We start from the raw sequence: 84,562 nt of genomic DNA on the forward strand, positions 1-84,562 counted from the left end.
TACCACGTGGGAACCTGGGATATCTTTAACATGTAACCAAATTTCATTTTTATTAGCAATTTTAAAGCTAAGACGGTCATTTTGCAGGTTGTTTTTACCTACTAAAACCGTAGTGCCATCACTAGTATGGAATTCTTCTGGAGCACTTACCTTAACTTTTCGTTGCTTTTTCCCGCTTTTCTTCTTTTTAATATAACCCTGTTCTTGCAGTTCCAGTTTGATCTCTTGAATATCAGCGGGAGCAGCTAATTTAATCTGGTTTTCAATGTTTTCAAAGTATTTGATTTCATCATTTGTCAGTTTTAGCTGTTCCTTTACATACTCAACAGAGGTTTTGAGCTTATTATACTTAGTAAAGTACTTTTGGGCGTTGCGCGATGGTGATAATTCTGGAGCAAGCTTGATTTTTAGTGGCTTATTATCATCATAAAAGTTAGGAAGTTCGATTTCTTTCATTCCTGGAGTTAATTTACTAAGATAGGTAGTAAGGATCTCACCACAAATTCGGTACTGATCTGCAGTTGCTGCATCTTGTAATTGTTGTTGCAGTTTTTTTACTTTTCGCCGATCTTTTTTTAGCTCATTCTTCAATACCTTTAACACTTGCCCAGCTAATTCTTTGGAACGATCTTGCTCTGCTTTATTAGCATAGAAGGCATCGAGAAGGGCAGAGAGGGAGTCGAAATGTTGCAACTCACCATCAATATTTAATGGAGGGAACACAGCAAATTGAGTTTTTCCATTAGAGTGGGTGATTAATACTGGCTCTGGATTTTCAAAGTGCTTAAGAAAGTGCTGATAGGTAGCTGGTAAATTATCACTTTGCAGTAATTCTGCAGCTAATTCCCGTGCGGAGTCTTTGCCAAATCCTTGATAATGCTCCTGTAACTGATGACTTAATTCTACTGTGTCATCGGTTTGTCTTACAAGATCAGAGTAGACCTGGTTTGGCAAGTAAGGGTTAACTTTATCTTGCTTTGGTGGCATGACAAAGGTAGCACCAGGTAATAACAGGCGAACCCGATTTTGATCTGAGCCAACATGCTTAATGGTGTCAATGATTTTACCCGTCTTGAGATTAACGAGTGAAATATTACTATGCCGGGCCATAATCTCACTCACAAGAACTAATTGTTGACTATCTCCTAATTCATCACGAGTGTCAAAGGTAATTTTGATAATTCGATCATTATCAACTTGTTCAATTTTATTGACGATTGCACCTTCAAGGTATTTCCGCATTGTCATTGTAAAATTAGTTGGAACCGCCGGATTTTTGTATGGGATCTCAGTAATTTGGATTCGTGGGTATGTTGGATTAGCAGAAATGAGTAATGGGTAGTTGTGCCGGTGAGCACGGATCGTAATGATTAATTCTGCAGGGTAAGGTTGACTAACTTTGGCTACCCGACCAGTAGTTAATTTTTGATCTAGCTCATGGACAATTGCATGAGTAAACAAGCCGTCAAAAGACATTAGTGTAGCCTCCTAAATATTATAATTACAAACGAAAATAGCACTATTAATTATACAGTTTTACATCATTAATGAAAAGTAATGTTACTTTAGTGGACATATTTTTAGTTGGTTTAGGGCCGTCAATGTGGTATGCTTTTTGTATTATGTGGGTGAAATCCGCGTAAAAACGCAATTATTTTTAATTATACAAATTTAGAACATGGAGTTGATAAGATGAAAATTGCTGTTGTTACTGACAGCACTGCCTACCTTTCTCCTGAAGAGGCGGCGGCTAATAATATTCATGTTGTCCCAATCCCAGTGACATTGGATGGTCAAACATACCGTGAAGGTGTTGATATTTCCACCAGTGATTTTTATGAAAAGATGGCAAATTCAAGCTCTTTTCCAACGACTTCCCAAACGCCAATCGGCCAATTGATGGAAGTCTACCAAGGATTAGCTGATGATGGGTATGATGCTGTGATTAGCATTCATTTAACACGGGCTATTACAGGATATTTGGATACTGTTGAACAACTTGCTGAACAGATGAAAGATACAATCAAGATCGTGCCAATCGATTCCCACTTAACAGTTAAAATGATGGGATACTTAGCCTTAGAAGCAGCTAAATTAGCTAGTGAAGGCGATGATTTAGATGACATTGTTAAAAAGGTAAAAGAATATCGTGACACCTTTAATAATGTATTTGTGGTAGATGACTTGCAAAACCTTGTTCGTGGTGGTCGTTTATCAAACGCCTCTGCATTTGTAGGCTCAATTTTAAAAATCAAACCCCTCTTGACTATGCATACTCCAACGTATGCCATTGAAGCGTTTGAAAAGGTGCGGTCAATGAAAAAGGCTAAACTTCGCTGTGAGCAAATCTTTGACGAGGATATTGCCAAACTTGACTATCCAGTTAAAGCAATGGTTATTCATGCCAATGTTCCAGAGGAAGGTCAAAAGTGGCTTGATAAACTTCAAGCGGATCATCCTGATATTTCATTTGAGTTAAGTTACTTTGGTCCAGTAATTGGCTCCCACTTAGGACAAGGGGCCTTGGCCTTAGCATGGATGCAAGACACAGCAAAGAAGCCGTTAGCATGAAAAAACAAACTTTAATTAAAACCCTTTTGGCAATTGCTGCGGGTATTTTGATGATATTAATATCATTTACTGGCTTTCAAACCATTTTACCGACCGGCGAGGCGTTTATGCCTTTAGCTGGCGTGATTGCAGTGGGGATAGCAGTTGCATTAGGAATTAATATTGCATTTATCGTGACGCTGGTTAGTGCCATAATCATGATTGTCTTAGGAACTGCCGACTGGGTAATATTAGTCGATTTTATTGTTATTTTGATTGTGGTTGGCTTGATTTTACGCAAACAGGTTCCATTATCTATTGATCTCAATCATTCACAATTATTATGGCTTGCTATTTTTACCGGCTTAGTTCAATTATTCTTTATCTCAATCTTTTATGGTCTAATTGGATTAGTCCTAACGGGGACGCCAACAGGTGGATTAACATTTGTTCAACTAATTATTCCTAACGCATTACTGACAGGATTATTGTATGGCTTCCTAGTAGCACCGATCTCATTGATTTGTCGGTGGGTAGCGCGAAAAGCATTGCATATTGATAATAATCATCATAATGATTCAGGTAACTCTGCAGGCGATAAGCAGGGCGGTTCGATTATTGTCGACTTAAGAAGTGCTAAAAATAAAAAAGATGATAAGTAAGCAAAATGCCATGGAAAAAACATTCGTGTTTCTTCCATGGCATTTACTATTTCCATAAACAATTTACATCTTTGCGTCCCATTCGGCATGAAACTCGTCAAGAAAATCGAGCATTACTTGTTGACGGTGATTTGCAATTTTCTTGGCAGTTTCAGTGTTCATCATGTCTTTTAGGTGTAAGAGCTTTTCATCAAAGTGATTAATGATAGTTTCATTTGCTAAATTACGATATTCTTCCCGGGACATATTATGACGAGGCTTAATAGCTGGATCGTATATTTTTTCATGATGACCACCTCCATAATAGATTGCTCGGGTAATACCAATTGTGCCGATTGCATCTAACCAGTCGGCATCACGTACTATTTGTCCAATGATGGAGAGTTTGACTTCCTCTTTATCTAATGTATGAGCAAAAGAAATATTATTGATGACATCCATAATTATTTTGACTTGTTCATCACTAAAGTCATTTTGCTTTAAGTAATCAACTAATTCTTGTTTAGCTGCCTCAACGTTATCAACTAATTTCTCATCAATTGTATCGTGAAGGTAGGCCGCCACAATCGGCAAAAATGGGTCAACTTTTTCGCCCATAGCTAACCGTTTACTCATTTTTACTACGCGGTTAATATGGTCCATCCCATGACCAGTCTTGTCCTGACCTAATTTTTGAATGGTGTACTCTTTAATGGCAGTTAATTGTTCTGCTTGTTTCATCATAAAACCTCTATTCTTGATTGGTTCTCTAATTATTAAATACTGAATCGCAATTCACGTCAACGTTTTGTAAAATAAGATGTGAGGAGTGGAATGAAATGAACTTATTATTTTCAATTAACGACAAGTTTGTTACGCAATTAGCAACCGTTTTATTATCAATTAAACTAAATACGCAAGCACAAGAATTTAACGTATATGTCTTACAAAAGGACAAATTGAAACGAACTGATGACTTGGAAAGAGTTTGTAAGCAATTAGGAATGAACTATTTTCCGATCAAAGTTAATGATCAATTATTTAACAAAGCACCAGTTACAGACCGCTACCCGACAACAATTTATTATCGTTTACTAGCACACCGTCTTTTACCTCAAGATTTGCATAAGATTTTGTATTTAGATGCTGATGTATTGTGTATTAATGATCTTTCAAGTCTGTATGAGACTTCATTAGATGGATACCTATATGCTTCTGCCATCCATACAAACCTGACGAATACGACAGAGGTTATTAATAAGATTCGTCTGCAAAACTTTGATGCTGACGGGTACTATAATTCTGGTGTTCTCTTGATGAACCTTGATACTATCCGTAAAAAAGTAAAGGATACGGACATTTTTAACTACATCCGTACCCATACACTTCTCCTACCTGATCAAGACGTCTTGAATGCCTTATATGGACGCTATATTAAGTCTGTCCCTGATCAGTTATATAATTTTGATACTCGTAAAGGCGGTATTTACGAAACGATTTCCTTTGGTGAATGGACAACCGATTGGGTAATGCGTAATACTGTGATTCTCCATTATTGCGGGCGTGACAAGCCATGGCTACCAACTAAAAATAGTGGCCGTTACACTGCTTTATACAAAAACTACTTTCAAATGACTAATAAACTTATTAGTGCAGCACTATTACTTTCCCCAGAAGAAGTTAATTAAGATTTTATTGACTTGGGGATTGTGATGAAGTAATTCATGTTTAGCATTTGGTCCGGTAATCTTAACTTCGCGGTATGAACGTGCGCGGTTATTAATAAGGTACTTGAGCGAAAGACAGGAAGCGTTTGAAACTTGGCTATCATTGCCATCTTTTAAGTCACCATAAATATTCAATAATTTAATTTGTCGTGGGTAACGGTGACGTAACGGGAGTAGCTTTTGATAGGAATCATTCATTGCGGAAGGTTTTCCCGTCTTTTTATTCACTGTTAGATTAGCAGGCTCATTCCAGCCGATTGCACCATCAAAAGTTCCAGCCATCGCAACTTGTTTTTGAATTTGCGGAAGGTTATGGTTACCGGCATTAGCAAGGAGAAAATACATAACTGCCATGTTTCCCATGGAGTGCGCTTCAATATTTACCTTTTTAAAATGATATTTAGCTTGCAGTTCTTCAAGAACGTTCTTAACCCATTGACCTTGTAATTCATAATTTGTGCTATGGTTGTCATTGAAATTGACCATCACGAGCGGATTGACAGCGTTATGAGGGATATCTCCTTTAAGAGTAACGGTTCCATCGCCAGCAACATCTGCGGTGATAACTGTTTTTGACACGCCTGCTTTCACAAATCCGTTTACCATATATTCTTCTGCATGAGCACCGCTTCCGTAACCATGGAAAAAGAGAGTGGGGGTAGTAGAGTGAATATATTTATTGGAAAGGTCTGCGTGAATTGGCTTTGCTGCTAGTCCATAAATAATTGTTAGAAAAAGTGCAGTAAATATTGTTAAAGTAAATTTAATAAATTTGGTCATATAAAAACCTTCTTTTTCTTTTTAGTGCTATCATAGCATATTGAAGGGGTAACTTTTAATAGTTAACAGTTGTATTTAAAACGTAAAGTATGTTACAGTATTAGGGTTGTTTAACGAATAACACATCTAATTAATGTAATGAGAAGGGAAGGTAATACGATGCAAATCAAACAAGCCAAAATGGATGATTTAAATCAAATTATGGAAATTCTGCGAGATGGTCGAAACCAATTAGCCGAACAAGGGATCGATCAATGGCAAGGAGATTACCCGAACGAAGAACATATCAAAGAAGATATTGAAAAAGGATTTGCATACCTTGTACAATCACAAGATGATGAAACTGTTGGTGCATTATCAATTGTTGAAGCACCAGATCACTCATATGATGAACTTAACGGTGATTGGTTAATTGACACTGATCGTTATGTTGTTATTCACCGTGTGGCAATTCACTCTAATCATGCTGGAAAAGGATATGCCTCAGCATTATTCACTAGTGTAATTGATTACATTAAGAATAATCGGAAGGATATTAAGACTATTCGGATCGATACTCATGAAGACAACAAGATCATGCAACATTTGATCGACAAAAATGGCTTTACTAAAGTTGGTGAACTTCACGGGGTTTACCGTCCAGAAGAAAATTCATATGTTTACGCCTTATTAACAGGTAATTAAACAATCGAGTAGGAGATAATTGATTAGTTCAATTATCGACCTCTCACACCACCGTACGTACGGTTCCGTATACGGCGGTTCGACAACTTAATCACTTTGAATTGACTGGAGCGTCTTGGACATATTCATAAGTCCGAGTTGTTCCAGTTTTCTATTTGTTAGAGAATAGCTCAAGGTCTTACTGTGTGCAGTTCGCCAGTAGCCCTTGCGGGTACTAGCGAAGACGTATGCATCACGCTGGGACAGCCCCAGCTTCTGTAAGTTAGTTACCTTAGTTTTAAGCTTCTTCCATTGCTTCCAGATATACTGTCTTATTCGGGCCCTCAACCACTTGTCAAGGCGTTGAATAAAGTCAGTTAGTTTCCCAATTGAGTAGTACTGAAGCCATCCACGCATTTTTCGCTGAATTTCTTCAAACATTCTTGTCAGAGATATTCCACGATTACGTTTAGTTAATAACCTCAATGCTTTCTTTACTCGTTGTTGCGATTGTTTTGCTGGACGGGCGTAGGCTCCATTGTGGTCTACACCCAACGAAAAGCCAAGAAACTTTAACCGTAGCGGGCTACCGACTTTGGTTTTATCTGGGTTCACTTTAACTTTCAATCGCTTTTCAAGAAACTGGGTAATGCTTCGCATTACTCGTTCTCCGGCTCGTTGACTTTTAACATAAATGTTACAATCATCCGCATAGCGCACAAAGTGGTGACCACGTCTAGTCAACTCTTTATCCAACTCATTTAGATAGATATTCGCCAGTATTGGTGACAATGGCCCTCCTTGTGGGGTTCCTTTTTCACTCTTAGCGAAAAGCCCATGGTCTAAGACTCCGCTAGTTAGAAACTTACGAATGAGCCTTAGTGTCCATGGGTCATCAATATATTGTTGAAGATACTTAATCATCAAGTCATGATTAACATTATCAAAATAGGCTTTTAGGTCTAAGTCGACAACTCTTCGATAACCTTGATTATAAAGATCTACTACTTTTGCAATAGCGTCGTGAGCCCCACGGTGAGGGCGGAAGCCAAAACTATTATCAGAGAAAACACGCTCAAAGATAGGTGTAAGAATTTGGGCCACAGCTTGTTGAACCATTCGGTCCACCACTGTTGGTATTCCGAGTTTTCTTACTCCACCATTAGGCTTCGGAATTTCTACCCGTTTGACTGGTGCTGGTTTATACTTGCCCTCACGCAAACTAGCGATCAATTCCGTCTTATTTTCTCTGAGATATGGCAGAAGGTCATTGACTGTCATATCGTCAATGCCTGCTGCCCCTTTATTTCTCTTAACTCGCAAATAAGCCTGATTAAGGTTATTGCGGTCCAAGACTAAGTCTTGGATAGTGACACTCATACCTTTACCTTCACCATAATCGGTACTACGCGCCCTTGTGTACTTTCGGTTTTCCAAACCTATCCTCGACAAGCGGTCAGCTTGTTGTTCTGTTTTCTGCGATTGTCGCACCTGATTACACCTCCGATATAAGTTACAAGTTATTGTCGTTCAGTCCTTCATCTGATTACTCAGACTACTATGACCTCGGCTGACTTCTGGCTTACTCAACGCTACATCACTGCACCGCTTGTTTCTGTGGAAATTAAACTTATTCCTCTTGTCGGAAACGTGTAGGCCAGATCTCCCCGGGTAAGGATATTAACTTTCGTACCATGTCACCGGTAGCTTTACTGAAAGTAACTTCGAGTAGTGTTGGACTTTAACTTGTCATGCAGTCTTATCCAGTTAGTTCCAGCCTTATAGCTACTTCTTGTTCATCGGTGCAGTACTTTGCCTTAGACTTCCTTCAGATTCCACCTCACAGTGGACACCCTTGTCCTCAGCTCATGGTTCCGACTACTACGGCCCATAGCGGACTCTCACCGCCTAGCTAATACCCATGCCGGGCGCACCTAAAATAGCGGGAGACTAGGGATTCCTAATCTCTCGCTATTCTTTTAAAATTAATTTTTGAAACTATGAATTGGGGCGGGAATAAGTCCACCACGGTTAATCATCGCGGTACTTGCGACTTTATTGACTGCCATTACAGGGGCATATCCTAATAGCCCACCGAATTCAACCGTATCACCAACTTTTTTGCCGGGTGCGGGAATCACGCGGACAGCAGTGGTTTTATTATTAATCATCCCAATCGCCGCTTCATCAGCAATCATTGCGCTAATGGTTTCTTTTGGCGTGTCACCTGGAATTGCAATCATATCAAGACCAACGGAACAAACTGCAGTCATTGCTTCTAATTTAGAGATATTTAGCGTTCCAGCGTTAACTGCCTTAATCATGCCAGCATCTTCAGAGACGGGGATGAATGCGCCTGATAAACCACCAACATGACTGCAGGCCATAATGCCACCTTTTTTCACGGCATCGTTTAACATGGCTAGAGCAGCGGTGGTTCCATGAGTTCCAACCTGAGCTACGCCAATTTCCTCTAAAACTTCGGCAACGGAATCACCAGCGGCAGCAGTTGGTGCGAGAGAAAGGTCCACGATCCCAAATTGAACACCCAGTCTTTCCGCTCCAACAGTTCCTACTAATTGACCCATTCGTGTAACCTTAAAGGCAGTTTTCTTGATCGTTTCAGCAACGACGTCCATTGATTCACCTTTAACTTTTTCTAGAGCGGTTTTGATAACTCCAGGCCCTGAAACACCAACATTTATTACTACATCTGGTTCACCAACACCATGAAATCCTCCCGCCATAAAGGGGTTATCTTCAACAGCATTACAAAAGATAACTAGTTTAGCATTTGTCATCATATCAAGCTTTGAACCAGCGACGACTACTTCACCCATTTGTGCAACGGCATCCATATTGATCCCGCTACGAGTAGAGCCAACATTTACTGATGCACAAACAAAATCAGTTTCTGCCAATGCTTCAGGGAGGGAAGCGATTAACGTGCGGTCACCAGTTTGGTATCCCTTTTGAACAAGGGCACTGTACCCACCGATAAAATCAATCCCTAATGTTTTGGCAGCTTTGTCTAAGGTTTTAGCATATTTAACATAGTCGTGGTCTTGAGAAGCAGCGGCAATGAGGGAAATAGGAGTAACAGTTACTCGCTTGTTAGCAATCGGAATTCCATATTCGGCTTCAATTTGTTGGCCGACTTTAACAAGGTTCTTTGCTTTTGTCGTAATTTTGTCATAGATCTTTTGACATGCAACCGTACTATCACTATCGATACAATCAAGTAAAGAAATTCCCATCGTGATTGTCCGCACGTCGAGGTTTTCATTAGAAATCATGTGGCTGGTTTCATAAATTTGTTGTGAATTCATTAAGGGATATTCCTCCTGTACATATTAAAGATTATGCATGGCATCGTAAATTTTGGCATTTCTAAGGTTAATTTCAACGCCAATCTCTTTACCGAGTTCTGTAAATTCATTAGTTAATTGATAACTATCAAGATTTTCAGGAATCATTACAGACATCATCATTACGAAATTGCCATCCATAATTGTTTGGGAAACATCTAGAATATTAATTTGTTTTTGGGCAAGGAGGGCACTTACCTTAGCGATAATTCCAACTTGGTCTTCACCTAGAACAGATACAACAGCTTTCATTAAAGAATCCTCTCTTTTTTTTAATGATTTTAATTGTAGTATAATAATATGAACATTTCTAGACAATTTTAGCTAATAAAGGAGTTGTGACATAAGTTAGGTCACTTCCATAAAATACGAACAGCGCAGTACAACAATGGCCTTCAGCGTCCGGCAAAGTCGAACACTGAAGGCCTATTGTTGCTTGCGGGGGCTCGAAAACGAAGTCACGAGTGACTTCTGTCTCGCTCCCTATAGTAAAAGATATGAAATTGGTTGGATCAAAATGCGCCCGGCTTACCAATATAGTCATCTACACCGTCCGGATTTCCTGACCACTTGAACTTATCATACCAGATAGAATGCTTTTCTTGATCTAACTTGTCGATTTGCTTCATTTCATCTGGTGATAGGGTAAAGTCAAAAATTTCTGCGTTCTCCTTCATACGTTGAGGATGAGTAGTCTTGGTAAGAACTATAAAGCCTTGCTGAATTTCCCAGCGAAGAATAACTTGGGCAGGACTCTTTTGATGCTCGTCAGCGATTTGCTTAATAACGTCATTGGAAAGAAGTCGACCATTACCTAGTGGCGACCAGGCTTCAAGCTGAATATCATTTTCTCGACAAAATTTTACAATCTTAGGCTGGTGAATCAGGGGATTGAATTCAATTTGATTAATTGCTGGTTTAATTTTTGCGTGATCGAGCAAATCAGTCATTCGTTCAACATTAAAATTGCAGACGCCGATTGCTTTTGCTTGACCGTCCTTGTAAATATCTTCTAACGCGCGCCAGCTTTCATTGTATTTATCATTAACTGGCCAATGAAGAAGGAGAAGGTCGACATAATTTGTTTGTAACTTTTTTAATTGCTCATTCACTGCTTGCCGAAGTTTATCATAATCTCCTTGATCACCATTGAAAATTTTAGTGGTAAGAAAGATGCTATCACGTTTACGGCCAGTAGCCTTGAAACCATCTTGAATGCCTTGTCCGACGGCTGCTTCGTTACCATACTGTTTAGCAGTATCGATCAAAACATAATCATTCATAATAGCCTCTTTAACCATTTGCTGTGTTTCCGCAAGTGAGGCTTTCCAGACTCCTAAGCCAAGTTGGGGGATGAGGTGACCGTTGTTTAATTTTATCTTTGGTTGTAGATTTTGATTCATTGGTTGATTCATTTTAATTAAATTCTCCTTTCTAAATCAGTTATAACATTAAATACTTTAGGATCCTTGAATTTGCTCGTTAACAAACTGAAGAAACTTTTCGATTGCTGGAGATAAGATGGTATTTTTGCGCCAGGCAAGGACATCCCCTGTCGATTTGTTAGGCACAAGGGGAACAAAAACAAGGTCAGGATCATGAAAATTATTATAGACGCCCTTAATTGTCAAACCATAGTAATTACTATTTCTTAAAAGGGAAACAGTATTTCCAGGTAAACTGGTTGTCGCACGGATATTTAAACGCGTTTGATCTAATTTTAAAATGTCACTAACTTCATCGCGAACAATACTACGGTGGGGAAGAATTAAGGGGATTTTGTAAAGATCTTCTTTAGTAATAGTAGAATGCTTGGCAAGTGGGGCCGATTTTTTCATCATTACTCCCCATTCTTCACGGACCGGTAATTCGAGAAAGTTATATTTAGCAGCTTCAACGGGTTCAAGGAGGCATACAAGGTCATTGAGCCCTTCATCTAGTTGTCGCCGAAGAACATCGCCATCCCCATCAGATAAATTAAAGACTACGTTTGGGTAGAGCTTTTGAAATTCAAAAATTAGTTTCGTTATATAAGGAGAGACACTCGAAACCGCTGAGCCGAGATTGATTTCTCCCGTTAATGCCTCTTCTTGTTGATGAAGGTCGTTTTCAGTTTGATCCAAGAGTTGTAGCATGGTCGTTGCTCGCTGTTGAAATAAGATTCCAGCTTTTGTGAGCTGAAGACGTCGATTTTCTCGGTTAAATAACTTTATGTCTAATTCGGTTTCTAGGTCCATGATTTGTCGGGAAAGGGTAGGTTGCGTAATATGTAATTGTTCTGCAGCTTTAGTGATATTATTAGTTTGTGCAACAGTTAAAAAGTATTTTAATACACGTGTATCCATATGGTATCCCTCATTTTTATTTATATTAAGGAGTTATTAATAATGGCAAAGCAAGCATTGATTTTATATTATTCGCAATTTGGAAATACTGCTAGACTCGCTAGTAAGATTCATGAAGCAACTGGTGCCGATATTGTCAGAATTAAGGTTCCCGATGATACTTTCCCACTGGATATGGAAGAAACCGGAAAAATTTATCAGCAACAACTTAAGACGCATGACTTCCCTAAACTAGTGACTACCTTACCTGACTTATCGTATTATGACTTGATCTTAGTTGGTGGACCAGTCTGGAATGAGGAAGTTGCCTCACCGATTATTGCTTTGCTTCAACAGCTTCAAGAATTCACTGGTAAGATTGCGCCATTTAGTACAGGTTGGAGTGACACTGGTGATTATCAAGAGGACTTTATCAACAATGCTGGTAAGCTAAATGTCACGTCTGGCTACCATATTCTTACTCATGGTAGTCCAGCTTTCAATGAAAAGTCATTATTTTCATGGCTGCGAAAATTATAATTCATTTTTTGAATAACTCACCATTTATAATAAGCTTTTTACATTCTTAATGCTACAGTTTATTATTAAACTAACAATTAATTGGAGGTTAGTAATGATGGCTAAGAATGAACATGAAGTAAAAAATGACCTTTTTGGTTTCGGTGATAAGAATGTTGCGTTTGCAAAATACTTTATTGGAACAAGTTATCTCAATGGGTTAGTATCTCCTGATGATAACATTGATGTAAATATTTCAAACGTTAATTTTGAGCCCGGTTGCCGTAACAACTGGCATATTCACCATGATGGTTTCCAAATCTTATTAGTAACTGCAGGTGAAGGTTGGTACCAAGAAGAAGGTAAGCCAGCGCAATTGTTAAAACCCGGTGATGTTGTAGCAATTCATGAAGGTGTAAAGCACTGGCATGGAGCTACTAAGGATAGTTGATTCTCTCATGTTGCTATTACGAAGGGAACTAGCGAATGGTGCGAAGAAGTAGATGACGCTACTTACAACCGCCTTTCTGATTAGTTAATTAGTCAGCCTTCTTTGTCCTCGTCCTCAACTTTGTTATACTAGGTAAAGTTTGAGGAGGAGATTACATGGAAAGCTGGCTTTTTTTAGCATTAGTATTATTAATTGCAATCTTTGGTCATAACTCATCATTGATTATTGCCACGGTAATAGTGATGGTCCTGAAACTGATCCCTTATACCGCCAAATGGTTGCCCTTGATACAACATAAGGGAATTAATTGGGGAGTGACAGTGATTTCAGTTGCGATCTTAATTCCAATTGCGACTGGTCAAATTGGCTTTAATGATTTATGGGCTGCTTTTAAGACCCCTGCTGGTTGGATTGCAGTCGGCATGGGCATTGCAGTTGCCATCTTATCAAAGTATGGAGTCAACCAGTTGGCAGCTGTTCCTCAAGTTACGGTTGCCTTAGTACTTGGAACGATTATTGGAGTGGTTGCGTTTAAGGGAATTGCTGCCGGTCCAGTTATCGCGAGTGGGATGACATATTGTATTGTAACGCTATTGAATTTGCATTTTTAAATAGCAAAAAACCAAGCGAGGTCAAAAGGGATCCCACTTGGTTTTTATTTTATGCATTTTCTAATTGCGCTTGCGAAGAAATTTTATGGTATAGCTTAGTGCTAAGGTATAGCGAAGTTAATAGCAGGCATAAGCATAGAAGGAAGCCGGCTTGAATACCGAGGTGTGAGGACGGGTTGTGAACTAAGTGATTAACAATGCCAACAATTGAAACGATGAGGGCAGTTCCAAAGGCAGCCGCAATTTGTCGTAACGTATTAAAGGTAGCAACTGCATCAGGAACGATCTCATTAGGTAGCAATGATAGTGCTTGTGTTTGCAGAGGGATTAACATTGTCACTAATCCAAACTGTCGAATTGTTTGGAAAAGGGTAATCATGAGGACAGAACTACGCGCACCGATTGCGGCTTGGCCAATTGTTCCGATGATATCGATTATGAGACCAGTCCCAACAAGAATCTTAATTGGATAAATGTCATAGAAGTGGCCACTCGTTGTCGATAGTAAGCCCGTTACGATTGCCCCTGGAAGGACAGCAATGGCTGACACAACCGTACTTTTGCCCAAGACAATCTGTACTAACAGGGGAATCAAAATTGCATTACCGTACATTGTTGATGTAATTAGCATATTAATAATAGTGGCAAAGACAAATTGTTTGTGTGAGAAGATCCCAAAGTTGATTAACTGACGACTACTGTGACGTTGGTTAAGAAAGAACAGTAAGAGAAAGACTAAGCCGATAAGGACATACCCTGCAACATTAAATGAGAGTAAGTGATTGTTCGAAACATTTGATAAGCCCATCAATAGTGACCATAATCCGCCTGTGATTAAAATAAGAGCTAATGTATTAAAGCGGGGATGTTCATTATGGGGGATTTTAGGAAGTAAGAAGAATGAAAGTAGTAATGTAATTACTGCAAAAGGAATAATTAGTAGGAAAAGATATCGCCAAGAGAAAAAGTGCAATAGAAAACCAGAAATGGCAGGACCTAAGATGGGGGCACAATTAAAGGCAAGTCCAATAATGCCCATAATTTGCCCTTTTTTACCCGGTTTTGCGTAACGAATTGCCAAAACATTTACTAGCGGCATCATCATTCCTGCACCCAGAGCTTGAATCATCCGCGCAACCACAACTAGATTGAAGCTCCACGCAATCGCTCCGATAATGGTTCCTAAAAGAAAAATTCCAGAGAAAATAATAAAGAGATTTTTGAAGGGGAATCTTTTTATAAGAAATGAACTGACAGGAATCATTAGGGCGTTGACAAGCATATAACCGTTTGTCACCCATTGAACCTGGGCCTCGCTAATATGAAAGACATTCATGAAGGTTGGGAGGGCAATGTTCATTAAGGTTGAACAGAGAAGACCGAAAAATGTACCAAATACCATGATTACTAATGCATGGCTAATGCGTTGATTTTTCATTAGTAGATATAGCGCTCCTTAAGATTAGTCAAACAGTATTGAGTTTACTAGCCAGATTATTAATGTCAATACACATTAGGAATTTGCAAGTAAGTAAATTAATGATAAAATATAGTTACGAAGAATTTACATGTGTAAACGCAGGAGGGATTAGATGAATATTAATTTAGAAATAACTCCCGCTGAATGGCAAATTATGCGGGTGGTTTGGAGTCTAAGGCAAACGACCAGTAGCCAAATTATTGAAATTTTACAGAAAAAAGTTGACTGGAAACCGGCAACGATTAAGACTTTACTTCGACGCCTGGTTGATAAAAAAGCCTTATCTGCCACTCGTCAAGGACGTGGATTTATCTACGAGCCCTTAGTTCCTGAACAGCAAACAATGGACCAAGCGGCGGACAACTTGTTTAATAATATTTGTGAACGACACGTTGGAAGCACCCTTGAACATGTGATCAATAATGTAACCCTTAGTAAGGATGATATTGCTAAGTTACAAGAATTATTGGCAAGCAAAGCAACTAATTCACCGGACCACGTCAAATGTAACTGCATTCCTGATATGCAGATGAACTGCTAATGAAAAGCTCCCCGCAACTAGGAAATCTTTCCTAAATTGCGGCGAGCCTTTTTTAGTCTCTATTTTTCTTTGTTTTGATCCTCATCAGCTGATGGCTTCTTCTTTCTAGGCTTAATGTAAACTACCTTGAATTTATTAACATAGGCATTCTTCAAATCAAGAGGTGTAAATGAGAAATTATCGACTCTAATTGGTTGGCCAACTTTTAAGTCATACTGCCGTTCAAGGAAGAATCCAGTTAAGGTTGTTACTTCAGAGTTATCAAATTGCTCGATGTTTGTATCAAAGTAACGTTCAAAATCATCTAATGGCATCTTACCAGAAACTTCGAAAGTAGGATTACCCTTGCTATCAGGATCCTTCTTTTCAATCATGTCAGAGGTAGCATGATCGATTTCTTCGCCAACTGTTCCGAATAATTCTTCATAAATGTCCTTATCAGTAATGATCCCAGAAGTACCACCGTATTCGTCTTGGACAACAACAATTGGCACTTGTTTTTTCATCATCTCAGCAAGGACATTGGTGAGTTGTTCATTTTCGTAAACGATTGGAATTCGGCGCATGATTGTGCGAACTGATTGTTGCGGGTTGATTTGGTTTTGCCGCATAATATCATATGCAAAAATATAACCAAGAATGTGGTCCTTGTCATTATTAGCAACAACTGGGAAACGCGTGAATTTCTTTTCAAAATAAAGTTTGGCTGCATCTTCAATTGAAGCCGTAATATCAATAACCGCTAATTGTGTCCGATCAATCATAATATCCTCAGCAACTTTATCATTCATTTCAAAAGCTCGTTGCATGAAGATAACGTCTTCCTTATCCATTTCCCCAGCTTTTTCTGATTGTTGGGATAAGGTCATAATTTCATTTTGTGAATACGTGTCTTCTTCTGGCTGAACATTATATCCTAACATTTTCGTAATTGCCGCAGCGACTACCGCAAATAACCAAACGAAGGGATAAAAAACAGTATGGAAGAATTGTACCGGGTGAACAATTGATAAGAGAATTGGTACCGGTCGATCAATCGCCATATTTTTCGGAACTAAATCAGTAAATACCGCATGGAAGAATGTAAAAATTAAAACACCGATAACTGGTGCAATCGCTTGAAGAACATCGTGCGGAATGATATTAATCTTTAGCAACAGATCTGTGATAAATTCATCACCTAACCAACCTAAAACTAAAGAAGTCATCGTAACCCCGACTTGAGCTGTTGATAGGTACTCATTAAGATTTGCTACCATGTGTTCCGCGCGTTTGACTTTTCGCGTTTGCCGGAGCTCCTTTAACTCACTAGGCCGCACTTTAACAACTGAATACTCCAGCAGTGTAAATAAAGCAGCTAACAGCAGAATTAAAATAATGATAATTAATTTAAACCAATATGAATCCCATAAACCATTCATCGTTTAAAAATTTCACCTAAACTTTCTTAAAAAATTTATCGACTACTATTGTATCAGTAAAATGTAGTGAAAGGGGAGTTTAATTATTTTTTTATAAGTGAAAATGCTAAAATAAAGGAAAATAAGTAGGAGAAGACATATGACGACTAATGAAGAAGAAATCAAGAAGTCAGCACGTTTGCGCAAGATTATGCAAGTGATGCGAAAATATCATTTTGTTAGCAATTTTTACCATCAAACTAATCCACAAGCTATTTGTCAGGCACTGCAAGAACTGGGACCTACCTTTATTAAACTTGGCCAAATATTATCAACCCGTCCAGACCTTGTCTCCCCAGCGTACATTAAAGAACTACGCCACTTACAAGATCAAGTTAAAGCTGATAGTTTTGCGACTGTAGAGCAAACTTTTGAAGAAGAAACCGGGAAGAAAATTAATGAGGAATTTGCTAGCTTTGCGGAAAAACCATTTGCTTCTGCGTCGATTGGGCAAGTTCACCATGCAACGCTTAAGGATGGGACACCAGTTGTTGTCAAAGTTCAACATCCAGAAGTCGGTAAGCTTGTTAATACTGACTTAGCCTTGTTAAGGAAAGCGGTGGTCTTATTTAAATATGTTCCGCAAGACATTGCAGTAGTTGATTTGGATAAAGTAATTGATGAACTCAGTACTTCATTATTAAGTGAGGTCAATACTCTTGAAGAAGCAAAAAATGGGGAAGAATTTTATACATTAAATAACGGTGACGGACCAATCTTAGTCCCTAAAGTATATATGAAGTATTGTGCTCCTAAGATTCTTGTTAATGAAGCGATGGAAGGAAAAAGCATTCGGTATCGGTTTAAGCAGCCGAATGATAATGATCAAGAGGCAATGACCGTTAATCATGAAATTGCTACTACGCTCGTTAATAACTTTTTAAAACAAGTTTTTGTTGATCATTACTTTCATGCAGACCCGCATCCAGGAAATATATTAATTCACGAATTACGTCCGGATGAGTCAGCAAAGCAATACGCAACGACCAAACACCATGAAAAGACCATTTATAATACAACCATTAGTTATGATCAGCAGGAGGCATTACCAAATTACCGGATCATCTACCTTGATTTTGGAATGATGGGAAGGTTAAGTCCAGCGATGGCAAATAGTATTGCGAACATCGTGATTACTATCAACACAAAGGATACGCGAAAAATTGGAAAAGCAGTTTTAAATGTTTGTAATCGAACTGGGGAAGTTGACGAAAATGCATTTTATAAAGAACTTGGTGCCTTTATTCAACCCTATTTTTCAACTGGCCTTGGCAATATTGATTTCGTGAAAATGCTGTACCAAATTGTTCAATTATGTAAGAAGAACCACCTTCAAATGCGGGGAGAGGTAACGATGCTAATTAAGGCATTTGGAACCCTTGAAAGCTCGGTTGCTAAACTTGATCCTGAAATATCAATGCTTGAGGTTGCCCAATCGTTTGGCCGGCGTTATTTAAAACGAAACTTTAATTGGCGTTCTGCCCTTGATAATAACCTAGTCAATTTTTTCCTTACTAGTAAAGCAATAGGGAAGATGCCGGAAAAAATTAATGAGTTAATTGATACATTTGTCAGTGGGGATGCAAAGGTTGACTTACAGTATAAAAATGAGCAACGAGTGCTAAAGCAGATAGAACGGTTAATGAACCGTTTTATGATTGCAATTATTTTAGCAGCAGTCATCTTAGGATCATCATTATTAGTCCAGGGAACACCAGCTGATTCGCATATCTATCGTTTAGGAGTATCCGGCTATATTATTGCAATCATAATTATTATTCTTTTAGTTGTTACAGAGATTATCCATCGATGGCGAAATTGGCGAAGGAAACGATGATTAATGATATATTTAAACTTAGTTAATGAATTAATATGTGCGTTATGCTGGGGGATCACGATTAGGCTTATTTTGATCCGCCATTTAAATAGTGAAACCAAGGTGGCTAGATTCAATACATTTGCGTTTGTTTTGATGGTGGTCAACTTGGTAGTAGTACTGCCTATTTTTGCTTTTTTGCTTAAAAATTTATCTATCCAATCAGTAAGTTGGCTAAGTTCATTAGTAGTAGCGACTATTGACGCTTTAAGTACGTTTAACTTAATTTTATTTTGTATTTTCAGTTGTTGTACCCGCCTGCAAAAATGTCCTACTACTGTTCAGGACTTTCTGGTTTTAGGGGCAGCTGTTAAACATGGCCAAGTCCCGCCAGTTTTAGCTACTCGCCTTGATAAAGCCATCAATTGTTGGAAAACTCATCAATCTGCAAAAATTATTGTTTCAGGGGGAATAGTACAGAAAGCAAAAGAATCTGAAGCAGAAGTCATGGCTGCTTACTTAATTGCTCATGGAATCCCAGCAAGAAAAATAATTTGCGAGACCCAGGCACTCAATACATGGCAAAATTTGACCTTTGCTAGGCAACTTATTAAGCCACAAGAGACGATTGTAGTAGTAACTAGTGATTTTCATGTTCTTCGTGCGAGAGCTTATGCAAGGAAGATGGGGTTAAACTGGTCATTCATTAGTAGCAAGACGCCTTGGCGATACTGTCCATTAACTTTTATTCGGGACTATCTCGGGATTATCCGTGACCATTGGTGGGTATTTTGCGGGAGCACGCTTCTTTTACTTTTAGTTGAATTTATTTTGAAATGAAATATGAGCGAGACAGAAGGGGAAAACAACCTTCTCTCGCTCATATTCACTTTATTTATTCTTATATACTGCAATTTCAATCAGATTATTATCTGGATCATAAACGTAAAGCGAGGTCATTTCGCCTTCTGCCCCTTGTTTGACAATTGGTCCAGCAATTATATCAATATAATAACTATTAAGATGGTGAACAATATCGTCAATACTGTCTCCGGCAACTAAACATAAGTCAGCAGAACCAATTGTCGGATTAGCTGCCTTTAGCGTAGTTGGTCGGTCAATTTTTTGTAAACGGATTAACTGATGCCCACACCGCATTGTAATTAAGTCATCATTACTTTGTTCTTTAATTACCGGCATATCAAATACTTCGTGATAAAAGCGCATTGATTGCTCTAAATCAGTTACAGTTAAAACAACGTGATCAATTCGTCGCATTTTCATTGTCTAAGTCTCCTTTAAATTTTTAAATCAATATCATTATACAAGTTTCTAAATTGAAATAGCAAAAGTTGTATAATGAAATGATTGCAGATCTAAGGAGACTTTTTATGAATATAAAAACAATAATGAGCGTCGCGATTGGCGGCTTTCTCGGTGGAATTACCCGTTATGAACTTAGTGTCCTATTAGGCGACGACGGGATTTTATATGCTAACCTTATTGGCTCATTTTTGCTAGCATTTATAACTTATTATTTTATTGAGCGGGGACTATTAGCAGCATGGCTAAATGCCGGGATAGGAACTGGCTTTATTGGCGCTTTTACGACATTTTCAAGTTTAGCCACAACTATTGTTAAGCTTGAGAGCCAAGGTGTGCTTGCCAGCATCGGTTATTTTCTTGTGAGCTCTCTTGGCGGCTTGGCTTTGGCACTGCTCGGTTTTATGCTGGCACGAAAATACGGAGGTCCGCGGAAGAATGATTAATGTAGGTCTTGGAGCAGCAATTGGGGCTGTGATCCGTTATGTTATTACAAGCTGGTGGAAAAAGTTAAGAATTGATTGGCCCCTAGCAACTCTATTTATTAATATCACCGGTAGTTTTTTATTAGGCATTCTTACCAACAATTTTGCTAGTAATTCATCGATCATGCTATTATTTGGGATTGGCTTATTAGGAGGTTATACTACTTTTTCGACTTTCAATGTTGAGCTAATTTCAATGATGGATGAAAAGCGATGGGGAATGTTCGCTCTTTATTTCGGCTTAAGTTATCTTGGTGGAGTTATTGCCGCGATCTGTGGAATGATGATATGAAAGGAGTAAAAGATAGTGACAGAAACCATACTACCAACACAAATTGAAGTAAAAGGTGGAAGAGTCCACAACCTTAAGAACATTGATATCAATATCCCGCTACATAAATTTGTCGCAATTTCGGGATTATCTGGTTCTGGGAAAAGCTCATTAGCAATGGGAATTTTATATGAAGAGGGATCTCGTCGGTACTTAGAAGCGCTTTCTACTTACACACGACGGCGGATAAAGTTAGGCGCTCAAGCCGATGTTACAAGTGTTAAACATATTCCTTCAGCACTAGCATTGAAGCAACGTCCCGCAATTCCGTCTGAACGAGCAACTGTTGGAACAATGAGTGAGATGTTGAATGTAATTAGGCTGATCTTTTCGCGGCTTGGCGAACCGGTCTGTCCAAATGGGCATCGTTTAAAACCAAGTCTTGAAATTGCAGAGGTAATGAGTAAGAGCGGCGATGAGATGGGACAATTAACCTGTCCTAGTTGCGGCACAAAGTTTTATGCCTATGGAGCAGAAGACTTTGCATTCAATTCTGACGGAGCCTGCTTACGATGTCATGGAACAGGAAAAGTTCGTGAACTGGATGAAAGTAAACTTATTGGGGATGAAAATCTTAGTTTAGCTGATGGGGCAGTTGCTTCATGGCATTTGCCCGGACGAAACTTTATGCCGAGTGTTGCTGAACAGGCAGGTGTTCGGATCCATGTTCCATATAAAGATTTAACCCCTAAAGAAAAAGATTTTGTTTTAAATGGTCCCCAAAAGAAGTTTAAGATGGACTTCCGCTCTGGAACAGGCCGCGTTTTTCATGACTTTAATGCTTTATACGAGAATGCTCATGAAGCGGTATTAGCATCTGCCAAAAGCAGTAAGAGCGAGCGGGCACAAAAACGAATTAGCGAATTTTTCCATTATTCAACGTGCCCAGTTTGCCATGGGACACGATTAAAGCCAGAATTATTAAAACAATTAGCTGGTGGTTTAAATATTGCACAAGTTAGTGACCTTACGCTTGGAGAGTTGAGCAAGTGGAAGCATGATGTATTAGCTGCTCTTCCTTCAGATATGAAAAAGATGGCGACCTCATTGTTTAAGGAATTTGATGATAATTTACGACCATTACTGGAATTAGGCCTTGATTATTTAACTTTATCGCGAAATGGGAATACGTTATCGACAGGTGAACTACAACGTATTCAGCTTGCAAGAACTCTTCGAACCCAAACAACTGGTGTCTTATATATTCTAGATGAACCTTCCATCGGCTTACATCCTGACAATATTACGGGTCTCTTAAATGTATTTAAAGAATTAGTGGCCCAAGGTAATTCATTAGTAGTTGTTGATCACAATGTTGATATTATCAAAGAAGCAGATTGGATTATTGAAATCGGCCCGGGTTCTGGAGAAAAAGGTGGAGAAATTCTTACGGAGGGAACACCATCGCAAATCGCTGACAACCCTCGGTCTAAGATTGGTCCTTATTTAAATTGGACAGCAGTATTAAAAAGTCGCCCCATAGCAAACGAACCAGCTAGTCAGGAGATCACCTTTGAAGTAAAAGATTATTACAACCTTAAAGACGTCCAGGGAGAGATTCCAGTTAATCGGCTGACTGCTATCACTGGTTTTTCGGGTGCTGGTAAAACTAGTCTAATCCTTGATAGTTTAGTTCCCGCTATTCATGCTCAAGCAAGTGGGACTAAATTACCTTCACAAGTTAGCAAATTATTAAGTCCGTTAAAGGAAGTAGTGAGTGTTGATGCAGCGCCAATCGGTAAAACTAACCGGTCAACAGTCGCAACTTATACCAGTATTATGGATAATCTGCGGAAGTTATTTGCAGCCCAGCCCTTAGCCAAAGAGGAACACTATACACCTTCTTACTTTTCTTATAATAATAAGCAGGGAGCATGTCCAACGTGTGGGGGCGCGGGGGTCGTAACTCTTGATATTCAATTCTTGCCAGATATGCAACAGACTTGTCCAACATGTGGGGGAAGTCGATACAATAAAGAAGTTCAAAAAGTTAAGTGGCAGGGATATTCAATTGTTGATCTCTTAAAATTAGATGTTCGGGCAGCGATGAGTGTATTTAAGGAAGTGCCGAAAGTTGCTCGTGAACTTCAATTATTAGATGAGGTGGGCTTAGGGTACCTGCACTTAGGCGAAAGTACGCCTAGTCTTTCTGGTGGTGAGGCGCAACGCTTAAAACTTGTTAAACACCTTAATCATAATCAAAGCGAAACGTTATTTGTATTTGATGAACCGACAATTGGCTTGCATCCCCTTGATGTTAAAACCCTTTTAGCAGTAATGCAGCAATTACTTGATCGGGGAGCGACAATTATTACTATTACTCATGACCTAAATTTGATTATTAACGCAGATTATATGCTTGATATGGGTCCGCGTGGTGGCAGTAGTGGTGGAAAAATTGTGGCTCAGGGAAATCCGTTAGCCCTTATTCAAAAACCAGAAAGTTTAACCAGCAAGTATTTGGCAGAATATTGGTCAAGATTTAATTAAAGGTAAAGGCTCCAAACATTCGGATTTCCCGGACGTTTGAAGCCTTGTTTTTAATCAAGTTAATTATTTTGTTGCTGCTTTTTCTTCATGGTTTTGCCAGATTTTGCGAACGAGTAAATAACAGCCAATTAGAATTAAAATAGCGATTGCGACACCGATCAGTCGTCTAATATTACCCTTGAAAATAGCATCCCCACCAAAGGCATAGAGAAATGAAGTCGGAGCCATGCCCACGGTTACCATCGCCAAGTAGTGTTTCCGACTAACATTTAAGCGGGCACCAGCGTAGTTTACAAGTACACTAGGGATAACCGGAATCATAAAACCGATGGTAAGTGCAATTAACGGATGCTTTTGTTGCAAGAGGTAATGAAGGATTTTGTTTTTCTTTACCCGTTTGGAGAGGTTGATTTTACGAATTATACTCATTACAGTAGAATTTCCTAAAATATTTCCAACCCAATTAATCAGAAAACCAACAACTGGCCCATAACATAACCCAGCAAAGATACAAACAACGGAATTAGACATTCCCGGAATCGCATTTAGGATACCGATTAAAGCTATAAGAAGAAAGATGTCTGTAAACCCATGACTTCTAATCATATGGAGAAGTTTAGCCTTATTATGAGCATTAAAATCTAGCAACAGATTAATTTCTGGCTTATATGTTCGATAAATGAAGTAGAGAACGATGACAGCAAGGATAATGGCGCCAACGATCAGCCACGTTTTATTTAATTTACGCTCTTTCATAATTATTTTTCCTCCTTTGGTAGCGTAAACCCAGCCTTTTTAAAAAGGGAGGTAAGAGAATGTCGTAAAAGCGGATCATGAGCGTAAAGATAAGTTCCATATACACCACGCTTGAATAAAACGTTCAAAGAATTCATAATCATTCTTTTTTCTAAACTCTTAATTTCAGCTGGATCAGTTAGGTCAGCACGTTTTTTGAATGCTTCAACATCTGTATAACGATCTAAATTTACTTGAAGTTGGTTTGTTTGAGGCGTTTGGCTAATTGGCGGACCGATAATAATGCCGGTGTAATTTAAGTCAAACCCTTGGCAGGTATAGATTGAGCCAACTTCATCAATGGTTTGAGGCAATTCTGCCCAAGGGGTAACTGTATAGTTATATTGATCCCAGGGCATTTTAAATCTGCCTTCCTCAATGTAGTGTTTACCACCATCGAGTGTTGATGGATATCCAGATGTTGAAAGAATGCGGGAAAGTCCTACTTCTTTATTACGTTGAACAATTGCTTTCCTCATTTCCTCAGCATCACTGTAAATGCGAAAATCATAATGATCACGGGCGGATGCTGGTAACGCGGTTAATTTATAGTTAGTAAATTCATTAAACCACTTAACTAAGTCATCGCTCGCATTCATGCGAAACATGTGGGTCAAATGGTAATCTTTATGGGGATATTGGTTCGTAATTGCCTGAAGTCGTTCAGGGGTCCAGAGACTTTTCATCCGTAAAACTTGGTATTGATCAAAGACAATTATGACAACTTTAGCGCGTTTAATGATCTCGACAAGCTGATTATCATGGTAAAAATTATTATAATGATCGGGTTTGGATAATAAAAGATGAGCTTCATCGATAACAGCAACATCAATGGTTTGCTGTTGCTTATCCAATTGATTAATTAATGAGGTTGGCCGCGCAAAGTCCTTTTTATATAACTCTTTTATTGGTCCGGCAATCTCTTTATAGACTTTCAGAATTTCTGGATGGTTAACAAGAAAATAATTATTAGTATGATAAAGAACGGAATTTTGTTGTGTCCGCGCTTCTTTTTGAATGCGAACGAATAATTGTGATAAGATTACGCTTTTTCCGGTACCTGCATCCCCGTAGACTGTATATATCGCAGGATGATTTTGTGTTAGATGGTGTTTAGTAAATGAAATAATGTCATTGACGAGTTGTTCTTGCTCTGTCGTTAATTTTTTAAATGGTGAAATTTTGTTAGTTGCAGCGTTGTCTATATTTTTCATAACTATTTCCTTTTTAACGAATTACTCTATTTAATGGTATCGAAATGCATGAATTTCGTCAATTTGAACTTGAGAGTAATTTACTCAATGCTTTAGAAAGTGTTAGAATAATAAGAGCAATAAGTATTACTAATTATTAAATGTAAAATCAAGAAGGAGTGGAATAGATGAATCTGCATCCTGATTACCTCTTAAATGAAGTTAATGAACCAAGCGATATTAAGGACATGTCACTTGACGAATTAAAACAATTAGCAACAGAAATGCGTCAACTTGTTCTTGAACGCGACGCAAAAATCGGTGGACACGTGGGCCCTAACCTTGGCGTAATGGAGCTAACGATTGCTTTTCACTATGTCTTTGATTCGCCCCACGATAAAGTTATTTGGGATGTTTCACACCAGAGTTATGCCCATAAAATGCTGACAGGCCGGAAATTAAGTTTTCTCGATCCTGATCATTATGAAGATATTACTGGATTTACGTCACCAGAAGAAAGCGCTCATGACTTTTTTGAGATCGGTCATACTTCAACGTCAATCTCCCTTGCAGTGGGGATGGCTCAAGCGCGTGATTTGATGAAGCCGCAATCACATAATAACGTTATGGCAGTAATTGGGGATGGATCCTTAAGTGGCGGATTAGCTTTTGAAGGATTAAACAATGCTGCTAAGCTTAATTCTAACTTGATTATTCTCGTTAATGATAATCAAATGTCAATTGATGAGAACCAGGGTGGTTTATACAAAGGGCTAAAAGAACTCCGAGATACTAACGGTGAATCTCCCAATAATATTTTTAAGTTTATGGGTCTCGATTACAAGTACGTTGCAGACGGCAATGACTTGCAGACGATGATCGACACTTTTAAGGAAATCAAGGATATTGACCATCCAATCGTCCTTCATGTTAACACCTTAAAAGGGAAGGGTTATGAGCCTGCTGTTGAAGAAAAGATGAAGTATCATTGGCGCACTCCATTTGACCTAAAGACTGGTGAAGATAAGGTTAAAGCAAGTGGAGAATCGTATAGCGATGCTGTCCTTGCTGAATTAGATAAGCAAATTGCAGCGGATAAGCCAGTTGTTGCTATTAATGCTGGAATTCCTGGTGCGTTTGATCTTGGTAAATTTAAGGCTAAGCACCCGGATCGTTATTATGATGTTGGGATTGCTGAACAGGATTCAATTACGACTGCGGTTGCAATGGCGCAAGCAGGTGCACGCCCTGTTGTGTTTCAAAATAGTACTTTCCTTCAACGAGCATATGATCAATTGATTCATGATATGGCATTAAATGATGCTCCGGTTGTAATGATTGTGCGAGGCGGGTCAATTTCAGAAAGTTCTGCTACTCATCAAGGAACATTTGATATTTCAATGATTAGTGATTTGCCAAACATTGAATATTTAGCACCAACAAACGTCGAAGAAATGATTTCGATGTTACGGTGGGCAATTAATCAAACTGATGAACCAGTAGTAATTCGTCAACCAGAAAAGCCCCTTCTTCATGGAACACCAACACAAGATGACTACAGTACGATCAAGTACGATATTGCTCATCGCGGAAGTGAAGTTGCAATCATGGCAGTTGGTGACTTCTGGGAACTTGGTGAAAAGGTAAGAAAGGAACTTCAAGACAAGCTTAATATTGATGCTACATTGATCAATCCAAAGTCGGTAACTGGAATCGATTCTGATGTCCTTCACCACCTAGCAGAAAATCACGATGTAGTTGTTACACTAGAGGATGGGGTCCTTAGTGGGGGCTTCGGGGAAACAATTGCTCGTTACTATGGGCCAAAGGGAATGAAAGTTTTGAACTTTGGAGCACCACGGGAATTTGCGGATAATGTTCCTACCGAAGTACTATATGAATGGTATCACTTAACCCCTAAACAAATTGTGGATGATATTGAGCAGGTTATCCATTCACTATAAGTTAACAGAGCTATCATCGCAGGTAAGGATTACTTGTAGATGATAGCTTTTTTCGATTTAAAAAATGCGAATTGCTTCTTTTTACGTATATATATTAAAGAGTATATAAAAGAGGAGCGAGATAATATGAACCATTTAAACCACCTTCATGTATTGCGAAACACTTGCTTAGTAGGCTTAACGACAGCGTCAACGATCCTTTCGCTGTCGTTAAATATTCCACCAGTTTTAGCTGCAACTCAAGAGCCAATTACGCATCCCGTATCTAACACAAATAATCAGAAAGAACGTGTCCAAATCAAACGTGTAATTTATTTTCATCTCTTAAATGAAGTTAAAAAAGTGGAACAAGTGTCTTATGCTCACCGTGAAGTACCGAATGATTCAACCAAAAAGGCAAATTGGATTATTGAACCTTTTGAAGAAGTTAATATCCCTGAGCAAGCTGGTTTTAGACCATCAATGGATAAGATTCCAACTGTTACAGAAATAGAAGATCTATCGCAATTAAAAAATACGATAAATGTTTATTATCAGCCCCTCAATAAAGATGAAGGGCCAAAAAAGGACAGCAAAGAGAATACGTTAGCAGAAAAGACTAGGGGTGAGCAAGTAAAGGAGAATAAAAAAGAGGAAAAACAAGATTCGCAGGATAATTACCCCGTGGTAGAAGATCTGGGGGATGATAATCAGGTCACGGAAAATTATGGGGAGGTAAATAATACAAGAAAGCAGCAAAATTTGCATCAACGGGTAACAGGGATTAATAATCGACTAAATCGTTCACATCGGGACTCACGTAAAAACGATAACTCTGACCAACAAATACTTCCACAGACGGGAAATGAGACCGATAATTTAACGACTTTTCTTGGTTTGGGGATAACGGTAATGGTCGCGGGGATGAGTCTTTTTTCGTTAAAGAAAGCGCACAAAAATAAATAAAACAAAAAAACTTGATAAAAGGACTTGCATTTTTAATTTTCTAATAGTATTCTAATGTTATTGAAAAACGAATGGAGGAAACTAAAATGCAAATTTACAATAAATCGATTATTCATCACCTAACCTCCACCTCAACCACAACAACAATTACCGTGGTTGAGTAGTTTTAATATCTCTTAAATCTGTTAGCAATAGCTATTCAAGATGCCTCAACCACTTATCAAAACTTGACGAGGGTTGGCTAGGGACATTTTGGGTAGCTTTTTTATTTAAAGTGAGGTTAGAATGATGGATAATCAGAAAAATGAAGTTAAATTAAATCGGACAATGACTCCCGGACAAATGGAAATGATTGCAATTGGTGGGACAATTGGTAGTGGTCTTTTCATGGGAGCCACATCAACTATTAAATGGACTGGTCCTTCTGTCCTATTAGCATATGCCTTTGTAGGTTTAGTCCTATATGGTGTTATGCGTGCGTTAGGGGAAATGATCTATATCAGTCCAGGAACTGGTTCCTTTGCGGACTATGGATCTAAATATATTCATCCCTTAGTTGGATACCTGACAAAGTGGAGTAACGTCTTTCAGTTTATCATTGTTGGTATCTCAGATATTATTGCCATGAGTCAATACCTTAATTATTGGTGGCCTAACTTACCAGACTGGATTTCTGGATTAGTAATGATCATTATCTTAACGCTTGCGAACCTTGCATCTGCTAAGGCATATGGCCGGTTGGAATTTTGGTTTGCGATGATTAAAGTCGTTACAATTATTGTTATGATCATTCTTGGATTATTGGTAATTGTCCTTGGGTTGGGTAACAATTGGCATCCGGTTGGAATTTCCAATTTATGGTCACATGGTGGATTCTTTACTGGTGGATTCATGGGATTCATGTTCTCACTATCTGTGATTGCTGGATCATACCAAGGAATTGAATTACTTGGTATTACTGCTGGTGAAGCGGCCTCACCACGCCATGCGATTGTTAAGTCAGTTAAATCTGTTATTTGGCGGATTTTAATTTTCTATATTGGGGCAATTTTCGTTATTGTTTCCATTTATCCATGGGACGAATTAAAGGCAGTTGGATCACCATTCGTTGAAACATTTACTAAAGTTGGTATTACTGGAGCAGCTGGAATCATTAACTTTGTTGTTTTGACTGCTGCATTGTCCGGTGCCAATTCAGGAATCTACAGTGCTAGTCGGATGCTTTTTAAGCTTTCAGTTGATGGTGAAGTTCCTAAGGTATTTAGTAAATTGTCAAAGCGGGTTGTACCAAATGTTGCGATTTTAACAATTTCATTCTGGATTTTCCTTGGTTTTATTGTTAACATGCTTCTATCAATGTTTAATGCAGCCTCTGCTAATATCTTCGTGATTGTCTATAGTTCAAGTGTCCTTCCCGGAATGGTACCATGGTTTATTATTTTGATTTCAGAATTAAACTTCCGGCGTAATAATCCAGCTGAGTTAAAGGACCACCCATTCAAGATGCCACTTTATCCAGCATATAACTACTTTAGTTTGATTGCGCTAAGTGTTATCTTACTGTTTATGTTCTTTAACCCAGATACACGGATTTCGGTTAGTGTTGGGGCAGTCTTCTTAGTTATCATGAGCATTATCTACAAGTTAAGAACTCAGCGCCAAGATAAATTAGCATAAAGAATAAGTACTCTCGAAACAGATTGTTTTGGGAGTATTTTCTTTTATCGCTTAAAATGATAAAATACTTTTACGAACATACGTTTAAGAGGAAAGGTATTTTAGAAACATGCGATTTCGATTCAATAAAAAGACCCAGTATTTACTTTTAGCTTTAGTAGCGATTCTCGGCATTGGTAGTTTTTCCCAGCCATCTGATAAAGGAAGTACCTTACCGCAGGGAATCCAACGGGTAGCGCCTTGGCGTCATTCCAGCAACAATAATCGATCATCTTCTTTTACGCCGCCAACCCAAGAGCAGGCCACGAGTGTTCTTTCTAATGGCGTCCGTCAGCAGTTAGGAACATCTGACATAAAATGGAATGGTTACGGAGCGTTTATTTTAAATAACAATCAGACGGCGCTGAACGCAAATATTAATAACGCGCCATACGCAGTTAATCGACGTGATTCGCGTGGACGAGCATGGCAGGGAGACGCCTGGCTCAATCGTACAACACGCCAGTATCGTAATCGGAATGAAACTGGGAATGGGGCCACTAATTGGAAGCCAGCTGGATTTTTACAAGCTCATAACTTAAAAGGTGGCATCTCCCATGCTTATGATCGCGGACACTTACTTGGATATGCATTAGTAGGGGGTATCCGTGGCTTTAATGCTTCGGAGTCAAATCCTGCTAATATTGCAACTCAAACTGCTTGGGCCAACGAAGCTCGAAGCAGTACATCAACTGGGCAAAACTACTATGAAGGCTTAGTGCGAAAAGCTCTTGACCAGAACAAACAAGTTCGTTATCGAGTAACAGATGTCTATGATGGTAATAATTTAGTGCCTTCTGGTGCCCATATTGAGGCCAAATCAAAGGATGGCAGTTTGCAATACAATGTTTTCGTCCCCAATGTGCAAAATAATATTAGTATAAATTATGCAACAGGGGCAGTAACGCAAGTGAACACGAATTAAAAAACTATGTAGTTAGAATAGGCCCTCAATACTTCATTTGATTAAAGTATTGGGGGCCTATTTATCATCTGCATATAAAACTAGCGTAGAAACAAAATATTTCGATGGTCACTTGCAAAATTGGTTTAAATAAACGAAAATAAAAAGAGTTAATATTGTTTAGAAAAGGACTACGCCAATGACAGATTCAGATCTAAAAAAGATTCATATTGTTTTTAATGGTCAGGATACTCCACCATTAAAGATTAGCCAGCTTTTTGATGCTAATAAGTTCAATCGTTTAACAGCAGTTACTGGTAACGTGACTGCCGACTTTATTAATCAGTATCTAAGTCGATTCATTAAAGTCGAAGTTGCACTGAGCAGCCCTGAAAATTATGAAGCGAAAACTGGTGATGAAGTAATCACTAAGGTAGCTTTAACTAATGCATTGCTATCTGCTGCTAATAAAAAGCCTGCTAAAGTCTTTGAAGCATTAACTAGTGACAATCAAGCAAATGTGTTGAACAATCTTTTTCAAGTTGCAATTGCACCAACCCAGGCTATCCATTCACGTTTTTACCTCCTAAGTAATTCCGAGACCCATGATACTCGTGTGATTTTGGGAAGTCTTAACTTGGACAGTGCTTCATTTGATAAAGAGCGTAACCAATATGAAGAAATATTAGTCTTTGATGATGACATTCGGCTATTTCAAAATCTTGATAACCACTATAAGAATGACATCAAGCCAGTTTTACGACCATTTTTTACTGAAAATCTTTTAAATGCAGCGCAAAATCAAATTGATGAGAGCTTGAAAGATACTAAAGGAACTAAGAATGCGGTTGTAATTCTTGATAATGAAGTTACTGATCAAATCGCAGCGGCAGATATGACCGACTTGATTAGTCATGACGTTCAAAAACAAATTGATGAAAATAAAATTCCCGCAATGATTACTAAGTCGATGCGAGATATTACGACTAACCGCTCTCAAGATAAAGAAGAAGCAGAACGACAAATTCAACAACACGATACAATTTACACTTTGCAAAAAACAGCTGTATCGCCCCGAGCAGCTAAGCCAAAATTGAAATCGCGCGAAAAGATTTTTAAACAAGTTCAGGATGCATTGATTAGTGGTATGACACCACAACAACGGTCAGCAGAGAAGAAGTATACAACGTTCTTATATGATCGTCCGATGGAAAGAAATCTGGTTAACAATAATAGTGGCCTGTATGTACCGAATGATACTGGCACGCACCCAATTCAATTTGGGAAGATTGCGACTATTAGTCAAATTCGTGATGGCTTAAAGAGTATTGATGCAGTATTAAAAGGGTATCAGCAATATGTTGTTGACTACAATGATGATTATGGCAAGCGATTCTATGAAGCTATTTTATATAGTTTTACGGCACCATTTTTATGGGAGATTCGTGCGAAAGCTAGTTTGAATCCTGAAGATGGTAATGATATTCCTAACTTCTTGATTCTAGGAGCAACTGCTGGTTCTGGAAAGTCAACTCTGTTACGGATTATTAATCAATTGACATGGAATACTGATCGGTCATTAATTGATTTTGGGACTATCTATCCTACAGATACACCGCAGAAAAAAGCAAAAACTGTTGATGCAATCGAGCACTACATGAAGCTTGGAAGTTCATACCCCGTTTTAATGGATGAGATTGAACCATACTTCTTCCAACAGGATCAATATAGTCGGCACTTAGTTGTTGATACAATGAATGAATTGGTTAACAATCCACATGCAATTGCGCCATTAATCGGAACAACTAACTATGATTCTGGTTTTACTATGCTACGTGAAACTGCACGACGGACTTATTACCTTCAAATTGATAAGGTTATTGATGACCAGCAAAAAGGTGAAGCCAATAAGTATATCTATAACGTACGACAAACCCTAAATAATACGCTGTTTAAAGACTTTGTAATGCGAATGGCAAGTTTACTAGAAGACGATGAAACGCCATGGCGCGCATTTGATGAAAAGACTGGTAAACTTGACTTCTTAGCAAATACCCGTAAAATTTTCCGCGATTACTATCAAATGGCGGATATGGAAGTACCTCCTTACTTTGCAGATGAAATCTGTGATGACTTTAAGGAAAGTTCGCGTAACCGGTGGGCTAAGCTTTACCTAACACAAGAAGAAGACTTTAAATACCGCCAACAAGATCATAGCTTGTTATTTGATATTTCGAAGCTTAATACTTTTAATGGTTTTACTGCCGATAGTATTGAAAAGTACCGGAATGCATTGCCAATTGAACTCTGTGTGGATGGTATCAATGGCAAGCGTGGCAAATTTGTGGAAATTAAAGCTGATGAATTCTTTAAATGGATTGGTGAACGTAATCCATATGCTGAGGATACCGCGGAAAACGAAGCAAAGAATGAGGAAACATTAACTGTGAATACAGCTGAAGAAGTTACGGAATCGCCTGTTAAAGAACAAAAGAAGGGATTCTGGGCACGATTATTTGGCTAATCGAGTAGGAGATAATTGATTAGTTCAATTATCGACCTCTCACACCACCGTACGTACGGTTCCGTATACGGCGGTTCGACAACTTAATCACTTTGAATTGACTGGAGCGTCTTGGACATATTCATAAGTCCGAGTTGTTCCAGTTTTCTATTTGTTAGAGAATAGCTCAAGGTCTTACTGTGTGCAGTTCGCCAGTAGCCCTTGCGGGTACTAGCGAAGACGTATGCATCACGCTGGGACAGCCCCAGCTTCTGTAAGTTAGTTACCTTAGTTTTAAGCTTCTTCCATTGCTTCCAGATATACTGTCTTATTCGGGCCCTCAACCACTTGTCAAGGCGTTGAATAAAGTCAGTTAGTTTCCCAATTGAGTAGTACTGAAGCCATCCACGCATTTTTCGCTGAATTTCTTCAAACATTCTTGTCAGAGATATTCCACGATTACGTTTAGTTAATAACCTCAATGCTTTCTTTACTCGTTGTTGCGATTGTTTTGCTGGACGGGCGTAGGCTCCATTGTGGTCTACACCCAACGAAAAGCCAAGAAACTTTAACCGTAGCGGGCTACCGACTTTGGTTTTATCTGGGTTCACTTTAACTTTCAATCGCTTTTCAAGAAACTGGGTAATGCTTCGCATTACTCGTTCTCCGGCTCGTTGACTTTTAACATAAATGTTACAATCATCCGCATAGCGCACAAAGTGGTGACCACGTCTAGTCAACTCTTTATCCAACTCATTTAGATAGATATTCGCCAGTATTGGTGACAATGGCCCTCCTTGTGGGGTTCCTTTTTCACTCTTAGCGAAAAGCCCATGGTCTAAGACTCCGCTAGTTAGAAACTTACGAATGAGCCTTAGTGTCCATGGGTCATCAATATATTGTTGAAGATACTTAATCATCAAGTCATGATTAACATTATCAAAATAGGCTTTTAGGTCTAAGTCGACAACTCTTCGATAACCTTGATTATAAAGATCTACTACTTTTGCAATAGCGTCGTGAGCCCCACGGTGAGGGCGGAAGCCAAAACTATTATCAGAGAAAACACGCTCAAAGATAGGTGTAAGAATTTGGGCCACAGCTTGTTGAACCATTCGGTCCACCACTGTTGGTATTCCGAGTTTTCTTACTCCACCATTAGGCTTCGGAATTTCTACCCGTTTGACTGGTGCTGGTTTATACTTGCCCTCACGCAAACTAGCGATCAATTCCGTCTTATTTTCTCTGAGATATGGCAGAAGGTCATTGACTGTCATATCGTCAATGCCTGCTGCCCCTTTATTTCTCTTAACTCGCAAATAAGCCTGATTAAGGTTATTGCGGTCCAAGACTAAGTCTTGGATAGTGACACTCATACCTTTACCTTCACCATAATCGGTACTACGCGCCCTTGTGTACTTTCGGTTTTCCAAACCTATCCTCGACAAGCGGTCAGCTTGTTGTTCTGTTTTCTGCGATTGTCGCACCTGATTACACCTCCGATATAAGTTACAAGTTATTGTCGTTCAGTCCTTCATCTGATTACTCAGACTACTATGACCTCGGCTGACTTCTGGCTTACTCAACGCTACATCACTGCACCGCTTGTTTCTGTGGAAATTAAACTTATTCCTCTTGTCGGAAACGTGTAGGCCAGATCTCCCCGGGTAAGGATATTAACTTTCGTACCATGTCACCGGTAGCTTTACTGAAAGTAACTTCGAGTAGTGTTGGACTTTAACTTGTCATGCAGTCTTATCCAGTTAGTTCCAGCCTTATAGCTACTTCTTGTTCATCGGTGCAGTACTTTGCCTTAGACTTCCTTCAGATTCCACCTCACAGTGGACACCCTTGTCCTCAGCTCATGGTTCCGACTACTACGGCCCATAGCGGACTCTCACCGCCTAGCTAATACCCATGCCGGGCGCACATATAAAAAGGTCTGGGACGCAAATAGCATTCAAGACCTTTTTATTTACTATTAATTTTTTGTGCCTTTTGTTTCGGGTGATGTTTCAGATTTTCAAGCCGATTTACCAAGGGTTTTGCATATTTTATGTAGAGTGGATTACGAAGGAGCCAGTTATGAAAACGTGGTGAAATTTTAGTGATACACCATATTGTGAGGAGGAAGAATGGAACCTGCGGAATTACAGGGAGGAGCATCCCAATTATCCCACCAACGAATGAAATGCTCCCTAACAAGATCCATCCAAGTTTTAATACTAATTTTATGATCATTAAGAACTCCTCCTTTCTTTCATATTAAAGTTACTACCATTCTATCATGTGCGAACGAAAAAAGGGTGGGGAGCTGCTTAAGTTTTTATTACATTTAAGTTAAGGAGAGAAATAAATTGACATTTTATACAATTAGCTATTTATCAAACCACCAACATATGAATCAACTATTTAATTATATTGCTATTATCATCTTTGTCCTTCTGATTGCAGTAATGGCATTTTTATATTTACGGCATCGCCTTATTACCCGTTATCGTGATTTAGGGATAATTTTCTTTTTACTATTGTTGCTTTTTATCGGCTTTCAAGTTACCGATATGGAAAAAATACCACACAGCAATCCCAAACAACTCAGATGATTCCCTTTATTAAGGCGGTTGCTCGGGATCATAATGTTTCTCCACAAAAAGTAGTTGTTAATTCCACAACTTTAACGGATGGAATTCTTGTCCGAATTGAGGATCGGGATTACCGTGTCAATTTAAGTCAAACAGGGGATAATTATACCCTTACACGAGCACATGTTGTTAATCATCAGGTTAATTTAATGAAGTAGGAGAGAAATATGGATAATTATTCATTGATTATTATAAAATTTGTTCTCGGAATGTTATGTTTGATTTTGCAGATTAATTTACTGGGGAAGGGGAATCTCGCACCTACTTCTGCTATTGATCAAGTTCAAAATTATGTTTTAGGTGGGATCATTGGCGGAATTATCTACAATAGTGATATTTCTATTCTTGAGTTTATAATGGTCCTTTTGATTTGGACATTAATTGTATTTATTGTGAAATTTGCTAAAGATCATAATATTTGGGTAAGAAGAATTATCGATGGGCGCCCGCAAATATTAATTCAGAACGGAAAATTATTAGTAGAGAATTGTATGCGTGCAGGAATCAGTGCTAATGATCTTATGTTTCGCCTTCGTGGTCATGGAATCTATGAAGTTGCTAAGGTCAAAAGCGGAATTTTAGAACAAAATGGCCAGCTTGTAATCATCGAAAATGATGAAGCAAATGTTCGCTTCCCATTAATTAATGATGGACAGATCAATATTGATGTAATGGAATTGATTCATCATGATGAACAATGGGTATTTGAACAAATTCATAAAGCAGGTTATGACAGTGTTGATGATATCTATCTTGGCGAATATATTAATGGCAAATTAACTTTAATACCATATCCAAAAGCTTAAAAGATCATCCTCTTTATAATTTTCAAGCGTATAATAAGAGTAAAATACAAAATGAAATGATAAGAAGATGATTTGATGAAAAAATCGTTAAAAATTGCCGGAATTAGTATTGGTAGTCTAATTCTTCTTGCTTTTGGTATTCAAGGTTTCTTATTACGCGGAACTCCTGGTCAGCACCTTTCATCACAAAATTATCAAAGTAACCTGGAGTATTCTTCTATTCCCACCTTGCTTATTCCTGGCTGGGGTGGAAGCACAATTACTTATAATAAGATGATTAAGTACTATCAGCAAAAAAATATTGCGCAAAAAGTTTTAACGATCTGGGTTGCTCCTAATGGACGTATCTGGACTGAGGGGGACTTTCACGGGCAAAAGAATGCCTTAATTCAAGTTTTATTTACTTGGAACTATAATGGTACCTACCATCCACAGATCAAGCAATTAACGGGTGTTCTAAATTATTTGCAGAAACACTATCATATGCAGAAAATTAATGTTGTTGCCCATTCATATGGGGGCACAGAATTCATTCACGCTTATATGGGTTCGAAATATCTTCAAGATCATATGCGGTTAAATAAAGTAGTCTTTTTAGGGGTACCAGTTGAAGAAAGCCTTAGCGATCAATTAAAATATCGCTATCACTTAGTTAATAAATCGACGGACAAGAATTTTCACCAATTATTTTTGGAGATGAAAAATTGGCAACTGAATTATCCTGTTGAAATTTATAATTTAATGGGTAGTGAAGAAGGCAGTAAAACAACTGATGGTGCTGTTCCGCATATCCAATCAGAAATGTTAAAATCATTAATTAAAGCCCATCCATCAATTGAGTATCATCAAAAAGTGTATCCAAAAACCACTCACTATCAATTACATCATCGAACAAAAATTTTAAACAATATCGCTAACATTTTATGGGGAAGGAATTAAAATGAATAAAGAACATGGCCAAGTAACAGGAATTATATGGCGTGGACCTGATGACCTAGCTATATATCAACGATTAAAAGAATATGCAGATAAAAAAGACATTTCAGTTTCAGAGGCAGCCAAGCAATTAGTTAAGATAGCTCTCAAGAAAGATTAAAAAATCCTAATTGGTTAAGTTTAATATTCCATGATAGAATCTTAAATGTACAAAAATTAAAGGGGAGTTCACTTAATGATAAATCAAAAAAGTAAGACAGTATATTTCTGTGCCGGGTGGTTTACTGACAAGCAAAATAAAGCTTATGAGGATGCAATGAATGCAATTAAGGCTAACCCTACAGTAGATGTAGAGAATTCTTATGTGCCATTACAACACCAATATAAAGGATTACGGGTTGATGAACATCCAGAGCTTTTGCAAGATCGCGAATGGAGTACAGCAACTTACAATGGTGATCGAGTAGGCGTTTCAACTTCTGATATGCTTTTAGCAGTCTACATTCCTGAAGAAGAAGATGTAGGAATGGGTGTTGAATTAGGAATGGCACGCGCACTAGGTAAATATATTATGGTAGTGATTCCTGATGAGGACTTTGGTAAACCAATTAATTTAATGAGTTGGGGAATTGCAGATAATTTCATTAAAATGTCAGAACTTCCTAATTACGATTTTAATAAACCATCTTATAATTTCTACGATGGTGGAGTATATTAAAAAAGATGTGCGAGTTTCAAATCGCACATCTTTTTTACAAAATGTTAGTTTACATAATATCTATAACGGTTAATAAATTGATGTTCAATCTCTGACAATAGCCCAGCATGATTGTTATCGTATCTTGTAACTTTATCAGCAACTTTTAGCAGGTCAGCTGTAGCGTTTTTCATTGCATATCCATAACCAACTTCTGATAACATCTCAATATCGTTTGAAGTATCTCCAAAAGCAACTACTTGGTCTAGAGTTCCGTTTAAGTAATTTTCGACTAGTCTTTTTAATCCTAAAGCTTTATTTACGCCTGCTGGTAGGATATCAATGCCATAAGCTCCACTATAAGTTGCTTGAATTAAGTTTGGAAACTGCTCATTTAATTGATTTACATATCCTTGAATAATAGTTTGGGATAATTTGCGTTTGGCCCAACCAATGTTTAAGTTATAAATTGGCTCAGTGATTTTTTGAAGGTCAGAAAAATATGTGTGGTGGGGATAAAAAGGGACTGGAACATCGCGATACTGCTCGGCAAGGATTGTTTGTGTTTCGCCAGATAAAGATAGGATGTCAGGGCTAGGGAACGTATGCTTAATAAAAGTATGAAGCTGTTGCAGCGTCGCAATTGAATGAGTCTTGCCGTAGACAGATTTACCGTTTATTATCAGTCGCCCGCCATTTTCTGCTACAAATTCTTTTACAAGTGGACAAGGCTGAAAGATCGTTGACAATGCATCGTAACTATTCCCGCTTGCAATAATAAAGTGGTAGTTTTGCTGTTGTAATAGTTCAATATCTTTATTCAAACGGTTAATGTCGAATTTATCATTATCATCTAGTAAGGTACCATCAACATCGATAGCAATAAAACGGTATTTTCCCATTTGATTTCCTCTCTGAAATATTAATTTGTAGAAGAATCTTGTGGCTTTTCTACAGTAGTTTTACTTTTAAGTTGTTGCTTTAACTGTGTATTTTCTTTTTGCAGTTGGTCAATCTTTTTTTGATACTTTTTTAATTCGTCCTTACTAACACGCGATGATTGTAATTCTTTTAATTGCTTGTTAGTTTTGAGGTGATTAGAAAATGATAGCAAGTAAATAATAATAGCCCCAATAAGTAAACAGATAAAGATTAGCAGCACTAGTGGCATTTTTACTTGTGCTCCAAAAAGATTGACTACTACAGTTGCTGTATTTAATAGTGCAAAGATGGCAATTATAATTAGAATAACGATTGAAGCAATAGTTGTGGATTGCTTTTTCATGGAAAATTCCCCCTCATGTTTTTTGTAACATATCTATTATATTAACTTAAGAAGTGCTGGTAAAGGAGAAGAGGGGAATAAATAAGCGTCATCTGTATTTGTACTTTTTAAATAAAATTGACAAATTATCTTTATTTTTTTAATAAATGCGCTAAAATAGAAATATAAGGCGTCCTTAGTGTAATGGATAGCACATGAGATTTCGGTCCTCATGATCCGAGTTCGACTCTCGGGGGACGCATTTTTAAGAAAATATGATGAAACATAAAAATCCTACAATCGTTGTTATATCAATGATTGTAGGATTTTTTAGTATTTTAGAAAAGTATGAAAAAATATAAAAAAGTACAAAGTCGGTACACCTTTGGTACACTAGTGTACCAAACTAAAGTTGATTCAAAGCATTGACAATTTTGTCATCAGTTTTTCCTTTGTATTCATCTATTAAATAAGCGTAAGTATTCATTGTTGTACGAATGTCACTATGACCAAGACGTTTGCTGATTGGATATATATCCACACCTTTAGCAAGAAGTAAGGCAATGTGGCTGTGCCGTAAACTGTGGAAGTGAAAATTTTCGCGGTGAATACCTAATTTATCTAATAATTGTCGAAGCATTTTATTGACTGCGTTGCTAGTAGGAATAGTACCAAACTGAGTCATAAATACCATATTACTAATATGCTTTTCCTTCAATTGAGAAAGCAATTGTAGAAGAGTTTGATTTACTTTGATAGTCCGATTAGACGATTATGGGTTGCTTACTACAAGTATTCTCAACCACTAGATGCCTTTAGTCGTCACGTTGGCTATGTTTGAATTCGTCAACCACGAGAAAACGGTTATGGTTACATGGCTGTTCGTGATACTAAGACTAACCAACCTTTTGGAAAATTTGAATAAAATTTTAGTTAGCCCTAATGGTAGTTGCAAATTTTAGAATGCAATTACTACTAGGGCTTTCTTTTTGTTGTATAATAAAACAGCGATAGTAAACGAATTACCACCGCTGAAATAACTATTTGCCTAGCCACAAGGGCTAGACACGCAACCATGCAAATAGTTGCTTAATAGTCTTTTTGATTATCTTTTTTATGTGCTTATTAGGCACAATCAATATTACTATGCACCAATGATGCAATTGGGACACCTCCCAACTTGCACATATTTGTGGAGTGATTAGTTCCAACAGTGTGCTCAACTATTGTATCATAAGTTAGTTGTGTTATAATATATGTATCAATATTACTATGCCGGTGTGCAAAATGGTTTCAGTTGATTACTTAAACCGTACCGGTAAGCAGGGTGCCCTAATCGGCATCCTTTTTATTTTATTTAGTTCGTACACGTTTGGCACACTAAACCTCTTGAAACGTTGGTATAACAACGCTTTTAAACTCTCGGGGGGAGTAAGATTGTATAAAAAAGAAGCTCCGATAAAACGCTGATATAACGGCAGTTTATCGGAGCTTTTGTTTAGTTAAAATGGTGAAAGTTTGTAAGTTTGGTGCACAAATGGTGCAATTCGGCAATTTTTGTGCACCAAAATTAATCATTGTCGTAAACTTATTTTATTTAGTTGAGTGCGCGGGTTCTTTCAATAGAAAAATTTTTGATTATTTCGAGAAAATTTCGCAAAGTAAAACAAAGTAAAACAAAGTAAACAAAAGCAAGATAAAGCAATTTATTTAAAAATGCGCCATCAAATCAAGATGCTACAAGCTCTTGGTCCTGTGTTACATACCCCACAAGCAAAAAAATTAAAGGGTTATAGGTATCAACTATGGGAGTTACGACCTATGCTGAAAAGAGTATTTTATGGAGTGTGGAAGAAAAATAATTTTGTGTTATTAAATCATTATACTAAGAAAAAGGATGAAACAGATCCTCGTCAGATAGAAAGAGCCTTGTCGCTACTTGACGATTGGTACGAAAGGAAGGGTAAATAATGAGAAACTGGGAAGATATAGATAAGCATCAAACGGTTGCAACAAAAGAAGAATTATCGATTATTGATACCTTGTCTTTTTTAGAAGTACAAAGAATTAAACAGGGGATTTCGCAAACAGAATTTGCAAAAAAATCGGTATGACACAACCTCAATTGGCTAAAATTGAGAATTTAGATTCAATCCCTACGCTGCCTACATTAAATAAATATGCTGCTGGATTAGGTTTGCAAATCAAGTTGTCTATTTCTCCATTGATGGAAGCCAAGTAGATAAATATTAACAATAATTGCACCGTGAAATAATTTCATAATATGCAAAAAAATAAGCCCCGATAAAGTGGTGCTATATCAGCGCTTTATCGGGGCTTTTATTAATGTCTTTAGACCTAGTTGAGTGCGCGAGCAGAGCGAGTGCACGAAACAAAAAACCACCTGCTATGCGGGTGGGCGATAAAAATTATATAAAAAAGGCCTCTTTTGCCTTAAGATGTAGGTGTTCAAGCCAAAGTCAATAAGGGAAAAGAGGTTATATAAATATGGCTAATAAATTAAATAGCTTAGCCCATACGAAGTGGTTATGTAAGTATCACATCGTATTCATACCAAAGTATAGACGTAAAGCGATCTTCAATCAATACCGAAGAGACCTGAGAGATTATATTCGTTTGTTGTGCAAATATAAGGGAGTAGAAATAATTGAAGGTCATATGATGCCAGATAATGTGCACTTGTTAGTAAGTATTCCGCCGAAACTAAGTGTCTCGCAGTTTATGGGATACTTAAAAGGGAAAAGTGCATTAATGATGTTTGATCGACATGCAAACTTAAAATACAAATATGGGAACCGACATTTTTGGGCTGAAGGCTACTATGTGAGTACAGTTGGATTAAATGAATCCACGATAAAGAAGTATATCCGAGATCAAGAGAAACATGATATAGCAATGGATAAGCTAACAAGTGTGGAATATTCGGACCCTTTTAAGGGTAAGTGAGGTAGTATAAACACCGCTTAAAGCGGTGGCAAAGTAGTCAGAGCATTTTGGCTTGAGCAAAGCGAAAGCCAGCGCCTTGAGACGCCGGCTTTTATTATCGGCTTATAGCCGATGTGCAAACCACCCGTTTGACGGGTGGTTATGATTTAAATAAAGAGCGGTTAATCTTGTTAAATATAATTAATAACCAACTATTGATTTAGAGAAAAATAAAGACGAAAAATGATCTATGACCGAGTTAAATACTTATCTAAAAAGTCCATCACAATCTTAAATACCTGTGGTTGAAGGAATTTCACATCCATGTGACTTGCGCCTTCGATTTCGTATAATTCAGCAGGAACGTTGTTTTCAACTAATGCATCATAAAGCTTTTCACTATCTTTAATTGGAACAACGACATCTTCTGTCCCATGAAAGATAAGAAAGGGCGTAGAATTAGAATTTACATAGGTGAGGGGATTTGCGGCAGAATCAAGCTCAGGAGCGTTTTCAGGCTCAGCACCAAGCAAGTTACGGTAAACAAAATCAAAATCGTTTGATGCACTTCCTGTTTTAGCGGTTAAGGGATCAACCACACCATAAAAAGGAACTGCTACTTGAACATCACTGGAGTAATCTAAATTAGCACCTTTGTCAAATTGGTTAAGGCCGTTAGTAACACCTAGCATACTTGCCATATGTCCACCGGCCGATTCTCCCATCACAATAAACCGATTAGGATCAGCTTGGAAGCGCTTGGCATTAGCTCTCATATAACGAATAGCAGCCTTAGCATCTTCTAATTGCCCAGGAAACTGAACTTTGTTGCTATCACGATATTCGACGCCGACAACAATGTAACCATGCCGAGCAAAATCAACCAAATTCGGCAGATGAACATTGTGGTCAGTATCCATCCAGCCGCCACCAGCAAACCAAAAAATTACTGGATAACGTGTATCATCATTAGTTTGAAAATGTCGAATGACTGAAAGCTTCAAATCTCGCGTTGTATTACCAAGCCATCCAGGAACTTGCGTATACGTAATATCTGAATCTAGCCATAAACCGTCACGTACTTGATCAACTTTAAGCGTATGTTTCATGATAAAAACTCCTTTTAAAATACTTTTGCCATAGACTTCAGCAATAGTATTACATAAATCTTTTAAAACATAAATCAAAAGTATTAGTTTTATTAAAGTTAAAAATAAGCATTAGATAAATTCTTTTGAGAAAGCTAAAAATTGATATTCTGGGGGAATTTTAAATTCAGTCGCATTAAAACTATAATTTTAATGACAGGTTAATTTTAAAATAAATCGTTCCCTCTTTACGTATTTACTAGCAACTTCGCTTATTTTATGGTTAGATTAAATTAATATATATTTATAAGGAGCGATCATCTATGGAAATTCAATACTGGGCTGATATTGCGTGCCCATATTGCTATATGGGAATTACACAATTACAACGGGCACTTAAAGAATTAAAGATTGCCGATCAGACACCATTAAAATTTATGTCATTTCAACTAGATCCAACGTTGCCAACAACAACTGATCTATCAATGACAGAATATTATGCAAAAACTCATCAACTAACTAAGCAAGAAGCTGCTACACAAATACAAAAAATTGATCAACTTGCTGCCGATATTGATTTACCAATTAAGATGGAAAATGCGATTCCTGTTAATACATTAACTGCTCATCGCTTAATAAAATACATTGAGAGTTTAAACGACCAAGCATTACTTAATAAGGCTGTTAAACGCCTTTATCAACTTTATTTTAATGATAATGAATCAATCGCGGACTATGAAGCTCTAACTGGTGCAATGAATGAAATTGGATTACCTGTTGCTGATGTTAAAAAAGTTCTTGAATCTAATCAATATGAAGATGAGGTTCGAAAAAACGAACAGCGCGCATTTATGATTGGAATGCCAAGTGCACCGTTATTTGTGATTAATAATAAGTATTCAATCACTGGCGCGCAACCTTACGAAGTATTTTTAGAAGCCTTGAAAAAAGTAAAAAATATAACTAAATAGGATTCAAGCAAATCAGAAGATAATTTCTGGTTTGCTTTTTTGTTCCCCCTGCTCTATTTGTAAATAGAAAAACTGTAATTCTTTATAAATTCTAATCATCCGGGTAGAATAAGACTTGAGGAGGTCTTTAGAATGAAGGTAACAAAACTTATTGTAGGAATTATTATGATTGTATTAGCCATTATTATATTTGTTCAATCGATTGTTAGAGGTTTTGGGAATCCTAATCCTGCAATTCATATTTATGCCAGAACAGCCGAATTAATTGTTTCGCTATTATATCTGGCATCAGGAATCGTCTATATCGCTACTTGTGGTATTGATGGTTTAGGTGGCGATATTGCTGGATTATCGATGATGCTAATCAGTTGGGTTTTAGGTTTATTAACGTGTACTATCTATCTTCCATTGCAACTATGGGCATGGTTGGCATTAATTATCGGAGTCGGCTTCTTTGTCTGGCATATTATGTTACGACGTGAATAAATTATGCTAATTATTGGGCAATCCAATGATATTCGCTTTTAGCCTACGTTATTAGATTGCCTATTTTTTCTAATAAAATAAAAAAACAGCGAGTAATTTTACTTACTGTTTTAGACTAATTGGGCTAGCTGGATTCGAACCAGCGCATGACGGTACCAAAAACCGTTGCCTTACCGCTTGGCTATAGCCCAATTATATTAAAATGTTGAACAACTATTAAAATTGCTCAATGGAGGATACAGGGCTCGAACCTGTGACCCCCTGCTTGTAAGGCAGATGCTCTCCCAACTGAGCTAATCCTCCAAAAGTGACCCGTGCGGGATTTGAACCCACGATACCAGCGTGAAAGGCTGGTGTCTTAACCACTTGACTAACGGGCCATATTAAATTAATTAAAAGCGGGTAACGAGAATCGAACTCGCGACAACAGCTTGGAAGGCTGTGGTTTTACCACTGAACTATACCCGCATATCAGCGACGAATATTATATTATCAAGTTATCCTATAAAAAGCAATACTTTTTTCAAAAAAAGTTTGTTTTATTTCAAAAACTAATTAATGGCTACTTTAGTACCGCTTGTTACAAAGTAAAAATCAAGTTTTGACTACAAAAAAACAGCTAAGAAGATTACCTCTTAGCTGTTTAGCCAGATCGGGAAAACAGGATTCGAACCTGCGACCCCCTGGTCCCAAACCAGGTGCTCTACCAAGCTGAGCTATTTCCCGAAATAGTGCCGAGGACCGGGATCGAACCGGTACGGTTATCACTAACCGCAGGATTTTAAGTCCTGTGCGTCTGCCAATTCCGCCACCCCGGCATAATAGAACTGACTAAGCGGAAGACGGGATTCGAACCCGCGACCCCCACCATGGCAAGGTGATGTTCTACCACTGAACTACTTCCGCAAAAGTGACCCGTGCGGGATTTGAACCCACGATACCAGCGTGAAAGGCTGGTGTCTTAACCACTTGACTAACGGGCCATTTTTAAATATATCAAACAATTTTTTCAAAATTGTTAACTCGTCTTTCACAACGTTATTAATAATACCAACTGATCTATAAAATAGCAAGAACTTTTTTTAATTTTTTCTAAAAAGTTCTTGCTATTGTTATGTTTTCCTTCTAAAAGACAGCAAAAAGACTGAAAAAATCTCATTTCTCAGTCTTTAAAATTTATATTTTTAAATCAAATGTACCCCCTTATCAACATAAATGGTGTCGCCAGTAACCCCAGTTGATAAATCGCTCATTAAGAATGCGCACACGTTCCCAATTTCGCTAATAGTTACATCTTTTCCATCAACAGTTCTTGCTTGGGACATCTTTAAAAGGTCATCATGACCTTTAATACCTGTAACTGCTAATGTCTTAACCGCTCCAGCAGAGATTGCATTAACACGGATTCGTTTTTGCCCTAAATCCCGTGCTAAATAGCGAACACTAGCTTCAAGGGCAGCTTTAGCAATTCCCATTACATTATAGTTAGGAATAGCACGTTCAGAGCCAAAATAGGTTAAGGTAACAATACTTGCAGGATTATTTAATAGATCTAACTGATTAGCAACCTTAGCGACAGCAATAAGGGAATAAGACGAAATATCTTGCGCGATTGCATAACCTTTGCGACTAGCACCAAGGATTGAACCAGCTAATTCTTCTTTTTTGGCAAAAGCAATTGCGTGTACAATTCCATCTACTTTTGTAAAACGTTCTTTGATAGTTGTAAAGGCTTGTTCAATACTCTCGTCATCCGCTACATCACATTCAATTAATTGATCTTCATCATCTACTAACCGTTGTAGGCTTTTTTTCATTCTGGAATTCTGATAAGTATAGATAATTTGGGCACCTTGTTCAGCCATCATTTGTGCACATCCCCATGCAATAGAACGCTTATTAGCTACTCCCATAACAACGATCTTTTTTCCTGTTAATATATTTCCCATATTATCCTCCTTAAAACTTTCGATAACGTTTTTTTCTATTTGCTAGAAGTTGATTTGACGATAGTTCTTGCAATTTGTTTAATCTCTTTAGTAAAACCTGCTCGATATTTTTGCAAGTTTGTTGGTGCTTTTCGCTTTCTGGAATAATTCCTTCAATAATCCCTTGCTTTAATAAAGCTTGCGGCACCATTTGCATTAATTCTGCCGCTTTATCTGCTTTTGTACTATCTTTCCACATAATGGAGGCAAACCCCTCAGGAGATAAAATAGAATAAGTACTGTTTTCTAACATCCACACTTCATCTCCACATGCTAAGGCTAAGGCTCCCCCACTACCCCCTTCACCATAAATAATCGTGATAATTGGAATAGCAAGCTGACTTATTTGTAAAATATTTTGGGCAATCGCACTACCTTGCCCATTTTCTTCGGCTTCCTTGCTAGGAAATGCTCCTGCGGTATTAACAAAACAGAATACAGGTCGCTTAAATTTAGCTGCTTGCTTAATTAAGCGGAGTGCCTTGCGATAACCACTAGGCATTGGTGAGCCAAAATGCTTTATGATTTTTTCTTCTGTTGTTTTTCCTCGATCAGTGGTAATGACGGTAACTGCTTGCTGATGGAAAGTAGCGATTCCACCAATGATTGCAGGATCATCCCCGCCTGCCCGGTCGCCGCGCAACTCAACAAAATCTGGAAAAATATTTTGAATAATCTCCATCCCCGTAATTTTATTGTCGTTGCGAGCACGTTTAACAATCTCGCTTGCTGATAATTGTTCATTCATTAGCAACGCTCCCTGTTTTTAATAGCCATTCAAGCAGCTTTTTTTCATCTTGACGTTTTACAATTCGATCAATAAATCCATGATGCAGGATGTTTTCAGCTGATTGGAGGTCGATAGGAATTTGCTGGTGGATCGTCTGTTCAATAACGCGACGGCCAGCAAAGCCAACAAGTGCATGGGGCTCAGCGAGAATAATATCTCCGTCCATCGCGAAACTAGCAGTTACTCCACCAGTTGTTGGATCGGTTAAGACCACAATGTATAAAAGGCCGGCAGCAGCATGCTCATTTATTGCTTGTGAAACCTTAGCCATCTGCATTAACGACATAATTCCTTCTTGCATCCGTGCCCCGCCTGAAGCAGTGAATAGTACTACTGCTTGACGATGGGTAGTTGCATATTCAAATAAGCGCGTTATCTTTTCACCTGTAACAGTTCCGAGTGATCCCATAATAAATGTTGGATCCATAATGCCTAGTGAAAATAGCTGATCATTAATTGAAGCTTCACCAGTTAGGACTGAATCATTCAGCTTAGTTTGTCTTTGGAGTTTACTAATTTTTTCTTGGTATCCAGGAAAATGTAACGGATTCTTTGTCTGGAGATCCTTATCGAATTCTTTAAATGAATCCACTAACCATGAAAGTCGATGGCGAGCAGGTATTCGTAATCCATAGTCACAGTTGGGACAAACAGCATATTGTGTTAACTGCTTGGCGAATAGCAATTGATGACAATGTGGACATCTTAGCCACATTTGATCTGGGACCCTTTCATCAGCATTTTTATCTGCTTTGATGTGCCGTTCACTTAAAGTATTATTTTGATCATATAATTTCACGCTGTCAGCCCCTTCTTCCATTGTGGCAAGAAAGAGTCTTCAAGAAACGTTGTTGAAGCTGTTCCTGCCAAAAATTTAGGATTGTTTAGGATTGCTAAATGGAAATTCTGATTGGTTGTTACGCCCATAATTACCATTTCATTCAAAAGTCGTTTGATTTTTTCAATGGCTTCTTGGCGATCTTGACCAAGGGCAATTACCTTAGCGATCATTGAATCATAATAAGGAGTGATCTTGCTGCCAGGATAAATAGCAGTATCAATTCGCATCCCCAAATTACCGACTGGAAGATACAAGTAATTAATCGTCCCAGTCACTGGCATAAAGTTTTGCTTAGGATTTTCAGCATTTATCCGACACTCAATCGCATGTCCATGAACCTGAATATCCTGTTGGGTAAAGGGAAGTGGTTCATTCGCAGCGACAATAACCTGTGCTTTCACTAAGTCAATCCCGGTTACCATCTCCGTCACTGTATGTTCAACCTGGATACGAGTGTTCATTTCCATAAAGTAAAAGTGATGGTCCTTGTCCATTAGAAATTCTATTGTCCCCGTATTATGATAGTTAATCACATTAATGGCTCGCATGGTAATTTGTCCTAGCGTTTTTCGCTCTTGTTCATTTACTAGGACACAAGGACTTTCTTCAATCAATTTTTGTTTATTCCGTTGAATCGAGCAGTCTCGTTCAGGAAAGAAAACAGCATTGCCAAAATTATCACGAAAGACTTGGACCTCAATATGTTTAACATTCTCCATAATCTTTTCAAGGTACATTCGGTCATCGTTAAACGAAAGACGGGCTTCGTTTTGGGCCTCGCTAAATATTTGCCGCATCTGGTTATGATCATTAATTCGTCGGATCCCTTTACCGCCACCACCAGCAGCCGCTTTTAACAAAATTGGATACCCAATCTTGTTTGCAACCTCAACAGCGTCATTAACATTGGTAATATAGTCATCGCTTCCAGGAATTACAGGAACCCCTGATTTTTTCATTTGCTCTCGTGCGTGCTCCTTGTTTCCCATTAAGTCAATAACTGAGGCTTGGGGACCGATGAACGTAATGCCGCATTCTTCACACATTGTCGCGAATTCCGCATTTTCTGATAGAAAGCCAAAGCCAGGATGGATCGCCTGGGCACCTGTACCAAGAGCAGCTTCTAAAATATTTTTCGCATTCAAATATGAATCTTGAGCACGGGCGGTTCCAACGCATACAGCTTCATCCGCTAGTTGAACGTGAAGACTTTCGCGGTCTGCAGTTGAATAAATAGCTACTGTCTTAATTCCTAGCTCCCGTAATGACCGTATTATCCTGACAGCAATTTCACCACGATTAGCAACTAGTACTTTGGAAAACATCAAACCACCTACCCAATCATAAAAGTTAATTCAGCTGTACAGGCTTTTTTACCATCAACCGTTGCAATGCCCTTACCAATTCCAATGTTTTGGTGAACTTTTTCTAGATTGACTTCTAATCTTAACGTATCACCAGGGCGGACTACTTTACGAAATTCTGCTGACCGAATCCCACCAAAATAGGCTGTTTTCCCTTGGAACTCTTCTTGAGATAAGAGAGCGACGGCACCTGTTTGCGCCAATGATTCAACAATCAATGCTCCTGGTAAAACTGGATTTTTGGGGAAATGGCCATTAAAAACCTCTTCATTAATCGTGACATTACGCCGTGCAATGGCCTTCTTACCAGGGATTAATTCATCAACTTGGTCAATTAGTAACATTGGGTAACGATGAGGAAGGATTTTTTGAATTTCAGTTATATCTAAAGTTTTATTAGTCATTATCTTTATCCTCCTGAACTGAGAAAAGTGGTTGTTCTACTTCAACTAATTCTTCATTGCTTACACAAATTGAAGTAACGATTCCGTTAAAAGGGCTTTTTATCTCTGTCATCATTTTCATTGCTTCAATCACACAAACAACATCCCCCTTTTTTACATGGTCGCCACTTCTAACATAGGGATCTGCATCGGGGGTTGGTTGGAGATAGACAGTTCCAACTAGGGGCGCAGTTATATTTTGCGAAGGTAAAGTTGGTTGTTCGTTTGCTTTTTTCTTAACTGAAGTCGTTTGCTCTGTTTTTTCGGTTGTTATAAGATCTTCATGCTTGTGAGTTTGCTTATTTTTGCTTAAATAGAGCTGAAAGGAATCTTGATTTATTTCTAATTCACGAATATCAGAATCTTCAAAATATTGCATTAATGTTTGAATTTCTTTAAATTCCAAGATAGATCACTCCCATTTCTTAAAGGCTAAAACAGCATTATGACCACCGAAGCCAAAAGAATTGCTTATTGCGTAACGGGCGTTTGATGCGTCACTATTTTCTGCCGTCACAAGGTTAACTGAGCACTTCGGATCTTGATTAAAACAACCTATATTCAACGGTAATTGTCCCTTTTGTAAAGCGGCTACTGTTAAGACCGCCTCAATTGCTCCTGCAGCTCCAAGCAAATGTCCAGTCATTCCCTTTGTTGAACTGACACGAACATTGCTATCGGAACCAAATACCTGATTGATTGCTTTAGATTCGCCTTCATCATTAGCATGAGTAGCAGTTCCGTGGGCATTAATATAGGAAATTTCGCTAGGATTAATTACAGCTTCTTTAATTGCCAGTTCCATTGCTCTTGCCGCTCCTGCACCAGTTGGATCAGGGGATGTAATATGGTAAGCATCTGAGGTAGCACCATACCCGACAATCTCGCCAAGAATGTTAGCACCGCGTTTTTGCGCATGCTCAAGATCCTCTAAAACAAGTGTTGCACCGCCTTCACCCAAAACAAATCCTTGGCGTGCTTTATCAAATGGCAAAGAGGCTTTAAGTGGATCAGTTGCTTGTGATAGGGCTGTCAATGCCGCAAAGCCAGCAATTCCGATCTCATTTACCGAAGCCTCTGATCCACCGGCAATCATTACTTTAGCGCGTCCTTCTTTAACTTGACGAAAGGCCTCTCCAATTGCATTAGCTCCAGTGGCACAAGCAGTCACAATCGATGTACAAATATTTTGCGCATTAAAGTGAATTGAAATATTACCGGCTGCCATGTTAGCAATTGACATTGGAACAAACATTGGTGATACCCGTCTAGGACCCTTATCATGCATTTTGATAATTTGCTCTTGAATAGTTGTCAAACCACCAATTCCAGATCCATAGATAACGCCCATGTCGACTGGCTTGGTATTTGTTTCGTTAATCTCCGCCATTTCCATTGCTTCAATAGCGCTTTGTAAGGCGTATTGAGAATAAAGATCCATTCGGCGCGCAGCTTTTCTCCCGATGACATCATTAGGGTCAAAATCGTCAATTTCACCTGCCACGGTAATTCCTGTCGGCTTGGCATCAAATTTCTTGATCGCTTTAATTCCAACTTTGCCTGCAAAACTATTACTTATAAATTCTTGAATACCGTTACCATTAGGAGCAACAGCACCCATTCCTGTTATTACAACTCTTGTCATTTAGTTCCTCCTAAATTGTCATGCCACCGTCAACTACAATGGTTTGACCGGTCAAATAATCATTTTCTGCTAAAAATTTTGCGGTCTTAGCAACTTCTTTTGGCTGTCCTAAGCGGTTAAGGGGGATGCGACTGAGAATTTGTTCTTTTACTCGCTCAGATAATTTTTCAGTCATATCACTAGTAATCATTCCGGGAGCAATTGCATTGCACCTAATTCCGCGGTGTGCTCCTTCTTGGGCAATAGATTTAGTAAGGCCGATTATACCTGCCTTGCTTGCCGCATAATTAGCTTGTCCCGTATTACCATGGAGACCCACAATACTAGCAAGGTTAATAATGCAACCGGCTCTTTTTTTGAGCATCTTCTTAAAAATAGGTTGCGTTAACATAAATGTTCCGCGTAAATTAACATTGATGATCTGATCAAAATCGCTCGTTTTCATCCCCATCATTAACTTATCATTCGTAATTCCCGCGTTATTGATAAGAATGTCGATCTTCTCGTATATTTGCCACGCCGCTGCTGCTAATTCACTAACTGATTCTTCGTTTGCAATATCGCCCTTAAGATAGTGATATTCCGTTCCTAGTAGATCTAGCTTTTCTTTAAACGCTTTTGGTAAGTCATCTTGACGCCCATTGAGAATTAACCGACTACCAGCCTTAGCGAACTCTAATGCAGTAGCTGCCCCAATTCCGCGTGTGCTTCCGCTTATAAAAACGACTTTATCTGTCAGTTCCATCTTTTTGCTCCTTTATAAAATTTTCATAATCAACAAGATTTTCAATGTGTTGGGTATTTAAGTGCCGGTCAACTTGGTGAGCAAATCGAGATAACGTCTTTCCAGGACCAATTTCTAATGTTGTGTCAATTTTCGCGTATTTGACTAATTCCTTAACATTAGCTCCAAAGTGTGTTGGAACAGCTAATTGTTTTTCAAGAATTCCTGGAAGATTCTCACAATGAAATAAGCTGTTAGTAGTATTGCTAATAACTTCAATCTGTGGTTCATGGAAGTCGACTGTTTGTAACCGGTTATGCATCTGTTGACGTGCACCGTTAAAGAAGGGTGTATGAAATGCACCATTAACTTTGAGCAGAATCGTTCTTTTAGCAAGCTTGTCTTCTTCCATCTTTTTGAGGGTAGCCTTTAGGTCGGTTAATGCCCCGCCTACTACGATTTGTCGTGGGGAATTATAGTTGGCGATATAAACCCGCTGACCATTTTCTTGTTGAGCGGTGATTAGTTCTTTTATCTCTTGAAGTTGAGGGTCAAGGACAGCTGCTAATGTACTTATTTCCCTGTCCGCGTCTTGTTGCATAAAGCGCGCACGGTCCGCGACTAGTTTGATTCCTTCTTCAAACGAAAGTGAGTTGCTAGCAATTAAAGCAGCATACTCGCCTAAGGATAGGCCGATCATCCCCTTAATTGGTAGTTGCGGTAAATCTCGTTTTAACATTCGGTAGATTCCATAACTAACTGTTACAATTGCTGGTTGAACATATACTGTTTTATTCAACTCGTTATGCTCGTTTTTCATAATTTTGAGTAAATCAAGCTCACAAACATCACTTGCCCAACTAACAATCCTTGAAAAAAGGGAGTCGGCCATAAGCTCGACTCCCATTCCCGATCGCTGTGCACCTTGACCGCTAAATAATATTCCGTAGTACATTATTTTTCATCCAATTGTTTCTTTACGAAATCAACAACGTCACTAATAGTCTCGATTCCTTCATCGGCATCTAATTCAATCTCAAACTTATCTTCAAGTTCATTCATAATTTCGAAAACATCAAGACTGTCAGCATCAAGATCATCTTTAATTCGTGCGTTCATTGTTACACGATCTTCGTCAACATCTAATTCATCAACAGTAATAGTTTTTACAGTATCAAAAATTTCTTCTTTAGTCATATTCATTCTTCTTTCTCTATTAATAGTTTAAAATTATTGTTCCTGTACTTAAACCGCCGCCAAAACCACTCATTGCAATAATATTACCTGGTTTAACCAGTTCATGAGCAACAGCTTGAGTCAATAAAATTGGTTCACTAGCGGCGCCCGTATTTCCATATTCACTAATATTCATTGGAAACTTTGTAATTGGTTGCCCTAGTCTCTTTGCAATTTGATTAATTATCCGTTCATTTGCCTGATGTAATAAAAAATAATCAATATCATCTAATTTTAAATTAGCTTGTTGAACGGCAGAAGCAATTGAACGCGGTACTTCATGAGTGGCAAAACGATATACATCACGGCCGGCCATCGCAAAAGGTGAAAGGGATGTTAGTTGCTTAGGGAAGCCAGCTTTAGGCGTTGTTTTTCCCGCAACAATTTTATCTCCCAAGTCACCAAATGTATGGAGATCACGGCCAAGAATTAAAGGAGTTGCCGTAGTTGTCTTTTGAAGTAACACTCCGCCAGCCCCATCGCCGAACAATACGGCAGTACTTCGATCTTTCCAATCAATCAGTTTTGATAATACTTCTGCACCAATTACCATTGCATTTTGCCAATTAGAGCTTTTCAACATTAATTCAGCTGTATTCATGGCATAGATAAAACCAGTACAAGCTGCTGAAATATCAAACGCAATTGCATTTTTCGCCCCTAATTCTCCTTGAACAATGGCAGCAGTTGACGGCGTATAGGCATCAGGAGACATCGTTGCAATAATAATTAAATCAAGTTCAGTTGTCTTCAAATTGGCATTAGTCAATAACTGGTTACCAACATTAAGAGCCAAGTCTGAAGTATTTTCAATATTGCTGATATAACGTTGATGAATTCCAGTCCGCGTTTTAATCCACTCATCTGAAGTATCCATAATAGTTGATAATTGCTGGTTAGTAATATTAAGTGGTGGATGATAACTCGCAGTACTAGTAATTCTTAAATTTTGCAATGTTTGTCAATCCTTATCTCTAGGCATGCTCATCCACAAAATCTTCTAAGTTTTGCAAGGCTTTTTTAACAACCTTCATTTCTTCATCATTCATTCCTTTGAGAAAACGTTCAACCATCATGTTATGAAAGGCCCGATGTGCACGATATAGTACCCGTCCTCTTTTGGTTAAACGTAACCGAACAATGCGGCGATCATCTTTATCACGAATTCTTTCAACATATCCTTTTCGAATTAAACGATCAGCCATTGAGGTCATTGTTCCTGGAGTTAGATGAAGCTTTTCTGCTACTTGAGAAATTGTTTGATGGTTATACATCGTAATTGCATCAATTGCATGCATCTCTTTAATTGTTAAATCATTGAATGTACTTTTCCGTAACTCATTTTCTTCAATCCATAGAATTCCGGAATAGACTTTGATTAATCCTTTATTGATTTTTTCGTAATCATTATCTTTACTCATAATATATTTCTTCCCTTCAATTTTATTCTATAGCCCCGAATAATTTGATTATCAAAATATATTATAAATGATAATGATTCACCATGCTAAATCTTTTCTTCTCGTTCAGCAACGATAAAGACAAGTTCTGCATTACAAGCTATTTTGTCGTTCACAAGCGCTTGTGTTTCCACAATTCCCATTGATGATCGAACTTTTTTCATAACAACATTTAGTTTTAATACATCACCAGGACGGACCATTTGTCGAAACCTCGCTTTATGAATTGCGCCAAGATAAGCTGTTTTCTTATAAAAATGCGGTGATTTTAATATCAAAATTGAAGCAGCTTGGGCCAATGTTTCGATAATTAAAACTCCAGGCATAACAGGATTATTAGGAAAATGACCGCGAAAAAATGATTCATTAATTGTGACATTTTTTGTTGCGGTAATCTTTTCTTCAGGAACTAATTCGTCTACATAATCGATGTAGCAAATCGGATATCGATTAGGAATTAATTCCATAATCTCCTGCGCATTCATTATTGCCAAAAAGATTCACCTGCCTTCAAAAAAATATTTCGAGTATCAAAATATTCGATGATCAAATTATATTCAAAAATATTTTGAATGTCAAATTATTTTTATGTCATTTAATTCTTAATCACCTTAAATTAAAATATTCCTTTACTATTTAATTGAGAATTGGTAAAATAATATTTGCTCGTTATTAACGGGAAATAGCTCAGCTTGGTAGAGCACCTGGTTTGGGACCAGGGGGTCGCAGGTTCGAATCCTGTTTTCCCGATAGGGTTTAGAGAGTCGTTGAAAGTTTTCTTTCAAGCGGCTCTTTTTAGTATCAAGGAGGATATAAAAATGGAAGCAGATAAATATTTAAAGCTAATTCAAGAGGAGCTTCAGAACCTTCCTGATTATGTTAACGAGTATTATTTGGGGACCAACCATGCAGTCACAACAACCTATCAGTACTTAACTGAAATTCGGCGATTCTTTGATTGGTTACGGTCAAGTGGACTCGTCTCTGTTAACTCTAATAAGGACTTGCCAATTGATACGCTGGCTAATTTACGGCGTAGTGATGTAATGCTATATATCGATTATTTGCAGCATACTACCAATGCACAAGGACGGTTAAATTCTCCCACTTCAATTAATCGTTCTATTAACGCATTAAGGTCATTGTATAAATTTTTAACAGTCACCGCAGATAACAATAATGGCGAGTCTTATTTTGACCGTAATGTAATGTTGAAAATTGACTCCCTTAATGATACAAAAACATTAAATTATCGGGCGCATACGCTGGCTTCACACATGTACCGGGGACAAATGAAATTTGATTTTATCACTTTCATTGAAGAGGAATACCCTAATAAATGTGATAAAAGAGCCCTCCCCTCTTATAAAGTCAATAAGGAACGAGATATTGCAATTATTGCTCTTATTTTAGGAACAGGCGTCCGGGTATCCGAGGCAGCTAATGTAAACCTTGGGGATTTGAACTTAAAGCAATCACTGCTAGATGTAACAAGAAAAGGCGGCCAGAGAGATTCAGTACCAATTGCACCTTGGGCTATTACTTATATCAAAGCTTATCAAGCGATTCGTGCACAGCGATACCACGCTTTAAAAAAGGATACTGCTTTCTTCTTAACCGTTTATCACAAGCAAACTCGACGGATGACAGCTAATGCCATTGAAAAAATGGTCAAAAAGTATTCAACTGCATTTGGACATCCTCTTACTCCCCATAAATTACGCCATACCCTTGCTTCTGAAATGTATGAGGTAACGAAAGATCAGGTATTAGTAGCCCAACAGTTAGGACAAAAAGGAACATCTGCTACTGATCTATATACCCACGTTGACCAGAAACAGCAACGTGATGCTCTTAAAGAAATTAGTGAAACTTCATATAAAAAAACAAATGAATAAAAGGCTTTTCTATAAAGATAATCTTCGCTATAATGTTAAGCGGTGTATAAATTTTTTATGGAGGAGAAAATTTTGGGCTTTATTACCTCATTATTTGGAAAGAAGCAATATATTTGTCCATTTTGTCATGAGCACTATACTTTTTCTGCGATGCATGCACGCAAGCTAGCCGACAAAGATGGGCAAATTCATTGTTACTACTGTCGTAAGGTCTTACAACAATTGCATTAGTATTAATGATAATTCGCTTTTTTACAATAAAAACTTTCAAAATAAAAAACCGTTAAGCTGTGACGTGTACCCTTAAAGTTGGAACCTGTATGTTCTTGCTTTAAAATTGAATAAATATTTTTCTAGGCAACTAGATTCTGCTCATATTGAAGTGGAGTTTGGTTGCCTAGTTTTGTCTGAATACGGCGTTCGTTATAAAAGTGAATCCATTCATTAATTGCTTGGCTTAATTCTTCTTGATTGCGATAACTGGTATCAGGACCAATTTCTGCTTTCAGTTTACTAAAGACTGTTTCACAGGCAGCGTTATCCAGACAGGTTGCTCGATGCGACATGCTTTGCCTAATGTTTCCCTGACGAAGTAGTTTGCGCCAAGCACGATGTTGATAGTGCCAGCCTTGATCAGTATGTAAAGTTAATTGGTATCCTGTATGAGGTAACTGCTTAAGTAATTGCTGGAGTGGATCTAATGCGAATTGAAGATTTGGATGTTGACTGACTGACCAAGTGAGAAGCTGGTTAGTTGCCAAGTCCTTAATAATTTCTAAGTACACTTTTCGCCCATCATGAGCCTTTAATTCTGTAATGTCACAAACCATTTTCTGATATTTACGGTTACTCATAAAACGCCGATTTAGCTTATTCTTAGCTTTCTTGCCATTTGGTCCCTTAGAGGAATCATACTTACGGACTCGCCGATTATATTTGATACATTTAAGTCCCATTTCATGCATTAAGCGCTGAATGCGCTTATGATTAGGTGTCTTTTTACCAATTAAGCGATAGTAGTCTCGAATTTGAGTGCTTAAACGGCGTACGCCGTTTAAGCTTGGAAGTAGTTAAAGAGGCCTTTAATAACGGCTTTAAGTTCTTCTTCATCCTCGTCCGGATGTTCAAACCGATTTTGCCAATACTGATAGGTTGACATGGAAATGGGAAGTGCATCGATCAAATCCTTTAATAAGTATTTAGCCTTGAGGTCATAAATTACTTGTGCGAGTTCTTTTTTGGATGCTTTCTCAAGGCTGTCAATTTTTTTGAGGCATCGAGTTGTATCCTTAACAATAAGTTTTCTCTTTGTAAGGTTTGGTTCTGTTTTTGGAGCTGAAGAAGCTTGTCTTGATTCTTGTCGTGTCGTTTGACCATTTTTAGGTTTCCTTCCCCGACGCAATCTCAGTAAAGCCTGTGGCCCTTGCTTGTTATAGAGACATTCCCACTGATACACTGAACCTGGAGAACGATATCCAAAGTGAATACAAGTTTCTGAGATTGACGCCAAATTTTCTTGTTTCCACTTTACCAGATTTAACCGAAAATCCCCAGTTACTTTGGGTGGATTGAGTAATGGTCCTTTACCAAATCTTGCATAAATTCCCACCCAAATTTGGAAATCATGCTCAGCAATCCCGTATTTATGCCTAACTGATGCTAAAGTAACATTACCGTTAGCATATTCTTCAACAGCTTTAAGTTTAGTTTTAACGCTAATTTTGGTCATATAAAATACCCCCAGAGTTGATTTCCAACTCTGGGGGTACACGTCACTGAATTTAAGGCTTAGCGGTTTTATTTTAAAGTATTTAGTTAAATCGACGTTTGTTAATTCCTGCAAGACCAAACATACTAAGCAATGTTTATTCCCCTCTGAGACGAATTGTAACGACCTACTACTCATCAAAATGAATTTCAGTTCGTCTGAGAGGCAAAAGTTGTTTTTACCCCTACTTTTGCATTATTTTAAAATTAGTAAGACTCTTTTGATAAAAGAGTCTTACATTAACCGAGAATAAACGTTGATATAACAAGCTTTTAAAATCCTATATTTTCGTGTAAGACTGTTGTATAATTTTATTAAAAAAGTGTCTCACTAAAAATTAGGTCATTTTTGCTATTTTTGGCGGACAAAAAGGAGTTATTTCATTTTATGTTATATAATGCAGCATTAGTTTTAGAAGGTGGCGCATTCCGTGGCCAATACACTGCCGGAATTGTTGATACATTTCTCGCTCACCATATTGAATTTCGAAGTGTAATGGGCGTTTCTGCGGGTTCGCTTTGTGGAGTTAATTTCGTCTCTAAGCAATATGGACGCGCTGCCAATATTAATATTAATCATCGGCACGATCGTCAATATATCTCGATGGCTCGCGTATTTAAAAAGCAAATAATCAATCTTGATTATCTTTTTGAGGATCACGGATATTCTTGGCAGAATTTTAACGAGGCAGCTTATCGGCGTTCAGCATCTCATTTCACAGCAGTCGCTACTTCTGTGAAAACAGGAAAAACAGTTTTGTTTACGGATCCTGTTGGTGAGGAACTAACCAATGCCCTCAAAGCTTCTTCTTCGATGCCCTTTCTTTCAGATCCACAGGAAACATCCCAAGGGCCTTGCCTTGATGGCGGGATTACAGATTCTATTCCATTTGATATTGCCCAACAACAAGGATATGACAAAATTGTTGTTGTCCGGACCAGAGATGTTAATTACCGGAAGAAGCCATCCAGTTCTGCTGTAAAGAAGTTATATAACATGGTATATAAAGATTATCCTGAATTTGCTAAAGCAGGGATCGATCGTCCCCTTCTCTACAACCAACAGATTGCTGAAATCAATCGCCTAGCTCGTGAAGGAAGGATCTTTAATATCGCTCCCTCTAAACCAATCAAGATTAAACGGATTGAAGGAAATATTAAGAAGATTCGAGCACTTTACGAAACTGGTCGGAAAGAAGGAGAAAAAATAGTTCCTACTTTAGTTGATTACCTCACAAACTAATAAAGGAAGAAATATTATGTCAACTAAAAAACGCGTTTATATTCCTAAAAATAAGACGAATGGTCAAATCAAGGGTAAACGGAAAATATGGGTAGAAAATGTTAAATTTTTGACTCTCGAAGAATATGATCAGTTACGTGAGACAATTAAATTGCATTCTCGTCCTGAATTAGTTAATCGTAACCTATTACTAATTGCGATTGCCCTTAATAACGGATTGCGAGCATCAGACGTTGTGACATTAAGGGTTGGTCATGTTCTAAACAAAACTAAAACCCGTGTTATTGAACAAAAAACTGGTAAAGCTAAAACCCTCTTTTGGAATAATTGCCTTGCCGAGATTATTGATTATCTTAATGACTTGGATTACAAAGATGAAAATGATTACCTTTTTCCCGGAAAACAAGAAGGCCATTTTTCGGTGCATGGCTTTTACGAGATGTTGCAACGAATGGCTAGAAAAACGGAAAATAATAAAATCGTTGCTAAGATTGGAACACACTCTTTTAGAAAAACTTTTGGTCGCCAACTCTATAAGAAGGGGGTTAACGTTGAAATCATTTCGCAGTTGTTTAATCACTCCTCCGAACGGAATACGCGCCACTATCTAGGGATTGAACAAGAAGACCTTGATAAAGTGGTTCAAAATTTCAAATTTGAATAGTTATTATTCTGAATATTATGTAAACTAAAATATTTAGTCATTTTCCTAATAGACTTAGGAATATAATTCATTAGAATTAAAGTAATAAAAAGTATTGGATGTGACTAAATGAATATAAAAAGTGTTCCAAAGAAGCAACTATGGGGAATTGAATTAAATCTGGTTTCTCTCCTATTTAGTAGTATTAGTCCGGTTCTTAATAAATTTTCACTTACTAGCTTGAGTCCGGTTGTTGGGGGAATTTTCACTAGTGCGTTTGCTGCAATTTTTACTTTTGCAACAATCCTCATTACTCGTCAGCATGTTTCTTTAACCAATCTTAAGAGCCTGTGGTTATGGCTTTTGGGTGGAACAAATGCAATCGGAATTATTCTTCAATATATTGCTCTCTCAACCTTAAGTCCAATCACAGTTACTCTTATCGCTCGGATGTATTTAGTTTATGTTTTCTTCCTATCTTATATCTTCTTAAAGGAAAAGATTACAAAGTGGGATTACTTAGCAATTATTCTTTGCATTCTCGGTTCTTTCTTTATTTCAGGAAGCCGTCTTCAATTTAGTGATAACCTTCTTGGATTGATTTGTGCATTCATCTACCCACTAATGTATGCCGCCAACAATATCGTGGCTAAGTATCTAGTTAGTGATGAAGAGCCAAATAATGTCTTATTCTTTAACCATTTTACTTCGGCTCTTTTACTTTTCTGCTATGCTCTCATAACAGGAACGTCATTTAGCCATATTTCTAGTCAAGCAGTTGCATTTAACTTTGGTGGAGCATTCTTTAATGGCTTCATGTCACTACTTCTTTTCTATACTAGCTTACAGTTTATTACAGCTGGTAAAGCAAATATTGTTCGTGCACTTGGTCCAGTAATTGTTATTATTTACTCTTCATTTTTCTTTCCTGTTCAGGTAACTCCTTCCCTAGTTTTAGGAGCTATTTTAGTAATTTTAGCTAGTACAATTGTTACCTTTACAAGAACAAATCGCGAATAATCGTAATATAAAAGCATCAGAATTTGGGTATACACTTTCGAGGCTGGGAAAAAACTCCTAGTCCAAAATAAAAACCGGATGATGAATTTTTTGAACAATTCATCATCCGGTTTTTATGTACACAGGAAATCGTTCCTGATATGATGTAATTACCCCTAAAAACAACCAAAGGGAGCGATTTCCATGTATCAAAATTATACCATAGGGCAAACCGAATTCGTACTAAACTATAACTATGATTTACCACAGAATCATGTTGCGCGACTAATTAGTGATTTTGTCGACTCGATTCCACAAGATGTGCTATTAGAAGATTCAGGAGCGGCTACCGGCCGCCCTTTATCGCATCCAGCAATTATGCTTAAGATTCTCTTGTTTGCCTACTCACGTCAAACTTATTCTGGAAGAAAGATTGAAATGATGTTGGATGAGAACCTGCCAATGCGTTGGTTAGCCCATGATTATACTTATAGCTACCATACCATCAATAACTTTCGCCGCAGTCAGCACGCTAGTAAGCTAATTAAACATGCCTTTGTCTACTTTACCATGACTTTGAAAGATCACGGACTAATTCAAAATGATGCAGTTTTTATCGATGGGACCAAGGTAGAAGCCGATGCCAATAAATATTCATTTACTTGGCGGCGGGCAGTTGAAAAGTATCACGCTAAGTTAAGAGAAAAGACAAGTAAGCTTTATGAGGAACTAGTAGAAAAGCAAGTGGTACAGGAAATGGCACCGGAGCTGGTTACTTCCGCCGAAGGCATGGAAGTAATGGAACAAGAACTGGCGGAGAAAATCACTAAATTAGATGAAAAGATTAAGCAAGAACCAAAAATCATCAAAGGGGGTTCAGTTAGAAAACGGCGCCGTCGTTTTCTAAAAAAGCTTCGTCACCAATTAAGCAACGACCTAATTCCGCGTGCCCAAAAGTATGAACGTGCTGAAAATATCTTCCAAGGTCGTAATAGCTATTCCAAAACTGACCACGATGCGACCTTTATGTGTATGAAGGAAGATCCGATGATGAATCGGGAGTTGAAGCCTGGCTATAACCTGCAAATCGCTACCCATAAGCAATTTGTGCTTGATTACGGGCTGTTTTCAAATCCAACTGACACCAGGACCTTAGTGCCATTCCTTACCCAGTTTCATGCTTTAGATTTCTTTGAACATATCGTCGCCGATGCAGGCTATGGAAGTGAGTACAATTACACAATGATTCTTGATCGGTTTGAAAAGCAGCCGGTTATCCCATACACAACCTATCAAAAGGAACAGAAACGTAAATTTAAAAACGATCCAACTAGGTCACAGAATTGGGAATATAACGCTAATGACGACTACTACATTGATCATCAAGGAGTTCGTTTTAGTTTTTATCGCTATAGTAAATCCACTGATAAGTATGGCTTTAAGCGTGACTTTAAAATCTATCGTGCTGATAAACATCAACTATCAGTTAAATTAGATGAACTAGCGAAGACACCAGGTGGTCGTCAACGTTATATGAAGGTTAACCCAACCTGGAATTATTATAAAGCTAAAGTTAAAGATGCCCTCTCAAGTGACGAAGGCAAGGCAATTTATCGTCGACGGAAGTTCGACGTTGAGCCAGTCTTTGGTCACATGAAGAGGGATTTTGGCATACGCCGAACTCATCTCCGTGGCCAACGGGCTGTGGAAAATGACATTGGGCTAGCCCTGATGGCATTAAATCTAACGAAATTTGGCCAATCAATTAGTCGATTGGAGACTAATTTCATAAATAATTTAAAATCCGGACTATGATTTTTGAACCGATCAAAAATCATAGTCCGGATTTTACTGTTTGAGAACCAAAAATTAATAGTTAATTCCCGGCCTCGACCTCTCACACCACCGTACGTACGGTTCCGTATACGGCGGTTCGACAACTTAATCACATTGAATTGACTGGAGCGTCTTGGACATATTCATAAGTCCGAGTTGTTCCAGTTTTCTATTAGTTAGAGAATAGCTCAAGGTCTTACTATGTGCAGTTCGCCAGTAGCCCTTTCGGGTACTAGCGAAGACATATGCATCATGCTGGGACAGCCCCAACTTCTGTAAGTTAGTTACCTTAGTTTTAAACTTTTTCCACCTGAAATGTCAATTTAAATTAGAAAAAAGTTGAAAGCTGTTCTTTTGTGATATGACTTAAGAATACTTCTAATGGGGTACGGTAATTAAGTGCTTTTCGTGGAATATTATTCCGGTGATGCATGAGCTGAGTAACTAACTCATCTGGTAAATAGCGGAAGTCAAGGTGCTTACTAAGACCGTCTCGTCGAAGAATTCCGTTATTATTCTCGTTCAAACCACGTTGATTAGGAGCACCAACTTCCGCAAAATAAGTCTGAAGGTCATATCTATTAGCTATTTCTCGCCATCCGGCAAACTCTTTACCGTTATCAAAGGTAATTGATTTAACAAAGTGACGAGGCATTTTATCCAGCCACTGGCTAAGATGTTGGTTAACTGCCTCATCTGTTTTGTGATGGATGTTAAGGACAATCATCACTTTTGAAAGCCGCTCTACTAACGTCATTACTGCGCCGTGATGTGCCTTTCCTTGAACAGTGTCCGCTTCAAAATGACCGAATTTATGTTGGTAATGTGGAAAATCATGATAGCGGTGGTAAATACTGCGCCCAAGTTGACCAGATTTTCCACGTCGATCCACATAACCATTGGGGTGTCGCTTTCCTTTCATCGGTAATTGTCGAACATTAAATTGATACTGTCCGCGGGCAAACATCCGGTAAAGAGTGCGCATACTACAACTAATGGTTCGTTCTGCACGGCCAATAATAGTATCCGGGGTTCAGCCAGCTTTAACTTTACTATTGATGTAGTTAACCTCCGCTGGTGGAAGTTGAGTTCGTTTACGACCGCACCGATGCTTATGGCACTGGTACGATTCAAGATATTGTTCGATTGTTTTTCCATCATTTAGGAAACGATAAACACGGTAAATAGTTTCTTGACTCCGCTTCAAAAGTTTAGCAACTTTATAGGCTTTAGTCCCTTGGTGCCAAAAATCAGCTATGAGAGTTAATTCACGTGTGGTAAGATGTTTATAGGTCATTTGTGATGTTCCTTTACTTTTGTTTGTGGTTATTCAAAAGTCTATCACAAATGGCTTTTTTATTTTTCTAACTTAATTTTACAAACGACGTTATATTTAATTATAGCCGCGTTAAATCATAACCACCCGTCAAACGGGTGGTTTGCACATCGGCTATAAGCCGATAATAAAAGCCGGCGTCTCAAGGCGCTGGCTTTCGCTTTGCTCAAGCCAAAATGCTCTGACTACTTTGCCACCGCTTTAAGCGGTGTTTATACTACCTCACTTACCCTTAAAAGGGTCCGAATATTCCACACTTGTTAGCTTATCCATTGCTATATCATGTTTCTCTTGATCTCGGATATACTTCTTTATCGTGGATTCATTTAATCCAACTGTACTCACATAGTAGCCTTCAGCCCAAAAATGTCGGTTCCCATATTTGTATTTTAAGTTTGCATGTCGATCAAACATCATTAATGCACTTTTCCCTTTTAAGTATCCCATAAACTGCGAGACACTTAGTTTCGGCGGAATACTTACTAACAAGTGCACATGATCTGGCATCATATGACCTTCAATTATTTCTACTCCCTTATATTTGCACAACAAACGAATATAATCTCTCAGGTCTCTTCGGTATTGATTGAAGATCGCTTTACGTCTATACTTTGGTATGAATACGATGTGATACTTACATAACCACTTCGTATGGGCTAAGCTATTTAATTTATTAGCCATATTTATATAACCTCTTTTCCCTTATTGACTTTGGCTTGAACACCTACATCTTAAGGCAAAAGAGGCCTTTTTTATATAATTTTTATCGCCCACCCGCATAGCAGGTGGTTTTTTGTTTCGTGCACTCGCTCTGCTCGCGCACTCAACCAGGTCTAAAGACATTAATATAAATAAAATAAGGATTTTTATCTAATTCCCTAATATTTTCTTACTCGTTTTCGTATTAAAATCAAAGAAAATGGAGGAATACTTATGAAGCGAAATCTTAAATCAGCAGTATATAAACACCTAAACTTTGCTAATGATTTTCAAAATTTCTTTGATTTTCCGGATTTTCGTGAAATGAGACCAATTATCCGGGAAGCAGTTCAGCAACTTGCTAAAGATCGCTTTTCGCAACCAGTCTTACCTGTTAAAATTGAGCATCAAGCACTTGCGATTGAACAACAATTAGAACGAGAAACTAGGAAATATCAGCAACAAGACGGTTTCTATCCTAACCAGCAGTCTGAACTTCATAATTTAATTCGACTCTATACTAACCTCTTACAAACGATCAGTAAGCGTAAAATAATTGACCAAGAGATTGAAGATGTTATTTATGCCGTCAACCAAACCCGTGAAAGTCTCCGTAAACTAAAAAAGCTTGAAGGTTCTGGAGATTTGTATGAGGATAATCAAGATAAGGAACTTGTGCCGGGAACCTTTTATGATATTGTAACGCGACAGCTAATCCGTCCTTACTTGTTAAATCCACAGGGAAAAATGATTCCGAAAAATGTTAATTATGAGGGCCGCCAATTAGTAGTTCAAATGATTACTTATTGTTACCGTGATTGGGATTCTTATCTTACTCACCAATACGATGAACAATATAACATCAAAAATGAACGTGGCCTGACAAGCAACGAGTATTACGATAAATTAGAGAAAAATGAATTGAAATATGCTGACCATGCCTATGCTGAGGTGATTGCAGATACATTTAACGAATTTAAAAAAATTCTTGTTCCTGAATATCTTGCCACTTTCGATATTATGTCAACTAACATCGAGAAAATTCTCATCCAATATCCTCGTCTCCGCCTGCAGTTCAATCAGGCAATTGCAAAAAATTTTATGCTCGATACCCATGGGAAAATGCACGTAATGGATGCCCCACTCCAAGATATAAGAAATAAGTATAACTATTACCGTGAAAACTTTAGTTAGGAGATTTTAGATGATATGAAACCCAAAATTACACCTGAAATGAAATTGGGGATGAAAGAGTTTGAAAATACCATGTTTATGCTCAAAGCAATACCTTGCGAAGAAAATATCAATCGTTTTGCACTTCAAGGTAACCTCATCCCAGAACGATTAGATAACATTGCCTGGTTCTTACCGGCATATCTTTCAGCCGATTTCAACCTCTTCTTTGTCTTTGCTCCAAACATCAATAATCGTTGGGCAATTAGTTGCTCACAAGTTCATATCGAGAATGATAACCAAATTACAGCAATGAGCGAAACTGTTCCAACGGGCCTTGGCTTGAATGCAGTAAATGAATTAAGTCCTAGTTCCGCAATTGAACTGGTAGCTTATCTAAAAACACTCGAAGTAAATGGATTAGGTTATTTCGACGAAGAAGTAGGTAAAGAAGATGATGATCGATAATTCTTAAATAGCCACTTTTTTACAATTAGTGCATAAAAAACCATAAAAAACACCCTTCACATTTTCGTGAGGGGTGTCATCATCCGTTAATATCAGATATCTGATGTGCCTGCTATAGTTGCCCTTTATTTGTCGTTAAACTGACAATTATGTTCACAAAACAATATTAATCTCTAAACTTTAATAAGATAACTTACAACTCTCTATATCGAACTTTTACTAAAAAACCACCCATAATTCAAATCATTCGATAATTTGAATCCCTAATAACAAGCTTTATTATCAAATTAAATAAAGCAAGTATTCTCGAAGTAATTTTTGATGGAGCACCTTCAAATCCATCAAAAATCTTCCCTAATGAAATTTAAGCCTCTTTCTATCAACTATAAATAAAAATCAATTTAGAATGTAACTTTACCGAAAGTAATTTTTCTTAATTTAGCGCTATTAATCATAAATTACTTTATATATTAAAACTAACAATTATTTTATACGCATATTACAAGTTATTTAGTACGGTTGAAGGAGTATATGAACTGTATTCAGATACTCTAATTTATTTTTGGGTAAATGTATTATCATTTAAGAATGGAGTTAACATTTTAACTAAATTGATTAATTTTATAGCATTCTCTAATGAATAAGTGATATTCAAAGGCCTATACTAGTTCATTTTACCCGTAGGTTTTCTAATAAAAATAATTAGTAAATATTAATCAACTCCTCTTAATTATTTTTAAAATTTATATTGCATTTTCTGGTCTATTATCGCATAATTGCTATACATAGCTGTTCGAAACATACAATCTCATATCCTGTGATAATTATAATTCACTAATAAATTCAAAAAATGATGAACATTAACTTTTGAAATTTTAATAAAGGAATAATAGCTATGAAAAATAAAGATTATACATCGTGTCCCACTATTTACTGATTTATCTAATGAGGGTAAGAAGTATCTTGAAAGTTTATTACATTACAAAACTTTTGACAAAGGAGATCTTATTTTTTCACCGGATTCACAAGATGAGCTAATTATTGTTGTTTTAGGCCAAATGAAAGTTTATAAGTTGAATAAAGATGGAAAAGAACATATTATCCGAATTATCGGCGCTGGAGATTACGGTGGGGAAAATTATTTGTTCGATCTGCAAAATACAACCGTTTACGGAATTGCTCTAACCAAGACTGAAGTATGCATCCTTTATAAAGCAGATTTTCATAAACTACTAAAAATAGACCATCAAGTTGGACAAAATCTTTTAAAATTAAATGCTAAAAAATCAGTTGAATTAGAAAGACAAGCACAATTACTATCTTTTTATCGTGTTGATGTTAGGTTAGTAGCCTATTTAGAAGATCTTTATAATATTAATGAAGAAGAAAATTCTATTACCCTACCGATGTCACTAAAAGACCTCGCAAGTTATTTAGGTACTAGTGCTGAAAGTCTCTCTCGTTATTTTAAGGAGTTTGAAACAAAGGGCTGGATCGAACGACATTACAGAAAAATTATTATAAAGCCGGCTTTTTGGGAGGAATTTAAGTAGGCCTTATGCAAATAACATAATTTTAATAGCTATTTATATCCTAACTGTTGATATTAACTAAATTTAACATTGAATTGAAGAAGTCTTATCATTCAATTGATTTAAGGTAAGCAGTCAATAACAGTACGTCTAGCCCTAGCTACCCCGAATCTCCTATACTGAGACTATCATCAGTAAGGAGATTTTTATGTATGACAGAACAAAATGAAATTATTACCCCGGTTTTCAAAAATAAAGCAAGTGATTTTAAGAAGCATGTTTTTACGGCACGCCCTGCCGTAAAAATCAATGTAAATGAAGTCGAATTAACTATTTTTAAGGGAACTAATTCTATTTTGGCTTCAGATATCGCTAAAGTGGTTATTCGTTATGCTCGTTAATTGGCATGATCCACATCATATCTATTTAGTCTGCGGAAAAACCGACATGCGAAAGGGCATTGATGGGCTCTTAATGGTGATTGCCGAAAACTATGGATTAGAATTATATAGCAATTCGCTTTTCTTATTTTGCGGTGGACGTAATGATCGCTTTAAAGGATTGTTTTGGGATGGTGAGGGCTTTATTATGCTCTATAAACGGTTTGAAAATGGCCGCCTTAGTTGGCCGAGAAACAGTAATGAAGCAAAAAAATTATCCGCTCAACAGCTCGACTGGTTATTGCAAGGACTGAATCCATTCCCAATTCGTAAAATTCAAGCTGCTCGGCCGGGAAGCTTTTATTGAGTTACCTCTATTTAAAAGAAAAATTCTTTGATATAATTACCAAAGAATAATTCAAAGGAGGTGACGTACCTTGAAACAAACAGCAGAAGAACAAATTAAAGAACTTAAACAGCAATTAGCTGATGCCAATGAAAAAATTGCTCAATTAATGGCAATCATTAAACTTCAGCGGAACCAAATCTTTGGGAAAAAAACTGAAATAATGGAGTCCGTAGTGAATGGACAACAATCATTATTTAGTGAGCAAGAAATGGATCAACTTCAAGATCCTGATATTTCAGTCACGAAAGTGACTGAAAAGAAGATAAAGCAAGTGGTGCGTCACCGGAAAGCAAAGCAATCTGGCCAGCGGACCACTTTTTTAGATGGCTTACCACAGGTTAACGAAGTCATCTCATTAAAAGATACTAACTGTCCTCACTGTCATCAATTAATGAAAAGAATAGGTCAACACATTTATAGTCGAGAAGCTCGGTTAAAGCTAGCTGAATTATATTGTGTGAACTTGATTCAAGAAACATATAAGTGTGATGAGTGTATTAATTCTAATGGTAGCGAGGTATTAATTAGTAGCGAGATGCCCCAAAGTCTTTTACCGCATAGTTACTTTTCGAGTACTATTTTAGCAAAAGTAGCAGAATTGAAGTTTAATCTTGCATTACCGTTTCATCGTCAAATTAAGCTTTGGCAAGCCATCGGCTTACAAGTTGATGCCCGACTATTGGCAGCGAACATCATTAAAGTTAGTCAAACTTACCTTGAACCACTGTATGATTATTTACAAGGATTAGTTAAAACAGAACCGGTAATTCATATGGATGAAACACCATTTAAAGTAATTGATGAATCTAATGGAAATGGCTATTTTTGGGTAACGCGATCAACGAAAGAATTCAGTAAACATCAAATTACCATGTTTCATTACTATAATACCCGAGCAGGCAAAACTATTGGACAAATTCTTGGTCAGCAATATAGTGGAGTGATTATGTGTGATGGCTATGGTGGATATAGTGATCGATTATATCCTCAAGCAAAGTTTGGGTCATGTTTAGTTCATATTCGACGTGAATTTTACCGCATTACATGTTTATTGAAAAAGGAGCAATTGAAGAATTCCAAAGCATACCAAGTTTTACAACTAATGCGACCATTTTTTCACGAAGAGAAACAATTAGCATATCACACTCATAAGGAAAAGCTAGTGCAACGTCGGTTGCACGTAAAACCCTTGATGGATAAGCTCTATGCCTATTTAGAAAACATTAACTTTCCTCAAGGACGTTTAAGAGCCGCCATTAACAATGCTTTAAAGTTAAAAACACGAGTGTATCGAATTTTTGAAGATGGCCGAGTACCATTAACAAATAATCCTGTTGAACAAGCGATTCGTCCATCAACTCTTATTCGAAAGAATAGTTTATTTGCGAAAAGTACTGCCGGAGCTCAGGCAAATGCCATTTTCTATACTTTGGTGGCAACTGCAAACCAGAACCATTTAAATATCTACAAATACTTTAAGTATCTTTTTGATCACTTACTAAACCGCAAGGACGAAGGACTTGAGGCTTATTTACCATGGTCAAAAAAAGTCCAAACAGAATGCCATAAATAAAAACGGGGACATGAATTACCACTTTCGGTAGCTCATGCCCCTGATTTTTTCAATTCGTACTGTTATTGACTGCTTACGATTTAAGCTCTTCATAAGCAAAAAGATGGCGACGTTGAGAAAAAGCTTTTCTCGTGTCTCCATCTTTTTTATAATTCTTCGGCTTGTTTATACAGCTTCGAGATTACTTTTGGCGGTAAATTACTATTTTCAAGGAAGTTAAGCAACTCATCACGGTTAATTATTCCTGCTTGAATTCCACTTATAATCTCATTTGACAGTTTAAGATCTTCCAAATTAATTTCCATTTCAGCAACCAATTTAGCAATATCTTTGGTCATTAACAATTCATAATTAGACCATCCCCGGTTCCACGGGCGCCGGATATTTGTCGCAATTAATACTAACAGTTTAATCAATGGTTCATTAGTTTTATCCTGTTTAACACTAAGGCTGTGCTCCTCGTTTAAAAATGCAACAACCTTATTGATAGCCTCATTTACACTTGATAATTCAAGTCCATAAGCGCTCATTTTCAATTGATAAAGGGATAGGAAAGCAGCGCCTTTAACATCGTCCCCAGATAATCCATATTGGTTAGCAAGCAACTCTTCCAAATCTTGTTGATAGTTACTGATATTGGCAAATGGATTAAATTTATTGTCAATTAAGACTTCTTTTTCTGGAATATAGTATGGAAGGCCCTGTTGATGTTTATAAAACGAAGGAAGTCTATCTCCATCTTTAATAAGAAGTGGACTAAAGATAAAAATTTCAGGAGCAATATCAACATCCCTAAATTCTTCTCTAAAGTCAATAATAAAGTATTCCATCGTCATTTCATTGAATTTATTTTGGATGTATTGATCGAATCGTTCTTTATCAATTGATGGATTTTGGCCATGAATAATTTGGTAAGCCTGTTGTGCAGAAATAAGGCCATACAAAGCAACAAATGATTTGAGATATTCGTCAATCATTTTATCAGTTTGTGGATCGAATACTACTGGAAGTTTATCTGATTCACTAAATAATGAAGCAAGAAAATCTTCTATTGTTTGATCTTCCTCCTCATCTTCGTCAAAGTCGACCGGATCTTTTTGCGTGTATACGAGAATGTCATCGTATTCATTATCACTAATAATGTCTTTATCTTTTAAGTACTTTGCTAGTTTTTTCAACGAGGCCTTAATATTCGTTCGTTCTGTTTTGCCTACTCCGTGAAATTCCAGTTCATCAACACTAGTTTGAATATCAAGATTAAAAATAGTGCTCAAACGATAGGCGACCCATTCATTAAGATAAAATTGCAAGTTATCTCGATAGCGGCGAATAGTTTTAGTACTATAATTATGTTTAGCATCAGCAAGAAAGAGGTCTAAGAGTTGATTATTTGCGTCTTGGATTTGTTGGATTGCATTATCAACTCCATCGGCAGTAAGTTTTTCTCCATCTACCTGACTTAATTTCTTTAACTTATTAGTAATTTCTTTTAAGTACAGTTCTTCCAAATTTACGTGTTTAATGCTAAACGGTTGAGCCATTTCGATTACCTTAACCGTCTCGCCTTTACCAACATAAATTCTACCTTTTTGCTGTACCTTTTTAAGCAATGCTTTTGCTAAGTCTATTTCATTAGTGCTAGTTTTTTGTGGCTTTATGACATTCTGATAAAAATCGGTTATAGTTTTTACTTGTAGAGGGTGAATCGTTTTATTGATTTGCCAATCCCCACCGGTTGCTAAGTAATCTGTCAATGACTCAGCAGACAGTCCTAGCTCTTGCCAAATTATTGCTAGTTGCTTCTCAAACCGCTCTTTAATCGTCTGTTTATTTTTAGCATTTACATCAAATAAGACAATTGCCATGGTAGTAGCATCATTTAAGAAAATCATGTTCTTTTTGCGTTTAGCGGTATAGTAAGTAGCATGCCATGAAAAAAGCGGATTAGCTAATGCTCCTGCCACAGTCTCTTCACTCATTGCTTGTTGATAAGTATTAAATAGTTTCTGTGCTTTCTTTTCGACGTTAATAAACACTTAGTTTCCCCCATCTCTTTTCGTAATCATTACATTTCCATCTTTTGGATTTCCATAGACTTCATAAGCACCATTGAGCTTAATTTCCCGATAGTCTTGACCTGCATAGTTTCCTTTAATCGTATACTTTCCATCTGGTAAGGTGCCAACAGGTTGGAAGAGCTCTGGTACCGGCTTTTTATCTGTGACGATAATTTCAAATTCGCCGTCTACTCCCCCATCGCTAAATGTCAACTTTTGACTAGTGTCATCATTAATAATGACAACTTCAGCTTTATCAGTAGTCTGACGTATTTCTTCTTCCATTTCTAAATTCTCCTACCTTTTTATTTATTACATTTTACAATTATCATTCCCATTTTGCCAATTATCTTTATTGATATTCATAAAGAATAATTTGCGGTATACTATTAATAGACAATTTATTGCATTAGGGGTGCCCATAGTGCTGGGCTGAGATGTGCAGAGACGCATGGACTCTAGAACCTGTAAGTTAACGCTTGCGTAGGAAAATGCACCGAACTTTAATACTCAAAGTAGGTGTATTTCCTACCTTGAGTATTTTTTATTTAAGGAGCTAATTTTATGGTACAACGTCAAATTAACTGGTCACTAATCGATCGGGTTCGTGCTAAAAATCCGATTGTCCTTAACCTGGCCAATTTAGTAACAATTGATAAAGTTGCCGATGCCGTTAGTGCTGTCGGAGCGTCGCCAATCATGTCTGTTGAACCTGCTGAAGCGGATGAAATGGTGATGCTAGCAAATGCCCTTTCTATCAATCTCGGAACGATTAATGAACATCAGGCAACACAAATTAGAACGGTTCTGCGAGCTGCCACGCCACTAAAGCCCCTCGTTTTAGATCCAGTAGCGGTAAGTGCGGTTCCATCCCGCTTAAAGTTTGCCCACTCATTGCTAAATGATTTTCATTTTGATGTTATTCGTGGTAACGCCAGTGAAATTGCTGCTTTAGTAGAAGCTGACAATACTAGTCATGGAATCGACGCTGGTAAAGTTCCTAATCAGGTTCAAATTGCCGAAACGTGTGCTCGACGTTACCATTCAATTGTAGTCTTGACTGGTGAAACTGACATAATAACTGATGGGCAAGTTGTCTATGAAAATCCCTTTTCTGCCGAGATGTTAACGATGAATGTGGGTAGTGGCGACATGCTTTCTAGTATCATCGCTGCATTTTTAGGGATTACTACTAATACTTGGGATGCATGTATTGTTGCAACGGTTTTGGTATCTGCTGCTGGAGTATTAGCTAACCGTTATTCAGTCGGACTCGGTTCGTGGCAAGTACAATTTTTTGACCAGCTTTCGATTATGGATACGAAAGCATTACTAGAATTCTTTGATGAAAGTGAGGAAGATTACCTTGATTAATGATTATCCCCAGGCTCTAACAATTGCTGGAACTGATAGTGGCGGTGGTGCTGGTATTCCAGCAGATGTAAAGACGATGCAAATGCGCGGCGTATACTCAGCAATGGTAGTCGTAGCAGTCACTGCGCAAAATACATTAGGAGTGCAAGATGCCCTGCCAATGCCTGAAAAATTAATTGATGAGCAATTTGCTTCAATTGCTGATGATTTGAAAATCAGGGCTTGTAAAACGGGGATGCTGGCTGACCCTATCCGCGTAAGAGCAGTTGTCCGAAATTTAAAGAAATATGATTTAGGACCGCTTATTGTCGATCCGGTCATGGTAGCAAAAGGGGGCACAAAGTTACTTAGTGATGATGCAATTTCAATTGTAAGGGATGAACTTATCCCCCTCGCCTCTCTGGTTACGCCAAACATTCCAGAAGCTTGTGAGTTGACGGGAATTGCAATAAGGGATAAAAATGATATTAAAAAGGCTGCCCGCGAATTACAAGAGCGCGGAGCAAAAAATATTCTCATAAAAGGTGGCCATGCAGAATCTTCAGACAAGGCTGATGATTATATTTTATTTGAAGATGGTAATGATATGTGGTTAACTGCGCCTCGTGTTAATACTAAAAATACTCATGGGACTGGTGATACAATTTCTGCATGTATTACTGCGGAAATTGCTAAGGGTCACTCCATGGAACAGGCAATTATGATTGGGAAGACATATGTCGAAAAGACGATTAGTAAGGGTATTAATGTTGGTCATGGGCATGGGCCACTTAATCACTGGGTTAAAATTGAAGGAGACGATCTAAAATGATATTTGATCCAAAAATGTTACAAGTATACTTAGTTGGTGGAACACAAGATGTTCATAATGACGTTGTTAAATTTCTCGAAAAAGTGGAGCTAGCAATGAAGAGTGGTATCACCGCCTTCCAATATCGAGAAAAAGGAAACTCGAAGTTACGGCCTAATGAACGAGTAGACTTAGGACTAGAATTACGGACCTTATGTACGCACTATGGAATTCCATTGATTGTTGATGACGACTATGAATTGGCCCAGCAAATTAACGCTGATGGGGTTCACGTTGGGCAAAATGATACTAAGATTGAACAGGTATCTGTCGCCGTAGGTCATCAGATGTTCATTGGCTACTCCTGTAATACACCAGAACAAGTTGAACGTGCTAATACAATGGACTTTATTGATTATATCGGTTGTGGTCCTGTTTTCCCTACAAAATCAAAGTCTGACGCCGATACTGCTATTGGGATCAATCGTCTTGAACGTTTAAACATGATCAGTGAGCGTCCTGTAGTTGCAATTGGGGGTATCGATGAAGAAAATATGAAAGTTGTTCACGACACTGGAGTTGCAGGTCTAGCTGTTATTTCCTTAGTCTTTGATAGCAAGGATCTTGTAGCAACTGTAAAGAAAATGAAGAATTTGTATAAATAAAATAGCAAGGTTGAAAGTTGAAGGGATTTCTCTTTCAGCCTTGCCATTTTATTAGGTAATATTTTTTACTAAAGATTATTTTGTCCTTGCTTTTGCTTCCTGCATCCATTTTGAAATTCCAATTGAAATTGCGACTCCAATCCCCAGGGGAAGAAAAGCTGTAAAGTTAAGGTGACAAACTTCAAATAACATAAATAATGCCATTAACGGTGCTTGTTGTGATGCTGCTAAAAATAATGAGGCCCCGATAACTGCACACTGCGTTAAAGTCACAATCGGGAAAAAGTGCATATAAGGAATACCGAGAAATACTCCAATAACTGCTCCAGCGGCAATCGATGGCGTCAGTGTTCCTCCATAGCCCCCACATTTGATTGTAAATAGGGTAACCACTACTTTAGCAACGAGGCCAAACAAGAGCGCTCCTAGGACCTGGGAATTGACAGTGGTCGTATTCATAGCTAATTGAGCAAGTCCCCGCCCGTTCCCCATAATCTGCGGATAAAAGGCTGCAATTGCTCCTGCTGAGAATGATAAAAGTGGTAATTGCCAGAAAATATTTTTACCCGTTGCCCGTTTACTAGAAGCTGCTTTAACTCCTTGTTTAAACCAGGTTCCGGTTACTCCAAGGATTAAGCCTAATACAATTGCTAATGGAACGGATAGCAAAGAGAAATCACGGCTTCCGACAATATAATATGGTTCGAATCCTTTTAAAATTGAACCAATCATCGTTGCAATTACTGACATGATTAAGCTAACGGAAACTGAACGAGTATTAATGCGCCGGTATAAAATTTCTAAACAGAAAACAGTTCCTGTAATAGGTGCAATATAGACCCCCGCGAAGCCAGCTCCAGCAGCAGCGGCGATTAATAAACGTTTATCTTCATCATTGATGTGCAACCATCGATAAGAATCAAGCACTCGGGACCATTTCTGAGCGATAGCCGCCCCTGCTTCTCGTGGGGCTAATTCACGACCGATCGAGTTCCCAGTCCCTACAAAAAAGATCTGGGTAACTACGTGAATAAATGTTTTTCTTAACGGCATCTCTTTACCATTTAGGGCATTTTTAATGCTAACTGGATGATAATGGCGCTGAAGAAAGTACCAAATAATGGTAGCGATTATCCCCCCTATTAGCACCGAGACAAATCGATGAATAGGAAAAATATTAATATTAACCGGAATCTTATTTGTCTCGTTAAAATTTAAAAAATAATGCTCTGTTAAATCTAGAATAGCGCTAAGGATCAATGAGCTAAACCCAACGACTATTCCAAGAACAACCGTTGCAATAGCTAATGAAATGTTCTCTTGCGTTTCTTTCATCTTTTCGTCTCCTATAAAAATAAATCACCTTCCAGTTTATCACGGATCAATGTAAAAAGATAACAGCAATCTTTTAATATGTTGGATATTATGTAAACTAAAATACGACCGAAGAATAAGCGCTAAACTTCTTTCTCGGTCGTATTTCTATCTCAGACTATTGTTGGACATACGTCTGTGTTTGTGGATCAAATTCAAATGTCAATTTTTGATCATTTAATTCTACAAAGATCTTTCGATAATTTTTATCATAACCATTATGAAGCATATCTATTGTTGCTCCGTTTTGAGAAGCCTTGATTTGATAAAGGTTGTATTCACCGCCTTGGTAAGCAAAGTCAAGGCCATTATCTTGGTAATGAATATATGAGGCATGTTGTCCATATAAGCGGAAGGTCATTGTTTCATTAGGTTCATCACTAATATGACTTACTTCAGGGCCCCATGGAATAATCGTATTCTTTTTAACGAATAATGGTAACTTATCAATTGGCGTTTCGACTAAAATTGACCGCTTACCTGCATATTCAACACCGTTCCAAAAGTCAATCCACTCCCCTGCTGGCAAGTAGACTGCTCGCGTATTTTGGCCTTCTTGGACTACTGGAGCAACTAGTAATTCATCGCCAACCATATATTCATCGTTCATTGTCCGAACAGCAGGGTCTTGATCGTAGTTTAATACTAACGGACGCATTATTCCGAGCCCATTCTTTGTTTCCTTGTAACAAAGATCGTATAAGAATGGAATAAAACGATACCTTAACTTTAAGTACTTCCGGTAGATTGAAAGCGTTGGTTCACCGAATACCCAAGGTTCTTGTGCACGGGTTCCCATTGAAGCATGATTACGATAGAGAGGACTAAATAAGGCTGCCTCAATCCACCGTGTCAGCATTTCTGCCGTCGCATCTGCACCAAATCCACCAATATCAGTTCCAGCAAAGGTGAAGCCGCTCATTCCTAAATTACATAATTGAGGAATCATCATTTGTAAATGAGGCCACAAACTTTGATTATCCCCTGTCCAGACGGTTGAATACTTTTGCGTTCCCGCATAAGCCGCCCGGGTAATGACATAAGGTCGTTTATGGCTGTATTTCTTTAATCCATTGTAAGTAGCCTTTGCCATATTGTGTCCGTAAACATTATGCAATTTCTTATGGGTAGAAAGGTATTTTCCATCACTAAAGACAATGTTGTCAGGAATTTCACCTTCAAATGATGCTGGTTCATTCATATCGTCCCAAATTCCAGCCGTTCCGGTATCAACAAGGTATTTACAATTATCAGCCCACCATTGTTGTACCTCTTCTCGGCCAAAGTCAGGGAAAACAGCATCACCAGGCCAAACCTTATTAACATAAACAGTTCCATCAGGATTCTTAACAAAGTATCCTTTCTTAATTCCTTCTTTATAAATTTTATACTTTTTATCTTGCTTAACACCGGGGTCAATAATCGGCATTACTCTAAATCCTTGGTCTCTCAACTTTGAAACAAATGCTTGAGGATCAGTAAACTTTTCTTTGTTCCAAGTAAATACTCGGTAACCATCCATATAGTCAATGTCAAAGTGGATCACGTCACAGGGAAGATCATTTTCTCGCAATTTAGTCGCAATCTCTTGAACTTTTTCAGGACTTACACTATACCCCCAACGTGATTGCTGATAACCTAGTACCCATTTTTGTGGCAATGGAACGCGCCCAGTAAGGTAAGTATAATTTGTAACAATATCCCTCAAGTGCGGGCCCCCGATAATGTAATAATCAAGATTACCGGCAACTGCAGAATAAAAGTAGTAATTGACATTTTCTTTTCCTAAATCAAGATGACTACGATAAGGATTATCAAAGAAGAGACCGTATGGATGACCATTCTTTAAACCTAACATAAAAGGAATAGACTTATAAAGCCGGGTAAAACTTTCTACTTGGGGTGCTGGATTATCAGTGTTCCAGTTATCGTATTCGTAGCCTCGTTTATTCAAGTACCCGGTTTTATCGCCAAGACCATATATCTGTTCATCAGTAGCTAAAGATTTAATTACCTCAAAATATGTCTTATCCTGGTCACTTCCACCAGCAATATCGTGACCTTCTGCAGCAACTAATTTTGCATGAGCCTCATCTAATCCACGGTCAATTGGTGTTCGTTTGCCCTGATAATCAATAATTAATGGATGACCATCTTTGTCATAAACATCTATTTTCTCATCGTCGTATATTTTTACAATTAACGCCGCCGTAGTTAATTCAAGATGGTCACCATGATCTAAGACAGTAAAGTTAGTTTTAATTGTTTTGTTGCCTTCAATAGCATATGATGCTCCTTTTTCACCGTGATCTTGAAATACCCGAATAATTTCAGGCGTAATAACTGATAAAACAATTGAACTGTTTTGATAATTAATCGTAATCCTTTGATCAACAGTTGCGTATCCACGTAATTGGTTATTCATTAATGTCGCCCTTCCTCTTTTTTACTTTTATTGTATCGCATTTATTTTAAATGTAAACGTTTTCGTGAAGGGGGAAATAACTTTTTAAGAATAAATAGGATATAATTAAATGTGATAACGAAAATGAATGAGGCTTATAAAATAATGCATAAAAAAGCACAAATTGGATTCGGATTCTTTTGTTGGATTTTATTCGGAATATTACTCTTCAATGTTTTAACTAAATCTCTATTTATTCGTTCAATCGATACAAGTGGTTTTGCGCTGACTGCTCCAGTATCTAAAGTCAAAACCACTATCTTAACTGAATTGACTTTTATGGGTGACCCAGTTACAGTTGGAATTATAACAATCGGCTTAATGCTTCTATTATGGCGGCGCGGAAGGGCAACCGATAGCGTCTGGTATGGCATGTTACAATTTATTGGTTACTGTTTAGTTATCTTCATCAAGTATAGCGTTACTCGTCTTCGTCCCTCCTTTCGGTTAATTGATGTTAGTGGATATAGTTTCCCAAGTGGACATACCTTTTCAACTGCTATTTTCACTTTTACGATCCTAGCTCTCCTTTTACCCTATTGTAAAGTTAAGTGGCAGAAAGTAATCTTAGCAATCGTCGGCGCTCTATGGATCATTATTATTATGTATTCGCGAGTTTATTTACGAGCTCATTTTACTTCCGATGTGATCGGGGCCTTTTTATTAGCTAGTGGATGGTGGTCATTAGCTAATAGTCAGCGCGCTATTTTCTTTCATTGGCTACAAAAGCCAGTTAATAAAGTCTAATTATCAAAACACCAAACTATAATCGATATAAAAGTTATAGTTTGGTGTTTTACTTTAATTGAAATAAATTTTAATTTTCAAATATTCGTAAGCAGTCCATATTGACACGTCTAGCCATCAAAAACTTAGTCTTCTATACTAAAAGCAATCTTAGTACAGGAGGCTTTTTCTTATGGAAGGAAAACACGATATTGTATCACCAATTTTTAAGCCCAAGAATTCAGTTGTTAATAAGGATGAATTTATTCCTCGGCCAGCCGCAAAACTACAAGTTGATAACATTGAATTAACGATCTTTAAGGGAGCTAATCTCAGTCTTGCGACTGATATAGCTAAAGTGGTTATTCGTTATGCTCATTAATTGGCAGACACCGGAGCATGTTTACCTTGTTTGCGGTAAAACAGACCTCCGTAAAGGAATTGACGGTTTAGCGATGGTAGTTGCGGAGAACTTTGGACTGGAGTTATATAATAATTCGCTTTTTTTATTTTGTGGTAGTCGCAACGATCGGTTCAAAGCCCTTTATTGGGATGACGAAGGCTTCATTCTGCTATATAAAAGATATGAGAATGGGAGTTTAAGATGGCCTAAGAACAAAAGTGAAGTTAAAGAACTAAAGCCAGCGCAACTAAATGCCTTATTTACAGGTCTATCCCCATTCCCCGAGCGAAGCATTCATAAAATTAAACCAGGAAGTTTATATTAAGCTCTTTTTAAACTGTTTTGGCTCTGATATAATAACAAAAGTTTATTAGATCGGAGGTGACGTACAATGACTGAATCATTAAAGAAACAAAACGAAGCACTACGTGCGCAGTTGAAGAAAGCGCAAGAACAACTTGAACGACAAGCAGCTACGATTAAGCAACTGCAGGAAATAATTTTTGGAAAAAAAACTGAAGTTTTAGAGCAGGTAGCTGATGGACAACTATCACTATTTGATCCAGTTGATGATCTGAACTTGGATCAAGAGATTACTGAAGTAGTTAAAACAACTACGACTAAGGTCGTACGTCATCGACCAGCAAAGAAGCAACTAACTCGTCAAGAGTTTTTAGACCAACTTCCTCAAGTCGAGGAAGTTGTTTCTTTAAAAACGACTGCCTGTCCAGATTGTCAGCACAAAATGGCTCATATTGGAAAACGATTGGCACGACGGGAAGCTAGACTAAAAGAGCCCGAATTGTATTGTGCCAACTTATATGAGGAAAGCTATAAGTGTAAACACTGTAGTCAAGATGAAAATGATAAATTGGTAACTAGTAAGGCGCCCATGGCTTTATTACCACATAGTTACTTTTCAAGCAGTACTATGGCATTCATCGCCTATTTAAAATTTAATCTGGCGTTGCCTTTCCATCGGCAAGAAGGTTTTGTACAAGGGCTGGGATTACCTGTTAGTGCCAAGCAAATGGCCTCGAATATTATTAAAGTTAGTCAAACGTACTTAGAGCCGTTGTATCAGTATTTAAGCAATATAATTAGACAAGAACCAGTCATTCATATGGATGAAACACCTTTTAAAGTCGTTGATAGTCCTAAATCCCAAGACTATTTCTGGGTAACGCGGACAACGAAAGAGTTTGCCCAACATCCGGTTGTAGTCTTTCATCATGCCAATACGCGTTCTGGTAGAATCATTGGACAAATAGTCGGTAATAATTATCCGGGTATTATCATGTGCGATGGGTATAAAGGGTATAGTAATCAACTCTATCCGCAAGCAAAATTTGGTTCGTGCTTAGTGCATATTCGGCGAGAGTTTGTCAAACTGGTTAAGGCACTTCCCAAAACAATGAAGGCGTCCAAAGCGCAACAAGCAATAACTCTTCTTAGTCAGGTTTTCCATTCGGAAAACCAGTTGAGTTATCAAACGGCTAATGAGAAGTTAGTGCAACGGCAAATCCATGTCAAACCGCTAATGGATAAATTTTACAATTACATTAGCCAGATTAGCCAGCCGATTGGACAGTTGCGTAAGGCAATTCAGAACGCCATCCAGTTAAAATCACGAGTGTATCGTGTATTTGAAAATGGACAATTACCGTTAAGCAACAATTCAGTTGAGCAAAGTATTCGGCCATCAACACTAATTCGAAAGAATTGTCTATTCGCAAAAACCGAAGAAGGTGCCAAGGCGAACGCCGTCTACTATAGCTTAGTAGAAACAGCTAAACTAAACCAGCTTAACGTCCAGCGGTACTTAAAATACTTGTTTGATCACCTACCAGAGAGCAATTGTCAAGATCTGGCAGCTTTTTTGCCGTGGTCAAAAAGCGTACAAGAAGAATGTCACGAATAGAAAATCCCCGTGAAGCCATCAAGGACGATTCTACGGGGATTTTTTGTCTGTCAATAATGTGTCAATATGGACTGCTTACAAATATTCGATAAAAATAGTTAATTCGACTTCATTTACATTGATTTTTACGGCACGGCTCTGCCGTAAAAGCATGCTTCTTAAAATCACTTGCTTTATTTTTGAAAACCAGAATAATAATTTCATTTTGTTCTGTCATACATAAAAATCTCTTTACTGATGATAATCTCAGTATAGGAGATCAGGAGGAGCTAGGGCTAGACGTACTGTTATTGACTGCTTACTGATAAGCTTACTAAAAAAAGATATACACTGTATTAAACAATGCATACCCTTTTTTATATTGCGCGGCAACGTCCTATCCTCGCAGGGAGCGATCCCCCAACTACTTTCGGCGTGTTGAAGCTTAACTTCTGTGTTCGGCATGGGAACAGGTGTATCCTTCAAGCCATCATCACCACACTCTTTGTCCCTTCGGACGAGAGCTTGTGCTCTCAAAACTAAATCCTATCTATTCTCTTCCAATAAACCTTACCGCTCCTTGGTTAAGTCCTCGACCGATTAGTAATGGTCCGCTCATGCCTCACGGCACTTCCACTTCCATCCTATCTACCTCATCATCTCTGAGGGGTCTTACTTTCCCGAAGGAAATGGGAAATCTCATCTCGAGGCGAGTTTCACACTTAGATGCTTTCAGCGTTTATCTCGTCCATACATAGCTACCCAGCGGTGCTCCTGGCGGAACAACTGGTACACCAGCGGTATGTCCATCCCGGTCCTCTCGTACTAAGGACAGGTCCTCTCAAATTTCCTACGCCCGCGACGGATAGGGACCGAACTGTCTCACGACGTTCTGAACCCAGCTCGCGTACCGCTTTAATGGGCGAACAGCCCAACCCTTGGGACC

79 protein-coding genes, 10 tRNA genes, 2 rRNA genes, 8 pseudogenes and 1 riboswitch (2 of these 100 running past the window's edge) are annotated in these 84,562 nt (G+C 37.9%); of the genes and pseudogenes, 49 read left to right on the plus strand and 50 right to left on the minus strand.

Annotation, left to right across the window (positions count from 1 at the left end):
* Positions 1-1,476, minus strand: the 5' portion of a protein-coding gene (locus LREU_RS04900; RefSeq protein WP_003667853.1) for an NFACT RNA binding domain-containing protein. The gene continues 207 nt to the left of window position 1, outside the view; only the first 1,476 of its 1,683 coding nucleotides appear in the window; its start codon is at positions 1,474-1,476; the stop codon falls past the left edge of the window.
* Between the two features lie 216 nt (positions 1,477-1,692).
* Between LREU_RS04900 and LREU_RS04905 the strand changes: the two genes are divergently transcribed.
* Positions 1,693-2,571 carry a DegV family protein gene (locus LREU_RS04905; RefSeq protein ID WP_003667851.1) on the plus strand — a complete coding sequence of 293 codons (879 nt, stop codon included), beginning with the start codon at positions 1,693-1,695 and terminating at the stop codon, positions 2,569-2,571.
* Entirely contained in the window at positions 2,568-3,212 is a 645-nt protein-coding gene (locus tag LREU_RS04910; RefSeq protein WP_003666208.1) for a hypothetical protein, read from the plus strand. The genes LREU_RS04905 and LREU_RS04910 overlap by 4 nt, the downstream gene beginning before the upstream one ends.
* Before the next feature lie 63 nt (positions 3,213-3,275).
* Here the strand turns inward: LREU_RS04910 and LREU_RS04915 are convergent, their stop codons facing one another.
* Entirely contained in the window at positions 3,276-3,932 is a 657-nt protein-coding gene (locus tag LREU_RS04915) for an HD domain-containing protein (protein ID WP_011953467.1), read from the minus strand.
* A 98-nt stretch (positions 3,933-4,030) separates the two neighbouring features.
* On the opposite strand from LREU_RS04915, the gene LREU_RS04920 reads away from it, so the two are divergent.
* On the plus strand, positions 4,031-4,879 hold the full coding sequence (locus tag LREU_RS04920) for a glycosyltransferase family 8 protein (RefSeq protein ID WP_003667848.1): 849 nt from the start codon (positions 4,031-4,033) through the stop codon (positions 4,877-4,879).
* On the opposite strand, the gene LREU_RS04925 is transcribed toward LREU_RS04920, so the two are convergent.
* A complete protein-coding gene (locus tag LREU_RS04925; protein WP_003667846.1) occupies positions 4,853-5,698 on the minus strand; it encodes an alpha/beta hydrolase in 846 nt (281 codons plus the stop codon). The genes LREU_RS04920 and LREU_RS04925 overlap by 27 nt on opposite strands.
* Before the next feature lie 159 nt (positions 5,699-5,857).
* On the opposite strand from LREU_RS04925, the gene LREU_RS04930 reads away from it, so the two are divergent.
* On the plus strand, positions 5,858-6,382 hold the full coding sequence (locus tag LREU_RS04930; protein WP_011953468.1) for a GNAT family N-acetyltransferase: 525 nt from the start codon (positions 5,858-5,860) through the stop codon (positions 6,380-6,382).
* An 87-nt stretch (positions 6,383-6,469) separates the two neighbouring features.
* Here LREU_RS04930 and ltrA (LREU_RS04935) read toward each other — a convergent pair whose 3' ends face one another.
* The 5 genes from ltrA (LREU_RS04935) to LREU_RS04955 all read right to left on the minus strand — a co-directional run bounded on the left by ltrA (LREU_RS04935) (position 6,470) and on the right by LREU_RS04955 (position 12,074).
* Positions 6,470-7,852 (minus strand): group II intron reverse transcriptase/maturase, encoded by a 1,383-nt coding sequence (gene ltrA, locus LREU_RS04935; protein ID WP_003666987.1) that lies wholly within the window; start codon positions 7,850-7,852, stop codon positions 6,470-6,472.
* Between the two features lie 494 nt (positions 7,853-8,346).
* On the minus strand, positions 8,347-9,690 hold the full coding sequence (locus LREU_RS04940; protein WP_003667841.1) for a PFL family protein: 1,344 nt from the start codon (positions 9,688-9,690) through the stop codon (positions 8,347-8,349).
* Positions 9,691-9,714: 24 nt separating this feature from the next.
* Positions 9,715-9,981, minus strand: a complete 267-nt coding sequence (locus LREU_RS04945; protein ID WP_003666221.1) for an ACT domain-containing protein — start codon at positions 9,979-9,981, stop codon at positions 9,715-9,717.
* 260 nt (positions 9,982-10,241) lie between these two features.
* Positions 10,242-11,132, minus strand: a complete 891-nt coding sequence (locus LREU_RS04950) for an aldo/keto reductase (protein ID WP_012390558.1) — start codon at positions 11,130-11,132, stop codon at positions 10,242-10,244.
* Between the two features lie 57 nt (positions 11,133-11,189).
* Positions 11,190-12,074 (minus strand): LysR family transcriptional regulator, encoded by an 885-nt coding sequence (locus LREU_RS04955; RefSeq protein WP_003667837.1) that lies wholly within the window; start codon positions 12,072-12,074, stop codon positions 11,190-11,192.
* A 42-nt stretch (positions 12,075-12,116) separates the two neighbouring features.
* Here LREU_RS04955 and LREU_RS04960 point away from each other — a divergent pair, with 42 nt between their 5' ends.
* The 3 genes and pseudogenes from LREU_RS04960 (at position 12,117) to LREU_RS04970 (ending at position 13,634) form a co-directional block, all read left to right on the plus strand.
* On the plus strand, positions 12,117-12,593 hold the full coding sequence (locus LREU_RS04960) for a flavodoxin family protein (protein ID WP_011953469.1): 477 nt from the start codon (positions 12,117-12,119) through the stop codon (positions 12,591-12,593).
* Positions 12,594-12,690: 97 nt separating this feature from the next.
* Positions 12,691-13,107 (plus strand): annotated as a pseudogene (locus LREU_RS04965) (cupin domain-containing protein).
* 71 nt (positions 13,108-13,178) lie between these two features.
* On the plus strand, positions 13,179-13,634 hold the full coding sequence (locus tag LREU_RS04970) for a DUF441 domain-containing protein (RefSeq protein ID WP_003667831.1): 456 nt from the start codon (positions 13,179-13,181) through the stop codon (positions 13,632-13,634).
* 49 nt (positions 13,635-13,683) lie between these two features.
* Here the strand turns inward: LREU_RS04970 and LREU_RS04975 are convergent, their stop codons facing one another.
* The gene (locus LREU_RS04975; RefSeq protein ID WP_003667828.1) at positions 13,684-15,072 is read right to left on the minus strand and encodes a DHA2 family efflux MFS transporter permease subunit; all 1,389 of its coding nucleotides are present in this window, start codon (positions 15,070-15,072) and stop codon (positions 13,684-13,686) included.
* 154 nt (positions 15,073-15,226) lie between these two features.
* Here LREU_RS04975 and LREU_RS04980 point away from each other — a divergent pair, with 154 nt between their 5' ends.
* Positions 15,227-15,655 (plus strand): CopY/TcrY family copper transport repressor, encoded by a 429-nt coding sequence (locus tag LREU_RS04980; protein WP_003667826.1) that lies wholly within the window; start codon positions 15,227-15,229, stop codon positions 15,653-15,655.
* A gap of 59 nt (positions 15,656-15,714) precedes the next feature.
* Here the strand turns inward: LREU_RS04980 and LREU_RS04985 are convergent, their stop codons facing one another.
* Positions 15,715-17,076, minus strand: coding sequence for a hemolysin family protein (locus LREU_RS04985; protein WP_003667824.1), 1,362 nt, complete (start codon positions 17,074-17,076; stop codon positions 15,715-15,717).
* 139 nt (positions 17,077-17,215) lie between these two features.
* Between LREU_RS04985 and LREU_RS04990 the strand changes: the two genes are divergently transcribed.
* Together LREU_RS04990 and LREU_RS04995 are read left to right on the plus strand one after the other, a co-directional pair.
* Positions 17,216-18,952, plus strand: coding sequence for an ABC1 kinase family protein (locus LREU_RS04990; RefSeq protein WP_003667821.1), 1,737 nt, complete (start codon positions 17,216-17,218; stop codon positions 18,950-18,952).
* 3 nt (positions 18,953-18,955) lie between these two features.
* On the plus strand, positions 18,956-19,771 hold the full coding sequence (locus LREU_RS04995) for a YdcF family protein (RefSeq protein ID WP_003667820.1): 816 nt from the start codon (positions 18,956-18,958) through the stop codon (positions 19,769-19,771).
* A 51-nt stretch (positions 19,772-19,822) separates the two neighbouring features.
* Here the strand turns inward: LREU_RS04995 and LREU_RS05000 are convergent, their stop codons facing one another.
* Positions 19,823-20,215, minus strand: a complete 393-nt coding sequence (locus tag LREU_RS05000; RefSeq protein ID WP_003663799.1) for a VOC family protein — start codon at positions 20,213-20,215, stop codon at positions 19,823-19,825.
* 107 nt (positions 20,216-20,322) lie between these two features.
* Here LREU_RS05000 and LREU_RS05005 point away from each other — a divergent pair, with 107 nt between their 5' ends.
* From LREU_RS05005 to LREU_RS05015, 3 genes are read left to right on the plus strand one after another with little or no spacing between them, the layout of a single operon-like run.
* Complete coding sequence (locus LREU_RS05005) at positions 20,323-20,700, plus strand: fluoride efflux transporter FluC (RefSeq protein WP_011953471.1); 378 nt, start codon at positions 20,323-20,325, stop codon at positions 20,698-20,700.
* Positions 20,693-21,031 (plus strand): fluoride efflux transporter FluC, encoded by a 339-nt coding sequence (locus LREU_RS05010; RefSeq protein ID WP_003667816.1) that lies wholly within the window; start codon positions 20,693-20,695, stop codon positions 21,029-21,031. Before LREU_RS05005 ends, LREU_RS05010 begins: the two co-directional genes overlap by 8 nt.
* 15 nt (positions 21,032-21,046) lie before the next feature.
* Positions 21,047-23,560, plus strand: a complete 2,514-nt coding sequence (locus tag LREU_RS05015; RefSeq protein ID WP_003667813.1) for an excinuclease ABC subunit UvrA — start codon at positions 21,047-21,049, stop codon at positions 23,558-23,560.
* Positions 23,561-23,623: 63 nt separating this feature from the next.
* Here LREU_RS05015 and LREU_RS05020 read toward each other — a convergent pair whose 3' ends face one another.
* Both LREU_RS05020 and LREU_RS05025 read right to left on the minus strand, forming a co-directional pair.
* Positions 23,624-24,316, minus strand: a complete 693-nt coding sequence (locus LREU_RS05020) for a TVP38/TMEM64 family protein (protein ID WP_003667811.1) — start codon at positions 24,314-24,316, stop codon at positions 23,624-23,626.
* A gap of 2 nt (positions 24,317-24,318) precedes the next feature.
* On the minus strand, positions 24,319-25,569 hold the full coding sequence (locus tag LREU_RS05025) for a DUF2075 domain-containing protein (RefSeq protein ID WP_003667810.1): 1,251 nt from the start codon (positions 25,567-25,569) through the stop codon (positions 24,319-24,321).
* A gap of 167 nt (positions 25,570-25,736) precedes the next feature.
* Between LREU_RS05025 and LREU_RS05030 the strand changes: the two genes are divergently transcribed.
* The 5 genes from LREU_RS05030 (at position 25,737) to LREU_RS05050 (ending at position 33,601) form a co-directional block, all read left to right on the plus strand.
* Positions 25,737-27,512, plus strand: coding sequence for a 1-deoxy-D-xylulose-5-phosphate synthase (locus LREU_RS05030; RefSeq protein WP_003667808.1), 1,776 nt, complete (start codon positions 25,737-25,739; stop codon positions 27,510-27,512).
* Between the two features lie 39 nt (positions 27,513-27,551).
* Entirely contained in the window at positions 27,552-28,457 is a 906-nt protein-coding gene (locus LREU_RS05035; RefSeq protein ID WP_003667806.1) for an LPXTG cell wall anchor domain-containing protein, read from the plus strand.
* Positions 28,458-28,742: 285 nt separating this feature from the next.
* Positions 28,743-30,134 (plus strand): amino acid permease, encoded by a 1,392-nt coding sequence (locus tag LREU_RS05040; protein WP_003667804.1) that lies wholly within the window; start codon positions 28,743-28,745, stop codon positions 30,132-30,134.
* Positions 30,135-30,243: 109 nt separating this feature from the next.
* Positions 30,244-31,098 (plus strand): DNA/RNA non-specific endonuclease, encoded by an 855-nt coding sequence (locus tag LREU_RS05045; protein WP_003667802.1) that lies wholly within the window; start codon positions 30,244-30,246, stop codon positions 31,096-31,098.
* 178 nt (positions 31,099-31,276) lie between these two features.
* Positions 31,277-33,601: an Aq_aa27 family P-loop NTPase gene (locus LREU_RS05050; protein ID WP_003673122.1), complete on the plus strand. Its 2,325-nt coding sequence runs from the start codon at positions 31,277-31,279 to the stop codon at positions 33,599-33,601.
* Between the two features lie 83 nt (positions 33,602-33,684).
* On the opposite strand, the gene ltrA (LREU_RS05055) is transcribed toward LREU_RS05050, so the two are convergent.
* Together ltrA (LREU_RS05055) and LREU_RS05060 are read right to left on the minus strand one after the other, a co-directional pair.
* Positions 33,685-35,067, minus strand: a complete 1,383-nt coding sequence (gene ltrA / locus LREU_RS05055; RefSeq protein WP_003666987.1) for a group II intron reverse transcriptase/maturase — start codon at positions 35,065-35,067, stop codon at positions 33,685-33,687.
* 484 nt (positions 35,068-35,551) lie between these two features.
* Entirely contained in the window at positions 35,552-35,821 is a 270-nt protein-coding gene (locus LREU_RS05060; RefSeq protein WP_003667799.1) for a YbaN family protein, read from the minus strand.
* A 158-nt stretch (positions 35,822-35,979) separates the two neighbouring features.
* On the opposite strand from LREU_RS05060, the pseudogene LREU_RS10110 reads away from it, so the two are divergent.
* The 5 genes and pseudogenes from LREU_RS10110 to LREU_RS05085 all read left to right on the plus strand — a co-directional run bounded on the left by LREU_RS10110 (position 35,980) and on the right by LREU_RS05085 (position 38,682).
* Positions 35,980-36,380, plus strand: a pseudogene (locus LREU_RS10110) (DUF3290 family protein).
* A 9-nt stretch (positions 36,381-36,389) separates the two neighbouring features.
* On the plus strand, positions 36,390-37,028 hold the full coding sequence (locus LREU_RS05075) for a DUF421 domain-containing protein (protein WP_003667794.1): 639 nt from the start codon (positions 36,390-36,392) through the stop codon (positions 37,026-37,028).
* 75 nt (positions 37,029-37,103) lie between these two features.
* Complete coding sequence (locus LREU_RS05080) at positions 37,104-37,967, plus strand: alpha/beta hydrolase (RefSeq protein WP_003667792.1); 864 nt, start codon at positions 37,104-37,106, stop codon at positions 37,965-37,967.
* Between the two features lies 1 nt (position 37,968).
* Positions 37,969-38,124 (plus strand): hypothetical protein, encoded by a 156-nt coding sequence (locus LREU_RS10455; protein WP_003667790.1) that lies wholly within the window; start codon positions 37,969-37,971, stop codon positions 38,122-38,124.
* A gap of 75 nt (positions 38,125-38,199) precedes the next feature.
* Positions 38,200-38,682 (plus strand): nucleoside 2-deoxyribosyltransferase, encoded by a 483-nt coding sequence (locus tag LREU_RS05085; protein WP_003667788.1) that lies wholly within the window; start codon positions 38,200-38,202, stop codon positions 38,680-38,682.
* Between the two features lie 44 nt (positions 38,683-38,726).
* On the opposite strand, the gene LREU_RS05090 is transcribed toward LREU_RS05085, so the two are convergent.
* Both LREU_RS05090 and LREU_RS05095 read right to left on the minus strand, forming a co-directional pair.
* Positions 38,727-39,563, minus strand: coding sequence for an HAD-IIB family hydrolase (locus tag LREU_RS05090; RefSeq protein ID WP_003667786.1), 837 nt, complete (start codon positions 39,561-39,563; stop codon positions 38,727-38,729).
* A gap of 20 nt (positions 39,564-39,583) precedes the next feature.
* Entirely contained in the window at positions 39,584-39,946 is a 363-nt protein-coding gene (locus tag LREU_RS05095) for a LapA family protein (RefSeq protein ID WP_003667785.1), read from the minus strand.
* A gap of 169 nt (positions 39,947-40,115) precedes the next feature.
* Between LREU_RS05095 and LREU_RS05100 the strand changes: the two genes are divergently transcribed.
* Positions 40,116-40,187 (plus strand) — tRNA-Arg (locus LREU_RS05100).
* Between the two features lie 144 nt (positions 40,188-40,331).
* On the opposite strand, the pseudogene LREU_RS05105 reads toward LREU_RS05100, so the two are convergent.
* Positions 40,332-40,697 (minus strand): annotated as a pseudogene (locus LREU_RS05105) (tyrosine-type recombinase/integrase); the annotation flags it as partial.
* Positions 40,698-41,626: 929 nt separating this feature from the next.
* On the opposite strand from LREU_RS05105, the pseudogene LREU_RS10530 reads away from it, so the two are divergent.
* The 3 genes and pseudogenes from LREU_RS10530 to tnpA (LREU_RS05120) all read left to right on the plus strand — a co-directional run.
* A pseudogene (locus tag LREU_RS10530) lies at positions 41,627-41,896 on the plus strand (type II toxin-antitoxin system RelE/ParE family toxin); the annotation flags it as partial.
* A pseudogene (locus LREU_RS05115) lies at positions 41,896-42,167 on the plus strand (helix-turn-helix domain-containing protein). The pseudogenes LREU_RS10530 and LREU_RS05115, both read left to right, overlap by 1 nt.
* Before the next feature lie 266 nt (positions 42,168-42,433).
* Positions 42,434-42,892, plus strand: a complete 459-nt coding sequence (gene tnpA / locus LREU_RS05120) for an IS200/IS605 family transposase (RefSeq protein ID WP_003667773.1) — start codon at positions 42,434-42,436, stop codon at positions 42,890-42,892.
* 227 nt (positions 42,893-43,119) lie between these two features.
* On the opposite strand, the gene LREU_RS05125 is transcribed toward tnpA (LREU_RS05120), so the two are convergent.
* Positions 43,120-43,980, minus strand: a complete 861-nt coding sequence (locus tag LREU_RS05125; protein WP_173030300.1) for an alpha/beta hydrolase — start codon at positions 43,978-43,980, stop codon at positions 43,120-43,122.
* A gap of 302 nt (positions 43,981-44,282) precedes the next feature.
* Here LREU_RS05125 and LREU_RS05130 point away from each other — a divergent pair, with 302 nt between their 5' ends.
* Together LREU_RS05130 and LREU_RS05135 are read left to right on the plus strand one after the other, a co-directional pair.
* The gene (locus LREU_RS05130; RefSeq protein WP_003667771.1) at positions 44,283-44,930 is read left to right on the plus strand and encodes a DsbA family oxidoreductase; all 648 of its coding nucleotides are present in this window, start codon (positions 44,283-44,285) and stop codon (positions 44,928-44,930) included.
* A 132-nt stretch (positions 44,931-45,062) separates the two neighbouring features.
* Positions 45,063-45,416 carry a hypothetical protein gene (locus LREU_RS05135; RefSeq protein WP_003667770.1) on the plus strand — a complete coding sequence of 118 codons (354 nt, stop codon included), beginning with the start codon at positions 45,063-45,065 and terminating at the stop codon, positions 45,414-45,416.
* Between the two features lie 119 nt (positions 45,417-45,535).
* Here LREU_RS05135 and LREU_RS05140 read toward each other — a convergent pair.
* The 21 genes from LREU_RS05140 to fabZ (LREU_RS05240) all read right to left on the minus strand — a co-directional run bounded on the left by LREU_RS05140 (position 45,536) and on the right by fabZ (LREU_RS05240) (position 56,401).
* Positions 45,536-45,607: transfer RNA gene (locus tag LREU_RS05140), tRNA-Gln, on the minus strand.
* Positions 45,608-45,646: 39 nt separating this feature from the next.
* A tRNA-Val gene (locus LREU_RS05145) sits at positions 45,647-45,719 on the minus strand.
* Between the two features lie 5 nt (positions 45,720-45,724).
* A tRNA-Glu gene (locus LREU_RS05150) sits at positions 45,725-45,796 on the minus strand.
* A 17-nt stretch (positions 45,797-45,813) separates the two neighbouring features.
* Positions 45,814-45,884 (minus strand) — tRNA-Gly (locus LREU_RS05155).
* 184 nt (positions 45,885-46,068) lie between these two features.
* Positions 46,069-46,142: transfer RNA gene (locus tag LREU_RS05160), tRNA-Pro, on the minus strand.
* 6 nt (positions 46,143-46,148) lie between these two features.
* Positions 46,149-46,234, minus strand: a tRNA-Leu gene (locus tag LREU_RS05165).
* Between the two features lie 16 nt (positions 46,235-46,250).
* A tRNA-Gly gene (locus LREU_RS05170) sits at positions 46,251-46,322 on the minus strand.
* Positions 46,323-46,327: 5 nt separating this feature from the next.
* Positions 46,328-46,399 (minus strand) — tRNA-Glu (locus tag LREU_RS05175).
* A 201-nt stretch (positions 46,400-46,600) separates the two neighbouring features.
* Positions 46,601-47,365, minus strand: coding sequence for an enoyl-ACP reductase FabI (gene fabI, locus LREU_RS05180; protein WP_003667768.1), 765 nt, complete (start codon positions 47,363-47,365; stop codon positions 46,601-46,603).
* A gap of 10 nt (positions 47,366-47,375) precedes the next feature.
* On the minus strand, positions 47,376-48,152 hold the full coding sequence (gene accA, locus LREU_RS05185; RefSeq protein ID WP_003667767.1) for an acetyl-CoA carboxylase carboxyltransferase subunit alpha: 777 nt from the start codon (positions 48,150-48,152) through the stop codon (positions 47,376-47,378).
* Positions 48,145-48,993 carry an acetyl-CoA carboxylase, carboxyltransferase subunit beta gene (gene accD, locus LREU_RS05190; protein ID WP_169471569.1) on the minus strand — a complete coding sequence of 283 codons (849 nt, stop codon included), beginning with the start codon at positions 48,991-48,993 and terminating at the stop codon, positions 48,145-48,147. The genes accA and accD overlap by 8 nt, the downstream gene beginning before the upstream one ends.
* A complete protein-coding gene (gene accC, locus LREU_RS05195) occupies positions 48,990-50,360 on the minus strand; it encodes an acetyl-CoA carboxylase biotin carboxylase subunit (protein ID WP_003667763.1) in 1,371 nt (456 codons plus the stop codon). The genes accD and accC overlap by 4 nt, the downstream gene beginning before the upstream one ends.
* An 8-nt stretch (positions 50,361-50,368) precedes the next feature.
* Positions 50,369-50,803, minus strand: coding sequence for a 3-hydroxyacyl-ACP dehydratase FabZ (gene fabZ / locus LREU_RS05200; RefSeq protein WP_003667761.1), 435 nt, complete (start codon positions 50,801-50,803; stop codon positions 50,369-50,371).
* Positions 50,796-51,248: an acetyl-CoA carboxylase biotin carboxyl carrier protein gene (locus LREU_RS05205; protein ID WP_003667760.1), complete on the minus strand. Its 453-nt coding sequence runs from the start codon at positions 51,246-51,248 to the stop codon at positions 50,796-50,798. Before LREU_RS05205 ends, fabZ (LREU_RS05200) begins: the two co-directional genes overlap by 8 nt.
* Positions 51,249-51,254: 6 nt before the next feature.
* Positions 51,255-52,487 (minus strand): beta-ketoacyl-ACP synthase II, encoded by a 1,233-nt coding sequence (fabF, locus tag LREU_RS05210; RefSeq protein ID WP_003667758.1) that lies wholly within the window; start codon positions 52,485-52,487, stop codon positions 51,255-51,257.
* A 10-nt stretch (positions 52,488-52,497) separates the two neighbouring features.
* Positions 52,498-53,232 carry a 3-oxoacyl-[acyl-carrier-protein] reductase gene (gene fabG, locus LREU_RS05215; protein ID WP_003667757.1) on the minus strand — a complete coding sequence of 245 codons (735 nt, stop codon included), beginning with the start codon at positions 53,230-53,232 and terminating at the stop codon, positions 52,498-52,500.
* Entirely contained in the window at positions 53,216-54,166 is a 951-nt protein-coding gene (locus LREU_RS05220) for an ACP S-malonyltransferase (protein ID WP_003667755.1), read from the minus strand. Before LREU_RS05220 ends, fabG begins: the two co-directional genes overlap by 17 nt.
* Positions 54,166-54,408: an acyl carrier protein gene (locus tag LREU_RS05225; protein WP_003674025.1), complete on the minus strand. Its 243-nt coding sequence runs from the start codon at positions 54,406-54,408 to the stop codon at positions 54,166-54,168. Before LREU_RS05225 ends, LREU_RS05220 begins: the two co-directional genes overlap by 1 nt.
* A 19-nt stretch (positions 54,409-54,427) precedes the next feature.
* Positions 54,428-55,402: a beta-ketoacyl-ACP synthase III gene (locus LREU_RS05230; protein WP_003667751.1), complete on the minus strand. Its 975-nt coding sequence runs from the start codon at positions 55,400-55,402 to the stop codon at positions 54,428-54,430.
* Positions 55,403-55,421: 19 nt separating this feature from the next.
* A complete protein-coding gene (locus LREU_RS05235) occupies positions 55,422-55,868 on the minus strand; it encodes a MarR family winged helix-turn-helix transcriptional regulator (protein WP_003663667.1) in 447 nt (148 codons plus the stop codon).
* Between the two features lie 86 nt (positions 55,869-55,954).
* Positions 55,955-56,401: a 3-hydroxyacyl-ACP dehydratase FabZ gene (fabZ, locus tag LREU_RS05240; protein ID WP_003667749.1), complete on the minus strand. Its 447-nt coding sequence runs from the start codon at positions 56,399-56,401 to the stop codon at positions 55,955-55,957.
* A 182-nt stretch (positions 56,402-56,583) separates the two neighbouring features.
* On the opposite strand from fabZ (LREU_RS05240), the gene LREU_RS05245 reads away from it, so the two are divergent.
* From LREU_RS05245 to LREU_RS10460, 3 genes are all read left to right on the plus strand, one after another.
* A tRNA-Pro gene (locus tag LREU_RS05245) sits at positions 56,584-56,657 on the plus strand.
* Positions 56,658-56,725: 68 nt separating this feature from the next.
* Positions 56,726-57,805 (plus strand): tyrosine recombinase XerS, encoded by a 1,080-nt coding sequence (gene xerS / locus LREU_RS05250; RefSeq protein WP_003667748.1) that lies wholly within the window; start codon positions 56,726-56,728, stop codon positions 57,803-57,805.
* 72 nt (positions 57,806-57,877) lie between these two features.
* The gene (locus LREU_RS10460; RefSeq protein WP_003667747.1) at positions 57,878-58,036 is read left to right on the plus strand and encodes a hypothetical protein; all 159 of its coding nucleotides are present in this window, start codon (positions 57,878-57,880) and stop codon (positions 58,034-58,036) included.
* A 122-nt stretch (positions 58,037-58,158) separates the two neighbouring features.
* Here the strand turns inward: LREU_RS10460 and LREU_RS10380 are convergent.
* Positions 58,159-59,534: pseudogene (locus LREU_RS10380) on the minus strand (IS3 family transposase).
* A 426-nt stretch (positions 59,535-59,960) separates the two neighbouring features.
* Here LREU_RS10380 and LREU_RS05260 point away from each other — a divergent pair.
* From LREU_RS05260 to LREU_RS05275, 4 genes are all read left to right on the plus strand, one after another.
* Positions 59,961-60,815, plus strand: a complete 855-nt coding sequence (locus LREU_RS05260) for a patatin-like phospholipase family protein (RefSeq protein ID WP_011953475.1) — start codon at positions 59,961-59,963, stop codon at positions 60,813-60,815.
* Between the two features lie 16 nt (positions 60,816-60,831).
* The gene (locus LREU_RS05265; protein ID WP_003663651.1) at positions 60,832-61,479 is read left to right on the plus strand and encodes a site-specific integrase; all 648 of its coding nucleotides are present in this window, start codon (positions 60,832-60,834) and stop codon (positions 61,477-61,479) included.
* Between the two features lie 108 nt (positions 61,480-61,587).
* The gene (locus LREU_RS05270; RefSeq protein WP_003667741.1) at positions 61,588-62,478 is read left to right on the plus strand and encodes a DMT family transporter; all 891 of its coding nucleotides are present in this window, start codon (positions 61,588-61,590) and stop codon (positions 62,476-62,478) included.
* 183 nt (positions 62,479-62,661) lie between these two features.
* Entirely contained in the window at positions 62,662-64,272 is a 1,611-nt protein-coding gene (locus LREU_RS05275) for an IS1182 family transposase (protein WP_003667418.1), read from the plus strand.
* A 126-nt stretch (positions 64,273-64,398) separates the two neighbouring features.
* Here LREU_RS05275 and LREU_RS10235 read toward each other — a convergent pair.
* The 3 genes and pseudogenes from LREU_RS10235 to tnpA (LREU_RS05285) form a co-directional block, all read right to left on the minus strand.
* Positions 64,399-64,605: pseudogene (locus tag LREU_RS10235) on the minus strand (group II intron reverse transcriptase/maturase); the annotation flags it as partial.
* A 16-nt stretch (positions 64,606-64,621) separates the two neighbouring features.
* Positions 64,622-65,590: pseudogene (locus LREU_RS05280) on the minus strand (IS30 family transposase).
* 261 nt (positions 65,591-65,851) lie between these two features.
* Positions 65,852-66,310 carry an IS200/IS605 family transposase gene (gene tnpA / locus LREU_RS05285; protein WP_003664118.1) on the minus strand — a complete coding sequence of 153 codons (459 nt, stop codon included), beginning with the start codon at positions 66,308-66,310 and terminating at the stop codon, positions 65,852-65,854.
* A 252-nt stretch (positions 66,311-66,562) separates the two neighbouring features.
* Here tnpA (LREU_RS05285) and LREU_RS05290 point away from each other — a divergent pair, with 252 nt between their 5' ends.
* The 6 genes from LREU_RS05290 (at position 66,563) to tnpC (LREU_RS05315) (ending at position 71,863) form a co-directional block, all read left to right on the plus strand.
* The gene (locus LREU_RS05290) at positions 66,563-67,522 is read left to right on the plus strand and encodes a hypothetical protein (RefSeq protein ID WP_003667700.1); all 960 of its coding nucleotides are present in this window, start codon (positions 66,563-66,565) and stop codon (positions 67,520-67,522) included.
* 15 nt (positions 67,523-67,537) lie between these two features.
* Positions 67,538-67,969 (plus strand): hypothetical protein, encoded by a 432-nt coding sequence (locus tag LREU_RS05295; protein WP_003667698.1) that lies wholly within the window; start codon positions 67,538-67,540, stop codon positions 67,967-67,969.
* Between the two features lie 1,040 nt (positions 67,970-69,009).
* Positions 69,010-69,522 (plus strand): Crp/Fnr family transcriptional regulator, encoded by a 513-nt coding sequence (locus LREU_RS05300; RefSeq protein ID WP_229281147.1) that lies wholly within the window; start codon positions 69,010-69,012, stop codon positions 69,520-69,522.
* Positions 69,523-69,713: 191 nt separating this feature from the next.
* Positions 69,714-69,902 carry a hypothetical protein gene (locus tag LREU_RS05305; RefSeq protein WP_003667696.1) on the plus strand — a complete coding sequence of 63 codons (189 nt, stop codon included), beginning with the start codon at positions 69,714-69,716 and terminating at the stop codon, positions 69,900-69,902.
* Positions 69,892-70,248 carry an IS66 family insertion sequence element accessory protein TnpB gene (tnpB, locus tag LREU_RS05310; RefSeq protein WP_003667694.1) on the plus strand — a complete coding sequence of 119 codons (357 nt, stop codon included), beginning with the start codon at positions 69,892-69,894 and terminating at the stop codon, positions 70,246-70,248. The genes LREU_RS05305 and tnpB (LREU_RS05310) overlap by 11 nt, the downstream gene beginning before the upstream one ends.
* 70 nt (positions 70,249-70,318) lie before the next feature.
* Entirely contained in the window at positions 70,319-71,863 is a 1,545-nt protein-coding gene (gene tnpC, locus LREU_RS05315; protein ID WP_003667693.1) for an IS66 family transposase, read from the plus strand.
* A 146-nt stretch (positions 71,864-72,009) separates the two neighbouring features.
* Here the strand turns inward: tnpC (LREU_RS05315) and LREU_RS05320 are convergent, their stop codons facing one another.
* Together LREU_RS05320 and LREU_RS05325 are read right to left on the minus strand one after the other, a co-directional pair.
* On the minus strand, positions 72,010-73,899 hold the full coding sequence (locus tag LREU_RS05320; protein ID WP_003667691.1) for a DUF6933 domain-containing protein: 1,890 nt from the start codon (positions 73,897-73,899) through the stop codon (positions 72,010-72,012).
* Positions 73,900-74,205 carry a hypothetical protein gene (locus LREU_RS05325; protein WP_003667690.1) on the minus strand — a complete coding sequence of 102 codons (306 nt, stop codon included), beginning with the start codon at positions 74,203-74,205 and terminating at the stop codon, positions 73,900-73,902.
* A 116-nt stretch (positions 74,206-74,321) separates the two neighbouring features.
* A riboswitch (TPP riboswitch) is annotated at positions 74,322-74,427 on the plus strand.
* 57 nt (positions 74,428-74,484) lie between these two features.
* On the opposite strand from LREU_RS05325, the gene thiM reads away from it, so the two are divergent.
* From thiM to thiE, 3 genes are read left to right on the plus strand one after another with little or no spacing between them, the layout of a single operon-like run.
* The gene (thiM, locus tag LREU_RS05330) at positions 74,485-75,294 is read left to right on the plus strand and encodes a hydroxyethylthiazole kinase (protein ID WP_003667689.1); all 810 of its coding nucleotides are present in this window, start codon (positions 74,485-74,487) and stop codon (positions 75,292-75,294) included.
* Complete coding sequence (gene thiD / locus LREU_RS05335; protein WP_012390570.1) at positions 75,287-76,105, plus strand: bifunctional hydroxymethylpyrimidine kinase/phosphomethylpyrimidine kinase; 819 nt, start codon at positions 75,287-75,289, stop codon at positions 76,103-76,105. The genes thiM and thiD overlap by 8 nt, the downstream gene beginning before the upstream one ends.
* On the plus strand, positions 76,102-76,749 hold the full coding sequence (gene thiE, locus LREU_RS05340) for a thiamine phosphate synthase (protein WP_003667687.1): 648 nt from the start codon (positions 76,102-76,104) through the stop codon (positions 76,747-76,749). Before thiD ends, thiE begins: the two co-directional genes overlap by 4 nt.
* 75 nt (positions 76,750-76,824) lie before the next feature.
* Here thiE and LREU_RS05345 read toward each other — a convergent pair whose 3' ends face one another.
* Together LREU_RS05345 and LREU_RS05350 are read right to left on the minus strand one after the other, a co-directional pair.
* Positions 76,825-78,084 carry a chloride channel protein gene (locus LREU_RS05345; RefSeq protein WP_003667685.1) on the minus strand — a complete coding sequence of 420 codons (1,260 nt, stop codon included), beginning with the start codon at positions 78,082-78,084 and terminating at the stop codon, positions 76,825-76,827.
* Between the two features lie 157 nt (positions 78,085-78,241).
* Positions 78,242-80,548 (minus strand): glycoside hydrolase family 31 protein, encoded by a 2,307-nt coding sequence (locus LREU_RS05350; RefSeq protein WP_003667683.1) that lies wholly within the window; start codon positions 80,546-80,548, stop codon positions 78,242-78,244.
* Positions 80,549-80,692: 144 nt separating this feature from the next.
* Here LREU_RS05350 and LREU_RS05355 point away from each other — a divergent pair, with 144 nt between their 5' ends.
* From LREU_RS05355 to tnpC (LREU_RS05370), 4 genes are all read left to right on the plus strand, one after another.
* Entirely contained in the window at positions 80,693-81,334 is a 642-nt protein-coding gene (locus LREU_RS05355) for a phosphatase PAP2 family protein (RefSeq protein WP_035164274.1), read from the plus strand.
* A gap of 172 nt (positions 81,335-81,506) precedes the next feature.
* On the plus strand, positions 81,507-81,695 hold the full coding sequence (locus LREU_RS05360; protein ID WP_003667102.1) for a hypothetical protein: 189 nt from the start codon (positions 81,507-81,509) through the stop codon (positions 81,693-81,695).
* Complete coding sequence (gene tnpB, locus LREU_RS05365) at positions 81,685-82,041, plus strand: IS66 family insertion sequence element accessory protein TnpB (protein WP_003667088.1); 357 nt, start codon at positions 81,685-81,687, stop codon at positions 82,039-82,041. The genes LREU_RS05360 and tnpB (LREU_RS05365) overlap by 11 nt, the downstream gene beginning before the upstream one ends.
* A 66-nt stretch (positions 82,042-82,107) precedes the next feature.
* On the plus strand, positions 82,108-83,637 hold the full coding sequence (gene tnpC, locus LREU_RS05370) for an IS66 family transposase (RefSeq protein ID WP_003667087.1): 1,530 nt from the start codon (positions 82,108-82,110) through the stop codon (positions 83,635-83,637).
* A 363-nt stretch (positions 83,638-84,000) separates the two neighbouring features.
* On the opposite strand, the gene rrf is transcribed toward tnpC (LREU_RS05370), so the two are convergent.
* Both rrf and LREU_RS05380 read right to left on the minus strand, forming a co-directional pair.
* A 5S ribosomal RNA gene (gene rrf / locus LREU_RS05375) occupies positions 84,001-84,117 on the minus strand.
* A 79-nt stretch (positions 84,118-84,196) separates the two neighbouring features.
* Positions 84,197-84,562: ribosomal RNA gene (locus tag LREU_RS05380) — 23S ribosomal RNA — on the minus strand (it continues 2,556 nt past the right edge of the window).

Source organism: Limosilactobacillus reuteri subsp. reuteri (assembly GCF_000016825.1).
GTDB classification, from domain to species: Bacteria; Bacillota; Bacilli; order Lactobacillales; family Lactobacillaceae; genus Limosilactobacillus; species Limosilactobacillus reuteri.

Bases quoted from the DNA above. Each gene is read 5' to 3' on its own strand.
- LREU_RS04955 (WP_003667837.1), bottom strand. From the start codon at position 12,074: ATGGATACACGTGTATTAAAATACTTTTTAACTGTTGCACAAACTAAT.
- LREU_RS05275 (WP_003667418.1), top strand. From the start codon at position 62,662: ATGTATCAAAATTATACCATAGGGCAAACCGAATTCGTACTAAACTAT.
- LREU_RS05025 (WP_003667810.1), bottom strand. From the start codon at position 25,569: ATGAAAAATATAGACAACGCTGCAACTAACAAAATTTCACCATTTAAA.
- tnpB (WP_003667694.1), top strand. From the start codon at position 69,892: ATGCTCGTTAATTGGCATGATCCACATCATATCTATTTAGTCTGCGGA.
- LREU_RS04970 (WP_003667831.1), top strand. From the start codon at position 13,179: ATGGAAAGCTGGCTTTTTTTAGCATTAGTATTATTAATTGCAATCTTT.
- LREU_RS05040 (WP_003667804.1), top strand. From the start codon at position 28,743: ATGATGGATAATCAGAAAAATGAAGTTAAATTAAATCGGACAATGACT.
- LREU_RS04940 (WP_003667841.1), bottom strand. From the start codon at position 9,690: ATGAATTCACAACAAATTTATGAAACCAGCCACATGATTTCTAATGAA.
- LREU_RS05270 (WP_003667741.1), top strand. From the start codon at position 61,588: ATGAATATAAAAAGTGTTCCAAAGAAGCAACTATGGGGAATTGAATTA.
- LREU_RS05355 (WP_035164274.1), top strand. From the start codon at position 80,693: ATGCATAAAAAAGCACAAATTGGATTCGGATTCTTTTGTTGGATTTTA.
- LREU_RS04950 (WP_012390558.1), bottom strand. From the start codon at position 11,132: ATGAATCAAAATCTACAACCAAAGATAAAATTAAACAACGGTCACCTC.
- fabZ (WP_003667761.1), bottom strand. From the start codon at position 50,803: ATGACTAATAAAACTTTAGATATAACTGAAATTCAAAAAATCCTTCCT.
- tnpC (WP_003667087.1), top strand. From the start codon at position 82,108: ATGACTGAATCATTAAAGAAACAAAACGAAGCACTACGTGCGCAGTTG.
- LREU_RS05035 (WP_003667806.1), top strand. From the start codon at position 27,552: ATGATAGCTTTTTTCGATTTAAAAAATGCGAATTGCTTCTTTTTACGT.
- LREU_RS05085 (WP_003667788.1), top strand. From the start codon at position 38,200: ATGATAAATCAAAAAAGTAAGACAGTATATTTCTGTGCCGGGTGGTTT.
- LREU_RS04985 (WP_003667824.1), bottom strand. From the start codon at position 17,076: ATGAATGGTTTATGGGATTCATATTGGTTTAAATTAATTATCATTATT.
- LREU_RS05345 (WP_003667685.1), bottom strand. From the start codon at position 78,084: ATGAAAGAAACGCAAGAGAACATTTCATTAGCTATTGCAACGGTTGTT.
- thiM (WP_003667689.1), top strand. From the start codon at position 74,485: ATGGTACAACGTCAAATTAACTGGTCACTAATCGATCGGGTTCGTGCT.
- LREU_RS04990 (WP_003667821.1), top strand. From the start codon at position 17,216: ATGACGACTAATGAAGAAGAAATCAAGAAGTCAGCACGTTTGCGCAAG.
- tnpA (WP_003664118.1), bottom strand. From the start codon at position 66,310: ATGGCTAATAAATTAAATAGCTTAGCCCATACGAAGTGGTTATGTAAG.
- accC (WP_003667763.1), bottom strand. From the start codon at position 50,360: ATGTTTTCCAAAGTACTAGTTGCTAATCGTGGTGAAATTGCTGTCAGG.
- LREU_RS05295 (WP_003667698.1), top strand. From the start codon at position 67,538: ATGAAACCCAAAATTACACCTGAAATGAAATTGGGGATGAAAGAGTTT.
- LREU_RS05130 (WP_003667771.1), top strand. From the start codon at position 44,283: ATGGAAATTCAATACTGGGCTGATATTGCGTGCCCATATTGCTATATG.
- LREU_RS04925 (WP_003667846.1), bottom strand. From the start codon at position 5,698: ATGACCAAATTTATTAAATTTACTTTAACAATATTTACTGCACTTTTT.
- LREU_RS04910 (WP_003666208.1), top strand. From the start codon at position 2,568: ATGAAAAAACAAACTTTAATTAAAACCCTTTTGGCAATTGCTGCGGGT.
- LREU_RS05080 (WP_003667792.1), top strand. From the start codon at position 37,104: ATGAAAAAATCGTTAAAAATTGCCGGAATTAGTATTGGTAGTCTAATT.
- LREU_RS04915 (WP_011953467.1), bottom strand. From the start codon at position 3,932: ATGAAACAAGCAGAACAATTAACTGCCATTAAAGAGTACACCATTCAA.
- LREU_RS05220 (WP_003667755.1), bottom strand. From the start codon at position 54,166: ATGTACTACGGAATATTATTTAGCGGTCAAGGTGCACAGCGATCGGGA.
- LREU_RS05075 (WP_003667794.1), top strand. From the start codon at position 36,390: ATGGATAATTATTCATTGATTATTATAAAATTTGTTCTCGGAATGTTA.
- fabG (WP_003667757.1), bottom strand. From the start codon at position 53,232: ATGGAACTGACAGATAAAGTCGTTTTTATAAGCGGAAGCACACGCGGA.
- LREU_RS04920 (WP_003667848.1), top strand. From the start codon at position 4,031: ATGAACTTATTATTTTCAATTAACGACAAGTTTGTTACGCAATTAGCA.
- LREU_RS05360 (WP_003667102.1), top strand. From the start codon at position 81,507: ATGGAAGGAAAACACGATATTGTATCACCAATTTTTAAGCCCAAGAAT.
- LREU_RS05260 (WP_011953475.1), top strand. From the start codon at position 59,961: ATGTTATATAATGCAGCATTAGTTTTAGAAGGTGGCGCATTCCGTGGC.
- thiE (WP_003667687.1), top strand. From the start codon at position 76,102: ATGATATTTGATCCAAAAATGTTACAAGTATACTTAGTTGGTGGAACA.
- LREU_RS05030 (WP_003667808.1), top strand. From the start codon at position 25,737: ATGAATCTGCATCCTGATTACCTCTTAAATGAAGTTAATGAACCAAGC.
- xerS (WP_003667748.1), top strand. From the start codon at position 56,726: ATGGAAGCAGATAAATATTTAAAGCTAATTCAAGAGGAGCTTCAGAAC.
- LREU_RS05010 (WP_003667816.1), top strand. From the start codon at position 20,693: ATGATTAATGTAGGTCTTGGAGCAGCAATTGGGGCTGTGATCCGTTAT.
- LREU_RS05090 (WP_003667786.1), bottom strand. From the start codon at position 39,563: ATGGGAAAATACCGTTTTATTGCTATCGATGTTGATGGTACCTTACTA.
- LREU_RS04995 (WP_003667820.1), top strand. From the start codon at position 18,956: ATGATATATTTAAACTTAGTTAATGAATTAATATGTGCGTTATGCTGG.
- fabF (WP_003667758.1), bottom strand. From the start codon at position 52,487: ATGACAAGAGTTGTAATAACAGGAATGGGTGCTGTTGCTCCTAATGGT.
- LREU_RS05305 (WP_003667696.1), top strand. From the start codon at position 69,714: ATGACAGAACAAAATGAAATTATTACCCCGGTTTTCAAAAATAAAGCA.
- LREU_RS04975 (WP_003667828.1), bottom strand. From the start codon at position 15,072: ATGAAAAATCAACGCATTAGCCATGCATTAGTAATCATGGTATTTGGT.
- LREU_RS05225 (WP_003674025.1), bottom strand. From the start codon at position 54,408: ATGACTAAAGAAGAAATTTTTGATACTGTAAAAACTATTACTGTTGAT.
- LREU_RS05020 (WP_003667811.1), bottom strand. From the start codon at position 24,316: ATGAAAGAGCGTAAATTAAATAAAACGTGGCTGATCGTTGGCGCCATT.
- LREU_RS05000 (WP_003663799.1), bottom strand. From the start codon at position 20,215: ATGAAAATGCGACGAATTGATCACGTTGTTTTAACTGTAACTGATTTA.
- LREU_RS04905 (WP_003667851.1), top strand. From the start codon at position 1,693: ATGAAAATTGCTGTTGTTACTGACAGCACTGCCTACCTTTCTCCTGAA.
- LREU_RS05235 (WP_003663667.1), bottom strand. From the start codon at position 55,868: ATGAGTAAAGATAATGATTACGAAAAAATCAATAAAGGATTAATCAAA.
- LREU_RS05060 (WP_003667799.1), bottom strand. From the start codon at position 35,821: ATGATCATAAAATTAGTATTAAAACTTGGATGGATCTTGTTAGGGAGC.
- LREU_RS05045 (WP_003667802.1), top strand. From the start codon at position 30,244: ATGCGATTTCGATTCAATAAAAAGACCCAGTATTTACTTTTAGCTTTA.
- LREU_RS05125 (WP_173030300.1), bottom strand. From the start codon at position 43,980: ATGAAACATACGCTTAAAGTTGATCAAGTACGTGACGGTTTATGGCTA.
- LREU_RS05290 (WP_003667700.1), top strand. From the start codon at position 66,563: ATGAAGCGAAATCTTAAATCAGCAGTATATAAACACCTAAACTTTGCT.
- LREU_RS04980 (WP_003667826.1), top strand. From the start codon at position 15,227: ATGAATATTAATTTAGAAATAACTCCCGCTGAATGGCAAATTATGCGG.
- tnpA (WP_003667773.1), top strand. From the start codon at position 42,434: ATGGCTAATAAATTAAATAGCTTAGCCCATACGAAGTGGTTATGTAAG.
- LREU_RS05265 (WP_003663651.1), top strand. From the start codon at position 60,832: ATGTCAACTAAAAAACGCGTTTATATTCCTAAAAATAAGACGAATGGT.
- tnpB (WP_003667088.1), top strand. From the start codon at position 81,685: ATGCTCATTAATTGGCAGACACCGGAGCATGTTTACCTTGTTTGCGGT.
- fabI (WP_003667768.1), bottom strand. From the start codon at position 47,365: ATGGGAAATATATTAACAGGAAAAAAGATCGTTGTTATGGGAGTAGCT.
- LREU_RS05325 (WP_003667690.1), bottom strand. From the start codon at position 74,205: ATGGAAGAAGAAATACGTCAGACTACTGATAAAGCTGAAGTTGTCATT.
- LREU_RS05005 (WP_011953471.1), top strand. From the start codon at position 20,323: ATGAATATAAAAACAATAATGAGCGTCGCGATTGGCGGCTTTCTCGGT.
- LREU_RS10455 (WP_003667790.1), top strand. From the start codon at position 37,969: ATGAATAAAGAACATGGCCAAGTAACAGGAATTATATGGCGTGGACCT.
- LREU_RS04960 (WP_011953469.1), top strand. From the start codon at position 12,117: ATGGCAAAGCAAGCATTGATTTTATATTATTCGCAATTTGGAAATACT.
- LREU_RS05135 (WP_003667770.1), top strand. From the start codon at position 45,063: ATGAAGGTAACAAAACTTATTGTAGGAATTATTATGATTGTATTAGCC.
- LREU_RS04945 (WP_003666221.1), bottom strand. From the start codon at position 9,981: ATGAAAGCTGTTGTATCTGTTCTAGGTGAAGACCAAGTTGGAATTATC.
- LREU_RS05095 (WP_003667785.1), bottom strand. From the start codon at position 39,946: ATGAAAAAGCAATCCACAACTATTGCTTCAATCGTTATTCTAATTATA.
- accA (WP_003667767.1), bottom strand. From the start codon at position 48,152: ATGAATGAACAATTATCAGCAAGCGAGATTGTTAAACGTGCTCGCAAC.
- LREU_RS05050 (WP_003673122.1), top strand. From the start codon at position 31,277: ATGACAGATTCAGATCTAAAAAAGATTCATATTGTTTTTAATGGTCAG.
- LREU_RS04930 (WP_011953468.1), top strand. From the start codon at position 5,858: ATGCAAATCAAACAAGCCAAAATGGATGATTTAAATCAAATTATGGAA.
- LREU_RS05350 (WP_003667683.1), bottom strand. From the start codon at position 80,548: ATGAATAACCAATTACGTGGATACGCAACTGTTGATCAAAGGATTACG.